General features: G+C 46.9%; 86 protein-coding genes and 1 pseudogene (1 of these 87 running past the window's edge). 51 read left to right on the top strand and 36 right to left on the bottom strand.

Going from position 1 to position 115,343, the window contains the following annotated elements; all coding sequences use genetic code 11:
* From QT996_RS06570 to QT996_RS06560, 3 genes are all read right to left on the bottom strand, one after another.
* Nucleotides 1–1,968 carry the 5' portion of an NAD(P)H-quinone oxidoreductase subunit 5 gene (locus QT996_RS06570; protein ID WP_333045372.1) on the bottom strand. The gene continues 78 nt to the left of window position 1, outside the view, so 1,968 of the gene's 2,046 nt are visible here — the first part of the coding sequence; the start codon lies at nucleotides 1,966–1,968; its stop codon lies beyond the left edge, outside the window.
* 358 nt (nucleotides 1,969–2,326) lie between these two features.
* Nucleotides 2,327–2,704, bottom strand: a complete 378-nt coding sequence (locus tag QT996_RS06565; RefSeq protein WP_006635621.1) for a thioredoxin family protein — start codon at nucleotides 2,702–2,704, stop codon at nucleotides 2,327–2,329.
* Nucleotides 2,705–2,749: 45 nt separating this feature from the next.
* The gene (locus QT996_RS06560; RefSeq protein ID WP_333045364.1) at nucleotides 2,750–3,463 is read right to left on the bottom strand and encodes an NnrU family protein; all 714 of its coding nucleotides are present in this window, start codon (nucleotides 3,461–3,463) and stop codon (nucleotides 2,750–2,752) included.
* 236 nt (nucleotides 3,464–3,699) lie between these two features.
* Between QT996_RS06560 and QT996_RS06555 the strand changes: the two genes are divergently transcribed.
* Complete coding sequence (locus tag QT996_RS06555; protein WP_333045363.1) at nucleotides 3,700–4,704, top strand: LysR family transcriptional regulator; 1,005 nt, start codon at nucleotides 3,700–3,702, stop codon at nucleotides 4,702–4,704.
* On the opposite strand, the gene QT996_RS06550 is transcribed toward QT996_RS06555, so the two are convergent.
* On the bottom strand, nucleotides 4,701–4,841 hold the full coding sequence (locus tag QT996_RS06550) for a hypothetical protein (RefSeq protein WP_333045362.1): 141 nt from the start codon (nucleotides 4,839–4,841) through the stop codon (nucleotides 4,701–4,703). The genes QT996_RS06555 and QT996_RS06550 overlap by 4 nt on opposite strands.
* A 2-nt stretch (nucleotides 4,842–4,843) precedes the next feature.
* Between QT996_RS06550 and QT996_RS06545 the strand changes: the two genes are divergently transcribed.
* Both QT996_RS06545 and QT996_RS06540 read left to right on the top strand, forming a co-directional pair.
* Nucleotides 4,844–6,304, top strand: coding sequence for a serine/threonine-protein kinase (locus QT996_RS06545; RefSeq protein ID WP_333045361.1), 1,461 nt, complete (start codon nucleotides 4,844–4,846; stop codon nucleotides 6,302–6,304).
* Between the two features lie 83 nt (nucleotides 6,305–6,387).
* The gene (locus QT996_RS06540) at nucleotides 6,388–8,061 is read left to right on the top strand and encodes an asparagine synthase-related protein (protein ID WP_333045360.1); all 1,674 of its coding nucleotides are present in this window, start codon (nucleotides 6,388–6,390) and stop codon (nucleotides 8,059–8,061) included.
* Nucleotides 8,062–8,589: 528 nt separating this feature from the next.
* Here QT996_RS06540 and QT996_RS06535 read toward each other — a convergent pair.
* Nucleotides 8,590–9,594: a zinc-dependent alcohol dehydrogenase family protein gene (locus tag QT996_RS06535; protein ID WP_333045371.1), complete on the bottom strand. Its 1,005-nt coding sequence runs from the start codon at nucleotides 9,592–9,594 to the stop codon at nucleotides 8,590–8,592.
* Nucleotides 9,595–9,793: 199 nt separating this feature from the next.
* Here QT996_RS06535 and QT996_RS06530 point away from each other — a divergent pair, with 199 nt between their 5' ends.
* Both QT996_RS06530 and QT996_RS06525 read left to right on the top strand, forming a co-directional pair.
* Nucleotides 9,794–10,936, top strand: coding sequence for a transposase (locus QT996_RS06530; RefSeq protein WP_333045359.1), 1,143 nt, complete (start codon nucleotides 9,794–9,796; stop codon nucleotides 10,934–10,936).
* Between the two features lie 155 nt (nucleotides 10,937–11,091).
* Nucleotides 11,092–14,637, top strand: coding sequence for an EAL domain-containing protein (locus QT996_RS06525; protein WP_333045358.1), 3,546 nt, complete (start codon nucleotides 11,092–11,094; stop codon nucleotides 14,635–14,637).
* A 43-nt stretch (nucleotides 14,638–14,680) separates the two neighbouring features.
* On the opposite strand, the gene QT996_RS06520 is transcribed toward QT996_RS06525, so the two are convergent.
* The 5 genes from QT996_RS06520 to QT996_RS06500 form a co-directional block, all read right to left on the bottom strand.
* Nucleotides 14,681–15,046: a four helix bundle protein gene (locus QT996_RS06520; RefSeq protein ID WP_333045357.1), complete on the bottom strand. Its 366-nt coding sequence runs from the start codon at nucleotides 15,044–15,046 to the stop codon at nucleotides 14,681–14,683.
* A gap of 111 nt (nucleotides 15,047–15,157) precedes the next feature.
* Nucleotides 15,158–15,676 carry an acetolactate synthase small subunit gene (gene ilvN / locus QT996_RS06515; protein WP_332945237.1) on the bottom strand — a complete coding sequence of 173 codons (519 nt, stop codon included), beginning with the start codon at nucleotides 15,674–15,676 and terminating at the stop codon, nucleotides 15,158–15,160.
* A gap of 415 nt (nucleotides 15,677–16,091) precedes the next feature.
* Nucleotides 16,092–16,904: a carbon-nitrogen hydrolase family protein gene (locus tag QT996_RS06510; RefSeq protein ID WP_333045351.1), complete on the bottom strand. Its 813-nt coding sequence runs from the start codon at nucleotides 16,902–16,904 to the stop codon at nucleotides 16,092–16,094.
* Between the two features lie 237 nt (nucleotides 16,905–17,141).
* A complete protein-coding gene (gene psaJ / locus QT996_RS06505) occupies nucleotides 17,142–17,270 on the bottom strand; it encodes a photosystem I reaction center subunit IX (RefSeq protein ID WP_333037175.1) in 129 nt (42 codons plus the stop codon).
* Between the two features lie 118 nt (nucleotides 17,271–17,388).
* Nucleotides 17,389–17,877 carry a Photosystem I reaction center subunit III gene (locus tag QT996_RS06500; protein WP_333045349.1) on the bottom strand — a complete coding sequence of 163 codons (489 nt, stop codon included), beginning with the start codon at nucleotides 17,875–17,877 and terminating at the stop codon, nucleotides 17,389–17,391.
* A 330-nt stretch (nucleotides 17,878–18,207) separates the two neighbouring features.
* On the opposite strand from QT996_RS06500, the gene tsaD reads away from it, so the two are divergent.
* Both tsaD and QT996_RS06490 read left to right on the top strand, forming a co-directional pair.
* Nucleotides 18,208–19,281 carry a tRNA (adenosine(37)-N6)-threonylcarbamoyltransferase complex transferase subunit TsaD gene (gene tsaD / locus QT996_RS06495; RefSeq protein WP_333045347.1) on the top strand — a complete coding sequence of 358 codons (1,074 nt, stop codon included), beginning with the start codon at nucleotides 18,208–18,210 and terminating at the stop codon, nucleotides 19,279–19,281.
* A gap of 220 nt (nucleotides 19,282–19,501) precedes the next feature.
* The gene (locus tag QT996_RS06490; protein WP_333045370.1) at nucleotides 19,502–19,993 is read left to right on the top strand and encodes an N-acetyltransferase family protein; all 492 of its coding nucleotides are present in this window, start codon (nucleotides 19,502–19,504) and stop codon (nucleotides 19,991–19,993) included.
* 292 nt (nucleotides 19,994–20,285) lie between these two features.
* On the opposite strand, the gene QT996_RS06485 is transcribed toward QT996_RS06490, so the two are convergent.
* The 9 genes from QT996_RS06485 to QT996_RS06445 form a co-directional block, all read right to left on the bottom strand.
* On the bottom strand, nucleotides 20,286–21,026 hold the full coding sequence (locus QT996_RS06485; protein ID WP_333045345.1) for an HAD family hydrolase: 741 nt from the start codon (nucleotides 21,024–21,026) through the stop codon (nucleotides 20,286–20,288).
* 201 nt (nucleotides 21,027–21,227) lie between these two features.
* On the bottom strand, nucleotides 21,228–21,608 hold the full coding sequence (locus tag QT996_RS06480; protein ID WP_106149545.1) for an endonuclease domain-containing protein: 381 nt from the start codon (nucleotides 21,606–21,608) through the stop codon (nucleotides 21,228–21,230).
* A 514-nt stretch (nucleotides 21,609–22,122) separates the two neighbouring features.
* Nucleotides 22,123–26,340, bottom strand: coding sequence for a chemotaxis protein CheB (locus QT996_RS06475; RefSeq protein WP_333045342.1), 4,218 nt, complete (start codon nucleotides 26,338–26,340; stop codon nucleotides 22,123–22,125).
* A 430-nt stretch (nucleotides 26,341–26,770) separates the two neighbouring features.
* Nucleotides 26,771–28,180, bottom strand: a complete 1,410-nt coding sequence (locus tag QT996_RS06470; protein WP_333045341.1) for an adenylate/guanylate cyclase domain-containing protein — start codon at nucleotides 28,178–28,180, stop codon at nucleotides 26,771–26,773.
* A gap of 521 nt (nucleotides 28,181–28,701) precedes the next feature.
* Nucleotides 28,702–29,853 (bottom strand): 30S ribosomal protein S1, encoded by a 1,152-nt coding sequence (locus QT996_RS06465; protein WP_333045340.1) that lies wholly within the window; start codon nucleotides 29,851–29,853, stop codon nucleotides 28,702–28,704.
* A gap of 639 nt (nucleotides 29,854–30,492) precedes the next feature.
* Nucleotides 30,493–31,050: a transcriptional regulator NrdR gene (gene nrdR, locus QT996_RS06460; RefSeq protein ID WP_333045369.1), complete on the bottom strand. Its 558-nt coding sequence runs from the start codon at nucleotides 31,048–31,050 to the stop codon at nucleotides 30,493–30,495.
* A gap of 194 nt (nucleotides 31,051–31,244) precedes the next feature.
* Nucleotides 31,245–31,340: a photosystem II reaction center protein T gene (locus QT996_RS06455; RefSeq protein WP_006635641.1), complete on the bottom strand. Its 96-nt coding sequence runs from the start codon at nucleotides 31,338–31,340 to the stop codon at nucleotides 31,245–31,247.
* A gap of 143 nt (nucleotides 31,341–31,483) precedes the next feature.
* Nucleotides 31,484–33,013, bottom strand: coding sequence for a photosystem II chlorophyll-binding protein CP47 (psbB, locus tag QT996_RS06450; RefSeq protein ID WP_333045338.1), 1,530 nt, complete (start codon nucleotides 33,011–33,013; stop codon nucleotides 31,484–31,486).
* A 198-nt stretch (nucleotides 33,014–33,211) separates the two neighbouring features.
* Nucleotides 33,212–33,541 (bottom strand): hypothetical protein, encoded by a 330-nt coding sequence (locus tag QT996_RS06445; protein WP_333045336.1) that lies wholly within the window; start codon nucleotides 33,539–33,541, stop codon nucleotides 33,212–33,214.
* A gap of 566 nt (nucleotides 33,542–34,107) precedes the next feature.
* Between QT996_RS06445 and mnmG the strand changes: the two genes are divergently transcribed.
* A complete protein-coding gene (mnmG, locus tag QT996_RS06440; RefSeq protein ID WP_333045334.1) occupies nucleotides 34,108–36,024 on the top strand; it encodes a tRNA uridine-5-carboxymethylaminomethyl(34) synthesis enzyme MnmG in 1,917 nt (638 codons plus the stop codon).
* A 746-nt stretch (nucleotides 36,025–36,770) separates the two neighbouring features.
* Here the strand turns inward: mnmG and glgP are convergent.
* Complete coding sequence (gene glgP / locus QT996_RS06435) at nucleotides 36,771–39,329, bottom strand: alpha-glucan family phosphorylase (protein ID WP_333045332.1); 2,559 nt, start codon at nucleotides 39,327–39,329, stop codon at nucleotides 36,771–36,773.
* Between the two features lie 381 nt (nucleotides 39,330–39,710).
* Entirely contained in the window at nucleotides 39,711–43,058 is a 3,348-nt protein-coding gene (locus QT996_RS06430; RefSeq protein ID WP_333045331.1) for an EAL domain-containing protein, read from the bottom strand.
* A 340-nt stretch (nucleotides 43,059–43,398) separates the two neighbouring features.
* Here QT996_RS06430 and QT996_RS06425 point away from each other — a divergent pair, with 340 nt between their 5' ends.
* From QT996_RS06425 to QT996_RS06405, 5 genes are all read left to right on the top strand, one after another.
* On the top strand, nucleotides 43,399–43,983 hold the full coding sequence (locus QT996_RS06425; RefSeq protein ID WP_333045330.1) for a hypothetical protein: 585 nt from the start codon (nucleotides 43,399–43,401) through the stop codon (nucleotides 43,981–43,983).
* 349 nt (nucleotides 43,984–44,332) lie between these two features.
* The gene (locus QT996_RS06420) at nucleotides 44,333–45,370 is read left to right on the top strand and encodes a M28 family peptidase (RefSeq protein ID WP_333045329.1); all 1,038 of its coding nucleotides are present in this window, start codon (nucleotides 44,333–44,335) and stop codon (nucleotides 45,368–45,370) included.
* A gap of 140 nt (nucleotides 45,371–45,510) precedes the next feature.
* Nucleotides 45,511–47,373 carry an ABC-ATPase domain-containing protein gene (locus QT996_RS06415; protein ID WP_333045328.1) on the top strand — a complete coding sequence of 621 codons (1,863 nt, stop codon included), beginning with the start codon at nucleotides 45,511–45,513 and terminating at the stop codon, nucleotides 47,371–47,373.
* A 155-nt stretch (nucleotides 47,374–47,528) separates the two neighbouring features.
* The gene (locus QT996_RS06410) at nucleotides 47,529–48,467 is read left to right on the top strand and encodes an FHA domain-containing protein (RefSeq protein WP_333045327.1); all 939 of its coding nucleotides are present in this window, start codon (nucleotides 47,529–47,531) and stop codon (nucleotides 48,465–48,467) included.
* 37 nt (nucleotides 48,468–48,504) lie between these two features.
* Nucleotides 48,505–48,954, top strand: coding sequence for an EVE domain-containing protein (locus tag QT996_RS06405; RefSeq protein ID WP_333045326.1), 450 nt, complete (start codon nucleotides 48,505–48,507; stop codon nucleotides 48,952–48,954).
* Between the two features lie 84 nt (nucleotides 48,955–49,038).
* On the opposite strand, the gene QT996_RS06400 is transcribed toward QT996_RS06405, so the two are convergent.
* Both QT996_RS06400 and QT996_RS06395 read right to left on the bottom strand, forming a co-directional pair.
* Nucleotides 49,039–50,079, bottom strand: a complete 1,041-nt coding sequence (locus QT996_RS06400; protein WP_333045324.1) for a glucokinase — start codon at nucleotides 50,077–50,079, stop codon at nucleotides 49,039–49,041.
* Nucleotides 50,080–50,114: 35 nt separating this feature from the next.
* Complete coding sequence (locus QT996_RS06395) at nucleotides 50,115–52,181, bottom strand: amylo-alpha-1,6-glucosidase (RefSeq protein WP_333045323.1); 2,067 nt, start codon at nucleotides 52,179–52,181, stop codon at nucleotides 50,115–50,117.
* Between the two features lie 317 nt (nucleotides 52,182–52,498).
* Between QT996_RS06395 and treZ the strand changes: the two genes are divergently transcribed.
* The 9 genes from treZ (at nucleotide 52,499) to QT996_RS06350 (ending at nucleotide 68,123) form a co-directional block, all read left to right on the top strand.
* A complete protein-coding gene (gene treZ / locus QT996_RS06390; protein ID WP_333045322.1) occupies nucleotides 52,499–54,322 on the top strand; it encodes a malto-oligosyltrehalose trehalohydrolase in 1,824 nt (607 codons plus the stop codon).
* A gap of 378 nt (nucleotides 54,323–54,700) precedes the next feature.
* Complete coding sequence (treY, locus tag QT996_RS06385; RefSeq protein ID WP_333045368.1) at nucleotides 54,701–57,496, top strand: malto-oligosyltrehalose synthase; 2,796 nt, start codon at nucleotides 54,701–54,703, stop codon at nucleotides 57,494–57,496.
* 541 nt (nucleotides 57,497–58,037) lie between these two features.
* Nucleotides 58,038–59,954 carry a molecular chaperone DnaK gene (gene dnaK / locus QT996_RS06380; protein WP_333045321.1) on the top strand — a complete coding sequence of 639 codons (1,917 nt, stop codon included), beginning with the start codon at nucleotides 58,038–58,040 and terminating at the stop codon, nucleotides 59,952–59,954.
* A 197-nt stretch (nucleotides 59,955–60,151) separates the two neighbouring features.
* Nucleotides 60,152–60,664, top strand: coding sequence for a DUF4112 domain-containing protein (locus QT996_RS06375; RefSeq protein WP_333045320.1), 513 nt, complete (start codon nucleotides 60,152–60,154; stop codon nucleotides 60,662–60,664).
* Between the two features lie 709 nt (nucleotides 60,665–61,373).
* Nucleotides 61,374–61,976 (top strand): PadR family transcriptional regulator, encoded by a 603-nt coding sequence (locus tag QT996_RS06370; RefSeq protein WP_333045319.1) that lies wholly within the window; start codon nucleotides 61,374–61,376, stop codon nucleotides 61,974–61,976.
* 279 nt (nucleotides 61,977–62,255) lie between these two features.
* Entirely contained in the window at nucleotides 62,256–64,034 is a 1,779-nt protein-coding gene (locus QT996_RS06365) for an efflux RND transporter periplasmic adaptor subunit (RefSeq protein WP_333045318.1), read from the top strand.
* Between the two features lie 180 nt (nucleotides 64,035–64,214).
* Nucleotides 64,215–67,418 (top strand): efflux RND transporter permease subunit, encoded by a 3,204-nt coding sequence (locus tag QT996_RS06360; RefSeq protein ID WP_333045317.1) that lies wholly within the window; start codon nucleotides 64,215–64,217, stop codon nucleotides 67,416–67,418.
* A 27-nt stretch (nucleotides 67,419–67,445) separates the two neighbouring features.
* Nucleotides 67,446–67,625 (top strand): hypothetical protein, encoded by a 180-nt coding sequence (locus QT996_RS06355; RefSeq protein WP_333045316.1) that lies wholly within the window; start codon nucleotides 67,446–67,448, stop codon nucleotides 67,623–67,625.
* 210 nt (nucleotides 67,626–67,835) lie between these two features.
* Nucleotides 67,836–68,123, top strand: a complete 288-nt coding sequence (locus QT996_RS06350) for a hypothetical protein (protein WP_333045314.1) — start codon at nucleotides 67,836–67,838, stop codon at nucleotides 68,121–68,123.
* A 98-nt stretch (nucleotides 68,124–68,221) separates the two neighbouring features.
* Here QT996_RS06350 and QT996_RS06345 read toward each other — a convergent pair whose 3' ends face one another.
* Together QT996_RS06345 and QT996_RS06340 are read right to left on the bottom strand one after the other, a co-directional pair.
* Nucleotides 68,222–70,342 (bottom strand): pentapeptide repeat-containing protein, encoded by a 2,121-nt coding sequence (locus tag QT996_RS06345; protein WP_333045313.1) that lies wholly within the window; start codon nucleotides 70,340–70,342, stop codon nucleotides 68,222–68,224.
* A gap of 133 nt (nucleotides 70,343–70,475) precedes the next feature.
* A complete protein-coding gene (locus tag QT996_RS06340) occupies nucleotides 70,476–70,673 on the bottom strand; it encodes a DUF433 domain-containing protein (protein WP_333045312.1) in 198 nt (65 codons plus the stop codon).
* 349 nt (nucleotides 70,674–71,022) lie between these two features.
* Here QT996_RS06340 and QT996_RS06335 point away from each other — a divergent pair, with 349 nt between their 5' ends.
* Nucleotides 71,023–72,051, top strand: a complete 1,029-nt coding sequence (locus QT996_RS06335) for a hypothetical protein (RefSeq protein WP_333045310.1) — start codon at nucleotides 71,023–71,025, stop codon at nucleotides 72,049–72,051.
* A gap of 60 nt (nucleotides 72,052–72,111) precedes the next feature.
* On the opposite strand, the gene QT996_RS06330 is transcribed toward QT996_RS06335, so the two are convergent.
* Together QT996_RS06330 and QT996_RS06325 are read right to left on the bottom strand one after the other, a co-directional pair.
* Nucleotides 72,112–72,492 (bottom strand): transporter suffix domain-containing protein, encoded by a 381-nt coding sequence (locus QT996_RS06330; protein ID WP_333045309.1) that lies wholly within the window; start codon nucleotides 72,490–72,492, stop codon nucleotides 72,112–72,114.
* A gap of 63 nt (nucleotides 72,493–72,555) precedes the next feature.
* Complete coding sequence (locus tag QT996_RS06325; protein ID WP_333045308.1) at nucleotides 72,556–73,374, bottom strand: carbohydrate ABC transporter permease; 819 nt, start codon at nucleotides 73,372–73,374, stop codon at nucleotides 72,556–72,558.
* A 496-nt stretch (nucleotides 73,375–73,870) separates the two neighbouring features.
* Here QT996_RS06325 and QT996_RS06320 point away from each other — a divergent pair, with 496 nt between their 5' ends.
* The 7 genes from QT996_RS06320 (at nucleotide 73,871) to rdgB (ending at nucleotide 81,360) form a co-directional block, all read left to right on the top strand.
* The gene (locus QT996_RS06320; protein ID WP_333045307.1) at nucleotides 73,871–74,563 is read left to right on the top strand and encodes an aldehyde oxygenase (deformylating); all 693 of its coding nucleotides are present in this window, start codon (nucleotides 73,871–73,873) and stop codon (nucleotides 74,561–74,563) included.
* A 148-nt stretch (nucleotides 74,564–74,711) separates the two neighbouring features.
* Complete coding sequence (locus QT996_RS06315) at nucleotides 74,712–75,737, top strand: long-chain acyl-[acyl-carrier-protein] reductase (RefSeq protein ID WP_333045306.1); 1,026 nt, start codon at nucleotides 74,712–74,714, stop codon at nucleotides 75,735–75,737.
* A gap of 254 nt (nucleotides 75,738–75,991) precedes the next feature.
* Nucleotides 75,992–76,972 (top strand): acetyl-CoA carboxylase carboxyl transferase subunit alpha, encoded by a 981-nt coding sequence (gene accA / locus QT996_RS06310; protein ID WP_333045305.1) that lies wholly within the window; start codon nucleotides 75,992–75,994, stop codon nucleotides 76,970–76,972.
* Between the two features lie 243 nt (nucleotides 76,973–77,215).
* Nucleotides 77,216–77,941 (top strand): SDR family oxidoreductase, encoded by a 726-nt coding sequence (locus QT996_RS06305; RefSeq protein WP_333045304.1) that lies wholly within the window; start codon nucleotides 77,216–77,218, stop codon nucleotides 77,939–77,941.
* Nucleotides 77,942–78,051: 110 nt separating this feature from the next.
* Complete coding sequence (folE, locus tag QT996_RS06300) at nucleotides 78,052–78,786, top strand: GTP cyclohydrolase I FolE (protein ID WP_333045303.1); 735 nt, start codon at nucleotides 78,052–78,054, stop codon at nucleotides 78,784–78,786.
* 346 nt (nucleotides 78,787–79,132) lie between these two features.
* Nucleotides 79,133–80,557, top strand: a complete 1,425-nt coding sequence (locus QT996_RS06295; protein ID WP_333045302.1) for a phosphoglucomutase/phosphomannomutase family protein — start codon at nucleotides 79,133–79,135, stop codon at nucleotides 80,555–80,557.
* A 215-nt stretch (nucleotides 80,558–80,772) separates the two neighbouring features.
* Nucleotides 80,773–81,360 carry an RdgB/HAM1 family non-canonical purine NTP pyrophosphatase gene (gene rdgB / locus QT996_RS06290; protein ID WP_333045301.1) on the top strand — a complete coding sequence of 196 codons (588 nt, stop codon included), beginning with the start codon at nucleotides 80,773–80,775 and terminating at the stop codon, nucleotides 81,358–81,360.
* Nucleotides 81,361–81,514: 154 nt separating this feature from the next.
* On the opposite strand, the gene QT996_RS06285 is transcribed toward rdgB, so the two are convergent.
* Nucleotides 81,515–81,853 (bottom strand): P-II family nitrogen regulator, encoded by a 339-nt coding sequence (locus QT996_RS06285; RefSeq protein ID WP_006633346.1) that lies wholly within the window; start codon nucleotides 81,851–81,853, stop codon nucleotides 81,515–81,517.
* 350 nt (nucleotides 81,854–82,203) lie between these two features.
* Here QT996_RS06285 and QT996_RS06280 point away from each other — a divergent pair, with 350 nt between their 5' ends.
* From QT996_RS06280 to QT996_RS06265, 4 genes are all read left to right on the top strand, one after another.
* Nucleotides 82,204–83,490 carry an MFS transporter gene (locus tag QT996_RS06280; protein WP_333045300.1) on the top strand — a complete coding sequence of 429 codons (1,287 nt, stop codon included), beginning with the start codon at nucleotides 82,204–82,206 and terminating at the stop codon, nucleotides 83,488–83,490.
* Between the two features lie 411 nt (nucleotides 83,491–83,901).
* Entirely contained in the window at nucleotides 83,902–85,737 is a 1,836-nt protein-coding gene (ilvB, locus tag QT996_RS06275) for a biosynthetic-type acetolactate synthase large subunit (RefSeq protein WP_333045299.1), read from the top strand.
* 329 nt (nucleotides 85,738–86,066) lie between these two features.
* A complete protein-coding gene (locus QT996_RS06270; RefSeq protein ID WP_333045297.1) occupies nucleotides 86,067–87,494 on the top strand; it encodes a serine/threonine-protein kinase in 1,428 nt (475 codons plus the stop codon).
* Between the two features lie 211 nt (nucleotides 87,495–87,705).
* Entirely contained in the window at nucleotides 87,706–88,977 is a 1,272-nt protein-coding gene (locus tag QT996_RS06265; protein ID WP_333045296.1) for an FGGY-family carbohydrate kinase, read from the top strand.
* 129 nt (nucleotides 88,978–89,106) lie between these two features.
* Here the strand turns inward: QT996_RS06265 and pcrA are convergent, their stop codons facing one another.
* Nucleotides 89,107–91,473 (bottom strand): DNA helicase PcrA, encoded by a 2,367-nt coding sequence (gene pcrA / locus QT996_RS06260; RefSeq protein WP_333045295.1) that lies wholly within the window; start codon nucleotides 91,471–91,473, stop codon nucleotides 89,107–89,109.
* 209 nt (nucleotides 91,474–91,682) lie between these two features.
* On the bottom strand, nucleotides 91,683–92,066 hold the full coding sequence (locus QT996_RS06255; protein ID WP_333045294.1) for a YkvA family protein: 384 nt from the start codon (nucleotides 92,064–92,066) through the stop codon (nucleotides 91,683–91,685).
* Between the two features lie 132 nt (nucleotides 92,067–92,198).
* Between QT996_RS06255 and QT996_RS06250 the strand changes: the two genes are divergently transcribed.
* On the top strand, nucleotides 92,199–92,939 hold the full coding sequence (locus QT996_RS06250) for an SIMPL domain-containing protein (RefSeq protein WP_333045293.1): 741 nt from the start codon (nucleotides 92,199–92,201) through the stop codon (nucleotides 92,937–92,939).
* Between the two features lie 494 nt (nucleotides 92,940–93,433).
* Here the strand turns inward: QT996_RS06250 and QT996_RS06245 are convergent, their stop codons facing one another.
* Nucleotides 93,434–94,813 carry a hypothetical protein gene (locus QT996_RS06245; protein ID WP_333045292.1) on the bottom strand — a complete coding sequence of 460 codons (1,380 nt, stop codon included), beginning with the start codon at nucleotides 94,811–94,813 and terminating at the stop codon, nucleotides 93,434–93,436.
* 775 nt (nucleotides 94,814–95,588) lie between these two features.
* On the opposite strand from QT996_RS06245, the gene QT996_RS06240 reads away from it, so the two are divergent.
* The 7 genes from QT996_RS06240 to proB all read left to right on the top strand — a co-directional run bounded on the left by QT996_RS06240 (nucleotide 95,589) and on the right by proB (nucleotide 103,213).
* Nucleotides 95,589–96,770: a F420-0:Gamma-glutamyl ligase gene (locus tag QT996_RS06240; RefSeq protein ID WP_333045291.1), complete on the top strand. Its 1,182-nt coding sequence runs from the start codon at nucleotides 95,589–95,591 to the stop codon at nucleotides 96,768–96,770.
* A gap of 191 nt (nucleotides 96,771–96,961) precedes the next feature.
* On the top strand, nucleotides 96,962–98,293 hold the full coding sequence (locus QT996_RS06235) for a GNAT family N-acetyltransferase (RefSeq protein WP_333045290.1): 1,332 nt from the start codon (nucleotides 96,962–96,964) through the stop codon (nucleotides 98,291–98,293).
* 270 nt (nucleotides 98,294–98,563) lie between these two features.
* Complete coding sequence (gene ruvX / locus QT996_RS06230) at nucleotides 98,564–99,022, top strand: Holliday junction resolvase RuvX (protein ID WP_333045289.1); 459 nt, start codon at nucleotides 98,564–98,566, stop codon at nucleotides 99,020–99,022.
* Nucleotides 99,023–99,334: 312 nt separating this feature from the next.
* Nucleotides 99,335–99,913: a DUF3727 domain-containing protein gene (locus tag QT996_RS06225; RefSeq protein WP_333045288.1), complete on the top strand. Its 579-nt coding sequence runs from the start codon at nucleotides 99,335–99,337 to the stop codon at nucleotides 99,911–99,913.
* A gap of 240 nt (nucleotides 99,914–100,153) precedes the next feature.
* On the top strand, nucleotides 100,154–101,278 hold the full coding sequence (gene mltG / locus QT996_RS06220; protein ID WP_333045287.1) for an endolytic transglycosylase MltG: 1,125 nt from the start codon (nucleotides 100,154–100,156) through the stop codon (nucleotides 101,276–101,278).
* Nucleotides 101,279–101,427: 149 nt separating this feature from the next.
* Entirely contained in the window at nucleotides 101,428–101,949 is a 522-nt protein-coding gene (locus QT996_RS06215; protein ID WP_333045285.1) for a YqeG family HAD IIIA-type phosphatase, read from the top strand.
* A gap of 91 nt (nucleotides 101,950–102,040) precedes the next feature.
* Nucleotides 102,041–103,213 carry a glutamate 5-kinase gene (proB, locus tag QT996_RS06210; protein ID WP_333045284.1) on the top strand — a complete coding sequence of 391 codons (1,173 nt, stop codon included), beginning with the start codon at nucleotides 102,041–102,043 and terminating at the stop codon, nucleotides 103,211–103,213.
* Nucleotide 103,214: 1 nt separating this feature from the next.
* On the opposite strand, the gene QT996_RS06205 is transcribed toward proB, so the two are convergent.
* A complete protein-coding gene (locus QT996_RS06205) occupies nucleotides 103,215–104,018 on the bottom strand; it encodes a hypothetical protein (RefSeq protein WP_333045283.1) in 804 nt (267 codons plus the stop codon).
* Between the two features lie 593 nt (nucleotides 104,019–104,611).
* Between QT996_RS06205 and ndk the strand changes: the two genes are divergently transcribed.
* On the top strand, nucleotides 104,612–105,061 hold the full coding sequence (ndk, locus tag QT996_RS06200) for a nucleoside-diphosphate kinase (protein WP_333045282.1): 450 nt from the start codon (nucleotides 104,612–104,614) through the stop codon (nucleotides 105,059–105,061).
* 154 nt (nucleotides 105,062–105,215) lie between these two features.
* On the opposite strand, the gene QT996_RS06195 is transcribed toward ndk, so the two are convergent.
* The gene (locus QT996_RS06195; RefSeq protein ID WP_333045281.1) at nucleotides 105,216–105,962 is read right to left on the bottom strand and encodes a creatininase family protein; all 747 of its coding nucleotides are present in this window, start codon (nucleotides 105,960–105,962) and stop codon (nucleotides 105,216–105,218) included.
* Here QT996_RS06195 and QT996_RS06190 point away from each other — a divergent pair.
* From QT996_RS06190 to QT996_RS06180, 3 genes are all read left to right on the top strand, one after another.
* Nucleotides 105,951–106,103 (top strand): hypothetical protein, encoded by a 153-nt coding sequence (locus tag QT996_RS06190; RefSeq protein ID WP_333045280.1) that lies wholly within the window; start codon nucleotides 105,951–105,953, stop codon nucleotides 106,101–106,103. The genes QT996_RS06195 and QT996_RS06190 overlap by 12 nt on opposite strands.
* A 123-nt stretch (nucleotides 106,104–106,226) precedes the next feature.
* Nucleotides 106,227–106,385: a hypothetical protein gene (locus tag QT996_RS06185; protein ID WP_015174720.1), complete on the top strand. Its 159-nt coding sequence runs from the start codon at nucleotides 106,227–106,229 to the stop codon at nucleotides 106,383–106,385.
* Between the two features lie 111 nt (nucleotides 106,386–106,496).
* Complete coding sequence (locus QT996_RS06180) at nucleotides 106,497–107,234, top strand: response regulator transcription factor (protein WP_333045279.1); 738 nt, start codon at nucleotides 106,497–106,499, stop codon at nucleotides 107,232–107,234.
* Nucleotides 107,235–107,407: 173 nt separating this feature from the next.
* On the opposite strand, the gene QT996_RS06175 is transcribed toward QT996_RS06180, so the two are convergent.
* The 3 genes from QT996_RS06175 to QT996_RS06165 form a co-directional block, all read right to left on the bottom strand.
* Entirely contained in the window at nucleotides 107,408–108,163 is a 756-nt protein-coding gene (locus QT996_RS06175) for a 4'-phosphopantetheinyl transferase superfamily protein (RefSeq protein WP_333045277.1), read from the bottom strand.
* A gap of 122 nt (nucleotides 108,164–108,285) precedes the next feature.
* A complete protein-coding gene (locus QT996_RS06170) occupies nucleotides 108,286–109,599 on the bottom strand; it encodes a dihydroorotase (protein WP_333045276.1) in 1,314 nt (437 codons plus the stop codon).
* A 217-nt stretch (nucleotides 109,600–109,816) separates the two neighbouring features.
* Nucleotides 109,817–111,178 (bottom strand): histidine phosphatase family protein, encoded by a 1,362-nt coding sequence (locus tag QT996_RS06165; protein ID WP_333045275.1) that lies wholly within the window; start codon nucleotides 111,176–111,178, stop codon nucleotides 109,817–109,819.
* Between the two features lie 241 nt (nucleotides 111,179–111,419).
* Between QT996_RS06165 and QT996_RS06160 the strand changes: the two genes are divergently transcribed.
* The 5 genes and pseudogenes from QT996_RS06160 to QT996_RS06140 form a co-directional block, all read left to right on the top strand.
* Complete coding sequence (locus QT996_RS06160) at nucleotides 111,420–113,012, top strand: type II CAAX endopeptidase family protein (protein WP_333045274.1); 1,593 nt, start codon at nucleotides 111,420–111,422, stop codon at nucleotides 113,010–113,012.
* A gap of 352 nt (nucleotides 113,013–113,364) precedes the next feature.
* Nucleotides 113,365–113,577 (top strand): hypothetical protein, encoded by a 213-nt coding sequence (locus tag QT996_RS06155; RefSeq protein WP_333045273.1) that lies wholly within the window; start codon nucleotides 113,365–113,367, stop codon nucleotides 113,575–113,577.
* Between the two features lie 95 nt (nucleotides 113,578–113,672).
* Nucleotides 113,673–114,020 (top strand): NINE protein, encoded by a 348-nt coding sequence (locus QT996_RS06150; protein ID WP_333045272.1) that lies wholly within the window; start codon nucleotides 113,673–113,675, stop codon nucleotides 114,018–114,020.
* A gap of 165 nt (nucleotides 114,021–114,185) precedes the next feature.
* Nucleotides 114,186–114,923, top strand: a complete 738-nt coding sequence (locus QT996_RS06145; protein WP_333045271.1) for a helix-hairpin-helix domain-containing protein — start codon at nucleotides 114,186–114,188, stop codon at nucleotides 114,921–114,923.
* Between the two features lie 26 nt (nucleotides 114,924–114,949).
* Nucleotides 114,950–115,267 (top strand): annotated as a pseudogene (locus QT996_RS06140) (DUF29 domain-containing protein); the annotation flags it as partial.
* Nucleotides 115,268–115,343 lie beyond the last annotated feature (76 nt).

Here is a 115,343-nt window from a genome sequence, read left to right as displayed (position 1 = left end):
CTCAAAGTATTTCAAACCTTCGCCCGTAACCAGGGTGATAAGCCCTGTTAAGTTGACTACACCATCGACGACTCGCAAATCCACTTCCATGACTTGCCGCGCCAAACGGCGGCTGCCTTTGACAAAGAGAAAGTCGTTGATATCGTCGAGATACCACTTGTTGAGGGAGAACTCGTAAAGCGGTTTGATTTTTTGGGCGATCGCACTTGCGTCAATTTTACGGCTCAAATACATCAGAGAAGCCAAAGTAATGCCCAGCAAAGCAATACCTACAGAACTGCCGCCCATGATTAAAAATTCCGTCAAATTGAACTCAGCAGCGTGTTCCAAAACTTCTTCGAGAGACTCGCCTGGAGCGCGAACAAACTGCTCGAAATAATTGGCAAACGGCGTACCGAGAAAACCGATAAACACAGAAGGTACTGCCAGCAACACTAACGGCAGAGCCATTGTCAGAGGAGATTCGTGAGGCAAATGGTCGTGCTCATCGTGACTGTCGCCAGTTGATGCCAATTCCTTAACGTTCATCGCTCCGGGGCCGAAAACCAAACCCGGTTGCAGAAGTTGCTGTTTGATAGCGTTGTTATTGCCGCGGAATTCGCCCTCAAAGGTGCTGAAATACATTCGGAACATATAAAACGCGGTCATCCCGGCTGTCAGCCAGCTAACAGCCCACAGAGCGGGATTTGCTGCGAAGGCGCTGGCGAGAATTTCGTCTTTTGACCAAAAACCAGCAAACGGCGGAATTCCGCAGATTGCCAAATTTCCGATTAAAAAGCAAGCAGAGGTAATGGGCATATATTTCCGCAAGCCGCCCATGACTCGCATATCTTGAGCGAGTGCAGGGTTGTGGCCTACAACTGCTTCCATACCGTGAATCACTGAACCTGAACACAGGAACAGCATTGCTTTGAAGTAAGCGTGAGTCATCAAGTGGAAAAGTCCGGCACTGTAAGCGCCGACGCCCATTGCCATCACCATGTAGCCGAGTTGGGAGATGGTGGAGTAGGCGAGGCCTTTTTTTATGTCATTTTGGGTAATCGCGATCGAAGCTCCCATAAATGCCGTAAAACAGCCGGTGCAGGCGATCAAATTCATGACTGCCGGCAGCCCTTCAAACACCGGGTACATCCGAGCGATCAGGAATACGCCGGCGGCTACCATTGTCGCGGCGTGGATTAATGCCGAAATCGGTGTCGGGCCTTCCATTGCGTCTGGTAGCCAGACGTGGAGGGGGAATTGAGCGGATTTGGCTGCTGGCCCCAAAAATATCAGGACGCCGAAGATTGTCGCCAGAGTCGCCGAAAGAGCACCGGATTCGACTAAAGAGTGGAGACGTTCGCCCATCACATCAAATTCAAAGCTGCCGGTGGCCCAGTAAATGCCGAGGATGCCCAGCAGCAGGCCGAAGTCGCCGACGCGGTTGGTGACAAAAGCTTTTTGGCAAGCGTCAGCAGCGGGTTTGCGATCGTACCAAAATCCGACTAACAGGTATGAACACATACCTACGAGTTCCCAAAAAATGTAAATCTGAACGATGTTCGGGCTGATTACCAGACCCAACATCGACGCGCTGAAGATGCTGAGGTAGGCGTAAAAGCGCACGTACCCGTCATCGTGCGCCATGTAGCCGTCGGTGTAAATCATCACCAAAAAGGCGACCGTGGTTACGATCGCCAGCATTACCGCCGTCAGGGGGTCGATAATATAGCCCATATTCAGCGAGAAGTCGCCAGCAGAAGCCCACTGAATAGTGCGGGTGTAGGGTGCGTGGCCCTGTAGTTGACTCCACAGCAAAGCGAAAGAGAGTACCATTGACCCTCCCAGTGCGGAGACGATTAATATCGCATTCGCCTGTCGGAGTTTGTTGGTTGCCTGGTTAAACGTGATTAAGCCTAGACCTACTAGCATTGCGCCTGCCAGTGGCAGGACTGGAATCAGCCAAGCGTATTGATAAAGCAGTTCCATGACTGATAGGTAATTTAAAGTTTCTACTAGATATTGCCACAATTCTTTACAAATTGTGGCACACGCCTGCGCGACTGGGCCAAAATACTTGATCCAATTCTTTAAGTATTGCTATAGGCGAGTGCAATAGCGAGCGAGACGATCGCACTACTTTTTCATCGCGAGCGAGACGATCGCAATAAACGCCGAAAATTATTCCCGTGCAAACGAAAACTATACGACAAATCTCACAGTCCTGTGCGTTCAAGACGGCGAGATTTATTTTGGTGTCAGATTTGAGGTAAAAATGGGGAAAGCCTTCTGCTTTCTACATAAAAGCCGAAGGTCTTCTAAACAAGAGCCGAATGCCTTGGAACCGTTACCTGTTGGCTACTTCCTGAAGTTGCAGCCGTTGAGATGGGGAAGCTACGTGAGCCGCGAGCATCCAGGAATCCAGAGTCCGCCGCAGTTCCTCCCGCCCTTGGTAGTCTTCCAATCTAAATCGAACTTTATCGCCCTCAAACAAAATCAGCGTGGGCAGACTTGTCAGCCGGTAAGTGTGGGCCAACTTGAAACATTGATCGGCATTCACGCCAACCAGCTTGACTTTTTCTGCCCACTGTGCTTCAAACGTCTTAAGCGTGGGATCGATCGCGCGGCACAAACCGCACCAAGGAGCCGAAAAGTGAACTAAAACGGGGGTAGAGGCTTGAAACACCTCTTGTGCAAAAGTGCGTTCGCTAACCGACAACACCATGAGCCCTCAAAATTTAATAATTTTTTTTCTATTCTAGGGATCATGCTACCAGTATATGTTCCTAGTTACACGCATCAAAAAAGGATGAATTTCCCACAGCAGGCCTGTAAAAATGACTACACCCACGTAGGAAGGACGCAGAAACTCCAGCACATGAAGGGTTTGACGCTTTTGGAGGATTGCCAAAAAAGGAATTATTGAGGTTCGAGATTTGATGGTTTCAAAGGATTCTCCAAAACGAGCCTGAAGTCGTCTGTCGCCGTGCCACACTCCGAACAGGTGGTGAAGTACCAAACCGATGGAAGTAACGAGGGTAAAGCTAGTGCCAATCCACAGGGTGTGGGCCACGCACCAAATCACCTGTCCCACCATTTGCGGGTGACGGGTGATGCGAATGATGCCAGTTTCGTAGAGGTGAACTTGGGGCTTTTGGACGGCGGCAATTTCTAGGAGGTTGAAAGTTGCTGGGTACAGAAACAGAAAAGAAATTGCCGAAAGTATCCAAACTGCGGGTTTAACTCCGGGTAATCCCTGTACTTGCCAAAGCTGTACGCCGTCGTAGCGGTGGTTGAAAAAGTAGACAATCAGAATGACGGCTAGCGGCAAACTGACAAGGGCAAACAAAACGCGATAAAGTCTCGGCCCGATCAGCTTTTCACCTTTGGGCCGGAGGGCTGCTAAACCGCTGTGGGCGATCGCAAAAACCAGTAACAGGCCCAGAATAACTAAGTGGGAGTCGAGCGCCAAGTCGATCGTCATTGCAAATATTAAGAAAAGTTATTGATTCTCGGCCAATTTGTGTCACAAAGTATCTATGGGAGCATTCAGCGGTTATCAGTCAGTTAACTGTTCACTGTTCGCTGTTGACTATTGACTGTTCGCTGTTCGCTGTTGACTGTTCGCTGTTGACTGTTCGCTGTTTGCTGTTCGCTGCCTACAGTCAACCGTCAACCGTCAACTGAAAACTGAAAACTGACAACTGACAATTTAGATATATGTCTGACCTTCCTTTCACTTTAGACCAGTTACGCATTCTCAAGGCGATCGCCTCTGAAGGAAGCTTCAAACGCGCCGCGGACAGCCTCTATGTATCCCAGCCAGCAGTTAGCTTGCAGGTGCAAAACTTAGAGAGACAGTTGGACGTGCCGCTGTTTGACCGGGGGGGGCGGCGGGCGCAACTGACCGAAGCCGGACACCTGCTGCTGAGTTACGGCGAGAAAATTTTATCGCTTTGCCAGGAAACTTGTCGAGCTCTGGAAGACTTGCAAAACCTCCAAGGCGGTACTTTGATCGTCGGCGCTTCTCAAACAACGGGGACGTATTTGCTTCCCCGGATGATCGGAATGTTTCGCCAAAAGTACCCGGATGTAGCAGTACAGCTTCACGTTCACTCGACCCGCCGCACGGCGTGGAGTGTGGCTAACGGGCAAATCGATTTGGCAATTGTTGGCGGAGAAATTCCTACCGAACTTGTAGAAGCTTTAGAAATTGTTCCTTACGCTGAGGACGAATTGGCTCTGATTCTCCCTCCATCTCACCCGATGGTACAACAAGAAACTATCCAAAAAGAAGACCTTTACAAATTGCAGTTTATATCCCTCGATTCGCAGTCTACTATCCGCAAAGTAATCGATCAGGTACTGACTCGCTGCGGCATTGACACGCGGCGCCTGAAAATTGAGATGGAACTAAATTCGATCGAAGCAATTAAAAATGCCGTTCAGTCGGGGCTGGGCGCTGCTTTTGTGTCCGTTTCGGCGATCGAAAAAGAGTTACTCATGGGCGTTTTGCACAAATCTCAAATGGACGAAGTTGTAGTAACTCGCATTTTGTCGCTGATTTACAACCCCAACCGCTACCGTTCTAAAGCAGCAGAGGCTTTCAGCAATGAAATTTTGCCCCAGTTTGCTACTTATTCGACCATCCTGGAGAAGAAAGAACCCCCGGCGCTCGATTTGGGATTCATAGAAATAGGAACTCCCAACTCGGCGGGAAGTTAATCTCTTAGGTCGCTTGCAGTTAGCAGTTCGCGGTTAGTTGAGAAATCGAAATCTGGTTTAACCACCTCTTTTTCTTCCTTCTTCCCTTTTCCTTCTTCCCTCTTCCTTCTTCCCTCTTCCTTCTTCTTAGCAAACAAAAATGGAAGTTTACTGCACCCGACCGGGCTGCCCGCGCCCTCAAAACTATTTTCCCGACCTCGATGACAGTTCCCTGCTGAAAACCGTGCAGCAAAAGTTTTGCACCGCTTGCGGGATGCCCATGATTTTGAGCGGCCGCTATTTGCCCGTGAGGTTGTTGGGCCAAGGCGGTTTTGGGGCGGCTTTTTTGGCCAGAGACCGCTATACTCCGGCGATGAGGCAGTGCGTTGCTAAACTTTTGCAGCCGTCGGTAAGTCTGACTCCGGCACAGCTAAAAATCGCTCAAACTCTGTTTGAACGGGAAGCGGCGGTGCTGGAAGAACTCGGAAACGAACATTCGCAAATTCCGAGTTTGTTGGCGTTTTTTGAGCTGACTGTTATGAGTTTGCAGGCGGGTAAAAACGATCAGTTTTTCTATTTGGTTCAAGAATTTATTGACGGTGAAAATTTGGAGGATGAACTTGCTGTAAAAGGTAAGTTTTCGGAGGCAGAAACGATGGAGGTACTGCGGGAAATTTTGAAGGTTCTCGATTTTGTGCACTCTCGCGGCTCGATTCACCGGGATATTAAACCTGCTAATATTATGCGGGGTAAAAATGGTCGGCTTTATTTATTAGATTTTGGGGCTGTTAAACAGGTAACGCAAACTGCGGGAACTTCTAAAGCTTCGACTGGTATTTATTCTTTGGGTTACGCTCCGCCAGAACAGATGAATGGACAAGAGGTTTATCCAGCAACGGATTTTTATGCTTTGGCTGTGACTTGCATTACCCTGCTCAGCGGTTTGCAGCCGACGGAATTGTTTGATAGTTATCAAAATGAGTGGAATTGGCGATCGCGGGTGCAGGTAAGTTCGCGTTTGGCTCACGTTCTCGATCGAATGTTGTTGCCGGCTCCCAGTCAGCGCTTTCAATCTGCCGCCGAGGTGGAAGCGGCTCTGAAATACAATTCTCAACAGCCTACGATGGTCGTGCAGCCCCCGGCAGTAAGGACTCCGACTCCCCTACAAACTCAGCCGCAGCCACCGACTCAGCAGGCTCCTGTGCCTGTTCCTGCGACTCCTCCGGGAAATCTGCAACCTGGGCAGAGACGGGCTTTTTCGATTTGGGATATTTTGGGAGGGGCGGCGTTTACGGGTTTTGAGGGGGGGGTGCTGGCGATCGCCCTGACGAGTTTGCTGCCCTCTCCAGGCTTGAGTATCGGATTGTTGGGGATGATTGTGGCGGGTTTGATTTACGGCCAGTACCGCAGGGCGATCGAACAAACTGAGATGTTGATTATTGGCGCAGGTACTCTGGCTTTGCTGTGGTTTTTCCCGGCTTTGCAGACGGCGGCACTTGCGATTTATCCGAATTCTCCGATCACTGGTGTGTTGTTTGTGGGATGGTTGGGTGCTTTGGGTGCGATCGCTGGAACAGCTATTTTTCGCTTGATTTATAAGTTACTTTCAAACGTTTTTTAATGTAATAGTCATCGCAAGAATTGCCTGTTTTGAACAGGCAAGATGCCTGTTCCACAATAATTATGGGAGATGTCTAATTTAAAATGCAGACTCAGAAGTCTATCTACCCTAATTGGGTCATTGTTTGGGGCTCCGCCGCCCGATCGCACCCTGCAACTTGGGAGACTTCCGGTTTTGCCATAATCGGAGGTGAACCCACCTTCAGCCCCAATCAGCGATTTGTACTCGTAGGTGACTGCTGCTTCGATCGCACCCCCACGCTCAAACAACAGATTGACACAGATGGATTGACCGATTTGGCGATCGTCGCGTGGCTATGGGAACAGTACGGTATTAAAACACTGAGCTTGCTGTCAGGACAATTTGCCCTTGCCGTGTGGGATCGAGAGGAGAAAACCTTGTGTCTGGGGCGCGATCGCGTGGGAGGCAAAACGCTCTATTACACCCGTGCAGGAACGACTCGCTGGATCGCGCCTCGACTGCGATCGCTCAATCCGTATCACGATCGAGCACTGGATTTAGTTGCTTTGCGCGACTACTTGTGCTGTGCCTTTGTACCCGGAGCACAAACGCTGTGGGAAGCGGTGCGAGAGTTGCGGCCCGGTAGCTACCTGTACTTACCGGATATTGAGGCGCACAGATACTGGCAGCCACAGGAGCAAATTACTAACGCTGATCGCCCTTTGGAATGGCATAGTCAACAAGTGCGATCGCTTTTGGAACAACTGGTGCAGGAAGCGCTACCAGCGGGAGAACCAGTCGCAGCATATCTTTCGGGTGGTATTGATTCAAGTTGCGTCACGGCGATCGCAGCGCGACTGCACGATCGCCCGGTGCACACTTTCTCGATGCACTTTGGCGCTCAATATCCCAGCGAGATTGAATTTGCCAACATCGTCGCAGCACATTGTGGCACTGAGCACCATATTTTAGAAGTTTCGCCAAAGCAAATTTGGGAGTTGCTGCCGGAAACGCTGGCGGCGATGGATGATCCAGTGGGGGAAGGCTTGACGGTTCCCAATTTGCTGTTGGGGCGATCGGCAAAACAATTCGCAGACGTGGTACTCAATGGCGAAGGTGGCGATCCGTGCTTTGGCGGGCCGAAAAATAAGCCCATGTTACTCAACAGTTTGTACGGTTCCGTTCAGGTTAAAGCTGATCCGATCGCAGCTTACTTGACTTCGTTTCAAAAATGCTATGTGGATTTGCCACGTTTGCTGAAGCCGGAGGTTTGGAATCAGGTTAAAAATGTGCCTTCCGTCTTTGCTGAGGAATTGCAACAGACAGAAACGACGTTTTTGAATCGGCTGATGCGGCTCAACATTGAGTTTAAAGGAGCCGATTACATTTTGACCAAGGTGAATAATCTCACGGCTGCGGCGGGACTAAAAGCTCGATCGCCTTTGTTTGATTCGCGGATGGTGGCACTAAGTTTGCAAATTCCCCCAGAATATAAGCTTTCGGGCGCGCAGGAAAAAGCGGTTCTCAAAGCTGCTGTGGCGGATTTGCTGCCCGATGTCATTGTCAACCGTCCGAAAAGCGGCATGGTGATGTCGATGCAGCAGTGGTTTTTGAGGGATTGGCAGCGGCAAGCGCGATCGTTGCTGCTGAATCGTCATGCGGCGATCGCGCCTTACCTCGATCAAACACTAATTCGCGAGTGGCTAAACTATCGTGGCGAAGTTTTTCCCCGCTATGGGCTGAAGTTGTGGCTGCTGGTGACGCTGGAAAGTTGGTTACAAGTGAATCGCCGTTAGTTATCCAAAATTAGGACTCTGCGCCGTGCCTTTCGTCGTTTCAAATTCAGCACTTGACTCCCAAATTTCTCGATCGACAGTGGCATTTTCCCTATGCGGTTTTTGCTCTTGTTTATAGAATCGATTTTACATCTTTTAGGCTGCTCCCCTTTTAATCATTAGCGTAACAATATGAATTTCGGTTGTATTGGAATGATTAAACCCCAGAGGGCGCAGAGGATACAGAGAAACGGGAGAGACAAATGAATCATTCCGATGCCAAGGGATTTTATAGAAAACAAACATTCACCTTGGTCGTCTAATTAGCCAGAACTCTCTCAAAATTATTAACGAGGATTTTGCACCTTTCTATCCAAGAATTTCATATCATGTCCGATCGATTAGTCATAATATCCCGGTCGGAGCGAGTTTTTTAGATTGTCAATTATTGGCAGCAGGTATTCTTGGTGAGGGGAACCCTACAAAAATCGCGGTTCCTCGACCGGACATGATATCATTTGTGATTTTTTTATTTAAGCATCCGCATTTTTAACCCCCCATTTCAAGCACTATTTTACCGGTTACTGAGCCTGTTTCTAACAGTTCGTGAGCGGCTTGCGCTTCTTCGAGAGGGAAAGTTTGGCTGACGTGAATTTTTAGCAAATTGCGATCGCACAAACGAGCACACTTCTGCAAAATATGAGCCTGCTGTTCCTGTTCCTCCACCAAACCTTCCAGCATTGGTGTTAACATTAATTCCAGACTAATTCTCAGATTCCGCATTCTCGCTGTTTTCAAATTACCCAAAGCCGGATCGGGTTCCAAAATTGTTACCAAATCTCCATAAATCTTCACAGCCGGAATAGTTTGGTAAAAAGTTTCTCCCCCGACTGTATCAAAAGCCAAATCAACTCCTTGTCCTTGAGTCCAGGTCAAAACCTCATCGACAACATTGGTATTTTTGTATAAAATAACTGAATCTGCACCTAAGTGCTTGACAAAAGTGGCTTTTTCCTCAGAACTAACAGTCGTGCAAACCTCTGCCCCCTGCAACTTTGCCAACTGTATCGCGACGTGGCCGACACCGCCGGCACCAGCTTGAATCAGCACTTTTTGACCCGCTTGCAAGCGCCCTCGATCGTACAGCGATTCCCAAGCTGTAATTAAAACTAACGGTGCCGCCGCCGCCTCAGCAAAACTTAAAGCAGCAGGCTTGAGGGCGAGAAAGCGTTGGTCTACAACAGCAAACTCAGCATAAGTACCGATCGACCCGCCCAAACCGCCATTGCAGAAAAAAACCTCGTCTCCCACTTGGAAACTTTGCACACCAGCACCGACACCCTCTACGACTCCAGCACCATCGCACCCCAAAACGTGAGGAGTTTTATCGGGGTAAAAAGTGCCGCGCGATCGCAACTTAGTATCTATCGGATTGATACCCGCCGCTCGCAACCGCACCAAAACTTCAGTTTCTGTTTGTATAGTAGGGGCGGGGATATCTTGCAGTTTCAATACGGACGGGCTTCCGGGGTTTTGAAAAACGATCGCTTTCATCATTGGTGTTACACTAGATCAGATAATCCCTAGACTTTATTGTACATTGCTTAGCAAAGCAAGAAAAAACTTTTTGTTGATCCCAAAGTTTATGATTGTTGTTGAAAAGCCTTACATAGCTCGGTAGCAGCAGTTTTATAAACAGTTTGATGACTTATCGTTTCTGTCCATAAATCTCTACTATCATGGTAAATATTATATGAAAAAAAACTTTTTCACTTCGGGGTCCAACCTTGGTGTTACCATAATTATACCACAGTTATATGCCATCCTAAAACCTACCAACGCCTCTAAATCCTTACCTGCTAAAACGAGAAATCAAATTCTCAAACAAGTTGTTCACGAGTGGGAGTATTGCCAACCATCAAGAATAGCTTATGACCGATATCTACCTCGATTTTCATTTCTCCCCAGCATCCCCCAATACAAACATCAAATCTGGGGATGTAACTTGTTAAGTCAGGATAACCAGTCGATCGAAAAAAAGGGAGGTGACAAAAATAATGGACTACTTCATTTCTCTCAAACTGACATAATAATTTCTACAAAATCCCAAAATGTCATCAAGGTAAGGATAGGTCTTGCAACAGCGATCTACTTTGTTGAGGTTGCCAATCAACAGCTTGTAACGTTGGTCAATTTAAATTATAACCTGAAAGCAGGTAGAGATTTAGGGATTGATAACCTCGTAGTTTTGGCATCTATTAAGCCAACATTTACTCCAACTCTCTCTGATAAAAAACATCTCAAATCAATCAATCAAGCTTTCAATCAGCGCCGAGCATTTTTACTGTCAAAACTTGACCAGGTAAAATCTACCAAGCGCCAAATCAAGGCAATCACCTTTAATCGAAACAAGCGATTAGAAAAATACCTTCATAAAACCAGCAGTTTGATTGTCAAGCGGTTGGTGGATGAGAAAATAACCCAGTTAATTATTGGCAGAAATGGGGGTGACAAACAAAATATAAGATTAGAAAACAAGCATCATAATTTTGGGGTACTTCCTCCTACCCAGCTCATAAAATTTATTACTTACAAAGCTGAGTTACTCGATATTAAGGTAATAGTTACACAAGCATATTATACAAATAAGTGCATTTTTTTGGATTTAGAGTCTGGCGGTAAGCAAGAGTCTTACCAGGGTAAGAGAGGTAAAAGTGGGTGGTTTCGGTATTTGAATGAAATTCGGATTAATGCTGATGTGAATGCAGCGTTAAAGATGATTATAAAATTAAACGTAAACTCACCCTTAGAGGAGTGCCACAACCCTAGATATGTGTTTGCAGTTTCACCTGTACGGGTTGATCCTGTACAAAAAGAACCACAAAAAGTTCGGTAAGGTCAAGTATGGCCCGGTTTTTGTGAACTGTTAACTCTCTTGTCGCCTTCACGGCGATCTGACCTTGTATTCGTTACCCATCCGTGACGATACTTAGTTATTTTTAAATAGATTGGCTTCAGATAACTACAATAATTGTCGAGCGGTGCTAATCGATGTTCGATCTAGATTTATTTTTTTACTTTGAGATTCTTGCATATCTTCTGGGATTATCGGCGACTTTAGCCTTGGTGTCCGCGATTTATCTCAAGCGGCACCGAAGACCTTCCCGCCTACCGCTAGCCCCCGAGCAACGGCAGTTGGCAGAATTAAAGTCCGACGATTTATCTGCGGGATTGAAAATGCGGAAAAACTTTTTGATTTTCCCCAACTCAAATCTATGGCCGGCAACTGACAGCTTCTTGGGTAAAGTTTTAGGTATGGGCCGCGCTGTATTCTTCGCCCAGCAACAGCGCCTAAGTGTGAATTCTTCGCCTCTTTTAGAGCCTGGAACTAGCAAAACCCTAAGTCTGAGCATTTCGGGTTCGATGGGAGACAATCCCGATCGCACGAATGCCGAGAATCCTCCCCAAGTTAATGGTTACGCGCAATTAGAGGAAGATTTGCTGGGCGAAATCCTAGCAGGTACTGAGTCGCCGGGGGGAGCACAATTCTTTGATGCTTTAGTTTGCCACTTAGCCTCAGCACTCGGAGTTCGCACCGCCGTCGCTGCCAAATCGATTAAGTCGAAGGCACGCACCGATGCTGCTGCCGATAGATTGCAACTTATCAGTTTTTGGAGCGACGGACAGCAGCAGCCAAACTTTGAGTGCGATACTGCCAATACTCCCGAAGCGCGGGTGCTGGAGGGGGGAATGTATTCCTGTCCAGACAACCTCTGGGAAACCTTTCCAGAAGACCGCAGACCGGTAGTTACAGGTGCGCGCAGTTTCCTGGGAGTCTTGCTGAAAAACTCTTACGGCGAACCTTTAGGCATTATTTGTATTTTCCACGATCGACCCCTGGTGGAAGCACATCTTGCCAAATTCCGATTAATTCTCAACATCTTTGCTGGACGGGCCGCCGCCGAATTAGAGCGGCAGCGCCTAGAAGCAGCACTGTCCACTGTAGAAGCGAAATACTGCGCCCTGGTAGAACAAATGCCCGCTGTCACCTACATTTCTCCCCTCAACCGCAAGGCTGCCAAACTTTACATCAGCCCGCAAATCGAGACTTTTCTAGGTTATTCTGTAGCTGAATGGAGAGCAGATCCCGACCTGTGGCTGAAACTCGTTCACCCAGAAGACCGTGACCGCGTGTTAGTTGAAAACGCCACACAGAAATTCACCGATGGAGAAGATATCTTCTGCGAGGGGTCGCTGGTTTCAGAATACCGCGCGATCGCCCGCAACGGTCGAGTCGTCTGGTTCCGCGATCAAGCGACCGCAGTTCGCGATGAAGCAAGCAAATCTGTCATCCTTCAAGGCGCAATGTTTGACATCACAGAGACGAAAGTAGCTGCCAGCGCGCTGCTAGAAAGCGAATACCGCTATTACACCTTGGCAAAAATACTGCCGGTCGGGATTTTCCGCGCCGACGCTGCTGGAGATTGCTTGTACGTCAATGAGCGATTTTTGGAGATGGCGGGACTGACTGCGCCAATGGCAATAGGCGAAGGTTGGGCGCAAAGTTTGCATCCCGAAGACCGCGAGCGTGTTTTGAGCCAGTGGTATCGCGCTGTCACAGAAAAGTTGCCCTGTAAGTTAGAGTACCGTTTTTGCAACGGTGACTTCACCACCTGGGTCTTTTCGCAAGCAGTGCCAGAAATGACCAAAAGCGGTGAAGTTCTAGGCTATCTCGCCACGTTGACCGATATCACCGATCGCAAGCAGGCAGAATTCGCGCTGCAACAGGCGGAAGAGAAATACCGCAGTATCTTTGAAAATGCGATCGAAGGCATTTTCCAGACAACGCGCGACGGACGCTACCTCAGCGCTAACCCTGCTTTGGCGAGAATTTACGGCTACGAGTCGGCCGCCGACTTGATCGCGAATATCCAAGACATAGACCGCCAACTTTACCTCGATCCCAACCGCCGCGTCGAGTTTTTGCGCGCGATCGAAAAACACGGTTTTGTGTCAGAGTTCGAGTCGCAAGTTTACCGCGCTGACGGTACTACTATCTGGGTTTCCGAGAACGGCCGGGCAGTTCGCGACCCTGACGGAAATTTACTTTACTACGAAGGCACTGTCGAAGATATTACCCTCCGCAAAATAGCAGAAGATAAGTTAGTACACGATGCTTTGCACGATATGCTAACCGGTTTGCCCAACCGAGCTTTATTTATGGATCGCTTGGGGCACGCGCTCAATCTTTCAAAACGCCACCCCGAGATTTTGTTTGCGGTGCTGTTTATCGATCTTGATCGCTTTAAGGTTGTTAACGACAGTTTGGGGCATTTAGTGGGCGATCGGTTGCTGATCGCGATCGCGCAGCGCCTGGGAATCTGTTTGCGCACTGGAGATACCGTGGCCCGTCTCGGCGGCGACGAATTCGCTATTTTGCTGGAAAATATCAAAAGCACCGAGGATGCGATCCAGATTGCCGAACGAGTGCAAGCGGAACTGGCAGAGCCTTTTTACCTTAACGAGTATCAAGTTTTTACCAGTGCTAGCATTGGGATTGTTTGTTCTGGTCTTCCTCCGTATCCAACGGAAACCAGCAAACTGTCGAGTCCCGAAAATCTGGGAAATATCGATCGGGAAACTTCTTTGTCTTGCTTATCTTCCGACTCTCCTGTTCCCAATGTCCCGTTGTCCATATTGTACGATCGGCCTGAAGAACTGCTCCGAGATGCAGATGCTGCCATGTATCATGCGAAGGGATTGGGCAAAGCTCGCCACGAAGTTTTTGACTTAAGTATGCACACTCGCGCCGTCGCCCTTTTGCAACTGGAAAACGACCTGCGACGCGCTTTAGACTCCCAGGAATTTCAGCTTTACTATCAGCCCATCGTCTCTCTAACTAGCGGTAAAATCAGCGGTTTTGAAGCGCTGCTGCGGTGGTATCACCCGCTGCGGGGTGTCGTATCTCCTGGCGAGTTTATTTTAGTAGCTGAAGAAACTAGATTGATTATACCTATTGGCTGGTGGATGATGCGATCGGCTTGTCATCAGATCCACGAATGGCACCAAAAATTCCCCGCCAATCCGCCGTTGACTGTCAGCGTCAACCTTTCTAATCAACAATTTAAACAACCGGATTTAATCGATCGCATTAGCGAAATTTTACAAGAAACTCAGCTTGACCCCCGCACTTTAAAGGTAGAAATTACTGAAGGCGTCATCATGGAGAATGCGGAATCAGCAGTCGCTATCCTCGCAGGATTGAAAAATTTAGAAATTCAATTATATATTGACGATTTCGGAACTGGCTATTCTTCGTTGAGCCGCCTGCACACTTTTCCAACTGATGCTTTAAAAATTGATCAAGCTTTTGTTAGCCGCATGACTGAAGATGAAGGCAACGAAGCGATTGTACAGACTATTTTAATTTTGGCCAGTCATTTAGGTATGGATGTAATTGCTGAAGGCATCGAAACCCTCGAACAGCTTAATTTACTCAGAGCGCTGCAATGCGAATACGGACAGGGATACTTTTTCTCAAAGCCGATAGACAGCATGGCAGCCACACTTTTGATAGAAAGTCAACCTAAATGGTAATTTGACTGTTGACTGTTGACTGTTGACTGTTGGCTGTTGACTTTTAACCTTTGGCTTTTTGTTTTAGTGAGTTAAGATAAGCATTAAGTTTTGGTGAAAGTTCATTTAATAAGGGATGCAGGCGATCGATCTGTTCTTGAGTTAAAAGATTTCGAGCGTAGGCAAGTCTTAACCAGTGCCTTGTTTCGTTTAAGGAGGCTCTGGCAATTTTCACAAAACGCTGATTATCTTGGCAGCTATAGCGTCCATGTCCTTCTGCGATATTAGCACCAACACTATCAGCCGATCGCACTATTTGTTTGCCCATCGTATCCTTCGCAAAGTCGTCCCATTTTTTAACAATAAACCATATTTCGTTTGATATTTTTTCAGCTAATTGATAAACTTGTAGCTGTTGAAAGCTTTCCATATTAGCTTCTTTAAATAATTGATAGCCAACAAGTGATTAATGACTAATACAAGTTAACCGTCAACAGTCAACCGTCAACAGTCAACCGTCAACAGTCAACCGTCAACTTCCTTAAACTTTCGCTTCCAAAGACTTGAGAAACTCAGTATTTACCCCCGACTCCCGCGTCAGGGCAATTTTCCCAGTACGAGCAATTTCCTTAATCCCAAATCTATTCAGAACCTGGACGATCGCCACCATTTTACCGGGATCTCCCACAACTTCCAATGTCAGCGTATCATCACCAATATCCACAACTCGCGCTCTAAAAATTTGAGCTAACTCAATTATCTCCGATCGCGTCCCGCTAGCAGCATTAACTTTCAGCAACATCAACTCCCGTTCCACACAGGGAATTTCTGTTATATCCTGAACTTTAAGCACGTTAATCAACTTGTACAGTTGCTTTGTCAACTGCTCAATAATCTGGTCATCTCCGGGTACAACCATCGTAATCCGAGATATTCCCACTTGCTCCGCCGGGCCAACGGCCAGACTTTCAATATTAAAACCCCGACGGGCAAACAAACCAGCAATTCGAGTGAGGACACCCGCTTCATCTTCAACTAAAACCGAAAGAGTGTGTTTCATTTCTTCAAAAAAGACGCATTTCGTGCAATTATACTTTCGCCAATTCGCCTTTTAGCAGAAGTGCACGCCCATTGAACCTGCATTAGATATTTTATCGCGAGTTATTCGCCGTTCATCTCCTGGGAAAAAAACCCTCGATCAATTTCGCTTTTACCCGTCTCGATCCCCCTAAATCCCTCTTAAGAAGGGGAGTAGGGGTTGACTTTGATCACACTCCTGTCCCCCCCTTCTTAAGGGGGGTTAGGGGGATCAGCTTTATCTCAACCGTAAACCCGCCCCAACTCAGTTCTGGGCGCACCCGATCCAAGTTTTTTTGTGTACGAACCTACACAATTCATCGCTAGAATAAAAACTTTTCAGGGCTTGTAGCTGACGGGGATTGAAATTTTGAGACCCATTGGGTCTCAAACTTCCTTCACAGAAAAACCCGGTGTTGCAGCGATGGCATCTGGCGGCGGACTTGTTCTAGTCGATCGGGATTAATTTCTGCGATCGCCACACCTGGTTCCTCTCCAGCATCCGCCAAAACCACACCCCAAGGATCTATAATCATCGCGTGACCGTGTGTTTGACGGCGGCCGTAGTGGCGACCAGTTTGTGCAGGGGCAATCATATAACAAGTATTCTCGATCGCCCTAGCTTGCAACAAAACCTTCCAGTGATCCTTGCCAGTGTAAGCAGTAAATGCCGCCGGCACGAACAAAATATCAGCCCCCTTGTACGACAAATGTCTGTACACCTCCGGGAACCGCACGTCATAGCACACCGAAAGTCCCAGCGTCCCCAACTCCGGCGACACATAAACAGACGGCAAATCTTCACCAGCCTTCACAGTGTTCGATTCCCTGTAAGTAATGCCGTCGGGAACATCCACATCGAACAAATGTACTTTTCTGTACCTTGCCACTTCAGTGCCGTTTGGGTCTACCAGCAAACAAGTATTGTATACCTTCCCCCCTGGAGTCGGCACGGGAAATCCGCCGCCCAGAATCGTTACCTGGAACCGTTGGGCCATCGTTTTGAGGAATTTTTCGCTTTGGAGTCCGATCGCCTCTGCTTGAGCAATCTTTTCCTCCTCTTCTCCCATAAACGAGAAATTTTCTGGTAAGGAAACTAACTCTGCACCTCGACGAACTGCCAAGTCGATTAATTCCTCTGCCTGAACCAAATTTTTTTGCAGGTCAGGCAAGCTAGTCATTTGAATTGCTGCTGCGAGATAAGACTTCATCGATTCACAATATTAGTCATTAGTCATTAGTCATTAATCATTAGTCATTGGAACTAATTTGATAACTAAATAGTTGAAATTCTTAACTTTTCCCAATTTATGCACCCGTTTTGCACTAACTGGTGTGGTTTGAGAGTTTTGATATTTGAGCTTTAAATTAACCTGTAACTCATCACTCAAAACTCAAAACTCTCAACTGGTTTCTCCTAGGTTTTGCAACCTAATTTCCCTCAAACCTTAAGGCATCGGATGGAAAAGTAGGTCTGGGAAAAAGCGGTTAAATTCAATTAAAGCCGCAGCTTGAATAGATATCCAAAGGATAGCCAATACTGGTGCTGTAGAAAGAAACTTGACAAAGTATTGCATGAATTCTGCTCCTGAAAATTCGAGACAGTTGGTAATTGCCGATCGATAAGCGCGCTAATTGCTCATTTCTAGTTAATTACTTAACTGTTAGCTATTAGCTCTTCTCCATTTCCCAATTTTAGCGGGGGGAAACGGTAATTTCGTCGTCCTTCGCAAACATTTCACCGCTGGTGATGGATGTGAGAGCTGCCAGAGGCCATAAAACGCCGCTCAGCATACATTTGATTGCCAAAGGAACGTCGATAATAATCTCTTTTTCCTCTGGGGTTGCTGATTTTTTGGTAACTTGCAGATAAGAACGGCCCACCCAACCAATCCAACCTGCAATATACAAGAACAGTATGCTAGGAATCAAAAAGTCCCCTGCTCTGCTCAAGTTACCGTCTACGATTAAGTGCGGGTATCCTTCCGGGCCGCACATAGCTTGGGAATAGCGCTCGAATCTTGCTTTCGCAGATGCGGGGTCGCCATTGGTAGAACGTGCATTTTTTGCCAGTTCCTTGAATTCGGGAGAGTCTTTGCACGGCACTAAATTGTAAGCCGAAGCAACTGGAGCAAAACTGAACCAGACACTCAACACTAAAATTGCAGCAAACAATCGTCGCATGGAATTGTTTCCTTTTGTTACAAAACAATAAGTTTTTGTACAAGCATTTCAACTTGCCGATCGCGAATCCAAATTACCGCATTTGTTGACAGTCTAAAGTATCCATCAGTGATGCGGCAAAGCCCAATAGAATGAGGGATTCGCGTTTTCATAGGTCAATGCTGAGCTAGCAATACCGCGAGGATATAGCTTCCTTGCATCAGATGATGGCCTCTGTCCTTCGGGGGGCAAATATCCCTTAACCATAACCTGAGTACAGGTAGAGCGGGGGACTTGCGCCGAATTAGTTAAGCTAGCAATAGCTAACCTATCAAATAAAATTACCAGTTAATGGCAACCATTTTCGCGATCGAAACAAGTTGTGACGAAACAGCAGCAGCAATTGTTAAGAATCGTCAAGTTTGCAGCAATGTTGTAGCATCGCAAATTAAAATCCACGAGCAGTTTGGCGGGGTAGTGCCCGAAGTCGCTTCGCGGAGTCACCTAGAAATGCTAAATCAGGTAATTGCCCAGTGTCTCTGTGAAGCCAACCTCAGTTGGTCAGAAATTGACGGAATTGCAGCGACTTGTGCCCCCGGTTTAGTAGGTGCATTGTTAGTCGGGCTGACAGCGGCGAAAAGCTTGGCAATAGTCCATCAAAAACCTTTTTTAGGCGTCCACCACCTCGAAGGGCACATCTACGCTTCTTACCTTACCGAACCCGACTTGCAGCCACCGTTTTTGTGTTTGTTAGTTTCCGGGGGACACACCAGCTTAATTTATGTCAAAGATTGTGGCGTTTACGAAACTGTAGGACAAACACGCGACGACGCCGCCGGCGAAGCTTTTGATAAAGTTGCGAGACTGTTGCAGCTAGGATATCCCGGCGGCCCGCTGATTGACAAATTGGCGGCCCTTGGCAATCCCCAAGCATACCCCCTACCAGAAGGCAGAATTTCGTTACCTGGTGGTGGCTATCATCCCTACGACAGCAGTTTTAGCGGGCTGAAAACCGCAGTTTTGCAATTAGTGCAGAAACTCAAGAAACAAAATAACAATGTGGGTGCCGAAGGCATCTTGCCTGCCTCTACAATTAATGATATTGCGGCCAGCTTTCAAGAAACAGTAGCCAAGGGTTTAACAAAAAGAGCGATCGACTGTGCCGTAAATTTCGGGCTTACCACTATTGTAGTGGGTGGCGGAGTTGCAGCAAATAGCGGACTCCGAAAACACTTACAAGCAGCAGCAGCAAAACACAACTTGCGAGTATTGTTTCCGCCATTAAAATATTGTACAGACAACGCAGCAATGATCGGCTGTGCGGCGGCAGAACACTTGCAGCGAGGACACACATCGCCGCTGACTTTGGGAGCAAATTCGCGGATGGCCCTCAGCGATATTATGGAACTGTACAATAGTCATTAGTAAAAATAAGTGGGTCTTCTGCTGACCAGACTCTGCTTGGTAACGAGAAGACAGTTAATACCAATTTAATGTGAAGTTGCACATATCTCGATCCCCCTAAATCCCCCTTAATAAGGGGGACTTTGAGAAGAATCTTGTCCCCCCCTTATTAAGGGGGGTTAGGGGGGATCAGATGCTATGCTCAACAGTCAACAGTCAACAGCCAACAGTCAACCAAACGATGAAAATCCGCGATGCAGAAGAAAGCGATTTGCCAGCAATTGTCCAAATATATAACGCCGCAATACCAGGGAGAATGGCCACAGCAGATTTAAAACCAGTCTCAATTGAAAGCCGCCTTCTCTGGTATAGAGAACACTCCCCCACTTCCTGGCCGATTTGGGTAATCGAATCAGAACAAAATATTGTTGGCTGGCTGAGTTTTCAGCTTTTTTACGGACGCGCCGCCTATCAGCATACAGCAGAAGTTAGCATCTACGTCGCACCCGATCGCCAACGCTGCGGAATCGGACAAAAATTATTGCAATCGGCAATTGTGCGGAGTCCAGAATTGAACCTTAAAACTCTCATGGGAATAATCTTTTCTCACAATCAGCCAAGTTTAAGATTGTTTGAAAAATTTGGTTTTCAGCGCTGGGGATATCTGCCACAAGTTGCCGAACTTGACGGCGTTGAAAGAGATGTCGTAATTCTCGGCTTGCGTTGTTTGTAGGGACTTAGGCGAGAGGCCTTCATCGTGTCAACTTAAGATTAAAAACCTTTGTATCTCTCGCTTATAGCCGAGGCCCGATCCCCCTAAATCCCCCTTAAGAAGGGGGACTTTGAATCCCCTTTCTTATTCCCCCTTCTTAACGGGGGGACGAAACAGAAGACTTTTCCCCGTTAAAAAGGGAGACTTTGAAAACTCTTGTCCCCCCCTTCTTAAGGGGGGTTAGGGGGGATCTGGCCTGGGCTACAAGCGAGATTTTCCCAAGCAAAACCTGCCCAGGCGATGTGATGTTTCCTCAATCTGCTAAAATAGTAATTTCATCCAATGATGCGATCGCCACATCAGCTTTTTCCAAATAACTAACCTGAGCATTCCCCCAACAAATGCCGATACAGCCAGCCGCGCCCGCATTTTTACCCATCTGAATATCGCCCGCTGAATCTCCCACCATCAAAGTTGCTGCGGGATTAACTCCGAGTTTCTCACAAGCTTGCAAAAACAATTTCGGATCGGGTTTATGAACCGTTGAATCAACTCCCATTTCTAACTGAATGTAGTCACCTAATGCGTGGTGTTTCACAAATTTTTGCACCACAGCCGTCGTAGCCGCCGAAAGAATTCCCAGTTTTAAACCCGCTTCCGAAAGATACTTCAGCACTTCCAAACTGCCGACAAATAAAGGAGAAACAGCACTATTTTTAAACATTTCGTCAGCTTCGTCAAAAGCGCGGCGCGCAATACTTAAAGATTCCAACCATCCCCTGCCGGTTTCCGCTATGTATCCCGCTGCAACAATCTCATTTTCCCTGCGGCTACCCACTGCTAGCAAACCCGTGGGGTCAATGCTGCCGGTTTCGATACCGAAAGCCATTTGTAAAGGCTCTCCAACGCCCGGAATTTGAGCGTCTGCGAGGCGGGCTCGCTTCATCCCCAACAATCTCAAAAACTCCTGAGAATCCTCTAGAGTGCCGTCTTTGTCAAAGATCACGGCTTCGATATTTGAGAAGGTAATGCCCCGACATTTAATAGTTACCAAGAATCATAACTCCGTAATTTTTATATTGTTTTGTATCGTCTCATATTATGCTATTTTTAGCAATTGTTTTTAGCGCAACATAACTCTCTTGTCCCCCCCTTATTAAGGGGGGCTAGGGGGGATCTGGCCTTAACTATTACGAGATGCCCGATCGTACTCTTGTCCCCCCCCTTATTAAGGGGGGTTAGGGGGAATCTGGCCCTAAGAATGACGATCGCACGCACCCAACAACTCCTGACAAACTCCCTCAAAACACTGCAACACATCAACATTCGTAAACCTGACAACTTGCAGTCCATACCCCTCGAAAATCCCTGTTCTTTCCGCATCATATTGTTTCCCCTGTTCGGTAAAATGACTCTCGCCATCAACCTCAATTACCAATCTTAAAGCAGCACAATAAAAATCTACAATAAAATTGTCGATCGGTCGCTGTCTCAAAACTCGAAAAGGGAAATTTCTCAGAAAATCTTCCCAAAGTTTCTTTTCGGCTGGAGTTGGATTTTGCCGAAGTTCTTTGGCGATAGGGATGAGTTTCGGGTTGTAAGGTAGGTGGAAATTGGAGTCGTTTAATTTGGTCATAATCCTCCTAATCTCGGAGCGATCCCCCCTAGCCCCCCTTCTTAAGGGGGGGACAAGAGAGTTCTCAAAGTCACCCTTCTTAAGGGGGGACAAGAGAGTTCTCAAAGTCACCCTTATTAAGGGGGGACAAGAGAGTTCTCAAAGTCACCCTTATTAAGGGGGGACAAGAGAGTTCTCAAAGTCACCCTTCTTAAGGGGGGACAAGAGAGTTCTCAAAGTCACCCTTCTTTAGGGGGGACAAAAGAGTTCTCAAAGTCACCCTTCTTAAGGGGGGACAAGAGAGTTCTCAAAGTCACCCTTCTTAAGGGGGGACAAGAGAGTTCTCAAAGTCCCCCTTCTTAAGGGGGATTTAGGGGGATCTCCGGGCCCGAAAAATTGTTAACGCAAGCGTATTTCGTCATCATCCTCCTAATCTCGATCCGGAGATCCCCCCTAACCCCCCTTAAGAAGGGGGGGACAAGAGTTTAACTGCCTAATCTAATCTCAAACATCATAAATAAAGACTCCAAAATATTTAAAATCGTCCCGCTAAATTGGCCACTATTAATGCTAGTTGAACAGGCTGAATAGGTTTGGAAATATGGGTTTGAAAACCAGCTTCGATCGCCCTTTGCCGTTCTTTATCGCTCGCATAGGCAGTCAGTGCGGCGGCGGGGATTTCTCCTCCGGCTTCCACAGCAAGAGCTCGCACTTGTCGAATTAAGAAATACCCATCTTCCTCTGGCATTCCGATATCGGAGATTAGCACGTCATATCTGCCGGGATTCTCAGTCAAAGCATCGATCGCACTTCTGGCAGATGCAACCGTCAAAACCTCAGCCCCGTAGCTTGCGAGTACAAATTCTAAGAGTTCCCGGGTATCGATCTGATCGTCCACAACTAAGATGTGCAAGCCTTCGAGAGAGGGGACGATATCCTTTGAGGCGTTTAAAGGCTCTACCAAAGCAGTTGACTTTAAATCGATCGCCGATTTCAACTCTTGAGGCAGCGATCGCAACGGCAATCTCACAGTCATTGTAGTTCCTTGTTCCTCACCGGGACTATCCGCTTCCACCGTTCCTCCGTGCAATTCTACCAGATGACGCACGATCGACAAACCCAATCCCAGCCCTTGATTCCGCTTAGTGGTGGTGGAATCGCCTTGATGGAAACGATCGAAAATATACGGCAAGGAGTCTGCCCAAATGCCTTTTCCCGTGTCGCTAACTTGAAGTTGAGCGTGATTCTCGATCGCCGATAACGTTACTTCCACTCGTCCCCCGGCCGGAGTAAACTTAATTGCATTAGACAGAAGATTCCACACAACTTGTTGCAATCTATCAGCATCGCCTAAAACAGTTGCAGGACTCAACTGCGAAACAAGTTGAATATTTTTTGCTTCGGCTGATAATTGAACCCCATCCAGCGCAGCTTCTACTACCAAAACCAAATCGATCAAATTGGTATTAAGAGCCAGCTTGCCGTTGGTAATCCGGGAAATATCCAGGATATCTTCGATTAACTGAGATTGCGTCCTAGCGCTGCGCTCGATCACTTCTAGAGCGCGATTAGCCGCTGCTTCCTTAAGCACGCCGGAGCGCAGGATTTGTGCCCATCCCAGGATCGGAGTCAGGGGATTGCGGAGTTCGTGGGAGAGATTCGCGAGAAATTCATCTTTAGCACGGTTGGCGGTTTCTGCTTGTTGGCGCGCAAACTGTTCCTGCTCCAATAACTGCGATCGCTGTGTCTCAAACTGCTTGCGCTCTGTGATATCCTCGATCGACAACAGAATCATTAAAGCTTGATCTTCTCGTTCAAGTTTACAAGCATTCAGCAGCATAGTTTTCTGCCCAATCTGCTCAAACAGGTGATTCCACTCAAAGTTTTGAAGCTGAACATCACTCACCAGAATATCTTCCAATATCCATCGCAATTGGGGGATATTCCACTGCCCGTTTCCTAGCTCAAACAGCGAAGATTGCGCTGTTTCTGAGGATGAAACCCGAAACGTTTCATAGAACGCTCGATTTGCTTTATTCACTCGGAAATTAGCATCTAGCACGACTAAAGGCGTTTGCACAGTTTCCACGATGGTTTCAGCGTAGTTTCGGGCATTCTCTAAGGTGGTGGCACTGCGTTTGAGCGCGTCAATATCAATCAAAACCATTACCACACCGTCAATCTTGTTTTCCGTTGTGCGGTAAGGACGAATGCGGAGGTTGTACCAATATCCCGCTCCCGTTTCAACTTCTTGTTCTTTCGTTTGGAGAGTATCAATCACCTCCAAAATCATCTGTTCCAACTCGGGAACGTTCAGAGTCGATCGGATGTCGCTAAAGGGTCGTCCAACATCGGTGGAAATCAGACTAAAAAGTTGTTGTGCAGCGGGCGTAAAGCGTCGAATCAGTAAATCGTTTGTCAGCATTAAGATCGGAATATTGATACTGGCAAGCAAATTTGTCAGATCGTTATTGACCAAGCTTTGTTCAATATTTCGGCTGCGAAGTTCATCGTTAGTGGTGGTGAGTTCCTCATTAGTGGCTTGAATCTCTTCTTTTGCAGTTTCTAACTCTTCGTTGGTGCTTTGCAACTCTTCGTTGCTCGATAGGATTTCTTCGTTCGCAATTTTGAGGTCTTGGTTGAGACTTTCGTGCTCTTGGATCACTGCTTGCAGTTGCGCTTGAGCCACAATTTTTTGTTGGTTAGCGGTGGCAAGTGCCTGCGTCAGCCTCTCAATTTCACGCGCTAAATCACCTGGCTCAAAGCTTTCAGAAGTGAGGGTGCTGAGGTTAAGCACCGTGGGTGAAGGCTCTTCAAATAGCACCAAAAAGTAGCGTCCTTCGACGGTCAGTGGCTGGAACGGAATTACCTCAAAATTGACGATACTCGATCGTCCCCCCGATTCAACGGATACCCCTTCTTTCCTAACCATCACGTTCTCCGTCCGTGCCTGATAAATCGCGGTGCGAAGCTCACCCAGCAAGCCTTCCCTTGCCATTGTCAGCAAGTTTAAGTCGGGCGTTCCGAATGCCAGTCTCAAGTAAGGATTGATGTCTCCCCGCACTTGCAGGATGTTCATCGGCTCGTTGACCACCACACCTGCTGGGGCATAGCGATTCAAAATTAGTTGGTCAGTTTCTCGCTGTAAATCAAAGCTCTTCGTAAAATTTTCATTCACTTCCTGCCGTTCACGTGCTTTAGCGACAGGATAGGAACTCCGCGTAAACGAAAAAGTGGGACGAGTCGCACTCAACTTTTTGGCATAAATTTTACACTTTTTATCCACTGAGGTAAATAATGATGAAAATTTTCCGGTAGTCTCAGAAGTTCCTAATAGGAGAAAGCCTGTTGGGTTAAGACTGTAATGAAAAATCGGCATCACTTTTTTTTGCAATGACTCTGCCAAGTAGATCAGCACATTGCGACAGCTAACTAAATCGAGATTGGAAAAAGGCGGGTCGCTACCTAAGTCTTGTCGGGCAAATACACACAGTTCGCGGACTGCCTTGGTGATTCTATAGCTACCTGCTGCTTCAGGAATAAAGAAGCGAGTACGTCGTTCTGGTGAAACATCTACCATCTGGTTTTCTGAATAGACGCCAGACCTCGCTTTGCCGATCGCCTGCTCGCTAATGTCCGTGGCAAAAATCTGGATCGGTGGCGCGATGATTTGAGCGCCCAAAAACTCCAGCAAACAGATGGCGATCGAATAAACTTCTTCACCTGTCGAACATCCCGCAACCCAAATCCGAATCGGAGCTTCTGCCGATTTATTTTTGGTTATCGTAGGGAAAACCAGCTCTTTTAACTTTTCAAAGGCTTCGGGATCGCGGAAGAAACTGGTAACGTGGATCAGGATTTCTTCATAAAGGGCTGTGACTTCAGCCGAATTGTGGCGAAGATATTCGGCGTAATCATCCAAGCTGTCCAGCTTGTACAACACCATCCGCCGCTGGATGCGTCGAGCGATCGTGGTAGGTTTGTAGTGGCTAAAATCAACGCCTGTGTTCAATTTCAGCAGCGCAAAAATAGTTGGCAGGGCATCTCCCAGTTCGGGCAATTCCTCAACTTTGTTCAGAAGAAGCGGGGAAGTGAGAAGGGGATTGCGACTATAGTTTGTCAGTTCCTCGGCAATTTTTTCAGGCGGCAGAACAAAATCGACATTCCCTGTGGCAACAGCGGTAGTCGGCATACTATCGAATTTTGCTGTGCTTTGACATTGAGCAAAAGTCATGCCTCCGGCTGCTTTGATTGCCTTGAGCCCCAGTGAACCGTCTCCGTCTCCCCCGGATAAAACTACGGCGATTGCTTTGTGGCCGCGATCGATCGCCAATGATGTAAAAAAGGCATCTCCCGGCATATATTTGCCATAAATCTTCTCGCGCGGGGATAGTTGCAGCAAGCCTTTAGATAGCACCATCTTGGTGTTGGGCGGAATCACGTAGACTTGATTGGGCTCTACAGCTATGCCGTCTTTTACCTCATTAACAGGCATTTGCGTCGTTCTGGCGAGAATCTCGCTAAGCAGACTTTTGTGAGCGGGGTCTAAATGCTGAATCAGCACAAACGCCATACCCGTATCTATCGGTAAATGGCTGAGTAACTCCGTGAAGGCTTCCAACCCTCCTGCTGAGGCGGCAATCCCAACGATGGGAAAGGCAGCATCGCTTTCGGCGGCTAATTGTTGGCTGTCGAGGGCGGCTGGGGCGATCGATTCGGGTGTATTTTCTGGAGAGAATTGAGAAGAAGTCATGATGTGAACTCTTGGACCTCCGTTATTTCGCAGCCTACATATCTGGTAAGGGTGCGAGTCATTAATTCAGATTATTTTTACTAGAGCTTAAGTTGCCACGAGAAGGCAGCTAGCTTGAAGATGAGAGGTGGCTTTTAAGTAGGGAAACTCCAAGAGCCCATTAGTGTCAAAAATCGCCTGAAAGCCTTGATAAATCCCGTTTTTACCTGAGTCCCGATCCCCCTAAATCCCCCTTAAGAAGGGGGACTTTGAAAAATACTTCTTGTCCCCCCCCGTTATTAAGGGAGATCGAGACTTGGCTATAAACGAGAGAGACGGTTGGTTTTACGTTAAGTTCACACGCCTTTGGCAATGCCATGTCCCTACCCGTTTGCTGTTGGGGCGATCGCAAGAAGAGGCTGCCAATAACCAGATATATTTATTTACCTACTTAGCTTCTTTGAGCGACCAGTGCAGCAGACAGCGCAATTACAGATTCAGTATTAATTCTAGCAGTATAAGCGACTTGCGCCCCTTGTATGCCTTTTAAATCTTCAACTCGTTTGTGAATTTCGGACACTCCAGCAGCTTTTAATGCTGTCAAAAATGCTGGGTCGTTGTAAACATCTTCGGAAAACGAAACTTCGTCACTTTTAGAAAGATTTTGAAGGCGGGCGGCTTTATTGACTGTGGAACCAAAATAGTCGATCGCATTATTCAGATTTACCAGCAAAGCCGTACCTCGGTGAATGCCAATTCTGACTTGAATCCACTCTTCTTTTTGGCGAGTTGAATTGTACTCTCTGAAAGAGGTCACAGCAGCGGCTGCTGCCATAATGGCTTGTTCGTTGCTGATAAAGGAAGCCATGACGGCATCGCCGATGGTTTTAATTACTTTACCGCCAACTTTCTCGATCGACTCAAAGAAAATTTCAAAATGATCGCGCACAATATTGTAAGCTTTAGTATCTCCCAGCGTTTCGTACATTCTGGTAGAACCGGTAATATCGGTAAACATAATACTAATCGCCCGAATCTTGACTCGCTCTCTTTCCGATATTACTTGATCGCCAAACAAACGCTTGTAATCTGGGTGATGAAGCAGTTGCATTCCTGATAGCCGCAGGGGCAGTTGTTCTAATGTCAATTCATCGGGCAATTCATCTGAATGCAAAATCAACCCGGACAAATTGTGATCGGTATTAGTTAGTTCGAGCTTAATTTTTCCGGGACGCACGGCTAGCTCTGTTTTGTCAAAATCTGGGCCGGCTAACTGTTTGAGTTGAATTTCTTGTATGTCTTCTGTTTCTTCGCCTTCAACCTTTAAAATCCCTTTAGCTAAAGTGAGGGGACAGCAGTACCGATATCGACCGTTTTCTAAGGTAACTATCTCCGATTCAGTGCAGTATAAAGGCGTTACCAGTTGCAGTTTGCTCTGGAGTACGGGAGGGGGAGCGCAGACGGGCCGCAGTTGCGGGTCTTCGATTTCTTTGTTCAGGGAAAAAGTAACTTCGACGCGATCGAGCAAATCAATTTTAAACTCGCGATCGCACATCGGGCAAAAAGACATTTCTGATGTGTCTGCCAAATCCTTGAATTCGTCTGTAATCATGTTGCAGTGGGGGCAGTGAATATCCCAGTGCAAGTCGAAGGCACCGGCTTTCACTCCGTGCAGAAATTCCGAAGTAATTCTTTTAATATTCTTGACTGTATCCCCTGCTACGTAGTAAGGGTTAATCCGCAATCTCTGCAAAATGTGGGAACCGATTAACCATTTTTCGATTTGGTCGATCGTTCCTTTGCTAGAATTAGGACGTTTTTTAAGCTGTTCTAATTTTTCTTTTAATAGTTCGATGTTCATTATCCGCTTGCCTCTGAGCGTCAGGGCAAGAAATTTCTAAGTATTATTTTGTGTAATTTGCTCGTCTAGTTTGTTCTTGCCTGAGAATGCTGATTAGTTCGCACTTGTGCGGATGTCCCTGATGTTTGTAAATCTTAACAAATTAGCAGCATAAAGGCTATGCCTATTTAGGCAGAGCGATCTGCAACTTGTATTAATTCAAAGTGCGATCGCTGCATCGGTCTACAGAAATATCTTAAATATCGGTAATTAAGAATGGGGAATTGGGAATCGGGAATTCTAAACCAATACGCTTGGGTTAAAACTATTTATTCCTCGGAGATCCCCCTAAATCCCCCTTAAGAAGGGGGACTTTGAGTAAGTTCTTGTCCCCCCCTTTTTAAGGGGGGTTAGGGGGGATCGAGCTTAACTGAACCTATTGAATAGTCCGCCACCCAGCAGCGACTAATGACTAATAACTAATGACTAACTCAAAAAAAAAAGAGGGAATTTTCCCTCTTTTAATCACACTAAGTGCGATGTTATTCTTCCGTCGCAGGAGGGATTTCTTCCTCTACATCTAATACTGCTTCGGGTGCTACTTCGGGTGCTGCTTCGGGTGCTGCTTCGGGTGCTGCTTCGGGTGCTACTTCCTGTGCGGCTTCGGGCGCTGCTTCAGGTGCTACTTCCGGCAGATCCTCTTCCATTGCTGAGGGCACATCTTCGAGTTCGTCGGAGAAGTCATCATCAGCATCAGTTGAGTCTACGGGAATGTCTATGCCTGCTTTAGCTTGCTTTTGAGCGAGCATTTTCTCACGGAACTTAGCTGCCATTTCCTCAGCTTTTTCGTAAACCAATTCGCGATTTTTGACCATCGCGCCCGGTTCCGGTTCCAACTGTTTGGTGGAGAGAGAAATCCGGCCCCTCTCGGCATCCAAGTCAATGATCATCACTTTCACTTCGTCGTTGACATTGAAGACGCTATGAGGCGTATCGATGTGATCGTGCGAAATTTCCGAGATGTGCAGCAAGCCGCTGACGCCGCCGATGTCGATAAAGGCACCGTAAGGCTTGATACCCCGTACTGTACCGATGACCACTTCCCCAACTTCGAGGCGGTTCATCTTGCGCTCAACTAAGGCGCGACGATGACTCAAAACTAGGCGGTTGCGGTCTTCGTCTACCTCTAAGAATTTTAATGGTAATTCTTCGGCGACTAATTCTTCCTTCGGTTTGCGGGTACTGATGTGAGAACCGGGAATAAAGCCTCGCAACCCTTCTATTCTCACGAGTGCGCCGCCGCGGTTGGTGGCAAATACTTGCGATCGTACTGTGGCATCTTCTGCTTGCAGTTGTCGCACTCTTTCCCACGCCCGCATATACTCGATACGCCGGATGGACAGGGTTAACTGTCCGTCTTCATTTTCATCGGTAAGGATGAAAAATTCTCTAGTTTCGTTTGATTGCAATACCTCTTCAGGGCTTTCGACTCGATTGATCGACATTTCCTGAATGGGAATGTACGCTGCTGTTTTAGCACCGATATCAATCAGAGCGCCCCTGGGTTCTATACTAAAAACTGTACCCGCTACTACATCGCCCGGGCTAAAGTGATAGTCATATTTATCAAGTAGGGCTGCAAAATCTTCGTGAGTAAAGCCGATGTCTTTGACTGTGGTTTTGAGATTGACCATGCGAATAGTTTCCTAGGATTTCTCTCCTTCATGTTTTTCGTTTGTGCCGGCAGATATTCGAGATTTTGGTGAAAAAGCGGTTAACTTTTTTCAAAATCTTTTACTAAAGTCAGTTTTTGCTAACTTTTGCTGGGTGCAACTGCACACCAGCGCTTGCCATTACTGTTACTCCATACTCTGTGTTAAAACGTTTAATCTTAACATTCCGAGTCAAGTAGACTATTTTGACACTCTCAGGTATAAATAAACTGAGATTCTTCATTCAACGAGCCGACTTGCTGGCGACAGGATTACTCCAGTCTAAGTAGAGGTCGGTTTCTCCAGAAGCGTAAATTTCGGTATGCCCTACCGTATTTAATTAGTCACCGATCTTTAGTTAGGTTTTGTTCAAATGCGAGCTTTCCTAAACTGCAACACCGTTAGGTGTGACTACGCACTCAACTAATCCAGTTAAGTTTTTACGTTGTCTAGTTATACTCTATTTTAGACCGATGACGATCATATCACACCCAGCACTCTTACTGAGAAAAAAGAACACTCGCTCGAATGAGAGTCCCTTGAGTCGCTATTCCTCCCGGCCTTCCTCGCGACAAGGTTTTCAATCTCCCAGAATATTTCTATAAATTAATTTAAGCGAGCTTAGCTGGGAGTAGCGCAGGATGCTGGGCTTTCTCGATCGGCTGCATCCGAATCCGCCAAATCTGCGTCAAAATCCGACCCCGTTTCTGACTCTTCAGTTTCATTGAGGGGACTCTGAAGGTGATTTAGGGTGTCTACAAAATCTCGGATGCCTCGAAATTGCCGATATACCGAGGCAAAACGGACATAAGCGACTTCGCTGAGCGGGCGCAGGTGCAACAGCACCAGTTCCCCAATTTCTGAACTGGCGATTTCTCGGAGCGATCGACCTTGGAGTTGGGCCTCGATTTCTTCTGCCAGGGTTTCGAGATGCCCGGAAGACAAACCAGTTTTTTCGCAGGCCCGAACCAGCCCCCTCACTAATTTTGACCTGTCAAAAGATTCGCGCTTGCCATCCCGCTTGATCACTGTAATCGGCACAAATTCTATGCGTTCGTAAGTTGTGAAGCGGTGCTGACAGCTCAAACACTCGCGCCGCCGACGGATGCTTTGACCTGATTCGGCTGAACGCGATTCTAGAACGCGACTATTTGTGTGTTGGCAGGAGGAACAGCGCATGATTGCTGATTTTAACAGGCATTGCCAGCAAATTGCCACTCATCTAACCGCGCGGGGTCTGATGAATGGCTGGACTAGAAAAATGACTTAGCAATCAGCGGTAAAATAGTCCCGCACCAAATTAGATCACTATGATGCGGGCTAACCGCAGTCCGGTTCAAGATATTTTGGACTTGCTGGAGGCGTATAGCTAATTATTTGCCAATCCGGGGAGGTTCCCGAAAGGCGATCGCAAAAAATAGTACGCCTATGGCTAAAGCCAGAATCAAAATGTAAGCAACACTTTCCATGTTAAATTTTCCCTATCTTCCCTTGCCGTATTATTTTATCTTAATTACTGGTTTTATTATTAACTAAAAAAACCCGGTTTCTTCAAGAAACCGGGTTTTTGTGTAGCGGGGAAGTTTCCCCCCTACCCAGAGGCTGGCGAAATTTAGAGAGGTTCTTCTCTTCTGGTGGTCACGTCGCCCAGTTTTTGGAACAAGCCCCACTCGACTTGTTCTTCCAAGTCAGCCTCAACTCCAGCAAACACGTCGCGGAAAATAGTCCGAGAACCGTGCCAGATATGGCCGAAGAAGAATAGCAAAGCAAAGCAAACGTGTCCGAAAGTGAACCAACCACGAGTCGAAGTGCGGAACACCCCGTCAGAGTTCAAGGTTTCACGATCGAAATCAAACACTTCACCTTTTTGAGCAGCGCGAGCAAACTTCTTAACATCTAGAGGATTATTAAAGGTTTGACCGTTAAGTTCGCCACCGTAGAAGCTGACGGTAACTCCGCTTTGTTCAAAGCTGTATTTTGATTCAGCACGGCGGAAGGGGATATCAGCGCGAACGACCCCATCTTTGTCTGTCAAAATCACTGGGAAAGTTTCAAAGAAGTTGGGGAGGCGGCGAACCGACAATACCCGACCTTCGCTGTCAGTAAATACTGGATGGCCCAGCCAGCTTTTGGCAATACCGTCGCCATTGACCATCGCGCCGGCCCGGAACAAACCGCCTTTAGCAGGAGAGTTGCCCACGTAGTCGTAGAAAGCCAATTTTTCAGGAATTTGTTCGTAAGCTTCTTGGAAGCCTTGGCCACCGGCCAAGGTAGCTTGGGCTCTGCGATCGATTTCTTGTTGGAAATAGCCGCTGTCCCACTGATAGCGAGTCGGGCCAAAAAGTTCGATCGGAGTAGCAGCAGAACCGTACCACATCGTACCCGCCACCACAAAGGCTGCGAAGAACACGGCAGCGATACTGCTAGAAAGTACAGTTTCGATATTCCCCATCCGCAGGGCTTTGTAAAGACGTTCCGGCGGCCGCACTGTCAAGTGAAACAAACCGGCAATTACGCCGACTACGCCCGCTGCAATGTGGTGAGCCACGATGCCACCCGGATTATACGGGTCAAAGCCTTCAGGGCCCCAAGCAGGTGCCACTGGCTGGACGTGACCGGTCAGGCCGTAGGGGTCGGAAACCCACATTCCCGGACCGAAAAGTCCCGAAAGGTGAAATGCGCCGAAGCCGAAGCAAAGCAAGCCGGAGAGGAACAGGTGAATGCCAAACATTTTTGGCAAGTCGAGGGCTGGTTCACCGGTGCGAGGGTCTCTGAAAAGTTCTAAGTCCCAAAATACCCAGTGCCAAACTGCTGCTAAGAACAGCAGGCCCGAGAGGATGATGTGAGCGACGGCGACGCCTTCAAAGGACCAGAAGCCCGGATCAACGTTACCTTCGCCGGTGATGCTCCAACCGCCCCAAGAACCCGTAACTCCCAAGCGAGTCATAAACGGGAGCACGAACATCCCTTGACGCCACATCGGGTTCAGAACTGGGTCTGTAGGGTCAAAAACTGCTAATTCATAAAGGGCCATTGAGCCGGCCCAACCTGCCACGAGGGCAGTGTGCATTAAGTGTACAGAAATCAATCGGCCTGGGTCATTTAAGACGACTGTGTGTACGCGATACCAGGGTAGTCCCATTGACTGCGGTTCTCCAAGGTGTAAGTGATGATGTCTATTTTTACGGAAAAATCAGATTCTCAATCCCCAGCAGTTACCTGCAGGGTTTAAACTCTGCCTTTTGCCGACTGCCATCTACCTTCAAAGGTGGAGGCATAAAAATGAAAGTTATTTAAAGAAGTGTATCGAGTGTTAGAACCGATTGCAATATGTTGGACATTACATTAGTTGCGGGTTGCCCATTTCGCAGCGGGCGGCGATCGTCCCGAGGCGTTCGAGGACTTGCTCGGCATCGATCAGTCTGGTGAGCTTAACGTTGCCGATATTTTTTGCGGGATCGGCAGGATCGGGAGAGACTGCAGGTTGGACTTCTACCATGAGTACAGCGTCTTCTACGCGGTAGAGCCACATTTTTTCGTTGCGATCGCAAAGGCAGAGGTTGAGCTGTTGGATGTCTGGCTGGCGTCTCCAGGCGGCGTGACTCCACTCGCCGCCTACACCCCAGACGCGCCCTACTTTCCAGCCGTCGGATAAGAAGAAGTATTTCACTTGTGTACGCTTGTTGAGATTTTTTTGTCTAACATAACGCAAAACGGCAATTGTACGGAATGATTGAACCGCTTTCGTCGCGAGGGACGCGAAGGAAGAATAGAGAAGATGTAGGTAATCTGGTAGCTGTTGGGGATAAATTTACCTACTTGTGAGAGGGCTTTCTGTCTGGTCTATCTGCAAAATATCCGATCTTTGATTGTTGAAGTCGTGTGCAATTCCTAGCATTTCGAGGGGGAATACTCCTGACAGCGCCTCGCTTGTATCTGGAAGTTCTAAACATTTCAAAGTGCCTTCGGGCCCTAACAAGGTCGTGGTATTTTTGCTCTTTTGGTGGCTGGCTGTCGATCGAATAATCTCGCATAATGTTAATCTCGATTAATCTGCCTGAATTTGAGCCTAATCAACCAGCCAAATTCAGATTAAGCCAGACATCCATCCGCGTTCATCTGCGTGCATCTGCGGTTAAAAATCCCCCACCAATATTTTTGCCAAAAACCCAATCGCAAAACGATCGACATTACTGCTAAAATCAAGTACGAGTCCTTGCCGCTCAAACGCAGACCATGACCGCACAAACACCAGTACAATTCCAAGACAGTTTCGACATCATCGTAGTAGGTGGCGGGCACTCCGGCTGCGAAGCCGCCCTCGCCACTTCTCGCCTCGGCTGTCGCACCCTTCTCCTCACCCTCAATCTCGACAAAATTGCGTGGCAACCTTGCAATCCGGCTGTCGGCGGCCCGGCTAAAACCCAACTTACTAACGAAGTTGATGCGTTAGGTGGGGAAATTGGCAAAATGGCCGATCGCACTTATCTACAAAAGCGCATCCTCAACTCTTCACGAGGCCCCGCAGTGTGGGCCCTGCGAGCCCAAACTGACAAGCGGGAATACGCCGCCGTGATGAATAATATTGTTGAAAACCAAGAGAATTTGACCATCCGAGAAGCGATGGTGACAGACTTAGTTTTGGGCAAAAACGAAGAAGTAATCGGAGTCGAAACATACTTTGGCGTCGCTTTTGAATGCAAAGCAGTAATTCTGACCACAGGCACTTTTTTAGGTGGCACAATTTGGGTAGGCAATAAGTCGATGCCCGCCGGACGTGCGGGAGAATTTGCAGCCGTTGGTTTGACGGAAACTCTCAATCGTTTGGGCTTTGAAACTGGCAGGTTAAAAACTGGAACTCCGGCAAGAGTTGACAAACGTACTCTCGATTACACTAACCTGGAACCGCAGCCGGGAGATGCAGAGGTTCGCTGGTTTAGTTTCGACCCCGAAGTTTGGATCGAACGGGAACAAATGCCTTGTTACCTAACTAGAACTACGCCAGAAACTCACCAGTTAATTAGAGATAATTTGCACCTTTCTCCAGTCTACGGCGGCTGGGTTGATGCGAAGGGGCCGCGCTATTGTCCGAGTATTGAAGATAAAATTGTGCGGTTTGCGGATAAGGAAAGTCACCAGATTTTTATTGAACCGGAAGGTAGGGATATTCCTGAACTTTATATCCAAGGTTTTTCGACTGGTTTACCCGAAACTTTGCAATTGCAAATGTTGCGGACTCTTCCGGGTTTGGAAAAGTGCGAGATGATGCGCCCTGCTTATGCTGTGGAGTACGATTATTTGCCGGCCACTCAGTGCTTTCCAACGCTGATGACTAAGAAGATTGAAGGGCTGTTTTGCGCGGGTCAGGTGAACGGTACGACTGGATATGAGGAGGCGGCTGCACAGGGGATTGTGGCGGGGATTAATGCGGCTCGGTTTGCGAAAAATCAGGAGATGATTGTGTTTCCTCGCGAGCAAAGTTATATCGGGACTTTGATTGATGATTTGTGTACGAAGGATTTGCGGGAACCTTACCGGATGTTGACTTCGCGATCGGAATATCGGCTATTATTGCGATCGGACAATGCTGACCAACGCTTGACTCCGCTGGGACGGGAAATTGGTTTGATTGGCGATCGCCGGTGGGAGTTGTTCGATCGCAAACAAGCTAATATTGTGGCAGAGAAGGAACGCTTGTACTCGACGCGGGTGAAAGAGCACGAGGAAGTTGGCAAGGCAATTTTTGCTGGCACTCAACAAGCGATTAAAGGTTCGATTACTCTTGCTGATTTGTTGCGTCGTCCTGGTTTTCATTATGTGGATTTGGAACGCTACAATTTAGGCAATTCTAGTCTGAAGTTGGCTGAGAAAGAGGGTGCGGAAATTGACATAAAATATTCTGGCTATCTGCAAAAACAGCAAAATCAAATTGATGAAATTATCAGACACGAACGCCGACAATTGCCGGCAGATTTGGATTACATGGCAATTACAACTCTCTCCAAAGAATCGCGGGAAAAGTTGGCTAAGGTGAAACCGCTGACGATTGGCCAAGCTGCCAGAATTGGTGGGGTAAATCCGGCTGATGTTAATGCTTTGTTGATTTTTCTGGAAGTGCGAAACCGTCAGCAGCCAGCGGGTGTAGGTAAATAAGCTAAAGTAGAGGTTTCTCAAGGCTACCTTCAATTTTATGAAATATAGCAATCCTTGCAGGAGTCGTAAACTTTTTACCCCACCCCAACCCTCCCCTTATCAAGGGGAGGGAGTAAGAAATTCACAAATGATGCGAGGATTGCTATAGCAGTATGAAAAAGTGTGACTATTGTGGTATCACTATTTTGCTCGGCGGGTTTCATATTGAGGGATATAGATTCTGGGCTTTGCTGATTTACGGTATGAATCAACTTTTATCTGAAGTTACAAAACTCACCATACTGGGCTTATAAAAATTCCGAAATCGTGAATTTATACCTGTATTCAGCAACGCCACCAAAAAGGAAAACTGGCAGAATGTCAACTCTAATTGATGAAACTCTGCCAGTATATTGTAGATATTGATCAATCCTCGAACCCAATCTGAATTTTGCAAACATCCTGCATAAGAATCAGCATTCATCTGTGGTTCAAACCTCCCCGAAATCCCCACCAGTGTTGCCACCCTCAAAGCCTTAGAAGACCAGCTAGATGCCTTGCTGTACGCTTATATACGCGGTCACTGGTGGTACTGGGAATACAGCGGAATTTGGTATTGGGCGATCGCACAATCGGCTACATAGTCATTCCCCAAGGAAGATAAGGAGAGTCGGAGAATGGGAAAGTGAGTGGGAGAGGGGGACAGGGGGAGAATCTTCTTTCTTCTTTCTTCCTTCTTCCCTCTTCCTTCTTCCTTCTTCCTTCTTTTAATGTGCCCAGAGAATCACGCCAGCTTCATAAGGACTGCTGAGATTGTCGTGCTTGGGCAAAACCCGCAACGACAAACCTTGCAAACCGCTAGAAGTATAAGTAATATCAGCCGTATAAAGGCTAGCATTGTTAGCATCTTCCCCCAAATACTCCATTACCACCGGCACGCCACCGACAATATCTCCGTTAGCATCAACCGAACCTTGATAAAGTTCGACTTGCACATCCGCAGGCGTCAATCCCATCAGATTAATCCGAGATTTAACAGCGATCAATTGATTGACCTTAACTTCCTTATCCTGGGAAATATCAACAGCCTCAATCTTAATATCGTGCCACTTCGCGAGAACGTGCTTCTTCCAGTGAGACAACTCCTTCGCGGGAGCGCAATTATCCGAAGTCATCGTGAAGAATCGATCGCTCACCGGGAAATATGCCCGCCGCGCGTAATCTTTCACCATCCGAGCAGTATTGAACAAAGGACAATTCAAGCGAATAGAATCCTTCATTTTCGCCGTCCAACCGCGGGGAATTCCATCAGTATCCCGGTTGTAAAATAGCGGTACAACTTCTTTTTCCATCAAGTCATACAAAGCATTCGCCTCGACCTCATCCTGATACTTAGTATCTTCGTAAAATTCCCCATGTCCGATCGGCCAACCGGTACGAACATAATCAGCCTCATCCCACCATCCGTCAAGAATGCTCAGATTCGGCAAACCATTCATCGAAGCTTTCATCCCGGAAGTACCGGAAGCCTCACGCGGGCGGCGCGGCGTATTCAGCCACACATCGCAGCCAGACACCATCATGCGAGCGACGTTAATGTCGTAGTTCGGCAAAAACACCATCGAACTCATCGTCTCGTGCTCGCGGATGAAGTGAACGATATCCCGAATCAATTCCTTACCCGGAATATCCATCGGGTGAGCTTTCCCAGCAATCACAAACTGCACGGGGCGGTTTTTGTCCCGCATGATCCGCATAATTCGATCGACATCACGCAAAAATAGCGTCGCCCGCTTGTAAGTAGCAAAGCGGCGTGCAAACCCGATCGTCAGCACCTTCGGATCGAGAGCCTCCCGCGCGTTTTCGATTTCCGTTTGGGCCGCACCCCGCTCGCGCAAAGTCTTTTGCAGCCACTCCCGTGCGAACACCACCAACTCGGATCGACAGCGTTCGTGATTGCGCCACAATTCCTCATCAGGAATCGACGGAAGCCTGTCCCAGAGACGATCGTCCTTACCGGTCATTTCCCAGTCTGGGCCGAGGTATCGATCGTACAACTCCTGAGTAGACTTCGCCACACAACTGCGAGCGTGAACCCCATTCGTAATCGAAGTAATCGGCACCTCTTCCTGCGGTAAACCCGGCCACAACCCCTGAAACATCGGGCGCGACACCACACCGTGCAAAGCCGCCACCCCGTTGACAAAACTCGACATTTTAATAGCCAAAATAGCCATATTCAGAGGCCCAGACAAATCGCGAGTATTCTCCCGGCCCAATCCCAGAAACTCATCTTGCGACAAGCCAAAAATCTTGGGATACTGACCCAGATAGTGCATCACCATATCCGGCTCGAACAAGTCAAACCCAGCAGGCACAGGCGTGTGAGTCGTAAACATACTGCTCGAAACTACCACCTGTTCCGCTTCCACAAAACTCAGGTGATATTCCTCCATCAGCATGCGAATGCGTTCCAAAGCCATGAAAGCCGCGTGCCCTTCATTCATGTGATAAGCAGTGACTGTCAAGCCCAGGGCCTTGAGCATTTTCACGCCGCCGATGCCCAGCATGATTTCTTGGTGCATCCGCAGGGTTTTGTCACCGCCGTACAGTTGGTCGCTAATATCTTGGTCGTAGCGGCTGTTAGGTTCAATATTTGTATCCATTAGGTACAAAGGAACCGTTCCCACTTGTACCCGCCAAATCCGGGCGTACACCTTGCGGCCGGGATAGTCTACCTCAATCCGCAATTCCGAACCGTCAGGATTGCGTTCCAGGTGGAGTGGCATATTGTAGAAATCGTTGAGCGGATAGCGTTCTTGCTGCCACCCGTCGGCGTTTAGATACTGCGAGAAATAGCCTTCTTGGTAAAGCAAACCAACGCCGACTAAGGGCAATCCCAAATCGCTAGCTGATTTGAGGTGGTCGCCCGCGAGCACGCCCAAACCGCCGGAATAGATGGGTAGGGCTTTAACTAAGCCGAATTCCATCGAAAAGTAAGCGTAGCATTCTTTCTGCTCTGTACCGCGCTGTTTGCGGTACCAGGCCCGATTTTTGAGATAATCGTCTAACTGCTGGGCTGCTCGGTTCATTTGGGCAATGAAGCCTTCGTCTTCTGCCATTTCTTGCAGTCGCTCTTGAGATATGGTTCCGAGCATCAGCACTGGGTTTTGGTTGCTGGAGTCCCAGAGGTCTCGATCGAGGCGGCGGAAAAGGTCTTTGGTATCAACGTTCCAGTCCCAGTGCAAGTTGTAAGCAAGCTTGCGTAGCGGTTCGAGGATTGCTGGTAGGGACGGGGAAACGTTAAATGTGCGAATCGGCTGCATAGACAACTTATATATTTCAGGGTAGGGATATTTTCGTCTGTCTTTGGGTACAAGTCCGTCATTCTGCACACTATTTTAATTTTTAAGGAGCGGGGGGCGATCGCGATCGACCATCATTAAGCACACGAAGCCGTGCTCTGTCCCTAACCTAGCTAAGCTTTTAACTGCGGTGGCGGGATTTAGGACTTGATGCCCCTGAGCTGACAATTTCTCAAGTTAAAGCGCTGGATCACGCTTTGGGCAACAATCTTAACGAATTGCCCGACAACTTAGGCTCGCCGCAGCGCTTTAGCAGTGATGATGTTGGGGGTGTAGCGGAGGAAAATAAGTCGCGAGACTAAGATTCGCGGTCAAGAACCATAACTAATAACTAATGACTCATTAAGCAATTTTTACTTTACTCAACAGAGAATTTACCAACAGTTTGCTAGCATCGCCAGCCGAGAGGGCAGGGCTGAAATAATAACCCTGAATTTCTTGACAGTGGAGTTCGCGCAAACACTCCAACTGCTCTTTAGTTTCTACTCCTTCTGCTACTACGCTCAAGTTCAAATCTCGCCCCAGCGTCGCTACAGCCTTGGCGATCGCCCGTTCGCACGGATCAGTCGTCAGTCCGCTGACAAAGGATTTATCTATTTTTAAGATATTCAAGGGAAACTTTTTGAGATAATTTAGAGAACAATAACCCGTGCCGAAATCGTCCAGCGCAATTTGCACTCCCATATTCTGCAACTCCCGGAGAACTTTTGTGGTATAATCCACATCTTGCATGGCTGTAGTCTCGGTAATTTCTAACTCTAAATAGTTGGGTGCTAAACCGCTTTTTTCCAAGCACTTAGCTACCATTTGTACTAAATTAAATTGCTGGAACTGCCGAGCCGAAACGTTGACTGCTACCCGCAAATCTGGCTGCAAAGCATCCTGCCAAGCTTTATTTTGAGTGCAGGCTGTTTGCAGCACCCATTCCCCTATAGCTACAATTAATCCGTTATCTTCGGCGATCGGAATAAATGTAGCGGGAGTAACTAAACCTAATTGTGGATGTTGCCAGCGCAGCAGGGCTTCCATGCCCTGAATTTTCCAAGTAGTAATGTTGACTTTTGGCTGGTAGAAAACCTCAAATTCTCCCTGTTCTAAAGCCTCGTGCAGCCTCTGTTCTATAGTTAGTAAATGGCTGCCTTGGGGATTAATTGTTGAAGTATATAACTGATAGTTATTTCTTCCCATTTCTTTAGCGCGGTACAAGGCGGCATCGGCATTTTTGACTAAAGTTTCGGCATCTTCACCATCATCTGGATAAAGGGCAATGCCGATGCTGCTGCTAACATGAAACGGTTGTCCTTCTAGTTTAAATGCTGGCTTTAAATTGTTGAGTATTCTTTGAGCTGTTTTAACTGCATCTTCTAAGCAATTGATATCGGGAAGCAGTATGGTAAATTCGTCGCCTCCCCAGCGGGCAACCGTATCAGTCGATCGCAAAGTGTCGCTGATGCGTCCGGCAAAACATTCTAACAGGCGATCGCCCGCAGCATGACCTAGTGTATCATTAATCTTTTTGAACCTGTCCAAGTCTAAAAACATCACAGCTAACATTTTTTTGGTTTGTTTAGCTTGTTTTAAGGACGCCAGCAGCCGCTCGTTAAAAAGTATCCGGTTCGGTAAACCGGTGAGTTGGTCGTAAACAGCTTGATAGCGAATAATTTCTTCAGCTTGCTTGCGCTGAGTAATGTCCATCATCGTGCCGAGTGCCCGTACTGCTTTGCCACTTTCATTGCGGATGATGTAGCCCCGATCGAGCACAAAAACATATCCCCCGTCTGCACGGTGAAAGCTGTATTCTTCCGACCAACATTGAGCGTCTGAGTTCATTGCTTCGGTGAAGCTTAACATCACTCTTTCCCGTTCTTCGGGATGAATATTTAGCCACCACGATTCTAATTCTATCGTTTGACTTTCGTTGAGTTTGTATCCAAAAACTTTTTCAAACTCTTTACTCAACCAATACTCATTTTTTAACAAATCAAAATCCCATACGGCATCATTTGTCGCCCTCGTCAGCAGGTGAAAGCGTTCTTCGCTTTTGCGTAGTTTTTCTTCGGATTGCACCCGTTCCGTTACATCCCGAAAACTGAATACTCGACCCGTAATTTTGCCTCCCGTGCGCTGCGGCAACGAGTAGCGCTCCAAGATTCTGCCATCTGTAAACTCGATGATATCGTAACTTTCTGCTTCGGGGCGATCGGACAATTCTTTAGCACGGTTGAGAAATATTGCCGGGTATTTTAACTGGTTGATTCCGAACTCCCAAATTTGCTTGTTATCTCTCGAATCGAGCAGGAAATCCGGCAACTGCCACATTTCGGCAAACTTGCGGTTAAAAGTGAGAACTTTTCCTACACTATCAACCGCCAGAATGCCGTCAGCAGTAGATTCAATGGTTGCTTGAAGCAGCGAAAGAGATGTTTCTAGTTCTAACTCTGCTAATTTGCGATCGCTGATGTCAAAAGCTGTGATTAATATTGACGCTTTTCTCTCAAATTTAATAATATCTACAGTTGCTTCTATCCAGCGCATTTCTCCGGTTTTCGTGACTATTATTAATTCATATTTTGAGCCTGCACTTGAGCGCGCTTGCCGGGAGATACCCCATTTTTTAACTATTTCTAGAAAATCTCGATGAATTAAGTCGTATAAATCCAATGCTAGCAATTCTTCGCGAGTATATCCTGTCAGAGCTTCTGTCTGAGCATTGACATAGCGCAACTGTTGGCGGTGATAGATAAATGCCACAGCATTAACAGTTTCTATCAGTTGCCGAAACTTTTTTTCACTGCGCCGCAAATTTCTTTCCGCCCGCTTGCTATCGGTAATATCTTGTGCTATGTACAACTGACCGCTGACCTTGCCTTTGCCGTCGCGAATAATTGAAATAGAAAGCAGTACAATTATTTTTTTTCGCTGTTTGGAAAGGTAGACTTTTTCGACGTTGCGGACAGAACCTTCCGCTGTTAAATTTACTACTTCTAACTCGGGCGCAGGTGATTCAGTTTTCTTAAAAATTCCGGCTATGGGTTTACCTAACAACTCTTTTTTAGAGTATCCCAAAAGTTGACAGGTAGCTTGGTTTAACGACAGGATATGACCGCCTGGGGTGGTAGCAATTATCGAGACGTTCATTTCCTCGCAAATATCGAGGGCATATTCGGCAGTTTGCTGCAAATCTTGGGTCATTTGGGCAATAGTATCCCAGATATCCTGTTCTTTTTTTGGATACAACACTTTTTCTCCTTCTGGTAACTTGTTCTTCACTGTTTCAGACTTGGCTTTGATTAACCCCATCATCTTAGATAAGCTATTTACTGTTTTACCCCGGATCACTAATGAGATTACTACACAAATAAAAACTAGATAATGACCGATTATGGCTAACCTAAGAGTAGTTTCTTTTCGCGGAGTATCCTGAGATGGTATATAATTGTAAATCGGTAAATTTACGGGTTCAATTGGGGATAACTTATCCCAAAATAATGAGGCTCTTATAGAAGTAAGGGGGCGAGATGCCAAGCGCAAATAGCTATGTTTCTGAGACAGAATCAAAATCCCTTCTACAGGGGGAGGGCCATGTCCATCTGCTAGACTTGTCGATAATATTTTTGGATTTATGCCACATTCCACACCAAAAATAGCCACCGCTAAATATCCCAATATTAATTGAAAAATTATTTTCATGTGCTCTATTTCCTAATCTTAAATAAAGCTTTTTAGCAATCATAAATCTCAAAAACTTTAGCCGAACTTGCTCTACCCTAGGAAAACCCAGCCACCCTTAATTTATGTGGATCTGTAAATATTTTTTGCCCAGCTAATAAGTTAGATTTATAACTAATTACCATTTTAATCTTAATTTAAAATATGTCATCAGCCATTTTGCCACAAATTATCCGCCATTATACCTATACATCGGCTGGGAGCGCTAAAATTAGATACTTCCGGCAAGAATGCGACCGGGATTTGTTAGAAAAATAAATAATTAGCCTAAAATCGATGCAGAGGTCCCCTAATTGAACCCATGAGTCAGACCATCCCAGAACTCCAAAAAGAAGTCCGCGCGCTGCAAGCAGAAGTTACCGCCCTGCAAGAGTCGCGGGAAAAACTTGGCGTACAGCGCTCTGAGTGCCGAGTGGCGGTCAGTTTTCCCAAAAATAATACTCCTGAAGCCATTGCTGAGTTCCACCAGCAAACTGCTGCTTTTGGGGAGCAGTGGTTGCAGCAAATCCAGGAAATTGACCGAGAGACTAAAAATATTGAAAAGCAACTGCAGCCAAAACAGGCTTTACTCAATTACAAACAAGGTGAACTAGACAAATTGCTGGCCGGACAGCACTGGCAAGAAGTAGAAAACCACGTTCAAACCGGGGAAAAACGCTTGCAAGCACAAGCTCGGAGAATCAATCAAGCAGCAGCGCAGCTAGAGGCAGAGATTCAAGCTTTAAAAGCACTGTACGATCAACTCAATCCCAGTTATTCCGAGTGGTTTCAACAACCAACTCAAATAGTTGAATTTTCGGCAAAAACTATTCCTTATGCTTTTCCCAGCAGCAGCGGCTTGATATTGGAAAACAAGGAGATTGAGTGGGACAAAAAGGAGTTTTGACTTGTGCATTTTGAATCCTGGATTAGTAGGATTTAATGTCGCGGTCGAATGACGCAATAAGCAATACACTTTCGACGGCGACATTCACAGGTTTTTACCTGCTTTATTAGGTAAATAAAAAACACAAAACAGCCTCTGCCGCAGCTAATGTGGAGTTTTTAGTTTCATTTTTTGAAACCCGTTTATTTTTCACTCTGGTATCAAGATAAAATCTAAAATCTAACAGTCCTAGACAGATAAACCGGGTTGTACGGAAAGACTTCATTGCAACCCTCCCTCCTGCTAAAAACCCGCTTGATGAGAGTGAGGAGTGCGTAAGCCCTGTCTAAAATCTCAAATAGACTTACTGATGAAACAATTGATTTGGATAGCGCTATTTATTCTGGTTGCGGTGGCGGCTGTGGGTTGGCGTTCTGACTCGTGGCAGCGGTTGTCGGCTGTACCGGAAGTTTCAATCGATCGCAATATCCACACTTCTCAAAACCCGTCTCCCTTACCGCTTCCTGCTGAAAAAAATGCTTTTTCTCTACCCCTAATTGACCCGTCCCGGTTGTGGAAACACGTTGAGACTTTAGCAGGAGAACGTGAGGAAGAAGGATCTCGCTCTTTTACTAGAGATTACATTTCTAAACAACTGCAAACATTAGGATTGTCTGCAGAGTTGCAGCGGTTCGATCGCGGAATCAACGTCTTCGCTGAGAGAAAAGGCACTGACTCAAACGCCGGGGCAATTTTAGTGGCAGCACACTACGATACTGTACCAAACTCCCCAGGCGCTGACGACAATGCGACGGGAGTGGCAGTAGTTTTAGAAGTAGCAAGATTGCTGGGTTCTCGCCCCACGCCGCGGACATTGCAAGTAGCATTTTTCGACAGGGAAGAACTCGGACTTTTAGGCAGTTTAGCATTTACAGGTAGCGACGCGCGGTTAAAAAATTTGCAGGGAGCGATCGTCCTAGATATGGTAGGTTATGCCTGCCACACGCCCGGATGCCAGCAATATCCCGAAGGATTGACAGCGCAACCTTTTCTAGAAGCATCGGGGGTAAAATCTCCCGATAAAGGCGAGTTTATCGCTGTGATTGGGGATGCGGAACATCCGCTGCTATTGAAAAGTTTTGCGGAGTCGGGAAAAGCCGATTTGCCTGCGGTGGTGGCGCTGCCGGTTCCCTTGAAAGGGTTGCTGACTCCTGATGTTTTACGCAGCGACCACGCGCCTTTCTGGTATAAAGGAATTGGTGCTGTGTTGGTGACAGATACTGCAAATTTGCGATCGCCTCACTATCACCAATCTAGCGATACATTAGCAACTATCGATCGACCTTTTTTCGCCGGTTCTGCTCAAATTGTTGTCAATGCCGTGGCTAAATTATTGGAAATTCGGTAATTGGTAATCGGTAATTGAGCATGAGGAATTGGCAATTGGGGATTGGGCATCGGGCATCGGGCATGGGGCATTGGGCATGATGACTGTTATTGATCCTGCCAACTGACTACTGCCAACTGCCAACTAATAACTAATGACTAATGACTAACAAAGAAAGTCTACAACGGCATTTACTGCAACTAGACAATCGAGGCTACAAAGCCTACAAAGACATTCAAGGTAACTACAACTTTTCTGAATTCACATTAATTATTGATTACGTGCAGGGAGATCCGTTTGCTTCTCCCAGTAAATTTAGAGTCAGAGTTCCGCCAAACATTGCTCAAATTCCCCGCGAACTTTTCAACTCTCACAGTCGAGAAATAGCCTTGCGAGATTACCTAACTCGCCAGTTTGACAAAGCCGCACACAGCATCAGCAGCAAACGCGGCACGGGGAAAAGTGGTATGATTGCAGTGACTCGCTGCGGACAAGAAGTTTTAGAGCGAACTTCCGCATTTATCATTTCCTCAAATACATCCGATCTTGAAGATTTAGGAGGAGTTGAACTGCGATTTGCCGTCGGACTTCCAGCGAGTGGACGTAGTATTTTAGGGCGACAAGCTGCTGAAATGCTGTGCAAAGATATTCCGCAAATTGTCAGCAAGTCTCTGAAGTATGCTAACTTAAATGCTGCTGAATGTCGCCGTCACGTTGAAACTGTAGAAGATGCTGAATGGCTGCGGCAGCAGTTAGCTCAAAATGGATTAGTTGCGTTTGTTGCTGACGGTTCTATTTTACCCCGCCGCAGCGGTGTTGACAACCGTCCTTTGTTAAATAATGCTGTGGCTTTTCAGTCGCCGCCGCCGTTAAAAGTTGAGTTTAATTGTCCGAATCGCGGTTTGATTTCCGGTATGGGTATTCCCGCTGGTCTTACTTTGATTGTTGGGGGTGGCTATCACGGCAAATCAACTTTACTCAGGGCGATAGAGTTGGGAGTTTACAACCGAATTCCGGGAGATGGTCGGGAATTTGTGGTGACTAATCCGGCGGCGGTAAAAATTAGATCGGAAGATGGCAGAAGTGTTGCAGGAGTTGATATTTCGCCTTTTATTAACCACTTGCCGCAAGGTAGAGATACTGCACAATTTTATACTGAAAATGCGAGCGGTAGCACGTCGCAAGCTGCTAATATTATTGAGGCCTTGGAAGTGGGGAGAAGGAAGTTCGGCAACGGATTATGTAACGGATTTAACGGATGTCAGTCCGATGGAAGTCGGAAGAAGGAAGAAGGAAGAGGGAATGAGGAACACGAGAGAAGGAAAAAGGAACAGGATTTAGTGCCTGTTTTATTGATTGATGAGGATACGGCGGCGACGAATTTTATGATTCGCGATCGCCGAATGCAGGAACTCATCGCTAAGTATAAGGAACCGATTACGCCGTTTATTGATAAAGTTAAACTGTTGTACGCAGATTGCGGCGTATCGACTATTTTAGTCATGGGGGGAAGCGGTGATTATTTTGATGTGGCGGATACTGTGATTGCAATGGAAAATTTTCAAGCAGATGATGTGACGGGAAAAGCTAAAGAAATTGCTATAAATTACTCGATTAGCCGTGCGGCTGAAGGGGGAGAAAATTTTGGTGAGATTACTCAAAGAGTGCCGATTCCTGCTAGTTTAGATCCGAGTCTGGGACGGCGAGATGTGCGGGTGAAGGTGCGCGATGTTGATGAATTGGCTTTCGGAACTGAGGAGATTGATTTGGGTGCTATTGAGCAAATTGTGGACAGCGGACAGTTAAGGGCGATCGCTGCGGCAATGGTTTATGCTAAGCAGCAATACATGGACGGAAAACGCACTTTGTCGGAAATCATAGATTTGGTGATGGCAGATATTGACGCGCAGGGGATGGATATTTTATCGCCTTTTCCTGAAGGGGATTTTGCCATGTTTCGACGGTTTGAATTGGCGGCGGTAATTAATCGGCTTCGCAGTTTGTCGGTTGTTGCCAAAAGGTAATAAAATTCTACCCATATAAATTGCTTTTTAGGCAGAGTGGGAGAGTGAGAAAAGTTTTATTCTGCCTAACAACTAATGACTAATGACTAACAACTAATGACTAATGACTAACAACTAATGACTAATGACTAATGACTAATGACTCACATTGAAGTATGACAGGCTATATAGGACAACTGACTGCTTTAAGCGATCGCCCGTATTTAGTATTAAGCAATCAAGGCGAGGTTTTACAGTTAGAGTTAAAACAGCAGCAACACGTATTGGGGCGCGATCGCACTCGTGCTGATTTAGCCATTCCCGAACCCTGGCGCGCAGTTTCCGGCGTTCACGCTGTTTTGCGCCAAATTGGGGATAATTACTGGATTTACGACGGTGACGGGCAGCGGCCGAGCACTAATGGCTTATTTGTCGATCGCACTCGCATCACTCCCAATGACGGTTATTGTCTGAAAAACGGCACAGAAATTAAAATCGGTCTCGATCCTCAAAATCAAGTTTTGCTGAGTTATTTTAATCCGCTGGCGAATCAGGTTGCTGTCCCTAGCAAGCAGTCAATTCTTCTTAAGAATCGGTCGGTTTTGTTGGGACGCGATCCAAACGCTTCGCTGCAATTAGATGCGCCGCTTGTTTCTAGACGCCACGCCACAATCGACCAAGACAGTCGCGGTAATTATATTTTGCGAGACCACAGCGTTAACGGGGTTTTTGTTAACGGTCAGCGCGTGACAAATTCTGTACAGTTGTCCGAGGGAGATGCAATTCGGATCGGCCCGTTTACTCTAACTTACCGCAGCGGTGAGTTGCAGATGCAAGACTCGGGCCATCAAATTCGTTTGGATGCTGACAGTCTGGTAATTCCGAAGCGTTTGGATAACATCACTTTGGCGATCGAACCGGGGCAGTTTGTGGCTTTAGTCGGCGGTAGCGGTGCGGGTAAATCTACTTTAATGCGGACGCTTTTAGGCATCGAAAAAACTACTAACGGCGCTGTGTTTCTCAACGGTGACAACCTGCGCCAAAACTTCAATATTTACCGCAATCAAATCGGTTATGTGCCTCAAGATGATATTGTACACGCAGAGTTTATTTGATGTTGACTCTGTGGTTGCAGAAGCGGAAAGATATTTTATGAATTACTGGCTGATGAAGTCGGAACCGGATGTTTACAGTATTGCGGATTTGAAGCACGATCGCACTTGCATTTGGGATGGCGTTCGCAACTATCAAGCTCGCAATTTTATGCGACAAATGAGTCGGGGAGACTTAGTATTTTTTTACCATTCTAATACTAAAATACCCGGAATTGTCGGCTTAGTCCGCGTGGTGGAAACTGGGATTGTTGACCCTACTCAGTTCGACATAAAAAGCGAGTATTATGATCCTAAATCGCAGTTTGATGCACCTCGATGGCAAACGGTAAAAGTGGAGTTTGTTGAAGAATTTACTAAGTTAATATCTTTGGGTAAACTTAAACAAAAGTTTAGCAGTGATGAGATTTGGCTGGTGAGAAAAGGCAATCGGTTATCGGTGATGCCGGTGTCTGAAAGTGCTGCTGAGAAGATTTTGAATATGAAATAACTCTAGCTAAGTATGGTGCGTCATCAGAGCGTTATTTCGTCAAATATTTAGAAGCTTAAAGCTGACGCACCATACAATTATTGACTAAAGACCGGCCGCACAAACAGCCGCACCAATTAACCCTACATTGTCATTCAAAACCAATCGAACCGGCATCATTTCTAACAGCGAATCCATCCGGCCTTTGTGCGTAAAAGCTCGCATAAAACCCCCTTCTAGCATCAGGGGCAAAATCTTAGCAGCGATGCCGCCGGCTATGTACAAACCGCCATAAGGTAGAAGTGACACAGCCATATTTCCTGCCACTGCACCGTAAGCTTCTACAAACATTTGCATTGTTTGTTCGGAAAGCCGATCGCACTTTTTGAGAGCCGCCTGTGCAATTGTTGCCCCCGGATCGACACTCTTTTCGCTTTTACCGATTTCTGACTCCCATTTTTTGATAACTTCCCCTATCTCCGGCGATTCAGGAGCAAACTTTCTGTCCCGCAAAAACTGGTAAATTGAAACAATCCCTTGTCCCGAAACTACACGCTCGATCGATATTCTTTGAATGTCGTGTTTTGCTAACAAATATTTCAGCAATTCAAACTCCAACTCCGAACGAGGAGCAAAGTCACCGTGCCCCCCTTCCGAAGAAAAAACCCTGATGCCATTTGCTTCGGGAATTCCAAAACAATTTCCCAAACCAGTACCCGCACCAATCACAGCAATTGGATCGTGTTGACGGGGTTTTCCTACTTGCAAAATGTGCAAGTCTTTAGCATCCAAACCCCACACGCCATAGCCAACCGCAACAAAATCATTAATTAAACTGACGCGGGATATTTTTAATTCTTGTTCCAGACGCTTCGCATCCAGCACCCAAGGCAAATTAGTCAGTTTTGCAGTGTTGTTAACCACCGGTCCTGCGATCGCAAAACAAGCTTTTTCTGGCACAACCGGCCCATTCAACTTACTAGCAGCTTCCCTCAAAAACTGCTGCACCATCGGCACTAAATCGGGAAACTCCCCGCTCGGGTAGCGAAACTCGTAAACAGGGTTCATTTCACCGTTAACACTCCTTTCCACCAAGCGTAAAATCGTCTTTGTTCCGCCAATATCGCCAGCTAATAATAATGCCATAAATCTCCTATTCAACCAAACATAACATTCCTAATTTAAACACCCACAGTATTAATTGCCAACCAAGCCCGCAGCACCTCAGCCACAGTCCAAGCTTGAGCCGTGCAGCCCCGAGGCGAGTGAGGGGCGTCGCCCTCAAAAATTTCGGCCAGACTGCCAACTCCGCTGGCTCTTATATGATGTGCCATCGGTTCGAGGAATTCGCTCGCTTGTGCTGGGTTTTTGTATACGTGTAAGTGCGCCAAGACAAACGGGCCAATCAGCCAGCCCCAAACTGTGCCCTGATGGTAGGCGCTGTCGCGCTGCAATTGGTCGCCTCCGTATGCGCCGCGATACTGGGGGTGCTGGGGCGAGAGGCTGCGGAGGCCGACAGAAGTAAGAAGCTGCTGGGCGCAGGCGTCCACCACGCCGCGCTGCTGGATGGGCGTCAGTAACGGTGTATAGCGGGTTTCCTGGCGCATCCCCGCTGACAACGAGTTGGTCGAGTGAGGAGGAATCGAGTCTAGGGGCAGGGATACGGCGAATATTTGGTTGGGCCTCAGGGAGCTATCGTGTCCGTCTGGGCCGTCGAGAACGTCGTAACAGTAACCAGTTGAGGCGTTCCAGAAGCGGGGGAATCCGGCGGCTGTTCGATCGCCCAATTGCTGGTATTCATTGTGAGGCTTGCCCAATTTTCGAGCAAAACTTGCCATAGCTTGTATAGCATTGTACCAAAGGGCGCTGAGTTCGATCGGCTTACCAATCCGGGGCGTCACCACCCAATCGCCGATTTTCGCGTCCATCCAAGTCAGTTGCACGCCGGTTTCGCCCGCGTAGATTAAACCGTCATCGGGATCGAGGCGGATGTTATACCGAGTTCCCTGTATGTGCCAATCCACAATCTCACATAAAGTAGGCCAGAGTTCGCTCAAAAGTTCCTCGTCCCCCGTGGCATCGATATAAGCGCGAATTGCCTCAAAGTACCACAGAGTCGCGTCTGCGGTGTTGTATTCCGGTGCGCCGCCGGCATCGGGAAAGCGGTTCGGCAGCATCCCCCGATCGACATACCGCGCAAATGTCCGCAAAATTGATCGCGCAATTTCCCATCGCCCGGTACAGATTGTGAGACCCGGCAGGGCGATCGTCGTGTCGCGCCCCCAGTCGCTGAACCAGGGATATCCGGCGATGATCGTTTTGCCTTCGAGTTCCTCCGGTAGCGAGCGGCTGACGATAAATTGGTCGGCGGCGAGCACTAAGTGATTGATCCAGTCGGGAGATTCGCTCACTTTCACTTTTGACCAGTTTTGCAGCAGTTGTTGGTCATAAGTGTGGCGCGATTCTAAAGCTGTACCGCCGTTGAGTTCGGTATTTTTCTCGGTGCTGGCTATCAATGTGAGAGAACTTCCCGGTGCGATCGTCATGTGAAAAGTCGCCGCGTGCAAGTGATCCTCGCAGCAATCCAATCCGCGCCGCTTTTCGGCTGCTAGGTCAAATCCGTAATGCCAATTGTATAAAGGCGTAGAAACTCGAAAATTCGCCTCTGGTTCGGCATCCGTCAGCAGGTACAGGGGTACAGACTTGGGAAATGCAGTCACGCAAACCCCGCGTTCTAAGGTCTGTAGGCTCATCTGCCAGTCGCCGACGCTCGTCGTGTGGTGGTAGTCGCGGTAGTTGACTAGGGCTTTGACAGCGAGAGCGATCGGTTGTGAGGCGCGGTGCAAGCGGTATTGAATATATGTTGTGTTAGCACCTTGCTGCATCCAAATCCGCTTTTCCAGGATAGCGTCGGCGAGAGCAAACCTCCAAACAGGCGTCGTGCCTTCTAGGTGAAAGCTTTCGATGTATTTGTAGCCGTGGGGTTCCATCGTCGCGTCAGCCCAGCGGTTTGTATAAAGCGGATAGGCGCGATCGTGATACACAGCCGTCTCGTCCAGCTTGGCGAGCATCAAAGTGCGTCCCAGCGGGGGTTTGAGGGCGGCTACCAGCAAGCCGTGATAGCGGCGGGTGAGGAGATTTGCGATCGTCCCGCTAGCGTAACCGCCGATCCCGTTGGTGACCAACCACTCCCGAGACTCCGCCGAGTCGAGATTGCAGCAGATTTCCCGTCCAAAAGCCATAACCATAAAATCTACACTCGCGCTGATTTTTGACCTACCTTTAGGTAGATTTTCGACATAATATCAACCAGAAATATTAACGCTTCCAGGCCGTTAATTTGGCGATCGCCCCCGTGCCGATTCCTGCTCTAATTTAGACATAACTAACCGCTACTTTTGCGGATTACACGATTTTAGCCTTTGATGCCTCTGTCTAAAGTTAGTTGTTTGTTATATTAAGTAATATTACCGTCTAAACAGGCGCTGAACGTTAAGGGCAAAGCATTTGATAGCGCGTCGGGCGATCGAACTACCAACCTATTTTATAAGGAGAACAGCTCAAAGTGAAGATAGGAGCAAATTACCTCGGCAATAACCAATGTGAATTTACCGTTTGGGCGCCCACCCTCAAACAAATCGCAGTCCAAATTGTTTCCCCAAAAAAACGCCTGATACCCCTGCAACAATCGGCAGAAGGTTATTGGCAAACCACAGCTACAGACATCGAACCAGGAACCCTTTACACTTACCAAATTGAAGGAAAAACCGACCGACCAGACCCAGCCTCAAAATATCAACCCCAAGGCGTACACGCTCCGTCGCAAGTAATAGATGAAAATATTTTTACTTGGAGTGACACAAATTGGCAAGGCGTGCCGCTAGCCGAAATGATTATTTACGAACTCCACGTCGGCACATTCACCCAAGCCGGAACATTTGAAGCAATAATTCCCCAGCTCAACCGACTCAAAGAACTGGGAATCAACGCCATCGAAATAATGCCAGTAGCCCAATTCCCTGGCGAGCGAAACTGGGGATATGACGGCGTATATCCCTACGCCGTTCAAAACTCATACGGCGGCCCCGAAGGCTTCAAAACACTCGTCAACGCTTGCCACGAACACGGCATTTCAGTAATTCTCGATGTAGTGTATAACCACCTAGGCCCCGAAGGAAATTATCTCAGGGACTTCGGCCCCTACTTTACCTCAAAATACGGCTCAGTTTGGGGAGACCCCCTCAACTTCGACGACGCATACAGTGACGGAGTGCGGAACTACTTTATTGAAAACGCCCTCTACTGGTTTCGAGACTATCACATTGATGCCCTGAGATTAGATGCAATTCAAGCAATATTTGAAGTAGGTGCAAGACCTTTTTTACAAGAACTATCCGAGGCCACAGCCGATATTTCCCAAGAATTAGGACGGCAACTTTACTTAATAGCCGAAAGTGACTTAAATGATGTCCGCACTATACGTCCCAAAGAACTCGGTGGCTTCGGACTAGACGCCCAATGGTGCGATGATTTCCACCACGCACTGCACGCCTTGCTCACCGGAGAAGACGACCGATATTACCAAGATTTCGGCAAGTGCGAACACTTAGAAAAAGCCTTCAAAGAAAGCTTTGTTTACTCCGGTCAGTACGCCCCCCACAGAAAGCGGAGACACGGCAATTCTGTTAAGGATGAACCGGGTCATAAATTTCTGGTGTTTGCCCAAACCCACGACCAAATCGGCAACCGCATTTTGGGAGACAGACTATCCAAAATAGTTGACTTGGAAGGATTGAAACTAGCAGCCGGCACCGTCTTAATTTCTCCCTACATTCCCTTCTTTTTTATGGGAGAAGAATACGGAGAAGAAACACCGTTTTTTTACTTCGTTTCCCACTCGGACGAAAACTTAATTGAAGCTATCCGCAAAGATAAACAACAAGAATTTAAAATCTTTGAAGGCCGAGGCGAGTTTCAAGACCCCCAGAGTCCTGAGACTTTCAATAAGTGTAAGTTAAACTGGGAAAAACAAGCCGAAGGCAAACACAAAATCCTCTGGGAATGGCATCAACATTTGATTCAACTGCGGCGGACAATACCGGCCCTTAAAAAACTGGACAAAAACAATCTAGAAGTGTCCAGCATTGAAGCCGAAAAAATCTTATTTCTACGTCGGTGGACAGATGACAGCCAGATATTCTGCATTCTAAACTTCAACAGGCAAGAGGTCGCTTTTACGGCTGCACTTCCCCAAGGTAACTGGAACAAAATTTTAGACTCTGCTGATGAAAAATGGATGGGTTCAGGTTCTAGCTTGCCTGAAAAGATAAATTCAGAGCAAAAATTGACCGTTAAACCGCAGAGTTTCGCACTCTATGAATTACAGTAATTAAAACGGGAAGCAGAGCCTCAAATACAGGCGTTCCCAGGCAGAGCCTAGGAACAAGAAATGGGAGGCAGAACCTCTCTCGTTCCCCGGCTCTGCCCCTTGGTGACAACTTAAGACTGAAACCATTGATAAATCTCGCTTGTAGCTAAGTCTAGATCCCCCTAAATCCCCCTTAAGAAGGGGGACTTTGAGAAGACTCTTGTCCCCCCCTTCTTAAGGGGGGCTAGGGGGGATCTAACCTTAATACTCAAACAGCAGTCTGTGATTGGGTTTGACGTTAAGTTGTCACCCATCCTCCGCCGGGGAATGCAGTCGAGGAGGCTCTGCCTCATATATTAAAAAAGAAAACCCTAAAAAACCTGGAGTAAAATTAACATGATGAGAATTCCCACAACAACTTATCGGATTCAATTTCATGGAGGTTTTAACTTTGAAGCCGCCAAACAAATCCTTAGCTATCTGGAAGATTTAGGAATTACCGACCTTTACGCTTCACCAATCTTTAAAGCCAGAAAAGGCAGCTCTCACGGATACGATGTCGTTGACTCAAATCAGCTCAATCCCGAATTGGGAACATCAGAAAATTTTGAAGCCCTCACCTACGAAGTCAAGAAACGGAACATGGGATGGCTGCAAGATATTGTCCCAAACCACATGGCTTACGACACTCAAAACTTGCTGCTGTTAGACGTATTGGAACACGGGCCGGATTCCGACTATTTCGATTACTTCGATATTGAATGGAATCATGCTTACGAACATCTCAGAGGTCGAGTGCTGGCTCCGCTGCTGGGCAATTTTTATGGAGAGTGTCTGGAAAATGGCGAGATTCAACTCAAATACAGCGAAATTGGGCTGACAATCAATTATTATAGCTTACAATTGCCAGTAAGAATTGAATCTTATGCTAAATTTATCAGTCATAATTTGGGCCATTTAGCCAGGGAATTAGGCAGACGCCATCCAGATTTTATCAAGTTTTTGGGAATTCTTTATTTGATTAAAAATACACCTTCAGAAACTAAAGGTAAAACCCGATACGATCAGATAGCTTTTGTCAAAGGACTGCTGTGGGAACTCTACAATCAAAATCCCCTTGTGCAGGAATTTATCGATGAAAACATCAATTTTTTTAACGGAGAAAAGGGCAATGCCGAAAGCTTTAATCTGCTAGACGATTTGCTTTCCGAGCAGTTTTACCGTCTGGCTTTCTGGAAAGTGGGGGCCGAAGAAATTAACTACCGAAGGTTTTTTACAGTCAACGAACTTATTTCGGTAAAAGTTGAAGAGATTAAAGTTTTTCACAAAAACCATGCTCTGATATTCGACATGGTTGATGAGGGAAAGTTTACCGGATTGAGAATTGACCACATCGACGGACTGTACGACCCCACAGAATATTTGAAACGACTCCGGGAGAAAATCGGAGACACTTATATTACGGTTGAAAAAATTCTGGAACACGAAGAAGATTTGCCGTCATATTGGCCGATTGAGGGAACTAGCGGCTACGACTTTTTGAATTACGTAAACGGCGTTTTCTGTCGGTGCGATCGCGAGCAGCAATTTAGCGAAATCTATCAGAGATTTACTCGCTTAAATGTTCCCTATGAACAGTTATTTTTAGACAAAAAAGGGCTGATTGTTGAGAAAAACTTGGCGGGAGATGTAGACAATCTAGCTCAACTTTTGAAGAATATATCGGGTCAATCCAGACAGGGAAACGACTTTACTCGTCCCGGTTTGGAAAAAGCATTGGCGGCTGTATTGACGATTTTTCCAGTCTACCGAACTTACATCAATCAAGATGGTTTGAGAGAGTCCGATCGCACTTACGTAAAATATGCGATCGCTCACGCGAAAGAACAAGTACCGCGACTTCTCAAGGAACTTAAATTTATCGAAACTGTCCTGTTGCTGGAAGAAGAAGAAACCCTAACAACCGAACAAAAAGAGCAGCGTCGGCACTTTGTAATGAAACTCCAGCAGTTGACCGGGCCTTTGATGGCCAAAGGCGTTGAAGACACCCTTTTATACGTCTACTATCGGCTTTTATCCCTCAACGAAGTGGGAGGAAACCCCAGTCAATTCGGCGTGTCGTTGGTAGATTTTCACGAGTTCAACAAACAGCAGCAAGTCGCTTGGCCGCACAAAATGAATGCTACAGCTACCCACGATACCAAACGCGGCGAAGATGTGCGAGCTCGAATTAACGTTTTGTCCGAAATTCCCGATGAATGGGAACAGCAAGTCAAGTCTTGGAGAGAGCTAAACTCTTCTAAGAAAGTCAACTTTGTGAATCGAATGGTTCCCAATACTAACGACGAATACTTCTTGTACCAAACTTTGCTCGGCAGTTTTCCCTTTGAGGGAATTGAAAATACTGATTATGTCGATCGCCTGAAAGATTATGTCATTAAAGCTGTCCGTGAAGCCAAAGTTTATACGGCTTGGCTGAGGCCGGATAACGACTACGAAGCTGGTTTTATGACCTTTGTCGATAGCGTTCTCGAACCTTCGGAACAAAATCAGTTTCTCAACAAATTTACACCTTTCTGGAAAAAAGTAGCTAATTACGGAATTTTCAATTCTTTATCTCAAACACTCCTGAAAATCACTGCTCCGGGCGTTCCCGACATTTATCAAGGGACGGAATTCTGGGATTTAAGCCACGTCGATCCGGATAACCGCCGTCCCGTTGATTTTGACCGCAGAATCGAGGTTTTGCGGGAAATTAAAGAGCAAGCTCAGACGGATATTTTGCAACTGGTTAAAGATTTGATTGCGACGCGGGAAGACGCGAGAATTAAGTTGTTTTTGACGGCAAGAGCTCTAGAAGCGAGAAAAAAATACTTGGAAGTTTTTCAATCAGGCGATTATCTGCCTCTGCAAGCAGTTGGCACGTTTAAAGATAATGTTGTTGCCTTTGCCAGAAGCTTTGGAGAGACTACCGTTATTGTCATTGCTCCCCGGTTTTTGACGGGAATTGTCAAACCCGAAGAAATGCCGCTCGGCAAACAAGTCTGGAAAGATACTAATTTGAAATTATCCGAGCAAATGCCGTCGGTTTGGAAAGATGCAATTACAAATCAGGCGGTAGAAAGTAACGGTACGTTGGCAATTGGTGAAGCTCTGAGTTACTTTCCGGCAGCTCTGCTGATCGGTGAAAGATAGCAATTAAAAGCTGGAAAATTCTCGAATAACCCGAGATTCCCAGCAGCCGGACTTGAGGCTCTCCCTAAATATATTCCTTCCCAGGCACAGTCTGGAAGTAAACCGATAGGGGCACGGCAATGCCGTGTCCCTTTTCAGAATTGATATTAAACCTGATTTGAAGTCAAAAAACCGATCGCCCCTACCAACCAAACAAAATTTATACAACAAAGACGGCAAATACAACACAACGTATACGGTTTGCCACAATACCCGAATCGATCGCACACCGTACATTGGGAAGAGTAAAGAAAAGCAAAGCAGTCAACAACTGTAGCGGTGCAAGCCTCACGGATGCAACCGTCCCCCCAGAGGTTCGGTAAATACCCCTTCATCGCAAGGTCTACCGCCCGCAGTATAGAGATCAGCACCCTATCGAAGACTGTATTAAAGCAGGACTCACTACCCGTAAACCGCGAGGTAAAATCGCAGTCCTGAATAACCAGACTATCGCACAGATAAAACACCAAAATTTTGTAGAGATTGGAGCCGGAACACCCCTATGGGAAAAGTAGTTGGAATTGACTTAGGTACGACAAACTCCTGCGTCGCAGTTATGGAAGGCGGCAAACCCACCGTCATAGCCAACGCCGAAGGGGGTCGCACCACACCTTCCGTAGTAGCATACGCTAAAAATGGCGATCAACTTGTCGGACAAATCGCCAAGCGTCAAGCCGTGATGAACGCCGAAAACACCTTTTACTCAGTAAAACGGTTTATCGGGCGTCGGGTTGATGAAGTAACCCACGAAACCACTGAAGTTTCCTATAAAGTCCTCAAAGTCGGCAACAGCCTCAAACTAGACTGTCCCGCCCGTGGCAAGCAATTTGCCCCAGAAGAAATTTCTGCACAAGTTCTCCGCAAACTCGTAGAAGACGCCAGCAAATACCTCGGTGAAACAGTTACCCAAGCGGTAATTACTGTTCCCGCTTACTTCAACGACTCCCAGCGCCAAGCTACCAAAGACGCGGGAAAAATTGCTGGTATTGAAGTGCTGCGGATTATTAACGAACCTACAGCTGCAGCTTTAGCTTATGGGTTAGATAAAAAGAGCAACGAAACCATCCTCGTATTTGACTTAGGTGGCGGTACTTTCGACGTATCTATTCTCGAAGTAGGCGACGGCGTGTTTGAAGTGCTGGCAACTTCTGGAGACACTCACCTCGGCGGTGACGATTTTGATAAAAAAATTGTTGATTTCATCGCTAACGAATTCCAAAGAGCTGAAGGAATTGACCTCCGTAAAGACAAACAAGCACTGCAACGCCTGACAGAAGCAGCAGAAAAAGCCAAGATTGAACTTTCGAGCGTTACCCAAGCAGAAATCAACCTGCCGTTTATTACCGCGACTCAAGACGGGCCAAAACACTTGGACACGACTTTGACGCGGGGCAAGTTTGAAGAACTGTGCTCGGATTTGATCGATCGCTCTCGCATCCCCGTAGAAAATGCGATCCGCGACGCCAAATTAGACAAATCTGCCATTAATGAAGTCGTCTTAGTTGGCGGTTCTACGCGGATTCCTGCGGTGCAAGAACTGGTCAAAAAACTTCTCGGCAAAGACCCCAACCAAACGGTAAACCCGGACGAAGTGGTCGCAGTCGGTGCAGCAATTCAAGCAGGCGTACTCTCTGGCGAAGTCAAAGATATCCTGTTGCTCGACGTTACTCCGCTGTCTCTCGGCGTCGAAACCTTGGGCGGCGTGATGACCAAAATCATTCCGCGCAACACCACTATTCCTACCAAGAAGTCGGAAACTTTCTCGACTGCTGTAGACGGCCAAACAAACGTGGAAATTCACGTTTTGCAAGGCGAACGGGAAATGGCGAATGATAACAAGGATTTGGGAACCTTCCGCTTAGATGGAGTTCCACCAGCCCCCCGTGGCGTACCTCAAATTGAAGTTACTTTCGATATCGATGCTAACGGTATTTTGAATGTAGCTGCCAAAGATAAAGGTACTGGCAAGGAGCAATCGATTAGCATTACTGGTGCTTCTACTTTGCCCAGCAATGAAGTCGAACGCATGGTGAAGGAAGCCGAATCGAATGCTTCTGCTGACAAGGAACGTCGCGAAAAGATCGATCGCAAAAACCAAGCTGATTCTCAAGCCTATCAAATCGAGAAGCAGTTGGCAGAATTGGGTGATAAAGTTCCCGCTGATGACAAAACTAAGATTGAAGGGTTACTTAAAGACTTGCGCGAGGCGATTAGCAGTGAAGATGACGATCGCATCAAAACCCTAACAACAGAGTTGCAGCAAGCATTCTACGCTGTCAGCAGCAACCTGTACCAGCAAGCAGGCGGCCCAACTGATGGCCCTGGCGGCCCCGGTGGCCCTGGTGGCTATGGAGACGGCGGCCCCACTGGCGGCGGCGACGACGTGATTGACGCCGACTTCACAGAAGGCAACAAATAAAAGGCTAAATTAAAAGCCCTCAGCTAGAAGCAAGAAACCCGGTTTTGAACAGAAACCGGGTTTCTGTGCATTCAAAAACCAACCAAAGCCGATCGCCCAAAATCAGTAAAAATCTGCTTCTGGCAGAGTGAAAAAACTTGAATATGCTTCAATAAATATCATAAACTAGCAGTAATATCGCAATCGAGAGCAATTAAATGTCACGTTCTCCTATACAAAATTCCTCCCCAAATACTCCCAGCCCATCTCATGTAGCATCCTTGCGCCGACTCCGCCGGATCAGCCATTTACTAGACAATGCAATTCCGATTCCCGGCACAAAATACCGCATCGGACTTGATCCGATATTGGGACTTATACCGGGCGGCGGCGATTTAATCAGTTCAATTTTTGCAGGATATGTTGTCTTCAAATCCGCTCAAATGGGAGTGCCTCAAGAGACTTTAGTAAAAATGGCAGCTAATATCGTATTTGATACAGTTGCTGGTACTGTACCGGTGGCAGGAGATTTGTTGGATGTTGCTTGGAAAGCTAATGTCAAAAATATAGAATTGCTGGATGCTCATTTAGGTTCCCCGGAACAAGGCAAAAAAGCCGATTGGCTCTTTGTGGCCGCGTTGCTGTTGGGTTTGATGTTAATTGTCGGAGGCGTGATTTTCTTGAGTGTGATGCTTTTTGGCTGGCTATTTCAAGTAATTACAGGGCGTTAATCTTGGGTTTGATGCTCAAGATAAATCACTTTCTTTGTATCATGTTAATAGCATATAATCGGTTAAGTATTTCTTAAAAATCATCTTTGAAGATGATTAATGGCAGAGAAAAACATCTGGGTTTAACTACCCGTAAGCTGCTTTGCTTTTTTTTCTACCTCACTAAAGAGCGAAAATCTCACATATCCGTACATTACGGACAGGGCGAGTGGAAACAAATCAACACTTTTTTTGCTGCAATACTTGAGAAAAATAATATCAGTATCACCTACCCAAAAACATCGGGTGGGCTCAATCTTCAATAAATACTAAAATGTGTCATGGTTTAAAAATTAAACCAAGCCCTACCAATAAAAGTTATGACCCCCTTACCAAGAAGAGATAGGTGGCAAAAATCAGACTTATTGAGCAGAGTCTATTGAATCACTTCCGAGACATCAAAGACCAGGCGGCATCTCACTTATGTCAAAAGTTAGATGTTACCGTTCCTCTGACCGAAATCGAGGTAAACCAGCACTCTTTTTATAGCTCAAATGTGTTTTATAATACAAAGTGCTCGCCCTCTCGGGATAAAAAAGTATATCTTAAGAGTATTGACAAATATTATTTAATGTGTATTTTAAATATTCTTTTAAATTAGGTATTGACCCGCTCGTCCTTGAGTCCGATATAGTGATATAATCCAGACTATAATATCAAATTGATATAAATGCTTGAACTATCAGCCCTGGGGCTGCTACAGTTGCAACCCATGCACGGCTATCGGCTAAAGCAAAAACTGGAGCTGTTTATGAGTAGTTGCATCAGCGTCAACTATGGAGCGATTTACCCCCTGCTGAAGCGCTTGGAAGAGCGAGGCCAGATTGCGACAATTGCCGAAGAAGCCGGAGATGCGGGCTGCCCGCGCAAAATCTACGGAATTACTGCCAAAGGGCGCGAACTCTGGCGGAAAAAAATGCTCGAACACCCTCAAGAAAGCTGGGTTAACAGTGGTTCCCGGTTCCAAATCAAGTTTTTCTTTTTTGGGGACTTAGAACCCGAAGAACGGATGAAATTGTTGGAACACCGCTTGCGAGCCTGTTACACCCGGCAAGACTACATCGAAAGCCTCAAGAGCGAATATCCACTAACCGATGACTATCAATTCGCCTCTCGCGATCGCTGCAAGTCAGTGCTGGCGTCAGAAATAGAGTGGTTAACCGAGCAACTAGCCAAGGAAAAAAGCGCGCTCGCCGGAGTGCGTGAGTCCCCAACCTCCCCTGAATCCGCCGACTCCCAGGGAAAAATCCTTATAACTCACCCACTCAGGTGAGTCATAAGAAGGATGTGTAATCTTCCCTGCCTATCGTAACTTTTGAGAAATAACAAAAAGCTTTCCTAAAAAGAATCACTCCCTGGCTGCTTTGCTAAGTGCGATCGGACTAAAGCCCTGCACATACCCCAACCTCATTAAAAAGGTACTTTCCCGATTCCATCCTGTTTAAAATCGCTTGTCCTTATTCCCCCATATTTGAGGGGGGCCCGGAAAATCAAATATTCCGCCCAAGTCTCCGTAAGTCAGAAGTTAAAAAAAATCTAAGTGGTGCTGCCAATGAGTTATTCTAAATCCCCAGAATCCGTCGTTGAAGCTGAAGAGCAAAAATCTCCCACACCGGAACTGCACCCAATCGATGCAGACAGCGGATCGGATGATTTTCCGCCTATTGCCGATCGCCCCCACCCTCCTGCTAAACCACGATCGCGCTGGCCCCTAATTGCCGCGATCGCGATCGCCACAGGCGCAGCAGGTTTCGGCTGGTACTCGTGGCAATCGGGTCATAATCGCGCACAGCAACCGGCAGCAGCAGCCCAACCCAAAGCCATACCAGTCAAGCTCGCAGCCGTAGAAACCAGCTCAGTCCAAGATGCCTCGGAATTTGTCAGCAGCTTAGAGGCCAAGCGTTCAGTAGAAATCAAACCCGAAGTAGAAGGGCTAGTCACTGAGATTTTTGTCAAATCCGGGGACTTCATAAACAAAGGGCAAGCCATCGCCCGCATGAAAAGCGACAGCGCCCAAGCTGACTTGAGGCAATCCCAAGCCAACCTGATCCGCGCTCAATCCCACTTAGCAGAATTGCAAGCAGGAACCAGGCCCGAAGAAATCGCCCAAGCTCAAGCCCAAGTCGCCCAAGCCCAAGCCAACCTAGCCCAACTGCGATCGGGCTCTCGGCCCGAAGAAATTGGTCAAGCCCAAGCCCGCGTTAGCCAGGCTGAAGCCGACCTCGCCGACGCTCAAACAGGTAGCCTCTTAGAAGACATCGCCCAAGCAAGAGCGCAAATAGAGGCAAGCACAGCCGAAGCCAAGTTAGCCAGCCAGCAGCTTGCCAGATATCAGGCATTGGCAAAAGAAGGTGCAGAATCCGCGAACACCCTCGAACAATACACCCAAAAAGAAGGCAGCGCCAAAGCCAACCTCCGAGAAGCTCAAAGACGTTTCCAGCAGCGGCAAAAAAACAGACAAGCCGAGATCGAGCGCCGGACAGCGGCCTTACAACAGCAGCGGCAAGCTTTGCGGCAATTGCAAAACGGTTCGCGCCCAGAGGAAATAGCCAAAGCCGAAGCAGAAGTCGCACAAGCCAAGAGCAGATTAGCGCAGTTAGCCAACGGCACTCGCCAAGAACAAGTCGATCAAGCTGAAGCGCAAGTTGCCGAGGCCACCGCTCAAGTGCGCGGCTTTGAAGTACAACTACAAGAAACTGCTGTCATCGCTCCCTTCGCGGGAGTCATCGGCGACATACCAGTGAAAGTGGGAGACTACTTGAAAAAAGGTGATGCGATCGCCACCCTAACTGAGAACCAATTGCTAGACTTGCGGTTATCAATTCCTTTGGAAAAGATGCCTCAATTACGCTTAGGGCTGCCAGTACAAATGCTCGACGCTCAAGGTAAGGCGATCGCCCAAGGTCAAATCAGTTTTATCTCCCCGAACGTCAGCGCCAATTCCCAAACAATTTTAGCTAAAGCCACCTTTCCCAACCCCAGTGGCGAACTGCTTAATCTCCAGTTTGTAAAAGCTAAAGTCATCTGGAAACAGAACCCGGGAATTTTAGTTCCCGTAACAGCAGTCACTCGCTTAGGTGGGGAAACTTTTGTCTTCACAGCTCAAAAGCCGGAACAGCCAAAACCTGGAATGCCACCTTTAGTAGCGCGGCAAAAGTCAGTGAAATTGGGAGCCATTGAGGGGAATAATTATCAAGTTATCGCAGGTTTGAAAGCCGGGGAAAAAATTGTTACCGCAGGCATCCTTAACCTGACAGACGGTGTTCCCATTATGGCTCAAGAGGAAGGGAAAGGAGCAGGGAACAAATTACCAGTAGAAAGCAAAAAATAAAGTGTGTTGTTGCGCTTGTGCACTCTTGATTCACCTCTTAAGAGCGCACAAGCTTAATACTATACCTTATGTGAAACTAATTGATTGCTCAGCTATTTAAAAAGGGGAAATTTTAATTGTTAACGTAAGTCTAATTAGGAATTAGGAATTATCAACTAACAACTACCCATTACCCAAATAATGTTTGCAGATTTCTTTATTAAACGACCAGTATTTGCTAGCGTCTGCGCCTTAATTATTATCTTGGTAGGCGCAATCAGCATTCCCAGCCTGCCTATCGAGCGCTTCCCCGACATCAGCCCTACCCAAATCAACGTCACAGCTAACTATAGCGGGGCGAGTGCTGAAATTGTCGAAAATGCAGTTACGAACATCCTAGAAAGGCAAATCAACGGCGTTGAAGGACTAAAATATCTAACTTCCAGTAGTAGTAACGATGGCACTAGCACCATTACAGCTACATTTGATTCCTCGCGCAACAAAGATATTGCCGGCGTCGATGTTCAAAATCGGGTTGCAGTTGCTCAGCCACAACTACCAGATGCCGTACAACGCACAGGAGTTAGAGTTACCAAACAATCTACCAGTCTCCTATTAGCGATCGGTTTATTTACAGAAAATAAAGAATACGACACCATATTTTTAAGCAACTACGCTGACCTATATTTAGCAGATGCTTTAAAGCGGGTAAAAGGTGTTGGCGACGTGCGAATTTTTGGGGAAAGACGCTATGCAATGCGTTTATGGATAGATCCCAATAAATTAGCAGCTCGCCGTCTCACAATGCAAGATGTAACGAGGGCTCTCAACGAACAAAACTTGCAAGTGGGTGCTGGGAGAATTGGTCAAGAACCTGCTCCCCAGGGACAAATGTATCAAATTGACTTGCGTGCTGAAAGTCGCCTCAAAGAACCAGCAGAATTTGAAGAAATCGTCCTCAAAACAGAGACCAATGGAACGTTAGTTAAATTAAAAGATGTAGGTAGAGCAGAACTAGGGGCAGAGAATTACAGCTCATTTCTGCGATTTCGAGGCAATGATGCAGTAGGTTTAGGGATTTACCAACTGCCTGGAAGTAATGCTTTGAATGTGGCCCATGCCGTCAAAACTGAAATGGAAAAACTAGCGGTTGCTTTCCCTCCGGGCTTGATACATAGAGTAGCGCTGGACACGACTTTGTTTGTAGAAGAGTCGATGGCAGAAGTAGTCAAGACATTATTTGAAGCAGTCTTGCTAGTGGTGATAGTTATTTTTGTTTTCTTGCAAGACTGGCGCACAACTATTATTCCTATCATCGCAATTCCAGTGTCTTTGATTGGGACGTTTGCCTTTATCAAAGTTTTCGGATTTACGATTAACAGTTTATCTCTGTTTGGTCTGACATTAGCGACGGGATTAGTGGTTGATGACGCTATCATTGTAGTAGAAAATATTGACCGCCTGATCCGCCAAGGGATGAATGCCCGCGAAGCGGCTTTTGAGTCAATGCGGGAGCTTTTTAGCGCTGTAATTGCGACTTCTTTAGTGTTGATGGCAGTGTTCGTGCCAGTGGCATTTTTCCCCGGAACTACAGGAGCGCTTTATAAACAATTTGCGCTAACAATTGCTTTTTCAGTTCTGCTTTCTACCTTTATTGCTATTACTCTCACCCCCTCACTTTCAGCTATATTACTGCGTCGAGGACCGAAGTTTGGGGGCCCGCTAGGTTGGGTTTTTGACCGTTTTAATGGAGTTCTCAATTGGGTACAGCGGCAATATGGGAAATCCTTAATATTTCTCACAGGAATTAAGACTATTGTCACCCTCGTGTTCATCGGTTCTCTGGGAGTAACAGCTTGGCTTTATTTATCAGTGCCCACAGCGTTTATCCCGGAAGAAGACCAGGGATATTTTATGACAATTATTCAAGGGCCCCAAGGTGTTTCGCTGCAATACACTCAGAAAGTAATGGATCAAGTAGAAGCAGAAATCCTCAAACTTCCTGAAGTTGTCGGGACTTTTTCAGTGGGTGGATTTGGTTTTAGCGGTAGCACTTCTAATCAAGGCATTATATTTACAACACTTAAAGCCTGGGATGAACGTCACGGAGAAGATCAAACTGTACAAGCGATTATTGGTAAGTTGCGGGGTAAGTTTTTCGCAATTCCAGAAGCTAGAATTTTTCCTGTGAATCCGCCGGCTATTCAAGGTTTAGGTCAATTTGGGGGTTTCCAATTTCAATTGCAAGACCGCAAAGGTAACAGCGGTTTAGATGGCTTAGTCCAGACTATGGGCGGGATTTTGAAGCAGGCAAATCAGACACCGGGATTGCAAGCAGTATTTAGTACGTTTGCTGCGAATACGCCTCAGTTAATTGTGGAGGTTGACCGCAATCGAGCTAAGGCTCTCGATATTCCCATTAATGATGTTTTCAGTACGTTACAAACGGCTCTGGGTGCTCAGTATGTGAACGATTTTAACCTCCAACAGCGCAATTATCGGGTTTATGTTCAAGCGGATAAACAGTTTCGTGATAACCCTGAAGATATTGGGAAATTGTATGTGCGTTCTGGAAAGAATGAAATGGTTTCTTTGAGCAATTTGGTGAAGATCACTCCTGTGGTGGGAGCACAAACTGTTAACCACTACAATTTATATAGGTCAATTGAAATTACTGGCTCTCCGGCTCCGGGAGCGAGTTCTGGACAGGCGCTAAAATCGATGGAAAAGGTGTCGGCTCAAGTTTTGCCCTCGGGTTTTGGCTATGAATGGTCGGGGAGTTCTTTAGAAGAAATTGAATCGGGGGGTCAAGCACCGATTATTTTCGGTTTGGGGCTGATTTTTGTGTTTTTGGTGTTGGCGGCTCAGTACGAAAATTATGTCGATCCTTTCATTATTTTGCTATCGGTGCCTCTGGCGCTTTTGGGTGCACTTTTAGCTCAGTCGTTGCGGGGTTTGGCGAATGATGTTTATTGCCAGATTGGTTTGGTGATGTTGATTGGATTGGCGAGTAAAAATGCGATTTTAATCGTGGAGTTTGCGAACCAGTTGCGGGAGCGGGGATATCCAATTGCGAAGGCAGCAGTTGAAGCTGCTCAAGAGCGTTTACGACCGATTTTGATGACTTCTCTAGCTTTCATTTTGGGTATTGCTCCTTTGGTTAACCCGGAAGGTGCGGGGGCGGCGAGTCGTCGATCGCTAGGGAATGCGATCGCGGGGGGGATGGTTGTTTCTACTTTCTTGAGTTTGTTTATGGTGCCGGTTCTGTATGTGGTGGTTGTCTCGGCTCGCGATCGCTTTAAGAAGCGCGATCGCCCGCAAAATCCGCCCGAGGATGGCACAATTTTGAATGGGAAAACAACTCACCACGAGGAGATTGAACGCGATAAAGTATCGCCGTTGTAGTTGGTAAGTTGAAAAGGCGATCGTTTTGTGAGTCTCATTGGTGCGATCGCCCAAAACCCGCCAATCCCGCATCAAAACCCCCAAAGTCCCCAGATTAGTCCGGGGCTCAATTCTTCAATCCCAAATCCCAAATCCAAAATCCAAAATGGATTGACGGCGGCCCCCATCTGCGGCTACGCTTTGAAGTTAGAGGTTGCTTGCTTGTAGAGGAGGCAGCCCGCGTCGCCCAAAAATCTAGTTGCACTGCCCAAAGCTGCTCGTAACAGCAATGGACAGCTAACCGCCAAACTGGTACAAGCAGTCTGGAGGCTAACGGAGTATCTTAACATCCTCTGTAGCCGCCCTGCTATGTGTTGAACTGCGGGGCGGCTGGGTTTTTGGGTTTTCCTAGAAAACCCAAAACCAGGAGAACATATTATGTCACAGGAATTCGTGCCTGACGACAACAAGTCCGTTAGCGAAGCCCTCGAAGAGGCTCGCCCAAATGACGACTCAGCAGTATGCGAACAGGAAGTCGTGCTGTTAACGGTTGTCGGTTCGCCCAAGGGTGTCAGGGAAACAATACTCACTTTGTACCGACTGGGATTTGCCGAAGTCGGCGATTGGAGTCCCGTACAACGTGCGGCTAATCCGAAGCAGGTGATGAGCGTGCTGATCCGTAGATCGCGGGCTAACGGTACACCGCCGAGAAAATCTGGCCGGTAAGCTGCGTTGTCATTTTGATTGAAGCGAAGAATCTTCGTGGGGTGGGCGTCTCGCCCGCCCTAAAAATACAATTACTTACTGGGCGTTGATATTGGATTTTAGGCTAGAGGTAAGAGTTTGGCGATCATGGGCAACAATTTACTGCAAGCTTCTAGCAACGTCGCCGTAGTAGGTAAACCAGCAATAGTCCCTTTCAAAATTTTCATTGCCGTTTTCCCCGCCTTTTGCATTGTACTTTCTTGAGGATTTTTCCCTACTTCTGCCAAAGTTTTTACCTGTTCCAATGCTTCAGCTTTATCATCATCAGATAAATCAGTTTCAGCCTCGATCGCTGTTTGTAACTCAGTCAATAATTCTTTTATTCCCGGTTCATCTGGTTTAGGAGAATCAGATAATTGATTAATTGTATTGGCAACAGTACCGCTGATATCACCTAAACTTAAAGCTCCTGCACCGCTAGCGTTAACGGTTCCACCTGTAATTTCTATTTTGCGACTTTGGTCGATTTGGTCACTCATAGCTTTACTCTCTGATGTAGATTTAACTTCATTAATAAATTTAACATTAACAGGTTGCGGAGTCAACAGTTTTACCAATTCATTCAGATTTGAATTTTTAGTATATCCTGCTTTCACTAAGCCTTCAAAGACATGATTATAATATTTTTGAATGGCAATAATTTCATCTTTAGCTTTTAATTGCTCGGCTTGTATTTGAGCTTCTAGCCTTGCTTGATAAACTTCGTCCCAAATTTGCTCAACTTTACCCTTATCCGTTTCTTCGGGAACTTTGAGAGTCAGTAAAACATCGTTTTCTTTCTTCTCAATTCCTTGAATTGACTCCGGTGTAATGTCTGGAAATTCTTGCATTAACTTCTGAAAAGCGGCGGTAAAAGCTTCTGGGTTAAGCCCATCTTTGATCAGGATTTGCACGGTTTCCATAATCTTTTTATAGAGTTTCTCGAAATCCCCCGGTTCAAAACACTTGTTGATGTGGTGAGGGCGACGTTCGCGATCGCCAGTTCCCGGTTGGGGATATTCTAGAAGATAAACAAACCGACAGTTAACGCGATCGAGCTTTGTAGTAGCGTCAATGTTCCAAGCTTCCAAACAAGCACCTGTAAAATAAGCTTCTGTAAAATCTGTTGCTAAGGCTTGAGTTTCAGTCAGGTTTGCGAATTCCAAATTAGCTTGATGCAAAGTTGCTTCGCTGAGGTTAGCCTGCTTGAGATTAGCATAGCTGAGATTAACATCGCCGGTCAGGTTTGCTCCTTGGAGATTCGCACCAACATAGGATTTGTTGTAACCATTGCCAGTGACGAGTAATTTTCGGACGCGGGTATCAGCTAATATCGAATTACCGACTCGCGCGCGATCGAGTTTTTCTGTATTGCGGAAGCAAGTGCGAGTGAGATTGGCTGTTCTAAAATCTGTACTTTTGAGAGTTGCCTCAGTGAAATTGGCATCAGTTAAATCGGCATTGCGAAAGCTAGTGCCGCCTGTAGTGGCACTAGCAATGGCAACGGTGCGAACAAAGGCGTGTTCTTCATCCCCAGCCATGGCAAGCCAAGCAATGCAAATACCTATTCCTGCCCCTGCCCCTGCCCCTGCCACTCCCACTGCCACTGCCTCTACCTCTGCCATTGTCGCTACCACTGCTCCTGCCACTGCCCCTGCCACTGCTACTACCGCTGCTCCTACCGCTGCCTCTGCCCCTGCCGCTGCCACTGCCACTGCCATTACCACTGCCGCTGCCGCTGCCGCTGCCATTGCCACGGTTCCTGCCATTGCTCCTGGCACTGCTCCTGCCACTGCTACTACCGCTGCTCCTGCCGCTGCCACTGCCCCTACTACTGCCCCTGCCCCTAGACCTTTGTAGATAGTAGCTATAAAGAAGATTTCCAAAAATATCAACACAACCACACCGGGAGGAATGGTGAACTGCTTGATGTTATATACTGTCAAAAAAACTGCTACCCAATAAGTAGCAAATCCTGAAATATATCCTGATATTACCGATAGAAATAGCGAGATAGTTACTAGAAAAATTGTCCAGTGACGTTGCAGTCCAGCTTTGGCACGGGTGAAGTCAGCTTCTCTGAGGATGGCATTGGTGAAGTTTGCGCCTCGGATGTCTGCACCGATGAATTTTGCACCTGTGAGGTCTTGACCTTTGAAGTTGCGGCCTCGGAGATTTTTACCGGAGAAGTCTTTGGGCATGATTTCACGCAGGGAGATAATATTATGTCCGGTCAATTAATAACCACTACAGTTCGAGCTTCTAGCTCGCGAGCCTTACGCTCTTACTATACAATCATTATTAGCGATTGCTGAAACATAATATGATAACTCTTTAAGAAAAACTCAAACAAGCCCAAATATCCTCTTGGGTAAGATAGGGAAAATCATCTAGGATTTCTTCATAACTCATCCCAGAAGCGAGATATTCCAACACCTCATAAACCGTAATTATCAGGCCTCGAATACAAGGTTTCCCACCTCGCTTACCCGGTTCGATCGTAATGATATTAGCGATGTCTTGTTCTGACATGGCACTTTTCCTTTACCTTATTTTCTCAACTCTAGGCTAACAAAGGGATAGAGCGCTCCTAACGTTTGGTAGTTTCCAGCATTTTATTAGTTCCTTTAATTTCCTAATTCACTTTAACTCAATCCCCCCACAGCCAGCACTCGCATCAAGTCCCATCAGGGGCGTGCCCGGAGTCATTTTGGGTATCTTTTCGCGGATCGCACCTCATCGTGCAATAATGATATGACTTGCACAAAAACTCTATTAGTAGGTAAATCTTGCCTACCTTACCGCTACATATAGCGTCTCAACTGTCAACCCGTGCAAGTTCCCAATTAAACCGGCTGTTGCACTACACAAATTTTTCCTAATGGCTGAAGTCCCCCTAAATCCCGCAGAACTTGCAGAAGCCCTCAACGGCTTTACCGATATCAATTTCCAATTGCCAGACCCCGAAGACGAACAAATACCAGAGTTTGATTTTGAAAATCAGGTTGACAATGCCTGGAAAGTGTGCGATCGCTTCGACTTGCAGACCGACATTTGGCGGGGACGCATTCTCCGAACAGTCCGAGACAGAGAAAAAAAAGGCGGCGAAGGACGTGGCACTGGCTTTTTGAACTGGCTCAAAGAAAGAGAAATTGGCAAAAGCCAAGCCTATTCTTTGATAGAACTAGCTAATAGTGCCGATACTCTGATCCAGCAAGGAGATTTAGACCCAAATTCCATTAGAAACTTCAGCAAAAGAGCCTTTGTAGAAACCGCCAAAGCATCTCCCGAAGTGCAGCAAATGGTAACAGATGCCGCAGCAAGTGGCGATCGCATCACCCGCCGCGAAGTCAAACAACTATCCGACGAATGGATGGCAATGAACTCAGATTTATTGCCAGAAGAAGTCAAAGAAAAAGCATCTACCGGTTCTCTACCTTCCCGCTACCTCGCTCCTTTAGTGAAAGAAATGGAGAAACTCTCCCCATCTCACCAAAGCGAAATTCAAAAAGAAGTAGCAGAAAATCCCGACGTAGATACTGTCAAACAGCTAACTTCCGACGCCAAGAACTTATCAAAATATCTCGACGCCGCCGCCCAAGTGCAAGCTCTCAATCAGTCTCATTTAGACATGGAAATGGCATTAGAAGAATCTTTGCGGGTCGGCTGTTTGGGAACCACCGCCGACGTTGTAAAACAAGCTGCACAGCTAGAACAAACAGTAGTCAAACTCTACACAATTTGGAAGCGTTTAGGCAGTTTGGCAGATAGATTGTACGTGGATACAGGAGCAAGCACACCCAATTTGCGGTTGCTTTTGGGATGCTTGGACACTCTTTCGGGAGAAAAGATTGAAGTGGATTTCGGAGACGGAGAACGCTCTATTCGCTTGCAAATTTTCAGCGAATAGCTCAACCTTGACCGCAGATAAAAGCCAACCTCCAGGCTCATTATCTGCGTCGAGCCCTGTTCATCTGCGGTTAAAATTTCTGATTTTGTTCCAAAGATAGCGGGGATGCAAATAACGCCGATATTTGGTAACTACTTCTTTCCCCAACAGCACTACGCTAATCCAAAAACAAACTTCTGCACCCACAGCCAGAACGACCGATAAAGTAGTTTTTTGAGTAATGTCCAGCGGCAGGAATGGCACAACAAAAAAGATTGCCAACCACGGCAGAAAAGATAGAACAAATAAAAACAAACCGAGCTTTTGCATAGATTCACATAATACAGCTTTGATATCCCCTTTATCTCTTAGTCCGCTTGGAGTGAACTTCGCACCAATGTCAGCAACAGGCTTTCCGGCCTGTTCCACAAGAACATTTAGTATTGGTGGAAGAACCAGCATCTTGCCTGTTCTTGAGAATGGTTCAACATATGACTACAAACTTAATTGCGAAGCATCTCAAACTCAATTCTTAATCCCTGTCGTCGCAATCCCCCGAATAAACTGCCGCTGACCGGCCAAAAACAGCAACACCACCGGTACAGTTCCAATTACGACCGCCGCCATCAACAACTGCCAACTGCTAGTAAACTGTTCCTGAAACTCAGCCAAAGCTAACTGCACAGTTCGCAACTCCGGCCGCGTCGTAAACACTAGCGGCTTAAACAAATCGTTCCACTCCCCGATAAAAGTAAACAAAAACAGCGTCACTAAAGCCGGCCTCGCCAAAGGTAGCATCACCTGCCACAAAACCTGCCAGCGGTTAGCCCCATCCAGCATTGCCGCCTCCTCCAACTCCACCGGAACAGTCATAAAATACTGGCGCAGCAGAAAAATCCCAAAACCGTTAGCCGCCGTCGGCAAAATCAGCGCCCCGTAAGTATTCAGCAGATGACCCCACTTCAAAACCAAGAAAATCGGAATCACCAAAAGCTGAAACGGAATTACCAGCGTCGCCAAAACCCCCAAAACTAGGGCCTGTCGCCCCCGAAACTTCAGCCTGGCCAAAGCATAACCGGCCAAAGCAGAGGTCACAACCTGAAAACCCGTCACTGCGATCGCCACTAGAGTAGAATTAAGGAATGCCAACAAAAAATTGCCCCGCCGCCAAGCCTCCTGATAGTTCGCAAAAGTCAGGCCTGTGGCCTTGACACCCACACCAGATGGTGATAAAGAAACCACAAATACAGCAGCCAGTGGCAGCAGCACCAGGGCAGCCCCCGCCAGCAACAAAATAAAACTCAGCAGTTCCAGCGCTTGAGATCTGTCAAAGGATTTACCCATAAATTTGTGAATTAACCTAAAATAATAAGCCTGTGAGGTTCTCTAACCCGATCGCCTCCCAGATTCCCATACAACAACATAATATGTCGTAGAGGGAAAGAAGGAGTACCAAGCGAGAAAGTTGTGGTTAGGATATAATGTTACAGATAGAGTTGGTACTGTAAAACCCTTAAAGGTGGAGACATAGACCGTATTTCTATCATCTATTTCCGGGAAAAAGATCGACTAACGACTAATTCAAGTAATTAGTAAATAGATAGCATTCTAGCGATAGTCTTTCTGGAGTGTTCGACGGCAAAAGTCCGAACAACACGCACGCTTGACGCCAGTTTTTCCCGGAACGTCAAAGAAAAGTTCTTTGTCGAAAGAATCCTCAGCTATAATCTCTGATTTAGATGGGGTGCGTTCAAAATAGGTAAAGTGTACGGTCACTGACCCCGAATTTTAAAGGGGTTTCCAAACATCCCAGAAGCTTATATGAGGAGACTACATATCTATGCCCCAGCTTGAGGCTAGCCCAACAATTGACTTTCAAACCGAAACTTACAAAGATGCTTACAGCCGCATCAACGCCATTGTGATTGAAGGCGAACAAGAAGCTCACGACAATTACCTGACACTGGCCGAACTGTTGGCTGATAAAAAAGCAGAGTTAATTGGCTTGTCCAAGATGGAAAACCGCCACATGAAGGGCTTCCAAGCTTGTGGCCGGAATCTTAAAGTCACGCCGGACATGGCATTTGCCAAGCAGTTCTTTTCGGAACTGCACAAAAACTTCCAGACGGCCGCGGCCCAAGGTCAGATTGTAACTTGCTTGCTGATTCAATCGCTAATTATCGAGTGTTTTGCGATCGCAGCTTACAACATCTACATCCCCGTCGCCGATGACTTTGCTCGCAAAATCACCGAAGGCGTTGTCAAAGAAGAATACAGCCACCTCAACTTTGGGGAAGTCTGGCTGCAAGCTCACTTTGAGGAATCCAAAGCCGAACTCGAAGCCGCCAACCGCCAAAACCTGCCCATCATCTGGAAGCTGCTAAACGCTGTCGCAGACGATGCCCGCGTCTTGGGAATGGAAAAAGACGCTTTAATCGAAGACTTTATGATTGCCTACGGCGAAGCCCTAGGCAACATAGGCTTTAACAACCGCGACATCATGCGGATGTCAGCACAAGGCCTCGCAGCCTAATTAATGTGGAAAAAAAGAATGGGAAAAAATTAAAAATTAAAAATTAAAAATGGGATAGCTCATTTTAAAATATACATTTTTAATCTTCCCATCTTCCATCTTCCATCTTTCATCTTCAATCTTCAATCTTCCTTCATTTGACAACTTAATGTTTGGTCTAATCGGTCACTTAACCAGCTTAGAACACGCCCAATCAGTAGCTAACGAGCTGGGCTATCCAGAATATGCCGATCAAGGTCTCGATTTTTGGTGCAGCGCACCGCCCCAAATAGTTGATCATATCACGGTAACAAGCATCACTGGACAAAAAATAGAAGGGCGCTATGTGGAGTCCTGTTTTCTGCCAGAAATGCTAGCCACTCGCCGGATTAAAGCAGCCACTCGCAAAATCCTTAATGCGATGGCACACGCTCAAAAAAACGGGATTAACATCACTGCTTTAGGCGGCTTTTCTTCGATCATTTTTGAGACTTTCAACTTGCAGCAAATTAAGCAAATTCGCAATCTCAAGTTGGAGTTTGAACGCTTCACCACTGGTAACACTCACACGGCTTACATCCTCTGCCGCCAAGTAGAAGAAGCAGCCCCTAAATTGGGGATTGAACTTTCAAAAGCCACGGTAGCCGTTTGTGGTGCTACTGGCGATATTGGCAGTGCGGTGTGTCGCTGGCTCAATGTTAAAACAAATGTAGCAGAATTGTTGCTTATTGCCCGCGACAAAGAACGATTGCAAGATTTGCAATCGGAATTGGGGCGAGGCAAAATCATGGATTTGGAAGAAGCCCTGCCCCAAGCGGATATAGTAGTCTGGGTAGCCAGTATGCCAAAGGGAGTAGAAATTGACCCTAAGACATTGAAGCAACCCTGTTTATTGATTGACGGTGGCTATCCGAAAAATTTGGCAACTCAGGTTCAGCATCCAGAAATTTACGTACTCAATGGCGGCATTGTGGAGCATTCCCTCGATATTGAGTGGAAAATTATGAAGATTGTCAATATGGATGTGCCGGGACGGCAGTTGTTTGCCTGTTTTGCTGAATCAATGCTGCTGGAATTTGAAAAATTGTATACCAATTTTTCTTGGGGACGGAATCAAATTACTGTGGAGAAGATGGAGCAAATAGGTCATATTTCTGTCAAACACGGTTTCCGACCTTTATTAATGTCAGTTTGATGTTAAGAGTCAACAGTTAAATTGGAAATTTTAACTGTTGACTCTTTCGTTAGCATTGGAATAATATTTTTCGGAGTGCAGCGCGAGCGGGAAGCTCGCGCTATATGATAATTATCATGTGACCAAATTTGATATCATACAAAATTTAAAACTCAAAGTTTCCAATTTTCGCGTCTTTTTTTCCATACCCTGACAGGGTAGGATCGGAAAATAGTCGATCGACAAAACCTTAAAACCCTATAGAAATTATCAGCGTGGCAAACCCCGACCGCAAACCACTACTCCTAGATTTTGAAAAGCCCCTGGCGGAACTAGAAACCCGAATTCACCAGATCCGCGAACTCGCCGAAGAAAACAGCGTCGATGTCACCGACGAAATTCGCAAACTCGAAGCTCGCTCGACACAACTGCGACAAGAGATTTTCAGCAGCTTATCCCCCATGCAGCGGCTGCAACTGGCTCGTCACCCACGCCGCCCCAGCACCCTCGATTACATTCAGGCAATTAGCGACGAGTGGATCGAGCTTCACGGCGATCGGCGCGGCGGAGACGACCCGGCCCTCGTCGGCGGAATTGCCCGCATAGACGGGCTTCCCACCGTCATCATCGGCCATCAAAAAGGGCGGGACACTAAAGACAATATCGCCCGCAACTTCGGCATGGCTGCTCCCGGCGGCTATCGCAAAGCCCTGCGGTTGATGGAACACGCCGATCGCTTCGGAATGCCAATTTTCACCTTTATCGACACTCCGGGAGCTTGGGCGGGCTTAGAAGCAGAACAGCTCGGACAGGGAGAGGCGATCGCCTGCAACCTCCGAGAAATGTTTCGCCTCGACGTTCCCATTATTTGCACCGTCATCGGTGAAGGCGGTTCCGGCGGCGCTTTGGGCATCGGCGTCGGCGAGCGGCTGTTGATGCTGGAACATTCCGTCTACACCGTCGCCACCCCCGAAGCTTGCGCCGCCATTCTCTGGAAAGACTCTGGCAAAGCTAACTTGGCCGCAGAAGCCCTCAAAATCACTTCCTGGGATTTGAAAAACCTCGGCATTCTCGATCAAATAGTCCCCGAGCCGATCGGCGGCGCTCACTCGAATCCCCTCAAAGCCGCTTCCATGCTCAAACAAGCTTTGTTGGAAAACTTAGCAGAACTAACACAGCTTACGGCTCAGCAGCGACGCGAGCTTCGGTATCAAAAGTTTCGCCACATCGGCGTATTCACTGAAATTTCTGCTTGAGCCGATCGATTCAGAGTTATCAGTTAGGAGTTAAAAATCTCTTAACTTTAAACTGATAACTCACAGCTCATTATTCTGCTGTTCAGTCAGCAGTGTTATAATTTCTCAGGTGACACCGGCTTAACAGTTCTTAATGTTTATCTCATAATTAACTGTTATAACCCGCAGCAGAGAGCTTTCTAATTTGCCGAAGAAGGCTGCAACGCTGTAGGGATTTGCCGAGCGAAAGTATTAGGACAGTGAATGAACCATCCAACAACAAAGCAGGCTCTGATAACCGGAGCCAGCAGCGGTATTGGCAAAGCAACGGCTCTAGCGTTCGCCGCCGAGGGCATAAATCTGGCCTTAGTTAGCCGAGAGTCAGAAAACTTAGAAGCCGTTGCCGCAGCAGCCCGAGAAGTCGGAGTGAAAGCAGAAGCTTATCCCTTAGACTTGGCAAAAATTGAGCAAGTGCAAAGCAGCATCAGCGCGATCGCAGCTCAATTTGGTGCCGTAGATATCCTGGTCAACAGCGCGGGTATGGGCTACACCGGCTCCTTGACGGAAACGTCCCTAGCCGACTGGCAGAACGTTCTAGACCTCAATCTTACTAGCGTTTGGCAGTGCATTCTAGGAGTTTTGCCGTCCATGCGCGATCGCGGATCGGGAATCATCATCAACGTTTCCTCGATCGCCGGGAGCCAAACCTTCCCCAACTGGGGAGCCTACTGCGTCAGTAAATTCGGTCTCATGGCTTTGTCTAAAACCTTAGCCGCCGAAGAACGGGCTCACGGAATTCGCGTCACAGCAATCTGTCCGGGTTCTGTCAATACTCCCATGTGGGACACAGACACCGTGGACGCCGACTTCGATCGCAGCGCCATGTTAACCCCAGAAATCGTCGCCCAATCAATTCTGCACGCAGTTCAGTTGCCAGCAAGTGCAGTAATTGAAGAAATCACGCTCATGTCCAACGCAGGAGTTTTGTGAACTTGAGATTTTAGACTGCTGGATTTTTCTCGAATTCAACAATCTTTGAATCTCTTGCTATATCCCCCTATCGAAAATTTCAAATCGATTCACCCTCACACCAACTTGTTATGACAATTGCATCTTCCACCGATTCCAATGGCTCGAACTCACTCTCGACTGACAGCATGAAACTGTTACAAACCGCAGATAATAACTCCCCGCGCATCCCCACTCGACCCGATCGCAATTCCTCGCACGGTCAAGAATCCAACGTACCCGTACCCTCAGAAGTAGGCCAGGAAGAAATGATGGCCGCCGTTCGGACAATCCTGCTGGGAATAGGAGAAGACCCCGAACGCGAAGGATTGCTTAAAACCCCAAAGCGAGTAGCAGAAGCAATGCGGTTTCTCACCAGCGGCTACAGTCAATCCCTCGAAGAACTCCTCAACGGCGCTATCTTTGACGAAGGTCACAACGAAATGGTACTGGTGCGAGACATCAGCGTATTCAGTATGTGCGAACACCATATGCTGCCGTTTATGGGCAGAGTTCACATCGCTTACATTCCCAACCAAAAAGTAGTGGGACTGAGCAAATTAGCCCGAATTGCCGAGATGTACAGCCGCCGGTTGCAGGTGCAAGAACGTTTGACTCGTCAAATTGCCGAAGCAGTTGAGACAATATTGGAACCGCAGGGAGTAGCTGTAGTAATGGAAGCCAGCCATATGTGCATGACGATGCGGGGTGTGCAAAAACCTGGTTCTTGGACGGTTACGAGTGCCATGTTGGGCGTGTTTCAAGAAGAACAGAAAACTCGCGAAGAATTCCTGAATTTGATCCGCCACCAACCGGCATTCTTTTAGTCAGTTGACAGTTGACAGTTGGCAGTTGATAGTTGGCAGTTAACAGTTAACAGTAATTAGTAAGTTGGGTTGAGAGACGAAACCCAACATAATCTATCAAGCAAGGCTAGCTAATGACAGCCAACAGTCAATCGATTTTAGATTTTAGATTTTAGATTTTAGATTGAAGCATGGACCCCACGGATGAATCCGGGGGCTTGTATCCTGGATGCTTTCGGTCAATAGCCAGAGTAAAGGCTGTGGAAGCAATTCCATAATCTAAAATCTAAAATCTAAAATCTCAAATCAGATGACGATCGACTGATAACCCCATAAAATAGACGGGTGACTCATGACTTGTGACTAAATGAATCCTATTAAATTCGGTACAGATGGCTGGCGCGGCATCATTGCTGACGATTTTACATTCGATCGCGTGGCGTTAGTAGCTCCCCTAGCTGCACAAGTTCTCTCACAAACCGGCGGCAGCGATGGCAGCAGCAGTACCGTAATTGTCGGTCACGACCGCCGATTTCTGGCTGAAGAATTTGCCAAAACAGCGGCTATTGCCATCCAAAACGCGGGATTTGACGTGCTGCTGAGCGAATCCTACGCACCCACTCCGGCTTTCAGTTTAGCTGCCAAACAATTAAATGCTTTGGGCGCGATCGTCCTGACAGCTAGCCACAATCCCGGTGCATATTTAGGGTTAAAAGTCAAGGGCGGATTTGGCGGTTCAGTTTCGCCCGAAGTTACTCAACAGATAGAAGCAAAACTCGAAAATCCGGCGGAACTTTCAGCAACTCCAGGCAAATTGGAGAATTTCAATCCTTGGCCAGCTTACTGCAAAACCTTGCGGGAAATGGTGGATATTGAGGCGATTAAAGAGGCGATCGCGAGCGGCAAAATTACAGTATTTGTAGATGTAATGCACGGTGCCGCAGCCGGAGGATTAGCTCAAATTTTAGAAGTTCCGGTACATGAAGTCAACAGCGATCGAGATCCGCTGTTTGGAGGCGGTGCACCCGAACCTTTGCCGCGCTACCTGTCACAGTTATTCCGCGTGATGCGAACTCACCAGCGAAAAAGTTCTGGTTTGTCCATCGGATTTGTATTTGACGGAGATAGCGATCGAATTGCAGCCGTTGACTCTAGCGGCAACTTTCTCAGTTCACAAATCCTAGTTCCCATCTTAATCGAACATTTAGCAAAACGGCGCGGCTTGACCGGGGAAGTCATCAAAACAGTCAGCGGTTCAGACATAATGCCCAAAATTGCCAAGCTGTACGACTTGCCATTATTTGAAACGCCGATCGGTTACAAGTATATAGCCGATCGAATGTTAACCACCCAAGTCTTAGTCGGCGGCGAAGAATCGGGAGGAATTGGCTACGGTACACACATTCCCGAACGAGATGCTTTGCTGTCAGCGCTGTACTTGTTAGAAGCAGTTGTCAAATCCGGCGAAGACTTAAGCGAAATTTACAGCCGACTGCAACAAGAAACAAGCTTTACTTCAGCTTATGACAGAATCGACTTGCACCTAGCAAACATGGAAGAAAGGTCGCGCTTGCTGTCGCTGCTGCAAAATCAACCATTAACAGAAATCGCCGGGAAAGCAGTTGTAGATTGCAACAAAGTTGACGGATATAAATTCCGTTTGGCTGACGGAAGTTGGCTGTTAATTCGGTTTAGCGGAACTGAACCAGTGTTGCGGCTGTATTCAGAAGCGGCGACATTGAAAGAAGTTATGCAAAACTTAAATTGGGCGAAAACTTGGGCGCATAATTAATCGGAGTTTTTAACCGCAGATAAACGCAGATAAAAATAGCTCAAATACCAGAGCGCGTTAATCAGTGTTCATCCGCCGATATCTGCGGTCAAAAACTCCCATTATTTCCCAGCCTACAAGTAATACATTCCCAACCAACCAGAAACAATATAACTTATTTGCGATAATGCGACGTTTTTTTTGTTAATATCAATCCGTAAGTTTTAATTGAAATAATGACCGATCGCAAATTGTTAGTTGTAGCTACGGGCAATCCGGGTAAACTCAAGGAAATGCAAGTTTATCTTCAGGATTTGGGATGGGAATTGGAACTAAAACCAGAAGAGTTGGAAATCGAGGAAACAGGCGAAACTTTTATTGCTAATGCTTGCTTGAAGGCGTCTGAAGTGGCAAAAGCAACGGGCAAATGGTCGATCGCCGATGATTCTGGTTTAATGGTAGATGCACTGGACGGCCAACCCGGGATTTACTCGGCACGCTACGGGAAAACCGATGCTGAGAGGATATCTCGACTTCTCAAAGAATTGGGTAGCGAACAAAACCGGGAAGCACAATTTGTTTGCGCGATCGCGATCGCCGGTCCCGACGGTACAATTGCCTTGCAAGTAGAAGGAATTTGTCGGGGCGAAATCCTCCACACTCCTCGCGGTACGGGAGGTTTCGGATATGACCCCATTTTCTACGTACCCGCACAGCAACAGACTTTTGCAGAAATGGCACCCGATATCAAGCGATCGCACTCTCACCGCGGCCGAGCCTTCCAGGCTCTCATACCACAAATGGCGAACATTGTCAACTTTTAATGAGGAAAAAAGCCAAAACAGGGGGTAACTGTGGCATTGGAGATTGACACTTAGGTATCAGAACTAAACAGGAAAGAGGTTTTTCGTTGGCAATGACCAGTTACCGATGACCAATTACCAATGCCCAATGCCCAATGCCCAATGCCCCAGTATCTTAGATTGCCTCCAAGTTCTTTTCCCCAGTCCGAATCCGAATAATTTGTTCTACAGGAGAGATGAAAATCTTGCCGTCGCCAATCTCGCCCGTCCGGGAAGCCGCGATAATTTTATCAACCACCATGTCAACCTGATCGTTTTCCACAACAATCTCGACCTTGAGCTTTTGCAAGAACTCAACGGTGTACTCAGAACCGCGATAGCGTTCAGTCATGCCCTTCTGACGGCCAAAACCTCTAACTTCAGAAACAGTCATCCCCACAATGCCAGCATTGACGAGTGCGATTTTCACTTCGTCTAGTTTAAAGGGGCGAATAATAGCTTCAACCTTTTTCAAGTTTCTCACTCCTAACAGTTAGTACCTTCGTTATATTACTTAAATCGCGTGACATCTTTTAATATCACTGCTAGTATTAAGTATTTTGTAAAATATACTACCTTATTTTGTACTCGCGATGAGAGGCACGCCAATCTTTAACAAGATTCTCCCATTGGCCGGAGGCGCGGGCTCTCGGCTCCGATCGATCGCGGTAGAGTGAAAAAGACCCAAGCCCTCCGCCACGGATCTGCTAAAACAGAAAAAGAACCCAGGAGACAGGAGTTTTCCGACTTTCCACTTTGCCATCTGAGATTTGCACGTATTGCTGAAAACTATAATTGCTAGAAGCGGTCAGTTAAACTATTCCTATGCACCCAGCCAGCCCTCCCCCTGACCGCAGCGGGCTTGATGCCCTACTGAGAAATCGCCCCTTCCTCGCCTTGTGGACGGGCCAGTTGTTGGCCCAAGTGGCGGATAAGATTTTTTATGTATTGCTGATTATCCTCGTGAAAACTGGCGGTTACACACCTGGACAGAATCCGGACAATTCTATGCTGTCAGCGGTGATGATCGCCTACACGGTGCCGGCGATCGTATTTGGTTCGGCCGCCGGTATCGTCGTAGACCGCTTTTCCAAAAAGCAAATGCTGATCGCCTGCAACGTGATTCGAGCCTTGCTGATTGTAGCTTTGCCGTTTTTGCCCAAAGCTTTTGTAGTCTTGCTGGCAATTACGTTTTTGGTTTCTACCGTAACGCAATTTTTTGCTCCAGCAGAAGCTGCCGCCATCCCCCTGGCTGTGGGGCGAGAGGGACTGATGTCGGCAAATGCGCTGTTCGCCTCGTCCACAATGGGCGGGATTATTGTCGGGATGACGATCGGCGAACCGCTGTTTAGTTGGGTAAAACACAGCTTCGGAGCCGATTCTCAAGAGTTTTTGCTGGGCGGGTTGTACCTGATATCAGCAGGTTTGATCTATGCCATGCGGATCAAAGAAAATCATGCCGGCAGCAGTGGCAAAAACGTCCATCCCTGGCAAGACCTTAAAGAAGGTTTGCGGTATTTGAAACACAATCACCTTGTCAGCAACGCGATGGTGCAGTTGACGATTTTGTATTCCGTGTTTGCGGCGCTTCAGGTGCTGGCGATCGCACTTTCAGGCAAAATAGGTCTCAAAGAAACTCAATTTGGCTTTTTGCTGGCTGCTGCGGGAATTGGAATGGTCTTCGGTGCAGCCTTTTTGGGACACTCCGGTCATCGAATGCACCACAAACCTCTGCCTTTAATCGGTTTCTTGATGATGGGTTTTGTATTAGCAATGTTTGCCTTTACCCGACAGTTATGGGTGGGATTCGGATTGAGTGCTCTGTTCGGTTTTGGTGCTTCTTTAATTAACGGGCCGATGCAGGCTCTGATTCAAGAGAAGACTCCAGAATCTATGCGGGGTAAAGTCTTTGGCTTGGAGAACAATGCGATTAATATTGCTCTGAGCCTGCCTTTAGCACTGACCGGCCCGCTGACGGATGCTGTCAGCAAAGCAGTGGGTTCGGATGACCTCGGCTTGCGGATCGTGTTGCTGAGTTTGGGCTTTTTGGTCTCGGTGATGGGCATGGCAGCTTGGAAACATACTCGGAAAGTATTGCAGGACGCACTGTGAACTCTGGCAAGAAGGAAGAAGCCCGAAGGAAGGAAGAGGGAAGAAGGAAGATAAAAAGAGGGAAGAGGGAGAAGTTAGAGGGCTTTCTTTTAGCGATCGATCTCTAACATCGCAACCGCCCTGATGGTTAGGACGTTCTTAATTGCTGAAACCATTGTTTTTCTTGTCGAATGCCGAATGACAAATGCTATACAAGCCTCATATGGCGGTAAACCGACATAGAAGCCGCGATTTCCTTGGTTTGTTTTCTTCCTCTGCTGTTCCAGAATTTCTCGATCGGGCGCTCCATGTCCGATCGCACAATCTTTTGCAAAATCTCACCACTTAAATTTTCATTGTTTCATTAATTAAGATTAAAGTAGTATAAAAGCTTTCATTAAAAATCATAATTAGTTTAAGGAAGGAAATTCTGTGCAACTAAAAACTAAAGTGACCATCAGACGTGCAACTGGTGGATTTGCTCTGATTGACAGCTTGATCCGCCACGGCGTCAAGCATATTTTTGGTTATCCCGGCGGCGCAATTCTGCCGCTTTACGACGAACTCTACCGCGCTGAAGAAACCGGCGCCATCAAACACATTTTGGTGCGCCACGAGCAAGGTGCTGCTCACGCAGCCGACGGATACGCCCGCGCTACCGGACAAGTAGGGGTTTGTTTTGCTACTTCGGGTCCCGGCGCAACTAATTTGGTGACGGGGATTGCGACGGCCCACATGGATTCGATCCCGATGGTAATTATTACCGGTCAGGTTCCCCGTCCGGCGATCGGCACTGATGCGTTTCAGGAAACAGATATTTACGGGATTACCCTGCCAATTGTCAAGCATTCCTATGTAGTGCGCGACCCGAGAGATATGGCGCGAATTGTGGCTGAAGCTTTCCACATCGCGAGTACAGGGCGGCCGGGGCCGGTGTTGGTTGATGTGCCCAAGGATGTGGGTTTAGAAGAATTTGACTATCTGCCCGTGGAACCCGGATCAGTGAGAATTCCGGGCTACAGGCCGACGGTGAAGGGAAATCCTCGGCAAATTAATCAAGCAATTCATTTGCTGAAGGAAGCGAAGCGTCCTTTGCTTTATGTGGGCGGCGGGGCGATCGCAGCGGCGGCCCACGAGGAAATTAAGGAACTGGCCGAACTTTTCCAATTGCCGGTCACGACAACGCTGATGGGCAAAGGTTCGTTTGACGAAAACCATCCTTTGTCGGTGAAAATGCTGGGGATGCACGGCACTGCTTATGCTAATTTTGCCGTTACCGAGTGCGATTTGCTAATTGCTGTGGGAGCTCGGTTTGACGATCGCGTGACCGGCAAATTAGACGAGTTTGCCGCGCGCGCTAAGGTGATTCACATCGATATTGACCCGGCGGAAGTAGGCAAAAATCGCGGCCCTGACGTGCCGATTGTCGGAGATGTCCGCCAAGTTTTAATCGATTTGCTGCGCCGCTGTCGGGAGGCTGGAGTTTCGGGGAAGGCCGGACAGACTGCAGAATGGCTGCACAGGATCGATCAGTGGAAACAGGATTATCCGTTAGTGGTGCCTCATTACCCAGACATTTTGGCTCCGCAAGAGGTGATTTCCGAGTTGGCGACTCAAGCGCCGGATGCTTACTACACAACAGATGTCGGTCAACATCAAATGTGGTCGGCTCAATTCTTGAACAACGGGCCGCGCCGCTGGATTTCGAGCGCTGGTTTGGGCACGATGGGTTTCGGGCTGCCGGCGGCGATGGGCGCGAAAATGGCCCTGCCACAGGAGCAAGTGATTTGTATTGCTGGCGATGCTAGCATCCAAATGAATATTCAAGAATTGGGAACCCTAGCACAATACGGCATTAATGTCAAGATTGTGATTGTAAATAACGGCTGGCAGGGAATGGTGCGGCAGTGGCAGCAGGCGTTCTACGGGGAGCGTTATTCCTCGTCGAATATGACTGTAGGGATGCCGGATTTTGTGATGCTGGCTGAAGCTTACGGCGTGAAGGGGATGCTGGTTTCGCGGCCGGAGGAACTCAAAGATGCGATCGGTCAAATGCTCGCTCACGACGGTCCGGTGCTGATGAACGTCAAGGTGACGAGGGACGAAAACTGCTATCCGATGGTAGTTCCAGGTAAGAGCAACGCTCAAATGGTTGGTTTGCCCGATCGTAGCAAGTTGCACTCTGCGGAGTTGGTTTATTGTCCCAGTTGCGGCGCTAAGAATGTTTCCACCAATAACTTTTGTCCTGAGTGCGGGACAAAAGTTTAATGAGTTTTGAGTGGGGACTTAGGCTGTGCCTATTAATCTCAACTTAAGGTCAAACCTAGTCATAGACTGCTGTTTATCGTCGAGGCCAGATCCCCCCTAGCCCCCCTTAATAAGGGGGGAACCGGAGCGATTTCAAAGTCCCCCTTATTAAGGGGGATTTATGGGGATCTAGCCTCGGATAACAGCGAGAGATATCAAAGGTTTCAGACTTAAGTTGACACGATGAAAGGCAATGCGATGTCTTTACCCGGATCGGCTGTTTCACATTTAAAACCATCTCCGCTGGCATCGCATCGAGAGCTTTAATCTGTAATCTGTAAGCATATTTTATGAGCCAGTGTCTCAACCCTGATTGCCTATTCCAAAACCTGTCTGGCTATACAAAATTTTGTCAAAAATGTGGGAATAAACTGCTATTGGGCGATCGCTACGGAGCCCAAAACATTATTGGACAAGGGGGATTTGGGCGCACTTTTCTAGCCGTTGACGAGTATAAACCCTCAAAGCCTCCCTGCGTTATTAAACAATTTTACCCCCAATTTCAAGACCCTTCTAGTATCCAGAAAGCGGCTGAGTTATTTGAGCTTGAAGCAGTACGCCTAGAACAGTTGGGTAAACATTCTCAAATTCCCGAATTATTAGCATATTTTAGTCAAGATGGACGGCAGTATTTAGTCCAAGAATTCATCGACGGTGAAAATTTAGCCGAAGCACTAGAATCTAAGGGATATTTTAGCGAAACGCAGATTCGCGATTTGCTTAATAATTTATTGCCAGTATTCGAGTTCATTCATTCCCGCCAAGTAATTCACCGGGATATCAAGCCAGAAAATATTATTCTTAGGCAAGATAGGCAACTGGTTTTAGTTGACTTTGGAGCCGCGAAATATGCGACACAAACGGCTCTAGGGCTAACGGGAACGAGAATCGGGACGGCTGGATATATGGCACCAGAACAAGCCAACGGTAAAGCTATTCATGCGAGTGATATTTATAGTCTGGGTGTGACTTGTCTGTGTCTGTTAACTGAGGTTGAGCCGATTGATTTATTCGATGATAGCGAGTTTGAGTGGGTGTGGCGAGAACACTTAAAAACATCTTTCAGTTCGGAACTGGGTCAGATTTTAGATAAAATGATACAACCTGCTATTAAAAAACGTTATCAATCTGCTACGGAAGTTTTGCAGGATCTTGGTACTCAATCACCTCAATTATCAGCTCAAACACCTCCATCGGCACCGCCACCAGACTCGCTTAAATCAGCGCAGGGTGTTGACTATACTCGTCTGCGGGATTTATTAGCAGCAGGAAAGTGGAAAGAGGCGGATCAGGAAACATTCAAGGTGATGTTAAAAGCTGCTAGACGGGAGAAGGAAGGTTGGTTCGATACGAACTCGATCGAGAATTTTCCTGGCGATGATTTGCGGACGATCGACCAGTTGTGGGTAAAATACAGTCAGGGTAGTTTCGGCTTTAGTGTCCAGAAAAAAATCTGGTTAGAAATAGGCGGTAAAGTTGATTATGACACTGAATGCAAGCTAGGCGATCGTGTGGGTTGGAGAAAGAGGAGAAAGGGGAGGAAAGGTTGGTTGGAGTACGATGATTTAACCTTTAATCTGGAAGCACCACGGGGGCACCTCCCGTCGTGTGCGCGTGTTTTTGCGTGGGGGGGAGAAGGATTGGGTTGGGTTGTTGGGGTGTTGGGGTGGTTGGGGTTGGTTGTGTGGTTCTCTCTTCTCTCGCATCGAGAACTGTAAGGTGTCATCTATAGCGATTTCAGCCCTTTGTTAAGCATTTTTTTAAGGACTTTTTTCTACGAAGTTATCGGCTTTTCGTCATTTCAAGACCTGCTAGTTACTTTAATAATAAATGCCAATAAAAGTCCGAGATATCATTAAACAACTAGAGGCAGGATGCAAATAAAATTTGTGGTTTCGTCAAATATAGGAAAATTCGCGGGAGTGGCAAATGAATCTTTATTTGGGAATAGATTTCGGCACCACGGGCGCGCGATCGACTGTCATAGACTCCCAGGGTACAATACATTGTGAGACCGAATATACTTTTGCCAACAAGGGGCAACAACAGCCTGAATTGCCCTCGGTGTGGCAAAATGCGCTGTGGGATGTGATCGAGCAAATTCCCCCAGCAATCCGCAATCAGGTAAGGGCGATCGCCCTTGACGGCACATCCTCCACTGTCATGCTGTGCAATACCGACGGTATACCAGTATGCGAGCCGATTTTATACAATGATGCGCGCGGTGCAGCGGTGACAGAGAGATTGCGGGCGATCGCGCCGGATAACCACACAGTATTGAGTGCAACATCGAGTCTGGCCAAACTCCTGTGGTTCCAAGACTTTCGAGAGGAAACCGCCCCTACATTTTTCCTGCATCAAGCTGACTGGCTGGCATTTCTGCTGCACGGAAAATTGGGAATTAGCGACTATCACAATGCTTTGAAACTCGGTTTTGATGTTGATACTTTGTGCTATCCGAATTGGCTGGTAGAGGGAATTGCGGGCGCTGCAACGCCTGAATTGCCGCAACTTGTCGCACCGGGAACGCCTGTGGGGGAAGTGAGAGCTCAAGTGGGCGATCGCTTCGGTTTTCCCCGCGATTGTATGATTTGTGCTGGTACAACCGATAGCATTGCAGCATTTTTAGCAAGCGGTGTCAATTTACCAGGGGAAGCAGTAACTTCTCTCGGTTCTACACTAGCAGTCAAACTGTTAAGTCATACCCGCGTAGATGATTCTAGATACGGGATTTACAGTCACAAATTAGGCGATTTGTGGTTAGTTGGAGGTGCTTCTAATACCGGAGGTGCGGTGTTACGACACTTTTTTACTGATGTTGAGTTGGATAATTATAGCACACAAATTGATCCAGAAGAAGAGAGTTTGCTGGATTATTACCCATTATTGAAAAAGGGCGATCGCTTTCCGATTAATGACCCGAATTTGCCGCCCAGACTCGAACCGCGTCCAACGGATTCAGTGGAATTTCTGCACGGTTTGCTAGAAAGCATAGCGCGGATTGAAGCGCGGGGATATCAATTATTGCAAGAATTGGGTGCACCTCCTTTGACCAAAGTTTATACTGCTGGCGGCGGGGCAAAAAATTCGGTTTGGAGTGCGATTAGAAAGCGTTATTTAAAAGTTCCTGTTGAAACGCCGATTCATACTGCGGCTGCTTATGGGACGGCGTTATTAGCAATGCGAAGTGTTACAGATTAGACTTATTGCATAAATCTTTGATGGATAGGAAAACCGCAGATGTATGCAGATTAACGCAGATGCTTTGCAAAGGAAGGTAATCTTGTTTATTGAAGCGGTTTGAACCGCCGCACACTCTAATATTTTTACTTACACTCGCTGCAACTTAGCTGTTCTCGGGTCGATAATTTTTCTGCCCAAACCCGAAAACTTAATTGCCAGATTAATTTTGTCGCCCGCCCCTAAAACGTGCGTAATTTCTCCCACTCCAAAAGCATGATGAAAAACCCGATCGCCCGTTTGCCAATCCGCCGCTTGTCCATTGTTTCCCGGTTTAGAACTCCCGGAATTAGCGGCTGAGTTATTAGTTTTTCCCTTAGATGCAGCCGTTTTCCCCGCTGGAGTTTTCTTCGCACTTCCAGCTAGCAAATGTGTCGGCAATTCTCCTAAGAATAGCGAAGGGGTGCAGTGTTCGCGGAAACCTCCCCAAAGGCGGCGTTCGCGAGTGTGGGTGAGAAATAGCAATTCCTGGGCGCGAGTGATGCCGACGTAGCACAAACGGCGTTCTTCTTCGATCGCTTTCGGGTCGTCCAAACTGCGGAAATTGGGAAATAAGCCCTGTTCCATTCCGACTAAAAATACTACGGGAAATTCTAACCCTTTGGCTGAGTGCAGCGTCATCAGCGACACGCGGGAATCTTCTTCCTGCAAGTCATCTAAATCGGACGCTAAAGATGCTTTTGCTAAAAATGATGTCAGCGTCGGTTCTTCATTTTGTTCTTCAAATTGTAGCACCGCATTGTACAATTCTATGACGTTTTCTATGCGATTTGTGGCTTCGTCGGTTCCTTGATTTTTCAAATCTTCAATGTAGCCTGAATCTTGGATAATTCCTTGGACAATTTGCGAAGCTGGTAGAGTTTCAACTTGCGATTGCCAACGACTAATCATTTCGGCAAACTTAATAATAGCTTTTGCCGATCGCCCTGCGAGAGTATTGACAGAAGATTCATCACTGAGAATTTCCCACAACGGAATGCCCAATTGAGTTGCAGCGTCTTCAATTTTGGAAAATGTGGTATCCCCAATGCCGCGACGGGGAGTATTGATGATGCGTTTGAGGCTGACGCTATCGTCGGGATTAGCAAGCGCCCGCAGGTAGGCTAGGATATCTTTGATTTCTTTGCGATCGTAAAACTTCAGGCCACCGACAATATTGTAAGGAAGGTCTAAACGCATTAACGCTTCTTCAAAAGAGCGAGATTGAGCGTTTGTGCGGTAGAGAATCGCAAAGTTACTACCGTTTTCGTATTCGGAGTTTTGGCGCTTCAAGGAATGAATTTGACCGGCTACAAATTCCGCTTCATCTAATTCGTTGTCGGCGCGCCAGACAACAATCGGAGCTCCCGGTTCGCGAGTCGGGCGCAGAATTTTCTCAATCCGTTCGGTATTGTGTTCGATCAAGTGGTTCGCGACTTGCAGGATGTTTTCGCGCGATCGATAATTTTCCTCTAATTTTACCATTGTCTGAGTTTTCTCGTCGGACAAACCATCTCCGAAATCCTCTTGAAATTCCAGCAATATGGTATAATCTGCCATGCGAAAGCTGTAAATTGATTGATCGACATCGCCCACGACAAAAATCGAGCGGTTTTGCCATTTATCGAAGTTTTTCGGGTCGGCGTTATTGGTCACCAACATCCGAATCAAATCATATTGAGTGCGGTTAGTATCTTGGTATTCGTCAACTAAAATATGGCAAAACTTTTTATGCCAGTAACTTAATACTTCCTCGTTTTGGCTCAAAAGTTTAACGGGAACAAGGATTAAATCGTCAAAATCTAGGGCATTGTTTGCTGCTAAAGCGTCTTGGTAGCGACTGTAAACATCGGCAATCACGCGACCTCGATAATCCGGTTCTGCGGCGTGGTATTCTTGAGGCGACAACCCTTTATTTTTAGCGTTGCTGATGATATAGCGGACTTTTCGCGGGTCAAATTTCTTGTCGTCGAGGTTCAGGATTTTGGTGACGATTTGTTTGACGAGACTTTGAGCATCTGATTCATCAAAAATCGAAAAGTTTTTCTTCCACTGGCGGCCTTTTTCGTCTTGGTATTTTTCAATATCGTAGCGGAGAATGCGGCCGCACAAAGAGTGAAAAGTTCCCATCCAAATGTGCTTGGTAATTCTCTGATAAATGTGCGATCGCAATTTCGTCTGCACATCCGGGGCTAAGTCTACCAAAGGTTTGCCATATTCGGCTTCAGCTTGCTGAGTTGCCAGCAATTTCTCAATTCTTTCTTTCATCTCCCTGGCGGCTTTATTTGTAAATGTCACCGCGAGAATATTTTCTGGATCGACTCGATGCGTGCGAACTAAGTTAGCAACTCGGTAAGTTAGAGCTCGGGTTTTGCCGGAACCAGCGCCCGCTACTACTAACAGCGGCCCGTTATAATGGGCGACTGCTTGGCGCTGAGATGGGTTGAGGTGGCTGAGAAAATCAGTGGTTTGAGTCATCGCTAGAAAGTTAGTTTTATTGTTTAAGGGCTAAATAATACTTGGTATGCGATACCGCGAGTTTTTTTAAGGTAAGGTGCGCCTAGCGCACTATATATTATAACTAGAACGGTTATTTTTTAAACTTTAAATATTTTTGGGTCAAGCGAGTTGTTTAAGGTAAGGTACTCGGCGCGCACTCTACACTATAAATAGATAGGTAATTTTTTTTAACGTTTAAATATCCGTGTTAGCCACATTGCTGCTAATATTCCCAAACCAATCCAAAGGGCAATAATCACAACAGCGGCAGCCCGATTAATCGGTTTTCCTCGCTCTATTTCTGCGGCTGCTTTTTCCCGACACTCGGCTAAAACCTGTGGCGGAATCATCTTCAGTACCAGCCAAATTCCCAAAGGTACAATTATCAAATCGTCCAAGTAGCCGAGAATCGGTATGAAGTCAGGAATTAAGTCGATCGGGCTAAAAGCATAGGCAACCGTAAGGGCTGCTAAAATTCTGGCGTAGCAAGGTACTCTCTGGTCTGTACTGGCTAAATAAACAGCATAAGTTTCTTTTTTGAGTCGGCGAGCAGCTTGTTTTAACGATTGCATATAATGACTAATGACTAATGACTAATGACTTATACTTTTTCTAGTTTCTAAAAATGTAACAACCCGGATATTTAGCAATTTCAGTGGGAAGGTAAAGTATAGCATCTGTTGTATGTGAGGATAATCAAATTTATGAATTCAACTTTACGATCGCGCGATCGCATTAATTTCCGTAGTCTGGTAACAGCGTTATGTTTAACCTTAACTCTCGTTACTTTCGTGGGATTAGATCCGGTGGCGGCTCAAGAACAGCGGATCAGAACGCTGACTGTTACTGGACGGGGTGTGGAAGCGATTCCTACAACTCAAACACAAGTGCGGCTGGGGGTTGAGGTGCAGGGGAAAACGGCCGCCGAGGTGCAGCAGGAAGCGGCCAGACGATCGTCCGCTGTGGTAGAGTTGCTGCGATCGCGCCAAGTCGAAAAACTCGAAACTGCCGGCATCACCCTTAATCCCATTTATAACTTCGACAACAACCAACAGCGCTTGACGGGCTATACGGCGACGAATACCGTCACTTTTAGGATTAATACTGCATCTGCCGGCAGTTTGCTCGACGATGCGGTGAATGCCGGAGCCACACGCATCGACGGCGTGAGTTTTGCCGCCACCGAAAGTGCGATCGAACAAGCTCAAAAACAAGCACTCAAAAAAGCTACTCAAGACGCGCAAACGCAAGCGGATGCAGTCTTGAGCGCACTCAACCTCAAGCGGGGAGAGATTCTGGGCATTCAAGTCAACGGTGCTAGCGCGCCACCTCCTATGTATCGGCAATTGGCTGGTGTTCGCGCTGCTGCTGCTGATGCTACAACGCCTGTGGTGGGAGGGGAACAGCAGGTAGAAGCTTCTGTGACTTTGCAATTTGGCTATTAAATAGTTAGGGGTTAAACTGACCACCTCAGCTTGACCCTAACTATTTCTCGATTTATCAAGCAGCTTTTTCTACAAAAAACTTTAGCCGTTTTAACAACTTCTGCCAGTAGTCGAGCAATTGTTCGCGTCCAATACAAATATCTCCGTATCTTCGCCCCGAAGAGCCACAACAATCAAAGCCTTAACAATTTTAGCGCCAAACAAAGTTTCACTCTAAGTAAGTGAGTGGAAAAATTCATAATTATCTAATAAAATATTAAGTGGCGCGCTCTGAGCAGTTACGACAAATGGCTACAACCTAATTATCAACTATGAACGGAATATCTCTTTCTTGAGGGGGAGAGTTCCTCAATAAATAGACTCTCCTCTCCGTTTAACCCTAGGCGCTCGCCGTCCTCCTACACAGAAAAGAGTGGACTCTTTTCTCAGATCCACTCTCTGTTAAACTCTCTTAGTGCTAGCTTTAACAAGCAGGAGTTAAGTCCTTACTTTACCTACTCCTTAATGATTCTTTTGTCCTGAATGACTACTTTGTCCTTGAATTCAGGAGTGCCGGAGATGTGAATATCGCTATCCTTATTTCCCTCTGCGTCGGATTCGGCTAGATATTGGGCAGATGACTTAACATCCTGCGCTGCACGTTTAGCAGATTCGGCTGCATTTTGGGCAGATGATTTAAAATCATGGGTTGCACCTTGAGGAGATGGGGTTGCATGTTGGGCAGAAGACCTAAAATCAGGCACTGCAGGTTTAGCAGATTCCGCTGCATTTTGGGCAGAAGACCTAAAATCAGGCACTACAGGTTTAGCAGATTCCGCTGCATTTTGGGCAGATGATTTAAAATCATGCGCTGCACCTTTAGCAGATGGGGTTGCATTTTGGGCAGATGATTTAAAATTCTGCGCTGCACCTTTAGCAGATGGGGTTGCATTTTGGGCAGATAACTTAACATCCTGCTTAAAATCATGCGCTGCACCTTTAGCAGATTCGGTTACATTTTGGGCAGATGACTTAACATCCTGCTTAACATCCTGCGCTGCACCTTTAGCAGATTCGGCTGCGCTTTGAGCAGATGACTTGATTGATTCGGCTGCACTCTTGCCAGATGACTGAAGCGATTCGGCTGCACTTTTTATAGATGGCTCCACTGCCTTGGCTGTATCTTTTACAGTCGATCTAAGATCCTTAGTTGCGCCCTCAATTTCCTGAGCTACAGCTTTGACAGAAGGCTTAACTTCATCGGCAGTGCTCTTAATAGAGTCCGCTGCACTTTGTACAGAAGGCTTGATACCTTCGACTGTCTGCTTGACTGAATCTTTTACTTCTCTAATCGTAGGTTTGACTTCCTCGGATGCGCTCTTGACTGCATCTACTACAGAAGGCTTGGCTTCCTTAACAGTCTGATCGACAGATTCGGCTATACTTTTAATCGAAGGCTTGGTTTCCTCAACAGTCTCCTTGACTGCTTCTGCTGTAGCTTTGATAGATGGTTTAACTTCCTCAGCAGTTTCCTTTACTACTGTCCCTAGCTCTTCTACAGTGTGTGTAATACCGTCTGCTACAGCGTGTGCTGCATCCCCTAAATTATCTACAGCACGGTTAACAGTATCAGCAGTACCTTTACCAATCATAGCGCCCGCAACTGACCCTGCTACAGCACCAAGAATTCCTCCAGAGCGAGCACCGAGTATACCACCGACAGCAGCTCCAGCTATTCTCGCACCAAGACCTGAGCCTGATGATTCATCTTCCGTTGATTCTGCATTTTCGTTAGTCTGAGCCTGAAGCTGCTGGTTCTCGCTATTGTCAACATTCTTTTCTTGGAAGTCACGATTGGCTTCAGGCTGGTTAAAAGTCTGCTTATTATCGGTCATAGATATCCTTGGGTATTACTACTACATTTACTAGGCTAACTATAAACTTATCAGAAAATATACTGCCTAAGAACTAGATTTTGACTGTTACTTAAGACGTAGATTCTTAAAGGTACTGACCACTACGGCGCTAGCGACTCGCTGTTCATTAGACATTGAAGAAACTGGAAGCGCGCGCTCGGACATCGGGCACACTTTTAGCTGAGCCATCCAAAAATAACTCATGTATCATGTATACAGATATACAGAGTTATTAAGAGATTAACTATTTATTTATAAAACTAAACAAAGTTTATTAAATCTATTGCAATTACCGATTTTAATACTTAATAACTAGGGAAAAAATTTTTATTGCCAGCTTATAACTCCAGGTTAAAAAAGGATATAAAATATATAGGCTGCTTAATATTTTATAATTAATTAAATAATTAATTGATTGGTTTTGTAGACTTTGCTGATTTACGTTAGGAAAGGCTAAATATGGAAGTCATAGAAATCAGTATGCACAAACCTTCGGGATTTTCAACTTTTCAACTTATTTTTTTCCTACCCTGATTAAGCAACGCCAGATTTTGGAGTGATCTAACTCACGATCAAGCTCTTTGAACAGCAACTTGACCGCTTTAGCCACCAGAGGCGATCGCACTTACGTGTAATTGGGCATAAGTTCGATGGCCCCCAACAAACTCAGCACAATCCAATTACTACCGGATCAGCGCTCAAAGTACCCGAGATCGACTACAGTAAACACAAAATATTATTGGCGGTGATTTGAGTGATTGAGACTTTAGCAACAGGAATCGCAGCAGCCGGTTCGCTGCTAGCATTGGGCGGATTGGGCCTAGAGTTGAACTATCGCCGGACTGGGAGTGCAAATAAACTAGAACTTACAGCCGGAGAATGGCACTTAGCCATCTCGGAACCCAACCGCTATCTTTTAGTCGGGGAAATGGAGTTCCGCAACCTGACACAGCGGTTCGAGGTGATGTTACCTGAAGTGCGCGCACAAGTGAAACTGCTGTCAGACGGAAGTTTGGATGGCGTTACCTCCGAGACAAAGGTGATTCCTTGCCACAAAGAGGCAACAGCTAGAGCAGACGATTATTGGTTCGGCTATATTGTTAAAGCCCAAAAAACCACGAAAATCAAAGTCTCTGTAGACATTCAAGGGCAAGATTTAACCAAGTTGCAATCAGCTTGGGTGCAAGTACACTTCGTCACCTACGGCCCAGGCGGGCGCATCCCCAAAGTCCGTAACGTAGTAGTCCCGCTGCAATTTCCCAACTCCGACACCGTACCCATCGCCCGCAATGTCGGAGTCGCAGAAGTCTTGCCGATTCGCACTCACATACTGGCGGAATTGGACAATCCCGTCGAAATTGTCAAGCGGTACGTGCTGCCGCGCGCCCAGAAAGGCGATATTGTCGCCTTGGCAGAAACTCCCCTAGCTTTGATGCAGGGACGCTATCGCCATCCCAGCGAAGTCAAACCCGGATGGGCGGCAAAGCGAGTGTGTTTGTTTTTCTTGCCCACGTCGAGTTTGGCCACGGCTTGCGGAATGCAAACGTTGGTTGATGTAGTCGGCCCTTGGCGCGTAGTAGCAGCATTTGCGATCGGCGCTGTGGCTAAAATATTTGGTAAACCGGGAGTCTTTTATCAACTAGCAGGGGAACAAGCCAGGCTCATCGACGACGTTACCGGGACTTTGCCTCCCTTCGACCAATTTATTGTCCTCGGCCCAGACAATCCCCAGCAAGTTGTAGAAGAAATTCAACGAGAAACCGGACTTGCGGCGGCGATCGTAGACGCTAATGACTTGAAAGCAGTTAAGATATTAGCAGCGACCTCCGATTTATCGGTAACATTTTTAGAGGAAGCCTTGCGAAGCAACCCCGCCGGGAATGCTGACGAGCGAACACCGGTCGTTGTAATTCGACCTCTGCCACAAAAATCTTGAGTTGAAAACTGAAAATTAAAAATTCAAAAAGATGATTTGAAATTTTTAATTTTCGATCGAGCAAGAAAGGGAGAAGAATTAAAAGTTATAAGTTTTGAAATCAAAATTTACGTATGCCAAACTCAAAACTTCCCTAACTCTTCCCCTTTCTGAATTTTTATTTTAAAATTTCCATTCTCCACTTTTATGCTATGACTTCATTTCCCTCCCAAAACCAAAACCAGGTTGTGATTCGCCCGTTTCAGTATCGCGACATCGAGGTGATGGAACAACTGTGCGCGGAAACAGCCGAAGAGCCAGAAAACCGCAAGGGCGGAAGCGGCGACGTGGTACTAGGTAGAAAGTTGCAGCAGATTCGTCGCTGGTACGGACTGCTAAAGATTTTTAGCTTGTTTCCCAACCCTTGCCAGTCCCTGTTCCGTGCCCATGTTGCCGAAGAAGAGGGGAGCGTTAAGGGCATAATTCAGATTTCTCCTTTCAACCGCACCCGCAGCACTTGGCGGATCGATCGCATAGGAGTAGACCCGGAAGCCCGCAGCAAAGGAATTGGTTCTATGCTGCTGCGGTACTGCTTTGAGGCAGTCTGGGAGGCGCGGACGTGGCTGCTGGAAGTGAATGTAGGGGACACAAATTCCTTGGCTTTGTATCGGCAAAACGGCTTTCAGCCTTTGGCCCAGATGACATACTGGACGATCGCCCCAGAACGCCTACAAGAAATGGCAAACTCGACGCCCGATTTGCCCAACCTGCTGCCTGTTAGCAACGCCGACGCTCAGTTGCTCTACCAACTGGATACCGCGTCTATGCCGCCACTGGTGCGCCAAGTATTCGATCGCCACATTCAAGATTTCAAAACCAGTTTTTTCGGCGCTTTAGTCGAAGGCGTCAGACAGTGGCTGGGCAAAACCGAGGTAGTCAGCGGCTACGTGTTTGAACCGCAGCGCAAAGCCGCGATCGGCTATTTTCAGGTGCAGCTATCCCGCAACGGCCAGCAACCGCACGCCGCCCAGTTGACTGTACACCCGGCCTACACTTGGCTGTACCCAGAACTGCTATCCCAGATGGCGCGCCTTGTTCAAGATTTCCCGGTTCAAAGCCTGCAACTGGCTTCCGCTGACTATCAGCCGGAACGCGAAGCTTATTTAGAGCAATTTGGAGCTGTGCGTCAGTCCCACAGTTTGCTGATGTCTCGATCGGTGTGGCACAAATTGCGCGAGTCCAAGTTAGTTTCTCTCGAAGGACTCCAGCTATCAGAAATGCTGCAAAGCTTCCAGCCAACTCGCAAACCCGTACCCGGCCGGATGTCCTGGCTCGGCCCGATCGCTGGGGAAGCGACAGCAGGGCACCCGTCCTGTGAGATTAAACCTCTGTTGGCTGACTCAGGAAACAGCCAAACGAATCAAGTTAACCCCTTGGGCGGCCAAAATTCCGAATCAGCAGCAACTGATGGCAGCAGCATTTTGCCTTTAAATCTGCCCGAGTTGCCTCTTGACGGTGGCTGGCCCGGAGAACTTAATTCTTAATAAGTGAAAGCAGAAGGTAAAAGGTAGAAGACAGAAAAAAAGAGAATTAATCATCCAATAAATTACTTTTTTCTGTCATAATCCCAAAATATCCCTTCTGCTTTTGATTGATATCAACTTAAGATTACCTATCTTATTCTTACTTTCTTCTCTTATTCCTTCGCGTCCTTAGCATCTTCGCGGTTCGTAAAAAAAAACATTCCGGTAATGAAAGAAGTAAATCTAAAATCTAAAATCTAAAATCTAAAATCTAAAATTGATTGATTGATAATGTCCAACAATAAATTATGGATTTCAGCACTGGGATTAGATATCGGCCTCAAACGAGTCGGCATCGCCGGGTGTGATGGCACGGGTTTAATAGCTACGGGCATTACAACACTGGTACGATCGTCCTTCGATCGGGACGTAGCTTATCTCCGAGAGCTGGTTCGAGAGCGGAGAGTGCAAATTTTGGTTGCAGGCTTGCCCTACTCCCTGAGCGGAGAATTGGGTGCTCAAGCCCGACAGGTGCAGAAATATGCGAATCGCATCGCCGCAGCCTTAGAGCTCCCCCTAGAATACGTGGACGAGCGCCTGACTTCGGTTGAGGCAGAGGAATTGATGAAAACACAAGGGATTTCGGTGTCGCAAAATAAGGGTGCGATCGATCGCAAAGCAGCCGCCCTGATTTTGCAGCAGTGGCTAGACGAACGGAGGCAAAATATCTTAGCAATTCCTAATCCTTGATAGCTGGTAACACAGGCGTGATATCCTGGTTGTGCAAGTTTGCTACGCACACCTGTAACCCTTGACAAACTGGAGAAAATTCTGCTGTACCTCGGTACTGAAGAAGCACAAAATCGTGATTTGTCCTCAGTGTCGCTTGCTGACTCGACTGAGATTTAAACGCTGCACTCCTCGCCTGTGGAAAAGGCCGCGAGTCTCGCGGTTTAAGCTGGTGGACTGGCGATCGCCCACTTAGCCAGAATATCGCCACGAAAATTCCCAATTGTCAAGCAAACGTTACTGAATTATTGACGGAAAACTAAGATACACGCGATGTCCTCATCCCCATACCGCAAAAAAGAGAATGGCAATTCCAACGAAGAGTCCGTCACCTTGACGGATGAAGTTGGGCGATCGCTGACTTGCAACATAGAATATTCTATGAACCTAGAAGGTCAAGAATACGCTTTGCTGCTGCCGATTGACTCGCCCGTAGAAATTTTTACTTGGCAGGGAGACGATAACGACGAAGCAGCAATTCCTGTAGAAGACGAGACGGAAATTGACAAAATTTTTGATACAGCTAAAGTTGTGCTGCAAGAGCAGAACTTGACACTCCGACGCACGGCGGTGACGCTGACTGTCGTTGGCGAATTGCCGGAATTTCCCGAAGAGGATATGGCATCCGATGTCGATCCCGATGAGGAGTCGGAGTTTGAGGAACTGATGTGGCTGACCAGCTTCTATTACGAAGAACAGGAATATGCGATTTATACGCCTCTAGACCCGTTCTTTATCTTGGCTAGAATGGATGACGACGGCAAGCCAGAATTGCTTTCGGAAGAAGAGTTCCAAAGGCTGGAACCGATGTTACCTATGCTGGAAGACCAGTTCTTTGACGAGCTTGATTAGATATTAATTGCAGGCACAAGGCTTGATGGCAAAAAGCAGAATTTTTTACTATTAAAGTAAACTGCTGGCCCGATCGAACTTTTTCTAGATGGCCGCTTCTGCCTTCGCGATCGGGCTTTTGAATTGGGCCGCGTGAATTGGGTCTTTTAAAGGGCTTGTATTCGTAACTTTTCGGTCATCAATCGCAGGTCATCAGTCATTAGTCGCTAGTTAACCGCCGCTTATCCAGGACAACGGACTATGAATAAAGAACAAATGACAAAAGGCAGCGCGCGCGAGGGCCGAAAAGGAACTCCGCAAGTCTCTAAATGGTTGTTTTATCTGGCGTTGCTACCGGCAATCTGGGGAGTTTGCGCTTGGCAGGGCTGGGCTTGGTGGAGCTGGGCTTCCGCCCCGCCTAAAATCACATCCTCATCGGGGAATCCGGCAGAGGATGCTGCTGTTTTGATCCAAATCCCGGAGGGTACTCCCAGTCAAAAAATCGGGCGGGATTTAGAGGCTGCGGGGTTGATTCGATCGAGCTCGGCATGGAATATGTGGGCCCGCTGGCTGACTCTGCAAAATCGCGAGGGAGGTTTTCAAGCAGGAACTTACCAACTGTCGCCGACTCAGCCTCTGAGTGCAGTTGCTGACAAAATTTGGAAGGGCGAAGTCGTACAGCAGAGTTTCACGATTCCAGAAGGGTGGTCGCTGCAACAAATGAGCGCTTATTTTGAAGCGCAAGGTTTTTTCCCGGCTAAGAAGTTTATGGCGGCCGCGAGTCAAATTCCCTACGCTCAATACCCTTGGCTGCCGAGCGGCCTGCCTCATTTGGAAGGGTTTTTGTACCCGGATACTTATCAGCTAGACGGCGATGCAGTTAGCCCGGAAGCTGTCATCAAGCAAATGCTCGGTCGTTTCGAGCAGTTGGCTTTGCCAATCTATCAAAAGAATCAGAAGAATACTAAGCTGGATTTGAAAGAGTGGGTGACGCTGGCGAGTATTGTGGAAAAAGAGGCTGTGGTGGCGGGCGAGCGCAATCGCATTTCTGGGGTATTCAACAACCGTCTGAAAAAGGGTATGCCCTTGGGTTCTGACCCGACAGTTGAATACGCCCTCGGCATTAGGCAAACTAAGGAAAAGCCTCTGACTTTTAAGCAAGTAGAAACGCCTTCTCCTTACAATACTTATATAAATCCCGGGCTGCCACCAACTCCGATCGCATCTCCGGGAATAGCAAGTCTGGAAGCGACTCTGACTCCGGAAAATACAGAATACCTGTATTTTATGGCTCGATACGACGGCACTCACATTTTTAGCCGCACGCAGGCGGAACACGATGCTGCTATTGCTAAAGTTGACCAGCAGTTGCGATCGAATCCATAGATTGGCACTGACTAATAAAAAAGTAAAAAGTCAAAAGTAACAAAGGAAAAGCAATAATTATTCACTTTTGATTTTTTACTTTTTTAATCTTTAACTTCCCATTTGTTATTTCTCAATCTAAAATCTAAAACCTAAAATCTAAAATCATTATGACTTGGGGTAAAATACTACAGCCTGACTTAGTTCTCGGCGATTCAGTCATGAAGTTAACGGCTGATATTCTTCATAAATATAATATTAAAGGATTAGTTTTGGATGTGGACGAAACTCTCGTTCCCATTACAGCAATGAATGCTTCTCCTGAACTCACCCTGTGGGTGGAAGAAATAAAACCCGTAGTATCGCTATGGTTGGCGAGCAATAATTTAAGTCAAACTCGGATCGGTCGGATTGCTGAGTCTTTGAATCTACCATACATCACGGGTGCGGCTAAGCCGTCGCGCCGCAAGTTGCGAACAGCAGTGACGGCGATGAATTTGCCGGTGGAACAGGTGGCGATGGTGGGCGATCGACTTTTTACTGATGTTTTGGCCGGCAATCGTTTGGGTATGTTTACTATTTTAGTGGAACCAATGGTTGATGCTGGGTATGCGCTTCGCAAGTATCCGGTGCGCTCTTTTGAAGTTTGGGTTTCTCAAGCTTTGGGGGCTTCTCTGAAAATTAAAGATTAAAATTGGGCATCGGGAATTGGGCATGGGGCATGGGGTAGGGGCCAAACAGGGAATTGGGAATTGGTAATTAGGAATTGGGAATTGGTAACTAATGGCAACAGACAACAGTCAACAGTCAACAGTCAACAGACAACAGTCAACAGTCAACAAACAACCGACTAAAACTATTGTTGTTAAAATAGGAACTTCGACGCTGACTCGATCGACTACGGGAAACTTAGCTCTTTCAACTATTGCTGCATTGGTCGAAATTTTAGCTGATTTACGGCAGCAAGGCCATCGAGTAGTTTTGGTTTCTTCTGGTGCGGTTGGAGTTGGCTGCGCGCGCTTGGGTTTGACGGAACGCCCGCGAAACATTGCTCTGAAACAGGCTGTGGCGGCTGTGGGCCAAGGGCGACTGATGCGTGTGTACGATGACTTGTTTACTACTCTACAACAGCCAATCGCTCAAGTATTGCTCACTAGGGGCGATTTAGTCCAGCGTAACGGTTATGTTAACGCTTACAATACTTTTCAGCAACTGCTCAGATTAGGCGTGATTCCGATCGTCAATGAAAACGATACAGTAGCCGTAGACGAGCTCAAATTTGGCGATAACGACACGCTTTCGGCGCTAGTAGCGAGTTTGGTAGAAGCAGATTGGTTGTTTGTGCTCACAGATGTCGATCGGCTGTATTCGGCAGATCCGCGCAGCAATCCCGACGCGCAGCCGATCGCCCTAGTCCAAAGTATGGCACAGCTCACAGAATTTCAGGTGCAAACAGGAGATTCCCGCAGTGGTTGGGGGACCGGCGGAATGGTGACAAAAATAGAAGCGGCGAGAATAGCAACGGCATCGGGAGTGCGGACTGTCATCACTGACGGCTGCTTTCCTGGTAATATCGAGAAAATACTTAACGGAGAGTCGATCGGCACTCAATTTGAGCCTCAACCGCGCCCTGTAAACGCTCGCAAACACTGGATAGCTAACGTGCTAATTCCGGCAGGAAAACTATATTTAGATGCGGGTGCTGTCAAGGCAATTTCCCACGGCGGAAAATCGCTTTTAGCGGCGGGTATTGCTCAAGTAGAAGGAGAATTTCAAGCTGATGATTCCGTGCAGTTGTGCGACGCAGACGGCAAGCAAATTGCTAGAGGGCTTGTGAATTATAGCAGTTTAGAATTGAGACAAATCCAGGGATGCAAGTCAGATAAAATTGCTGAGATTTTAGGCTATGCAGGCGTAGAAACGGCGGTACACCGAGATAATTTAGTGATTGTTTAAACTACCCAATATCGAGACACTCGATCGGGCAATGAGCGAACGCAGAAATTGAGGATAGTTGCAGCACAGTATTACAAGAATTTGTTTGGGTGTGTCGGAACAGCTCGTTCATCGATTCTGTAAACAGTTGAAATACATTTTGTGCTAATTCTAAAGCTGCTTGGCGTTCCGCATCAGTAAGTTTTATCTCTGCTAAAACTTGTAACATCTCTGGCGTGTTTAAAAGGTGATAATTTTCTAAACCCACATAACCTCCTCCAAAATAAACATATTCTTTTTGGGTAATTTGCTGTAATTCCATTACCACTGCTAGCGCCGCCTCAAAAAAAACTGTAGCCGTTCCTTCGAGGACTTCCACTAACACCAGTTTCTGAATGGGAGAGGCTTTCCAAGCGTAGCGTTCGATTACTGAACAAAGCGATCGAGTTTTTTTAGTTTCTTCACCCCAAAGCAGTCTGAAATCGCCGTAACTCATTAATTGGTTTAAGCCCAGTTCCTCTAGGTATTCTAGATAGTCGTGCCAATAATAGTTTTTTTTATAAGTATATTTATTAATGAGTTCCTGAACTTTGTTATTACTCGAAGATTCTCGCAGTACATATTTATTTAAATCGCTCAATCCCACAGCCAAAGGAGCCAGTACAGGTGCAAAAATTAGTCGTTGATTCGCGTGAATCTTTTTATTGGGTAGAAAGTCAAACAAGGGCAACTTTGCAAACTCTTGATTTTTTTGTTCAATGAATGCTACAATGGCTTTCATACTTTTTTCGCCTAAATAGTTGCTGTCAAGATCATCTTCATACATCCGTTAATTATCTATATTTTCGAGCCTAAATAATTGTGTTTATTATCATACATATTTGTATTTGAGATCATAGGTAAGAGTGTTTGCAGTCACAGGAACATGTGACCTGTATCATATGGTGTCAGAAGTTCGAGCATCTTGTTGGCTAGAGATAAAATGTTCTACATTTAAATTGCATATTTCGGGCGTGGCTCAAAGCCACCCCACAAGAGTTTGATTATTTCTTAACCGATAATTTAAAAACTGATTAACTTATATAGGCAAGTGAGCATTCTGCTCGCACTGCTAAAAAATGCTTTTTACAAAATGGCGGTGCTCCATGCAAATCAGTCCTAGAGCCATAGGAGTCTCGAAACCAGATTTCTTTGCAGATTCATCGCTGCTCAACAAAAATTTTTATGAGAAACCCGGTTTCTTTAACCCTTGGTTTTATTGCTTCTTCCCTCTTTCCTCTTCCCTCTTGTTATTCCTTCTTCCTTCTTCCTGCGGCCATAAGCCTCAAAATGACAATTTCTCATTCTCAGAATTGCCTTTAGGTGCGTTCTGAGTTACTCTATCTTTTGGATCAGTTAACACAATTATAGGAGTTAATCTTGGAACGGACTTTTTTAGCGATTAAGCCCGACGGCGTACAGCGCGGACTCGTCGGCGAAATTATCGGTCGTTTTGAAGCCAAGGGCTTTAAGCTAGTTGGTATGAAGCTAATGACGGCGAGTCGCGAACTTGCCGAACAACATTATGGCGTACACAAAGAAAGACCCTTTTTTGCGGGGCTGGTAGACTTCATCACTTCCGGGCCGATTGTGGCGATGGTGTGGGAAGGCGACGGCGTTGTGGCCTCGGCGAGGAAAATGATTGGCGCAACAAATCCTCTGAATTCAGAACCGGGGACAATTCGCGGCGATTTGGCTGTGAATGTCGGTCGCAATATTATTCATGGTTCTGATGCTGTAGAAACTGCCCAGCAGGAAATTAGTCTCTGGTTCAAGGAAGAAGAATTGACTGCTTGGACACCTTCTTTAACTCCTTGGATTGTAGAGTAGTTTTGATATTCTCCCGATTGATTAATCGGGAGATATAGCTTTTCTCAAACAGATGAACTCTCCTATCGCGGACTCACTCATAACTGTAAAATATAGAAGAGTTTGACATTTTTACTCGTTACCAAGCTATTGCTAGTAACAAGAAGAAAAAACGTTAATCGGAACTTAAAAACTCCAAATAATTATTAGTCAATTCTTTGACTGCTAATTCGTAAAACTGCTGACCGTGTTCGGGGGTTGCTAAGCCCGGATTTGAACCCATTCTCCCGTCGGGAAATCGGCGGCGGAAGTCAGCAGCACCGAAAATTTTGTGCCCGGAACCGACTTCTTGCGAAAGCGGAGCTTGCTTGATTGCTTCTGGATAAAGATAGTGGGTTAAGGCGACTTCGCTGGGGGTGGCGTGGGAACCTTCTTGGTTTCCGTATAATTCTTTTGCTAGTTGGTAAACTGAACCGCACATGAACCAGTTGCCGATTTGACACTGGATTCTCTCGGCATTCGGTAAATTTAAGTCCGACAAATGTGCGTATGTCTCGGAAAATGCTGCTTTCATCGTGGCAATGTTGCCGCCGTGACCGTTGATGAAGAAATATTTCTCAAATCCCGCTTTTGCCAAAGATGTGATATAATCCCTGATTACGAGTATCAGCGTCTGCGGTCGGAAGCTGATTGTGCCGGCAAAGCTGGTGTGGTGCAAGGCCATCCCGACATTAATTGTCGGGCCGATTAAGGCATTGGCAGCTTCGCCGACACCGCAGGCGATCGCCTTGGCAGCAATGGCGTCAGTCCCGATCAAGCCGGTGGGCCCGTGCTGTTCGGTTGAGCCGATGGGGATAATTATGCCTCGGGAGCTTTCGAGATAAGCTTCTACCTCGGGCCAGGTACTCAAATGCAGCAACATGATAGGCAGTCTACAGAATTTTTACTTGCTATCGTCGATCGTAGCGGGCACGGGAAGAAAAAGGAATTTCGGCAAACTTATTATTGTATTCTTAAACAAAGCTCTACAGTGCGATCGCAACTTTACCGTTATATTACTTAACGTTAATAATTTAACCATTTGATGGCCAAAACTTTACCTTTTAATAACCTTTTAAGAGTAGTATAACAAGCATATCCCTCTAGATTGGGTGTTACGTGGTCAATTAACAGCGGGCAATGTTTTATGAAATTAACACCGACCCCGAAAAATGACCAGACTTCTGTGGCCTGGACGCAGGCAGACAGCGCGGTTCCGGCAACTGCTCTACGGCTGTATTCCTTACACGAGCAAGTAGCGAAGGTCGAGCGCGTGTCTGTGGGATGGACTGGCGAAAGATTCTAAGCCATCGAACTTTCTGGCGATCGTACAATCGATCGCAGCGCGAGAGTGCCTCAGCTACTGAAGAAGGCACCTCCCGCTAGCCACATACAAACATCACTCCCACTTATATTTATGTCTTCTGCTGAATTAAGCGAAAGTCCTTCAAGGTTGGCTGTTGGACAAGCCGGCCGCATCTTGTTATTGGAAGGTGAAGACCTGTTGCGGGAAATGCTAGCTTTAGCCCTTAAAGAACAGGGCTATGAGGTGGTGGTTACTAGCGACGGGCGCAACGCTCTGCCTTCTGTGCAGGCTTCTTCATACCAGAGTGAATTTGCCTTTAACCTGTTAATTATGGATTCAATCAACGGTTTGGATCTGTGTCGAATGTTACGGCATCAAGGAAATCCCGTACCTATTTTGATTATCGGTGCTAGAGGAAGTGCCAACAATTGCGCTTTTTACCTAGAAGCCGGATCGGATGATTATCTGACCAAGCCTTTTGGAATGCGCGAGTTTATCGCTCGCTGTCGGGCGCTGATGCGACGCCAGCGCCTCGGTCAGTTGCCGCAATCGATGATGCTGCAATATAAGAGCATAACTCTGTATCCTGAAGAGTGCCGCGTGTTGGTTCGCGGTCTGGAAGTGAAATTTTCTCCTAAACAGTTTCGCTTACTAGAACTATTTATGAGTTCTCCCCGGCGAGTTTGGTCTCGCGATCAATTGCTGGAAAAAATTTGGGGTCAAGATTTTATCGGAGACAGCAAAACAGTTGATGTTCACATCCGCTGGCTGCGCGAAAAGTTGGAAATAGATCCGGGCCAACCGGAATATATCATTACGGTACGTGGGTTCGGCTATCGATTTGGTTAATGTTAAGTAAGTTCTAGGGTGGCAAGTTGCAATCAAATAAACGTAGGGACACAACAATGTTGTGTCCTTATTGGTCTATGCAGGGTTCGCAATGCAAGAGCTTGAAGGCTCAACCAGTAGACCTATTGTAGCGATCGTTGCTGTTATCTTTTACCATTGGCGATCGGTATAACTCAAAACTCCCCTGTCCACTCCCAACAATGAAGTTGCGAGCAATCTCCTGCAACCGCAACAGCCGCCACCATATCTGAACTCGGAATTAATTCAATTAAAGACCATCTCAATGCTTCTTCGGGGTTGTCTTCAACATTTAATAGCGCTGCCGGTTCTCCTGGTGCGAGGGTGACATCAAACTGATTCAGGGGAATTGAAAGTCCTTTACCGACTGCCTTGATATAGGCTTCTTTGCGAGTCCAGCAGGCGAAAAAAGCTCTGGGTTGGAGATGTTCTGGGAGCGATCGCAGCACAGAGATTTCTAAGGGTGAAAAAAACTTTTCAGCAATTTCCAGGCAAGGAAAGTTGGTATTTATGCCTTCAATATCGACACCAATATCTCGATTGTTGGTAATTGCAATTAGAGCCATTCCGCCCGAGTGAGACAAATTGAAACGCAGGGTATTTCCACCTTGGGCGGCGATGAGAGAAGGTTTGCCGTAGGAATTGTAGTCAAAGCGCAAAATGTGAGAATTTATGTTAAGATAGCGACTCAGAATCGCTCTCAGCGCGCCACGACTCACAATAAATTGCGATCGATCTTTTGGAAAGCGAAAACGATCAGCTTTTGTCCGCTCGTCGGTAGAGAGAGTCTCTTGTAAACTCTGCAAGCAAGATTCTGTTTGAGCCAGAGACACGCGCCAAACATCAATTTCGCCCAGATTCAATGTCAAGTCTAGCGGTGGAGAATTCCACGAATCAAAAGCAGCAATCATGTATTTATCTTGTCTTATGAGTCACCTCATGCAGCAGTCCCAGAAACAGGCAAGATGCCTGTTCTACTTTTAGAAACAGGCATCTTGCCTGTTCTACAACACATGAATTTCAATCCCAAGGGTCAATTAATCCAGGTTTGTACAACTTTTCCTGCTAATTGCTGTCCCAACCAAGGCGTATTTGCCGATCGCGACTTCAGACTTTGCCCGTCAACAGTCCAACTCATTTCCGGGTCGAACAAAATCAGCTCAGCAGAGACTCCAGTCGCAACCGTGGCGGGGGCTTGTCCCAGACAAACGGCAGGGCCTGTGCTCAAAACTCGCCACAGTTCTAAAGCCGAAAATTCGCCGGTTTCTACCAGTCCGTGCCACAGTAAAGGCAAAGCTAATTCCAAGCCGATCGCCCCGGGCGGACTATCAGCAAAAGCCACAGTTTTCTCCTCATAAGTATGGGCGTTGTGATCGATCGCGATCGCATCAATTACCCCATCTTTTACAGCTTGAATCAGCGCTAATTGGTCGTTGAGATTGCCCAACGGCGGTTCTAGGTGTAAATTCGGATCGTAGGGCAACGAAGCAGTCAGAGCATTTTTCCCGCCGGCATCTTTAGAGTTTCCTGAAATTGCCCCGACATTCAACAGCAAGTGCATCCAAGTCACACTCGCAGTCACCGGCAAACCCCGCGCCTTCGCATCTCGAATCAATTCCACACTGCGCGCCGTAGAAACGCGCATAATGTGCACCGGAGTTCCCGCAGATGCCACCAACTCCAGAATTGCCGCCAAAGCCGAAGTTTCCGCACTCGCCGGAATTCCCGGTAAACCCAACCGCACCGACATCGCACCCTCCCTCACCGCACCATTTCCTGCCAAAGTTCGATCGCACGGCCACAAAGCCACCGACTTGCCCAAAGGCTTGATATACTCCAGCAAACGCCTCACCAGAGCCGGATTAGACAGCGGCCAACCGTCCGCAAAACCCACCACTGGACAGGAGGCCAGCTCGCCCAACTCTGCCATCTGCTGCCCTTTAACGCCCGCTGTCAGCGCTCCCCAAAAATACAAGCGGGGGAGTCCGGGCGACAAATTGCGGATATGTTGTTGCAACAAAGCTAAACCCGCCAAATTGTCAACAGGTGGCGAGGTATCCGGCAAAATCGCCACTCGCGTAAAACCCCCAGCCGCCGCAGCCTGCATCAGAGATTCCAGCGTTTCCCGATCCTCAAAACCCGGTTCTCCGCTGTGGCTGTAGATATCAGTTAACCCCGGCCCCAAAATCAGTCCCTGGCAATCCCGCACTTGGGTGTCAGCGGGAAACTCGGTAATTTTTTTGTCAACGGCTTCGATCTTACCTTCGGTAATTAGAATATCAGCGATGCGATCGCTCCCTGAAACTGGATCTAGCACTCGTACATTTTGTAGCAGTTCGCGGCTCATATAGCAGAAGGAAGAAGGAAGTTCGGCAACGGATTATGTAACGGATGTAACGGATGTCAGGAAGAAGGAAGAAGAAATCCACCGCATTAGTTTCAGGAATTAAGCACTTCCTAAGCGTCGAGCGCAGTTGTTATCAAAATTCAAACATTTTTCAGGCGGGCGAAGCGTAGCGGTGGGCATTCCTTCCGCTACGGGTTCGCGCTGAACACTTTACTAATTACAGTGCTCCTGCGGCTGTTTGGTCAAAAACGCCGCCGCTCAAATGAGTTGTGACATTCATCGCCTGCAATACTGGCAAACCATCGGGGCCGTGAGGATAATCAATCACGCTAACGGCTCCGTTTCCTTGTTTGAACTTCCAGAAATGTTCTGGTTCCAAACCGAATAGGTGGCAGAGAATTGCTTTGTTAATGGCATCGTGAGCAACCACAATCCCAGTACCAGAAACTGATTGTACGATTTCTCGCCAAGCTGCGATCGCTCTCTGCCAAACTTGCTGCAAATTTTCTCCTTCGGGCATTTGGACTTTTTCAGGAGATGTTTTCCATTCTTCTAGCAAACCCGGATAGGATTGTTCTATTTCTGATTCAAACTTTCCTTCCCAAAGTCCGTGGCTGATTTCTCTCAACTCATCGCGGAGTTCCAGTTGCAAACCGCCGTGATATTTGAGAATAATTTCCGCAGTTTCTTTCGGGCGCAGCATCGAACTGCTGATGGCAAAATCCAATTTTACATCCTTGAGAAATTCTGCCGCCCGCCGGGATTGTTCGCGGCCGTTATCGTTGAGAGGCACGTCAATTTGCCCCTGAAATTTACCGGCTTTATTCCAGTCGGTTTCGCCGTGACGCACCAGCAACAATCGCGGGCCTTGGTGTCCGTCCCTCGGTTTGGGAAAAATTTCCCCGGTATGGGAAGTTAAATTCACCGATTCTAATTGAACTGCAACTTTCTTTTTTGGCTCTCCGGGTTTGTAGTTGGTAACAGGGGAAGTTCCAAAATTAATGACACTAATTCCGCAATTTGACTGTTGAATTGATTGATAGTAATCCGGGGTAATTTCCGAGGCGGTGGCAATAAGAGCGCGGTTGATTCCGTTGTGACCTATTACTAGAATTGTGCCCTCCTGGTGCCGCGATAAAAGTTCTTGCCAAAAGTGTCGGGCGTTAGCAAAAATTGCTAATACTGGGAAGTGTTCGATTTCTCCGTCAGCAGATGGCAGTTTCATGGAAAATTTGTCTGGCTGTTTTTGCCACTGCTGATATGCTTCGGGGAATTTGTCGATCGCATCTTGGCGCAACATTCCTTCCCACAGAGGCAAATCGATTTCCATCAAATTATCAGTTGGCTGGAGTTGTGGGGGATTTGTCAAGCGCGACAGGATGATTTCCGCTGTTTCTTTGGCTCGTTGTAGGGGGCTGGTATAGGCGGCATCAAAGGCGATACTGCTGAGTGTGTCGCCTACTTGCTGGGCGGCGCTGCGGCCTGCTTCTGTCAAAATTGATTTATCGAGGCGGCCTTGGATGCGGCGTTCTTGATTGTAGGTGCTTTTGCCGTGACGGACTAAGATAATGCGGGTCATTCGATTTTAGATTTTAGATTTTAGATTTTAGATTTAGCCTGCTACCCCGCTGCGGGTGTGCAGTACGCACCTTATCCCTACATGGCGGGTCAAGGATTTGTGGCGTAAGTCTTGTTGAGGCGAGTCAAAAAGATTAGCCAGTGAAATTTTACCAGTTGTCGGGATACTCTCGTCTGCAACAACCTATGATTAAAGACGGAAAAGATTTAGCCACGGATTCGCGCGGGACGGAAAAGCAGGAATGACACTGAAGCGGGTTATTTTAGGTATTTTAACGGCGATCGCGATCGCCCTGGTCGGTTTATCTTTACTTGCTAGTTGGAATCAGCCGCAAATTCAAAGCCGGCTGGAACTCTACCAGACAAATTTGCTGCTTCACGCCTCTGAGTGGCAAGGAGAAAATAATCAGAGTGTTAATTTAAGTTCGGCGCGCAACAATATTGTCGGTACAGATCCTTTAAATACGGCTTTGACGCAATATCAAGAAGCGCGAGACTCGACTCGCAAAACTCTCGAAACAACTCAATCACAATTTAAAGGAATTCAGTCTGCCATCGCCTCCAAGTCTGCTGATAATACTCTGAACTTGGCTCAAAACAAGGCTTTGTCAGAGTCTATCGATCAACAGTCAGTGCTGCTAAACGAACTTGACTTACGCTTGGGAATTTTGCAGGGAAGCAGCGACAAAACTGAGGCGGCGATCCAAACTTGGAACAATTTAGTTGAGCGCTACAAAACTCAAATAGATTACGACTCTTCGGTGGTAACTGCTAAAGTTTTAACTGGGATTTGGAGCAATCCGGCTCAACTGCTGCCGGATGCCGAGCAGAACATTAAAAAGTCTTTGGACGGCTGGTTTCGCTATAGCGCTCTCGCTCAACTTTATAAGCTCCAAGAACGTTCTAAAGAGCTGGTGGCGCTGCAAGCAGCAGAGCAAGCAACGGCTGAACAAGCTATAGAAAAGTTGGCAATTGTGGTTGGCGTTCCGGCGATCGCACTTTGTATTGGCACGGTTTTGCTGGTTGGTTTGACCGTGCAGTGGCTGTTGCAGCGGAAGCAGTTAGAGAAAGCAGATTCGGGGCCGCTGTTGGCGCGAAATGCGAGCTTGCCTTGGGATGTGCCTTGGGACGGTGAGATTGTTTGGCAGGTGCTGGTGGTCGGCTTTTTCTTTGTCGGGCAAATCTTGATTCCCTATTTGTTGCTGCCTGTTTCTCTGGCTGTTTTAAAACTCAACCCAGCTACTTTTGACCCGCGCGACAAGGCTTTTTATATCTTTGCTACTTATTTGTTGCTGTCGGCTGGGGGGCTTTCGGTACTGTATTTTTCGGTCAAGTCTTTTTTGCCTTTGCCTGAAGGTTGGTTTCGGATTAATTGGCGGGGAAGTTGGTTTTTGTGGGGTTTTGGCGGCTATTTTGTTGCTTTGCCTTTGGTAGTTTTGGTGTCGCTGATTAATCAGCAATTCTGGCAGGGACAAGGTGGCAGTAATCCGATTTTGCCGATCGTTCTTGAAGGTAGGGACAACGTGGCTTTGGCGGTGTTTTTCGGCACTGCTGCGATCGCCGCTCCGGTTTTTGAGGAAATTGTGTTTCGGGGCTTTCTGCTGCCTTCTCTGACTCGCTATTTGCCTGTTTGGGGGGCGATCGCAGCTTCTGCTTTCTTGTTTGCCGTGGCTCACTTGAGTGTCTCGGAGATTCTGCCTTTGGCGACTTTGGGTGCGGTTTTGGGGTTTGTGTACACGCGATCGCGCAATCTCCTTGCTCCTATGCTTCTCCACAGTCTTTGGAACAGCGGTACTCTCCTGAGTCTGTTTCTTTTGGGCGGGGGCGCGAGTTAATTGGGGCGGTTGTTAATAATTGTGAATTAATCGGTTTTTTTTGACAGCGATCGTCAGAGCGATCGACTCTTGCCAAAAACAGCAGTAGGTTCTTCGGTGCGCCCCTGATATCTAGTCCAGTAAAATAACCGGAATTTCAATAGGGGCGGGTTCACCCTAATCTGTAATATCAGCCACAGATCCAGATCGACCCGCCCCGGTTCCTTACTTTAGCGGAAAAACAGGGTTTAACATGGAAGTAATATCTTGTCGGCTGATGATTGAGAGACTCACCCGGGCGATCGCACCCAACGGAAGTTGACAATCCGGCTAATTTATAGCTAAATTTTAATTTAGGATGAGGCTTAAACCCATGAGCAATTTGAACAGCCGCAAGTTAGAGGGAACGCCGAGTTGGATGCGTTTCGCACCCTACGCAGCCTTGGGCCTTTTAATATTTTCTCTCAATTCAGGCAGCGAACTCAATTATTTCTTGAGAGGCTACTTGGTGATTCTACAAGCTCAAGTCGGTATAGTTCTGCTGTATTTTGCGATGTCTAAGTTTCGCAAAAACCCAAATAAATGAGTAAAAATTAGTAAGATTACTTAGGTTGATAGTTCCAGCTCCCGCCTTCAAATTTGATCGCGGAAGTTAAAAGAAAAAAACTGGGGAAAGTAAAAATGGTAAAAGATAAAACCGTAGCAGTTGTGTTAGCTTTCTTTGTAGGAGGTTTCGGAGTTCACAAATTTTATTTGGGCAATAACTTAGCAGGGGTATTATACTTGCTATTTTCTTGGACATTAATTCCGTCACTGATCGCATTTTTCGATTTTATCGGCCTGCTGCTGATGTCGGAACAAGCTTTTCAGGTTCAGTACAATGGCGGTACGTTGCCGTCGGGGTATGCCCTCAGAGCGGCAAAAGATGTAACCGGGGCGATCGGCGAATTGAAAAAACTTTACGATATGGGCGCAATTACCGCCGAAGAATATGAAGAAAAACGCCAAAAACTGCTGCGAGAACTGTAATTAAGAAGGCAGAAGGCAGAAGGCAGAAGGCAGAAGGAAGGAAGAAGGAAGTTCGGCAACGGATTATGTAACGGATGTAACGGATGTCAGTCCGATGGAAGTCGGAAGAAGGAAGAAGGAAGAAGGAAGCCCACTATTAAAAAAGTGGAAGTGAAATAAGTAAGTGTGAGAGCACAACTATTTAAGGATAAAATTAAAGTGTCTCAAGATTTATACTGGCTGCGTCAAACTCCAAACTGGGTGTGGTATTCTTTTATTCCCTACTTCGGCGGATTGGCGATCGCCTATGCAGGCCAAAAGTCAAATATTCGCAGTTGGATGGGATGGGGTGTTGCCATTACTTTAGCAGCCCTAGCGGTATCTTCTTCAACTAATTTGGGTACGATCGTTTGGATTGCTCAAATTGTCACTGCTTTTAGTTTGAAAAAGCGCTATCTCATCAAAACCGCACCCAGAGGTATACTGGTCCCGGCAAGTGCAACGAATGCCGAAGAACTGGCAAACGTGCGCGGCAAAATAGATATTAATGAGTGTACCAAAGACGATATGGTAAGAATCTTGGGTTTGCCGATCGTCTACGCCAACGATATTGAATCTTTACAAAACGAAGGCTACATTTTCACCCACGCCGAAGAGTTATCAGAAATAGCCGGAGTTCCCGAAAGTCACGTCAGACGCATCGCCCCGATGATTTGCTTCAGCTACAATTATCAAAAAGAATTGCAGTTTACTTGGAAACGGTTAAATATTCTTTCGCCGGAAGAGTTGATCGCCAGCGGTTTAGATCGGGCTGTTGCGGAAAAAATAGTTAGAGAAAGGCAGAGAAAAGGCGCTTACAAATCAGTTGTCGAAGTCAAGCGGCGCACGGGACTGCCTTTTGATTCCTATCGCCATATTTGTTAATTTACAGTTGTTCGCACGAACCGCTTATGACAACAAAATTAGAAGTTGAACGACAAAAATTGTATGATACAGATTACCTGAGATGGATCGAAACCACTGTGGAAAAGTTGCGGGTTCGCGACTATTCAAACATCGACTGGGAAAATCGGATTGCAGAAATAGAAGACATGGGGCGAAGTGAACGCCGGAGTTTAGAGAGTAATTTGGTGGTAATTCTCCTGCACTTGCTCAAGTGGCAATTTTAACCGGATCAAAGAAGCGGTAGTTGGAAAGGCAGGATTGTCGAACATCGCAGACGCATTCGCAAAGCTCTGAAAGATTCCCCCAGTCTCAAACCATATCTTAGACCTCTTGCGAAAGTCTCAGGCGATCTCTAATTTAGTCTTTAAAGAAAGTTCATAATTATAAATGCCAGCGATC

The sequence above is a fragment of the Microcoleus sp. S13C4 genome, from assembly GCF_036700865.1.
Classification (GTDB): domain Bacteria; phylum Cyanobacteriota; class Cyanobacteriia; order Cyanobacteriales; family Microcoleaceae; genus Microcoleus.
The sequence above is the reverse complement of the archived record's forward strand: the minus strand, read 5'-3'. Positions and strand labels throughout refer to the sequence as shown.

Coding starts and splice junctions, on each gene's coding strand:
- QT996_RS06250 (WP_333045293.1), top strand. CDS start 92,199: ATGAATTCAACTTTACGATCGCGCGATCGCATTAATTTCCGTAGTCTG.
- pcrA (WP_333045295.1), bottom strand. CDS start 91,473: ATGACTCAAACCACTGATTTTCTCAGCCACCTCAACCCATCTCAGCGC.
- QT996_RS06465 (WP_333045340.1), bottom strand. CDS start 29,853: ATGGTCAATCTCAAAACCACAGTCAAAGACATCGGCTTTACTCACGAA.
- QT996_RS06555 (WP_333045363.1), top strand. CDS start 3,700: ATGTCTGACCTTCCTTTCACTTTAGACCAGTTACGCATTCTCAAGGCG.
- QT996_RS06175 (WP_333045277.1), bottom strand. CDS start 108,163: ATGATTGCTGCTTTTGATTCGTGGAATTCTCCACCGCTAGACTTGACA.
- QT996_RS06330 (WP_333045309.1), bottom strand. CDS start 72,492: ATGCTGGTTCTTCCACCAATACTAAATGTTCTTGTGGAACAGGCCGGA.
- QT996_RS06510 (WP_333045351.1), bottom strand. CDS start 16,904: ATGAAGTCTTATCTCGCAGCAGCAATTCAAATGACTAGCTTGCCTGAC.
- QT996_RS06525 (WP_333045358.1), top strand. CDS start 11,092: ATGTTCGATCTAGATTTATTTTTTTACTTTGAGATTCTTGCATATCTT.
- QT996_RS06165 (WP_333045275.1), bottom strand. CDS start 111,178: ATGACCCGCATTATCTTAGTCCGTCACGGCAAAAGCACCTACAATCAA.
- psaJ (WP_333037175.1), bottom strand. CDS start 17,270: ATGCAATACTTTGTCAAGTTTCTTTCTACAGCACCAGTATTGGCTATC.
- QT996_RS06500 (WP_333045349.1), bottom strand. CDS start 17,877: ATGCGACGATTGTTTGCTGCAATTTTAGTGTTGAGTGTCTGGTTCAGT.
- ruvX (WP_333045289.1), top strand. CDS start 98,564: ATGTCCAACAATAAATTATGGATTTCAGCACTGGGATTAGATATCGGC.
- QT996_RS06190 (WP_333045280.1), top strand. CDS start 105,951: ATGCAGCAACATGATAGGCAGTCTACAGAATTTTTACTTGCTATCGTC.
- treY (WP_333045368.1), top strand. CDS start 54,701: ATGAGAATTCCCACAACAACTTATCGGATTCAATTTCATGGAGGTTTT.
- QT996_RS06295 (WP_333045302.1), top strand. CDS start 79,133: ATGAATCCTATTAAATTCGGTACAGATGGCTGGCGCGGCATCATTGCT.
- QT996_RS06410 (WP_333045327.1), top strand. CDS start 47,529: ATGACAGGCTATATAGGACAACTGACTGCTTTAAGCGATCGCCCGTAT.
- QT996_RS06375 (WP_333045320.1), top strand. CDS start 60,152: ATGTCACGTTCTCCTATACAAAATTCCTCCCCAAATACTCCCAGCCCA.
- QT996_RS06455 (WP_006635641.1), bottom strand. CDS start 31,340: ATGGAAAGTGTTGCTTACATTTTGATTCTGGCTTTAGCCATAGGCGTA.
- QT996_RS06415 (WP_333045328.1), top strand. CDS start 45,511: ATGACTAACAAAGAAAGTCTACAACGGCATTTACTGCAACTAGACAAT.
- QT996_RS06430 (WP_333045331.1), bottom strand. CDS start 43,058: ATGAAAATAATTTTTCAATTAATATTGGGATATTTAGCGGTGGCTATT.
- tsaD (WP_333045347.1), top strand. CDS start 18,208: ATGGCAACCATTTTCGCGATCGAAACAAGTTGTGACGAAACAGCAGCA.
- QT996_RS06535 (WP_333045371.1), bottom strand. CDS start 9,594: ATGAAAGCGATCGTTTTTCAAAACCCCGGAAGCCCGTCCGTATTGAAA.
- dnaK (WP_333045321.1), top strand. CDS start 58,038: ATGGGAAAAGTAGTTGGAATTGACTTAGGTACGACAAACTCCTGCGTC.
- QT996_RS06170 (WP_333045276.1), bottom strand. CDS start 109,599: ATGAGCCGCGAACTGCTACAAAATGTACGAGTGCTAGATCCAGTTTCA.
- QT996_RS06520 (WP_333045357.1), bottom strand. CDS start 15,046: ATGGAAAGCTTTCAACAGCTACAAGTTTATCAATTAGCTGAAAAAATA.
- QT996_RS06270 (WP_333045297.1), top strand. CDS start 86,067: ATGAGCCAGTGTCTCAACCCTGATTGCCTATTCCAAAACCTGTCTGGC.
- QT996_RS06155 (WP_333045273.1), top strand. CDS start 113,365: ATGAGCAATTTGAACAGCCGCAAGTTAGAGGGAACGCCGAGTTGGATG.
- QT996_RS06560 (WP_333045364.1), bottom strand. CDS start 3,463: ATGACGATCGACTTGGCGCTCGACTCCCACTTAGTTATTCTGGGCCTG.
- folE (WP_333045303.1), top strand. CDS start 78,052: ATGACAATTGCATCTTCCACCGATTCCAATGGCTCGAACTCACTCTCG.
- QT996_RS06305 (WP_333045304.1), top strand. CDS start 77,216: ATGAACCATCCAACAACAAAGCAGGCTCTGATAACCGGAGCCAGCAGC.
- QT996_RS06400 (WP_333045324.1), bottom strand. CDS start 50,079: ATGGCATTATTATTAGCTGGCGATATTGGCGGAACAAAGACGATTTTA.
- QT996_RS06475 (WP_333045342.1), bottom strand. CDS start 26,340: ATGACTTCTTCTCAATTCTCTCCAGAAAATACACCCGAATCGATCGCC.
- QT996_RS06245 (WP_333045292.1), bottom strand. CDS start 94,813: ATGACCGATAATAAGCAGACTTTTAACCAGCCTGAAGCCAATCGTGAC.
- QT996_RS06370 (WP_333045319.1), top strand. CDS start 61,374: ATGCTTGAACTATCAGCCCTGGGGCTGCTACAGTTGCAACCCATGCAC.
- QT996_RS06365 (WP_333045318.1), top strand. CDS start 62,256: ATGAGTTATTCTAAATCCCCAGAATCCGTCGTTGAAGCTGAAGAGCAA.
- QT996_RS06490 (WP_333045370.1), top strand. CDS start 19,502: ATGAAAATCCGCGATGCAGAAGAAAGCGATTTGCCAGCAATTGTCCAA.
- QT996_RS06320 (WP_333045307.1), top strand. CDS start 73,871: ATGCCCCAGCTTGAGGCTAGCCCAACAATTGACTTTCAAACCGAAACT.
- QT996_RS06340 (WP_333045312.1), bottom strand. CDS start 70,673: ATGTCAGAACAAGACATCGCTAATATCATTACGATCGAACCGGGTAAG.
- QT996_RS06180 (WP_333045279.1), top strand. CDS start 106,497: ATGTCTTCTGCTGAATTAAGCGAAAGTCCTTCAAGGTTGGCTGTTGGA.
- QT996_RS06195 (WP_333045281.1), bottom strand. CDS start 105,962: ATGTTGCTGCATTTGAGTACCTGGCCCGAGGTAGAAGCTTATCTCGAA.
- psbB (WP_333045338.1), bottom strand. CDS start 33,013: ATGGGACTACCCTGGTATCGCGTACACACAGTCGTCTTAAATGACCCA.
- QT996_RS06235 (WP_333045290.1), top strand. CDS start 96,962: ATGACTTCATTTCCCTCCCAAAACCAAAACCAGGTTGTGATTCGCCCG.
- QT996_RS06185 (WP_015174720.1), top strand. CDS start 106,227: ATGAAATTAACACCGACCCCGAAAAATGACCAGACTTCTGTGGCCTGG.
- proB (WP_333045284.1), top strand. CDS start 102,041: ATGGCAACAGACAACAGTCAACAGTCAACAGTCAACAGACAACAGTCA.
- QT996_RS06360 (WP_333045317.1), top strand. CDS start 64,215: ATGTTTGCAGATTTCTTTATTAAACGACCAGTATTTGCTAGCGTCTGC.
- QT996_RS06540 (WP_333045360.1), top strand. CDS start 6,388: ATGCAGACTCAGAAGTCTATCTACCCTAATTGGGTCATTGTTTGGGGC.
- QT996_RS06545 (WP_333045361.1), top strand. CDS start 4,844: ATGGAAGTTTACTGCACCCGACCGGGCTGCCCGCGCCCTCAAAACTAT.
- QT996_RS06265 (WP_333045296.1), top strand. CDS start 87,706: ATGAATCTTTATTTGGGAATAGATTTCGGCACCACGGGCGCGCGATCG.
- QT996_RS06425 (WP_333045330.1), top strand. CDS start 43,399: ATGAGTCAGACCATCCCAGAACTCCAAAAAGAAGTCCGCGCGCTGCAA.
- QT996_RS06205 (WP_333045283.1), bottom strand. CDS start 104,018: ATGTATGAAGATGATCTTGACAGCAACTATTTAGGCGAAAAAAGTATG.
- QT996_RS06280 (WP_333045300.1), top strand. CDS start 82,204: ATGCACCCAGCCAGCCCTCCCCCTGACCGCAGCGGGCTTGATGCCCTA.
- QT996_RS06325 (WP_333045308.1), bottom strand. CDS start 73,374: ATGGGTAAATCCTTTGACAGATCTCAAGCGCTGGAACTGCTGAGTTTT.
- mltG (WP_333045287.1), top strand. CDS start 100,154: ATGAATAAAGAACAAATGACAAAAGGCAGCGCGCGCGAGGGCCGAAAA.
- QT996_RS06350 (WP_333045314.1), top strand. CDS start 67,836: ATGTCACAGGAATTCGTGCCTGACGACAACAAGTCCGTTAGCGAAGCC.
- QT996_RS06480 (WP_106149545.1), bottom strand. CDS start 21,608: ATGACCAAATTAAACGACTCCAATTTCCACCTACCTTACAACCCGAAA.
- QT996_RS06160 (WP_333045274.1), top strand. CDS start 111,420: ATGACACTGAAGCGGGTTATTTTAGGTATTTTAACGGCGATCGCGATC.
- QT996_RS06225 (WP_333045288.1), top strand. CDS start 99,335: ATGTCCTCATCCCCATACCGCAAAAAAGAGAATGGCAATTCCAACGAA.
- mnmG (WP_333045334.1), top strand. CDS start 34,108: ATGACCGCACAAACACCAGTACAATTCCAAGACAGTTTCGACATCATC.
- QT996_RS06255 (WP_333045294.1), bottom strand. CDS start 92,066: ATGCAATCGTTAAAACAAGCTGCTCGCCGACTCAAAAAAGAAACTTAT.
- QT996_RS06345 (WP_333045313.1), bottom strand. CDS start 70,342: ATGCCCAAAGACTTCTCCGGTAAAAATCTCCGAGGCCGCAACTTCAAA.
- QT996_RS06405 (WP_333045326.1), top strand. CDS start 48,505: ATGAATTACTGGCTGATGAAGTCGGAACCGGATGTTTACAGTATTGCG.
- QT996_RS06470 (WP_333045341.1), bottom strand. CDS start 28,180: ATGAACATCGAACTATTAAAAGAAAAATTAGAACAGCTTAAAAAACGT.
- QT996_RS06215 (WP_333045285.1), top strand. CDS start 101,428: ATGACTTGGGGTAAAATACTACAGCCTGACTTAGTTCTCGGCGATTCA.
- QT996_RS06395 (WP_333045323.1), bottom strand. CDS start 52,181: ATGGTTATGGCTTTTGGACGGGAAATCTGCTGCAATCTCGACTCGGCG.
- nrdR (WP_333045369.1), bottom strand. CDS start 31,050: ATGCGCTGTTCCTCCTGCCAACACACAAATAGTCGCGTTCTAGAATCG.
- glgP (WP_333045332.1), bottom strand. CDS start 39,329: ATGCAGCCGATTCGCACATTTAACGTTTCCCCGTCCCTACCAGCAATC.
- rdgB (WP_333045301.1), top strand. CDS start 80,773: ATGACCGATCGCAAATTGTTAGTTGTAGCTACGGGCAATCCGGGTAAA.
- QT996_RS06150 (WP_333045272.1), top strand. CDS start 113,673: ATGGTAAAAGATAAAACCGTAGCAGTTGTGTTAGCTTTCTTTGTAGGA.
- QT996_RS06420 (WP_333045329.1), top strand. CDS start 44,333: ATGAAACAATTGATTTGGATAGCGCTATTTATTCTGGTTGCGGTGGCG.
- QT996_RS06565 (WP_006635621.1), bottom strand. CDS start 2,704: ATGGTGTTGTCGGTTAGCGAACGCACTTTTGCACAAGAGGTGTTTCAA.
- QT996_RS06315 (WP_333045306.1), top strand. CDS start 74,712: ATGTTTGGTCTAATCGGTCACTTAACCAGCTTAGAACACGCCCAATCA.
- ilvN (WP_332945237.1), bottom strand. CDS start 15,676: ATGAAACACACTCTTTCGGTTTTAGTTGAAGATGAAGCGGGTGTCCTC.
- QT996_RS06335 (WP_333045310.1), top strand. CDS start 71,023: ATGGCTGAAGTCCCCCTAAATCCCGCAGAACTTGCAGAAGCCCTCAAC.
- QT996_RS06530 (WP_333045359.1), top strand. CDS start 9,794: ATGAAAAAAAACTTTTTCACTTCGGGGTCCAACCTTGGTGTTACCATA.